Origin of the sequence: Streptomyces iakyrus (assembly GCF_000717055.1) — a bacterium.
Taxonomy (GTDB): domain Bacteria; phylum Actinomycetota; class Actinomycetes; order Streptomycetales; family Streptomycetaceae; genus Streptomyces; species Streptomyces iakyrus.
This window is the reverse complement of sequence record NZ_JNXI01000015.1, coordinates 227,201-340,895: the sequence shown is the minus strand read 5'-3', so window position 1 is coordinate 340,895 and position 113,695 is coordinate 227,201. Positions and strand designations below refer to the sequence as shown.

Sequence of the window (113,695 nt, the reverse complement as noted above, 5' to 3'; positions counted from 1 at the left end):
CGGCTCGGAGACGGAGGTGGAGCGTCAGTGGTTGACGGCGAGGTTGCCGAAGGCCGGGTTCAGGATGCCCACGACGTTCACGCTGTTGCCGGACACGTTGACCGGGACGTGCACCGGAGCCTGGACGACGTTGCCCGAGCCGACGCCCGGGGAGCCCACGGCCTGGCCGTCGGCGTGCGCGCTGGTGGCGGAGGCCATGCCGGCGCCGGCGGCCAGGAGGCCACCCGTCACCATCGTCACGGCCGCTGCCTTCTTCAGGTTCTTCACTTCTGAGCCCTCCTTGCGATGGCCGCGGCAGGCGCCGCAGCACGCACTGAGAACGGCGGAGATCCATCGAGGTTGCGCCATATGAGGGACGTTCCCACGACAGTATGAATCTCGGTCCGGAACGCAACCTTCCGTGTTGCCGTGGGCGAAGGCTGTCAGCCCGTCACGCCATGGCGGACGGCCCACAACGCGGCCTGCGTTCGGTCGGCCAGGTCCAGTTTCATCAGGATGTTCGAGACGTGGGTCTTGACGGTCTTCTCGGAGAGGACGAGCGCGCGGGCGATCTCCCGATTCGAGCGGCCGTCCGCTATCAGCCCGAGTACCTCGCGTTCCCGCTCGGTGAGCGAACCGGCCCTCCCCGTCCCGGCGTTGGTCTCCTCCTGCGCCAGCAGGGCGCCGGCGACCTCCGGCTGGAGGAGGATGTGCCCGGCGTGCACCGAGCGGATGGCCCCGGCGAGGGCGTCGGGGTCGACGTCCTTGTAGACGTACCCGGCGGCCCCGGCGCGCAGGGCCGGGACCACCGTGCGCTGCTCGGTGAAGCTGGTGACGACCAGCACGCGCGCGGGGTTGGCCAGTTCGCGGAGTCTGCGCAGGGCGTCGACGCCGTCCATGCCCGGCATCTTGACGTCCATGAGGATGACGTCGGGCTTCAGCTCCTCGGCACGGTCGACTCCTTCGGTGCCGTCCGCCGCCTCGCCGACGACCTCGATGTCGTCCTGCACTTCGAGGAAGGTGCGCAGGCCCCGGCGGACGACCTGGTGGTCGTCGACGAGCAGCACCTTGATCGCGTCAGCCACCGGGGACCTCCATCTCGATGACGGTGCCCTTGCCGGGCACCGATTCCACGGTCAGCGAGCCGCCGGCGCCGCTCGCCCGGTCCCGCATGGAGACCAGGCCCAGGTGGCGTCCCGCGTGACGCACCGCCTGCGGGTCGAAGCCGCTGCCGTCGTCCGTGATCCGCAGGACGGCTCCGCCGCCGCGGCGGTCCAGGGTCACGTCGACGTGGTCGGCGCCGGAGTGGCGCAGGGCGTTGTGCAGGGCTTCCTGTGCGACGCGCAGGAGGGCCTCCTCCTGGGATGCGGGCAGGGCCTTCACGCCGTGGCCGGCGAAGGTGACGCGGGCGCTGTGGGCCCGGTCGAGGACCTGTATCTGGGTCCGCAGGGTCGCCACGAGGCCGTCCTCGTCGAGGGCGGCGGGCCGCAACTCGACGACCGCGGCGCGCAGTTCGTCGGCGGCCTCGGCGGCCAGGGCCGCGACCTGCTGGAGCTCGCCCTTGGCGCGGGAGGGGTCGCGGTCCACCAGGCGGGCCGCGGCCTGGGCGGTCAGGCGCAGGGAGAACAGCTTCTGGCTGACCGCGTCGTGCAGTTCGTGGGCCAGGCGGGAGCGCTCCTCTGCGATGGTCAGTTCCCGGCTGCGCTCGTAGAGGCGGGCGTTGGTGAGGGCGATCGCGGCGTGCTGGGCGAGGATGCCGAGCAGTTCTTCGTCGTCCTCGGTGAAACCGCAGCCGCCTTCGGGCCGCTCACAGTTCTTGTTGGCCAGGAACAGCGCTCCGATGACCTCGTCGCCGTCGCGGATGGGCAGGCCCAGGAAGTCGGCCAGGTCCGGGTGGGCCTTCGGCCAGCCCTCGAAGCGGGGGTCCTTGCGGACGTCCGCGAGGCGTTCGGCCCTGGCCTCGTGCAGCATCGCGGCGAGGATGCCGTGCTGGCGCGGGAGGGGGCCGATGGCCCTCCACTGCTCCTCGCTGACGCCGTCGACGACGAACTGGGCGAAGCCGCCGTGGTCGTCCGGGACGCCGAGCGCGGCGTACTGCGCGTCGAGCAGTTCGCGGGCCGAGGCGACGATCGTCTTGAGGACGTCGCGCACCTCGAGATGCCTGCTCATGGCCAGCAGCGCGGAACTCACCGCGGCGAGGCCGGACCGGGGGCCGTGACTCATGTCCTCACGGTACCGGCGGACTGTGACAGCGCGGATCGGACCGGTGGCGGCGGGCGCCCGGTCGGTGGGCCTAGGTCGCAGGGCGGAGACAGCCGGATGCCGGGCGCAGGACCGGGGCCGCCGGGCCCTTGGCCTAGGGCGAAAGGACTCGGCGGACCGCGGCCCGCGTCCGAGGCGGCCTGGGCGGCTCCGTTCCTACGGTGTGGGCACGCGGTGACGACGAGGGAGCGGATCATGCCGGTTGCGATCATTACCGGGGCGTCGAAGGGGCTGGGCCGGGCGCTGGCGGAGGCCCTGGCCGGGCGGGGCTGGGACCTGGTGCTCGACGCCCGGGGCGCGCGGGCGCTGGCGGCCACGGCCGAGGTCGTCTCCGCGCACGGGACGCGGGTGTCCGCCCTGTCCGGGGACGTCACGGACGCCGCGCACCGCACCGAGCTGGTGGCGGCGGCCCGGCGGCTGGGCGGCGTCGACTTGCTGGTGCACAACGCGAGCGCGCTGGGCGCCGAGCCGCTGGTCAGGCTGGAGGAGCTGTCCCTGGCGGGGCTGCGCCGGGCGCTGGAGGTGAACCTGGTGGCGGGGCTCGGCCTGGTCCAGGAAGCGCTGCCGCTGCTGCGGGCCTCGCGGGCGGGCACGGTCGTGGCCGTCAGCTCGGACGCGGCCGCCGAGGCGTACGAGACCTGGGGCGGTTACGGGGCGTCCAAGGCGGCCCTGGACCAGTTGGTCGCCGTGCTCGCCGTGGAGGAGCCGGGGCTGCGGGTCTGGGCGGTGGATCCCGGGGACATGGCCACGGACCTGTACGCGGCGGCCGTTCCGGACGACCGGGAGCCGCGGCCGGAGCCCGCCGCCGTGGTGCCCGGGTTCCTGCGGCTGCTGAACGAGCGTCCGCCGAGCGGGCGGTACGGGGCTTCGGCTCTGCTGGACGGGGCCCGGTGACTTCGGCCGTGCGCGTGCCGGCGGAGCTGTCGGCCCGGGTGCCCGTAGAGCAGCGGGGGCCGGGGCTGGAGCGGGATGCCGTGCGGATGCTGGTCTCGCGGGGTTCCGAGGTGGCGCATCACCTGTTCACGGAACTGCCGCTGCTGCTGCGGGCCGGTGATCTGCTCGTGGTCAACACCTCGGCCACGTTGGCGGCGGCCGTGGACGGGTGGAGCGGGCACGCGCGTGTGGTGGTGCACTTCTCCACTCGCGGGGACGACGGCCGCTGGGCGGTGGAGCTGCGGGAGCCCGACGGGCGGGGCACCACGCGCGCGCGGGCGGGCGGGCCCGCGGGGAGGGAGGTGCGCCTGCCGGCGGGCGTGCGGCTGGTTCTGGAGGAGCCGCTGAGCGGGCGGAGCGAGCGGCTCTGGTGGGCGCGGGTGTCCGGGCCGGAGGTGACGGGGCTGCTGCGGGAGCACGGGCGGCCCATCCGCTACGCCTACACGGAGCGGGACCAGCCGCTGTCCGTCTACCAGACGGTGTTCGCGCTGCCGTCGCCGGACGGGGCCGGAAGTGCGGAGATGCCGAGTGCGGCGCGGCCCTTCACGGGGCGCCTGGTGGCGGAGCTGGTGAGCCGGGGGGTGCAGTTCGCGCCGGTCACGCTGCACACGGGGGTGGCCTCGGCGGAGGCGCACGAGCCGCCCTGTGCGGAGCGTTTCGCGGTGCCCGGGGCGTCCGCGCGGCTGATCAACGTGGTGAAGACCGGTGGGGGCCGGGTCGTGGCGGTCGGGACGACGGCGGTGCGGGCCGTGGAGTCCGCGGTGGACGCCGACGGGGCCGTACGCGCGCGTGCCGGGTGGACGGATCTCGTCGTCACGCCGGAGCGGGGCGTGCGGGTGGTGGACGGGCTGCTGACCGGGCTGCACGAGCCGGAGGCCTCGCATCTGCTGATGCTGGAGGCGGTCGCGGGACGGATGGCGGTCGGGCAGGCGTACAGGGCCGCGCTCCAGCACCGGTACCAGTGGCACGAGTTCGGGGACGTGCACCTCGTTCTGCCCTGAAAGCGCCTCACGGAGAGCATCGCTTGTGCAACGGGCGGTGAGAACGCGCGCCGCCCGGTGTGAGCCCGCGCATAGGGCGCACGTCACGTACGAAAGTGCGTAGGAGACAAAGCCCCACCTTTTGAGCGGCGCGGATCGTCTAGTCTGCCCCGATTTGCCCCTCCCTGATCCACTATCTTCTTTCGTACGTCACACCTTTGCCACGCCATTTTGCGGCCGCTAAGAATTGGCGACGTCGCTCAGCGCCGTGGGTTCACCTCCGCGGCGTTTGTGTCGGAAACACACCGAGTCCAACGCCGGACGCCGAGCGACTCCCGCGCTATTCGAAGAGGTCCACAGCAGCATGCCCAAGAACATCTTCAGCCGTGTTCAGAGTCGTAGCCTGACCCGTCACCACAAGATCGCCATGGCGGGTGTCGCCACCCTCGGCGCCGCCGCCATCGGGTTCTCCGCGGTGCCGAGCGGTGCCTCGACGAAGACCACGACCGAGGCCGCTCAGCCGGCTGCGGTGGCGTACAGCACCCAGCAGATCAAGGACGTCAAGGCGAGCGTCACGGACCAGATGGCCGGCGCCAGCCTGAAGGCCGAGCAGATCGCGGCGAAGAAGAAGGCCGACGCCGCGGCCGCCGCCAAGAAGAAGGCCGACGCCGCGGCGGCGAAGAAGAAGGCCGAGGCCGCCCGCGAGGCGAAGGAGGCCGCGAGCCGCGCCGCCAAGCGCGCCGAGGCCAAGAAGACCTACCCGAACAACCTCGACGGCTGGATCCGCGAGTCGCTCGACGTCATGAAGAAGCACGGGATCCCCGGCTCCTACGACGGCATCAAGCGCAACATCATCCGCGAGTCCTCGGGTAACCCCAAGGCGATCAACAACTGGGACATCAACGCCATCAACGGCATCCCGTCGAAGGGCCTGCTGCAGGTCATCCCGCCGACCTTCAAGCACTGGCACGTCCCCGGCACCTCCTGGGACATCTACGACCCGGTAGCCAACATCACCGCCGCCTGCAACTACGCGGCCGACAAGTACGGCTCGATGGACAACGTCGACAGCGCGTACTGAGGCCGGCGCGGGACTCTGCTCGCTGTACGAACGCCGAAGGGCGGCACCCTCCTGACGGGGTGCCGCCCTTCGGGCGTCGTACGGCGGTGCCTACTTGCGCATGACCTCGGGCTCGTGGCGGCGCAGGAAGCGGGCCACGAAGAAGCCGCAGATCACCCCGAGAACGAGGAGGGCGCCCATGTCCATGGCCCAGGCCCCGACCGTGTGCTCCCACAGCGGGTCGTTGTCGCCGGCCGTCTCGGGCGGGCTGATCTTGTTGAAGTCCAGCGTGGCACCGGCGGCGGCGACCGCCCAGCGCGACGGCATCAGGAACGAGAACTGGTTGACGCCGATCGAGCCGTGCAGCGCGAACAGACAGCCGGTGAAGACGACCTGGATGATGGCGAACATCACCAGCAGCGGCATGGTCTTCTCGGCGGTCTTCACCAGCGAGGAGATGATCAGGCCGAACATCATCGAGGTGAAGCCCAGCGCCATGATCGGCACGGACAGCTCCAGCATCGTCGCGCTGCCGAAGATCAAGCCCTCCTCGGGGATCTCACGGCTGGAGAAGCCGATGACGCCGACCAGCAGGCCCTGGAGCACGGTGATCATGCCGAGCACGAACACCTTGGACATCAGGTACGCCGAGCGCGAGAGGCCGGTCGCGCGCTCCCGCTCGTAGATGACCCGTTCCTTGATCAGCTCTCGGACGGAGTTCGCCGCGCCCGCGAAGCAGGCGCCGACCGCGAGGATCAGCAGGACCGTGGTCGCCGTGCCGTTCGGGATGATGCGGCCGGTCTGCGGGTTGGCCGGGTTGGGCAGCAGGCCCCGGTCGGCGTCGATGAGCAGGCTGACCGCGCCGAGCACGGCCGGCAGGATCACCATCAGGGCGAGGAAGCCCTTGTCGGAGGCGATCACCGAGACGTACCGCCGGACAAGCGTGACGAACTGGGACATCCAGCCCTGTGGCTTCGGCGGCTTCATCGCCTGCATCTGCGGAACCTGTACGGACTGCGGTGCGACGGCGTCGATGTCCGCGGCGTACATCTGGTAGTGCTGCGAGCCCTTCCAGCGGCCCGCCCAGTCGTAGTCGCGGTAGTTCTCGAAGGCGGAGAAGACATCGGCCCAGGTGTCGTAGCCGAAGAAGTTCAGCGCCTCCTCGGGCGGGCCGAAGTAGGCGACCGAGCCGCCCGGCGCCATCACCAGCAGCTTGTCGCAGATCGCCAGCTCGGCAACCGAGTGGGTGACGACGAGGACCGTACGGCCGTCGTCGGCGAGGCCGCGCAGCAGCTGCATGACGTCGCGGTCCATGCCCGGGTCGAGGCCGGAGGTCGGCTCGTCCAGGAAGATCAGCGACGGCTTGGTGAGCAGCTCCAGGGCGACCGAGACGCGCTTGCGCTGGCCGCCGGAGAGGGACGTGACCTTCTTGTCCTTGTGGATGTCGAGCTTGAGCTCGCGCAGCACCTCGTCGATACGGGCCTCGCGCTCGGCGCCCGTGGTGTCGGCCGGGAAGCGGAGCTTGGCCGCGTACTTGAGGGCCTTCTTGACGGTCAGCTCCTTGTGCAGGATGTCGTCCTGCGGGACCAGACCGATGCGCTGGCGCAGCTCGGCGAACTGCTTGTAGAGGTTCCGGTTGTCGTAGAGCACCTCGCCCTCGTTGGCGGGCCGGTAGCCGGTGAGCGCCTTGAGCAGGGTCGACTTGCCGGAGCCGGACGGGCCGATGACCGCGATCAGCGACTTCTCCGGGACGCCGAAGGAGACGTCCTTGAGGATCTGCTTCCCGCCGTCGACCGTGACGGTCAGGTGGCGGGCGGAGAAGGACACCTCACCGGTGTCGACGAACTCCTCGAGCCGGTCGCCGACGATGCGGAACGTCGAGTGGCCGACGCCGACGACGTCGGTCGGGCCGAGCAGCTGGGTGCCGCCCTTGGCGATCGGCTGGCCGTTGACGTACGTGCCGTTGTGGGAGCCGAGGTCCCGGATCTCCATACGGCCGTCGGGCGTCGAGTGGAACTCGGCGTGGTGCCGGGAGACCTGGAGGTCCGAGACGACCAGTTCGTTCTCCAGGGCACGGCCGATGCGCATCACGCGGCCGAGGGAGAACTGGTGGAACGTGGTCGGGCTGCGGTCGCCGTAGACCGGCGGTGCCCCCGCGACACCACCGGGACCCTGCTGCTGCGGGATGTGCGCCGCCGCCTGCTGCGGCTGCTGCCAGCCGGCCTGCGGGGCCTGCTGCTGCGGCGGCTGCTGGGCCGGGGCCTGCTGTCCCCAGGCCGGGTTCGCGCCCTGCGCGGCGTACGGCTGCTGCTGGGGCTGGGTCTGCGGCGTGGCGACGGAGGCCGCGGCGCCGGAGAGGTTCAGGCGCGGGCCGTCGGTCGCGTTGCCCAGGTTGACGGCCGAGCCGGGGCCGAGCTCCAGCTGGTGGATGCGCTGCCCCTGCACGAACGTGCCGTTGGTGCTGCCGTGGTCCTCGATGACCCAACTGCGGCCGTTGAAGCTGATCGTGGCGTGACGCCAGGAGACCCTGGCGTCGTCGAAGACGACGTCCCCCTGCGGATCACGTCCGAGGGTGTATGCCCTGGACGGATCGAGCGTCCAGGTACGTCCGTTTGATTCCAGTACGAGTTCCGGCACTCCAGCCCCACTGAGTTGTCCCCCGAGTTACCCCCGACATGGGGAGTCTAGGGATGTCGAACATCGGGGGGAACTATTTCAGGAGCGGCCCCCTGACCGAAAGTCGGGCCTTGTGAAGACCGCGTCCGGACGCATCAGCCGATTCCGTTGACGGGGTTGAAACCGGGCCGGAGAGTGGTATTTCGACGCGAGGGGGACATGCCTGGTGTTCCCGCCGCGCAGCGGATCGGGGGGTCTGCCATGAGTGCTGCCGCAGGGGCCGGGACGGCGAAGGACGACGCGCGCGTGCCGTGGGGGGACGTGCTGATGTCCGCCGTGGCCGCCGTGAGCTGGGCGTTGATCGGGATGGCGGGGACCGCGGCGCTGGGCCTGCGGCTCCTGGAGGCCGATGCGGCGGGCTCCTTGGGGCCGATGACCGCGGCGGTGGTGGCCCTCGGGGCGGGTGGTTCGGTCACGCCGTCCGGTGAGGTGTCGGCGTTCGGTATCACGGGCGCCGAGGCGGACACGGCCATCGAGATCACGCCACTGGGGGTGAGCCTGGTCGGGGCGGTGCTGTTGTCGTGGTTCTTCCTGCGGTCCCTGCGCGCGGCGGGAGTTGTGATCTCACGGGCCGAACTGCTCGCGCGGGCGGGCGCGGTGGTGGCGTTGTTCGTGGCGATGCTGGGCGGCCTGGCGTGGGCGGGCCACGACGTCGTCACCATCGACGGCGGGTCGCTCGGGCTCGACGACGTGACCGGCGGGAGCGGGGGCGTCGAGATCCCGGGGCTCGGGGACGTCGGGGGGCTGCTGCCGGACCGGCTCGGCGACCTGGTCGACGTGCAGGCCGCGGTCGGCTTCACGGTCGATACCGCCCCGACGCTGCTCGGCGGGTTCGGCTGGTCGACCGGGATCCTCCTCGTCGCGCTGCTGTCCTCGCGCCGTACGCCCCTGCCGCCGGGCTGGGAGGCCGTGCACCGCGTCGTGCGGCCGGCCGTGTCGGCCGTGGTGACCGTGCTGCTCGTGGCGGTCGCGGCGGGATTCGCGGCGGCGGCGTACGCGGCGATCGGCGACGACCGTCCCGAGCGCATCGCCGGAGCGGCGCTGCTCGGGGCTCCGAACGGAGTGTGGCTGGGCATCCCGCTCGGTCTGTTCGTGCCGTGGGACGGACGCGCCACGGGTGAACTGATCCGCTTCCTGCCGGACCCGCTGGACGACCTGCTCGGTGCCGGGTCCGGACAGGCGGTGACGCTGAGCCGGCTGGCCGAGATGGACAGCCGGGTGTGGCTGCTGGCGATGGCGGCGGGCTTGATGATGCTGCTGGCCGGCGTGCTGACGGGAGTACGGACGCCGGTGGAGGAAGGGCCCGGCGCGCTGCGCTTCGCGGGGTGGTGCGCGCTGCGGCTGGGGGTCGCGACGGCCCTCGCCCTGCCGTTGCTCGCCCGGCTGACGGACGTCTCCGTGACCGCCTCCCTGTCCGTGCTCGGCGTCGACGCCTTCGGCGGCGGCATCGAACTGCACGGCCCCCTGGGCCTGGCTCTGCTGCTGGGCGCGGTGTGGGGCGCGGGGGCCGGGGCCGCGGGGGCGTTGCTCGCGTGGGCGTGCGGCGCGGCGGGGCGCCGGGCGACGGCATCGGCTCGGGGAGAGGGCTTGCCCCTGGGCGGCGGGGCAGGGTCCCGGCCGGGCACCGGGTGGCCAGGGCGGGGGGCGGGGGCGGGTCCCGGAGCGGGGAGCCGGCATGCCGAGTATGGGGCTGGCGCCTGGCAGGCGGCGCCCTGGGGTGGTGGGCCGACGGGGCAGGGCTGGACGGGGGCTGGTGCGGTGCGATCGGGGGACAACGCCGAGGGCGGGCCGGGGCCCTACGCCGGGGGCGATGGGCGGGGCTTGCGAGGGTCCGGTGGGGTGCGCCCAGGGGACTACGCCGAGGGCGGGCAGGGACCGGGGCGGTACGACGGGGGCGGCGGACAGGCCTGGACAGGGGCGGGCGAGGGGCGACCTGGGGAGGACGCCGGGAGCGGGCAGGGCCGGCCGGCGGGCGATGGGGTGCGACAGGGGGGTGACGCCGGGGGCGGGCAAGCCCAGACCTGGGGTGGCCCGGTACCTGCGGAGCACGACAGGGAGACCAGGCAGGCGCCGCCGCGCCCCGGGGACGCCCCTGGTGCCGGGCAAGCCCGGAACTGGGGTGGCCGGACCGAGGCCGGTCCCAGCCCAGTGCGGCACGACGAGAGCGCCGGGAATGCCTGGCCGGGCGTCGGCGCAGGGCGACCTGAGAGCACCGCCGGTACCGGGCAGGTCCAGCCCCGGGGTGGTGCGGGGCCCGTGGGACGCCGCCCAGGCCCTGGGGACGCCTGGCCCAGGGCAGGCGCAGTACGACCTGAGGGTGACGCCGAGGCCCGCCTCGGCCCAGAGCGGGACGGCACGGGCGCCAGTGCAAGGCGGCCTGAGGGCGACGCCGGTACTGGGCAAGCCCAGAGCCGGGGCGGCTCCCCGCCCGCCGGGCACCATCAAGCCCCTGGGCCCGTCTGGCCCCGCGCAGGCGCAATACGACCCGAGGACGACGCCGAGGTCGGCCTCGGGTCGCAGCGCAACGAACCGGGCGCCGGCCCACAGCGACCAGAGGACGACGCCTGTGGCGGGGAGCAGGATCAGAAAGCCGGGCCCTACACCCCGGGTACGCCGTACCGGCCGCCCAACCCGGGTACCAATCCGTACCTCCGGATGCCCAAGGAGCTGCGAGAGCCGCAGGACGCACGGCCTCCGGCGGCGGAACCCCACTCCGATGCCGCACCCGACGCCGAGGACGACACACCGGCGGACGACGGACCCCCCGCACCCGGCGACGTCTACGGCGCCCCCACCGTCGTACGGCCGGTCGGGCCACCCCCGCGGGGCCCCCGGCAGTCGCCCGGACCGAGGAACGGGAACGGGCCGCCCCCTCCCCCTCCGGCTCCCCCGCCGCCACGGCAGCCCCGCGGCGGGAGGTGACCGGCGGCGGAGCCGGACGCCGTACCCCCACCCGTACCCGAACCTCAGGGGCGGTATGCCCTGCCCGCCGGATACGGTGGAACCACCATGAGCGCTTCGCAGACCTCGTCTTCCGACGTCCCTGCCGACGTCCCCACCCTCCTTGTGAAGATCTTCGGCAAGGACAGGCCGGGCATCACCGCCGGTCTCTTCGACACCCTCGCCGCCTACTCCGTCGACGTCGTCGACATCGAGCAGGTCGTCACCCGCGGCCGGATGGTGCTCTGCGCGCTCGTGACCGAGCCGCCCCCCGGGCAGGAGGGAGACCTGCGGTCGACCGTCCACAGCTGGGCCGAGTCGATGAAGATGCAGGCGGAGATCATCTCCGGCCTGGGCGACAACCGCCCGCGCGGGCTGGGCCGGTCCCTGGTCACCGTGCTCGGGCACCCGCTCACCGCCGAGGCCACGGCCGCCATCGCCGCGCGGATCACGAAGACCGGCGGCAACATCGACCGTATCTTCCGGCTCGCCAAGTACCCCGTGACCGCCGTCGAGTTCGCCGTCTCCGGCGTGGAGACCGAACCGCTGCGCACGGCCCTGGTGACGGACGCGGCGAGGCTCGGCATCGACGTGGCGGTCGTCGCCGCCGGTCTGTACCGGCGCGCACAGCGCCTGGTCGTCATGGACGTCGACTCGACGCTGATCCAGGACGAGGTCATCGAGCTGTTCGCCGCCCACGCCGGCTGCGAGGACAAGGTCGCCGAGGTGACGGCGGCCGCGATGCGCGGGGAGCTGGACTTCGAGCAGTCCCTGCACGCGCGCGTGGCGCTGCTGGAGGGTTTGGACGCCTCCGTCGTGGACAAGGTGCGCAGCGAGGTACGGCTGACGCCGGGCGCCCGCACCCTGATCCGCACGCTGAAGCGGCTCGGCTACCAGGTCGGCGTCGTCTCGGGCGGCTTCACCCAGGTCACGGACGATCTGAAGGAGCGGCTCGGGCTGGACTTCGCCCACGCCAACACCCTGGAGATCGTGGACGGCAGGCTGACGGGCAAGGTCACCGGCGAGATCGTCGACCGCGCGGGCAAGGCGCGCCTGCTGCGCCGGTTCGCCGCGGAGGCGGGTGTGCCGCTGTCGCAGACCGTGGCGATCGGTGACGGGGCCAACGATCTGGACATGCTGAACGCGGCCGGTCTCGGTGTCGCCTTCAACGCCAAGCCGGTGGTGCGCGAGGCCGCGCACGCCGCGGTGAACTTCCCCTTCCTGGACACGGTCCTGTATCTGCTGGGCGTCACGCGGGAAGAGGTCGAGGCGGCGGACATCCTCGACGTCGGCTGACCGTCACGACATCGGCCGACCCCACGGAGCCGACCAGAAGGGGCCCGGCGCCGCACCGGCGCCGGGCCCCTGTCACACGGGGGTCGTCACTCGGCCGGCGCCCAGTAGTCCCGCAGCGTGGCCACCCCCGGCTCCAGGCTCTTCCACGTGCCGCCGAACGACAGCACGGCGAAGGCGGCGGCCGGGAAGCCGCGGCGGGTCATCCGCTCCCGGGCGTCGTCCTCGCCGGAGCCCGCCAGGACGTCGGCGAGGCCCTGGATCCCGGGATTGTGCCCGATCATGAGGACGTTCTGCGCGTCGTCGGGGGTCTCGTTGAGCAGGGCGATCAGCTCGCCGGGCGAGGCCTCGTAGATCCGCTCCTCGTAGACGGTTTTCGGCCGCTGCGGGAACTCCTGGACGGCGAGCTTCCAGGTCTCCCGGGTCCGGACCGCGGTGGAGCACAGGGCCAGGTCGAAGGCGATACCGGTGTCGGTCAGCCTGCGCCCGGCCTCCGCCGCGTCCATGCGGCCCCGGTCGGCGAGCGGACGCTCGTGATCCGTGACCTGTGGCCAGTCGGCTTTCGCATGGCGGAAGAGGACAATCCTGCGGGGTTCTGCGACGCTCATGAGATCCAGCTTCGCATGAAACACGCCACGGGGCGCAGGGAGTTGACCACCGGCTTCGGCCGTGATCAGCGGGCGATCAGCTGGTGCACACGCTCGAAGAGGTGGGAGATCGCCGGGTCGCCCGTGGCTGCGTGGGCGTCGGACGGGTTCAGGATCAGGGCGAGCAGCGCGGTGAAGGCGAGCACGGGCAGGGCGAGAGCCCACCAGGGCAGCCGGCCGGCGGCCCCGGCCCGGGGCGCCGGGTGGAGCCGGGTGTGCGTAGGGGCCGACATGGTGCCTCCGCTCTTCGAGTGGTCGGTGACCGTCTCGCGGTCACACACTCGAAGCTACGGAATCCGCGGCTGCCGCCCCATCCGGTGATCCACCCACTTGACCCTGACCCTCACCCCCTAGGGGACAGGGGGCTAGCCCCACCATGGGCCGCGTGGGCGCCGGTCATGGCGAGGCGATGGTCGCGATGACGCCGATGACGATGAAGATCGCGAAGAAGGCGCCGAACACGAGCAGCATCTTCTTCTGACCGTGCTGGGGATTCGGGTCGAGCACTGGCATGGGGAAAGTGTCCCACCCCACCGCGGCCGCCCGGCGCCCGGGGGTGACTCCCGGCCCGCGGGAGCGTCGCTCAGCGGGCCGCCTCGTCCTCCACCGTGCGGTCGCGTCCGGCCAGGAAACCGACGACCATCTGCGGGATCATCAGGGCGCTCATCAGCGCGATCGGGAGGCCCCAGCCGCCGCTGTGCTGGTAGAGGACGCCCACCAGGAGCGGTCCGGGGATGGAGATCAGGTAGCCGGTGCTCTGCGCGAACGCCGACAGCTGGGCCACGCCCGGGCCGGTCCTGGCCCGCATGCCGACCATGGTCAGGGCGAGCGGGAAGGCGCAGTTGGCGACGCCGAGCAGCACGGCCCAGGCCCAGGCGCCGGCGGCGGGCGCGAGGTACAGCCCGGCGTAGCCGGCGAGGCCGCAGACGCCCAGGGCGAGCACGATCGGGCCCTGGTGGGGCAGCCGGGTGGCCAGGCGGGGTATGACGAAGGCCAGGGGCACGCCCATCACCATGGTGACCGCCAGGAGCAGCCCCGCGGTGCCGGCGGGGACACCGGCGTCCCGGAAGATCTGCGCCATCCAGCCCATGGTGATGTAGGCGGCGGTGGCCTGGAGGCCGAAGAAGACGGCCAGGGCCCAGGCGGTGCGGCTGCGGGCCATGCGCAGCCGGGGCGCCTGCACGCGGGCGTGCTCCGCGGAAGCGGCCGGAGCCGCCGGGCCCGGCGGCTGCGTCTTCCCGGCGGCCTCCTCCCCCTCGCCGGGCGGTGTGGCGCGTCCCCGGACGAAGGGCAGCCACGGCACGACGGCCGCCACGGCGAGCCCCGCCCACAGGGCAAGGCCCGTCTGCCAGCTGCCGCCGAGCGCGTCGGTCAGGGGGACGGTGACCGCGGCCGCGAGGGCCGTGCCGAGGGCGAGGGCCATCGAGTACAGGCCGGTCATGGAACCCACGCGGTCGGGGAACCAGTGCTTGACGATGACCGGCATCAGGACGTTGCTGACGGCGATACCCATGAGGGCGAGGGCGCTGCCGGCCAGGAAGCCGGCCGTGCCGCCGGCGTAGGGACGGACGAGCAGGCCGGTGGCGATCGCCACCATGCCGGCGCACACCACGGCACCCGCCCCGAAGCGGCGGGCGAGCCGCGGTGCCATGACGCCGAAGACGGCGAAGCACAGCGGCGGCACGGAGGTGAGCAGCCCGGCGACGCTGCCGCTCATGCCGAGCCCGTCGCGGACCTCCTCCAGGAGCGCTCCGAGGCTGGTGATGGCCGGGCGGAGGTTCAGCGCGGACAGCACGATGCCGAGGACGAGCAGCCGCATCGTCCACGCGCGCGGGGAGGCGCCGCCCGGTTTCCCGGCCTCGTGCGCGGGCGCGCTGCGTACGGTCGGGGGCGTCATCGTCCGGGTTTCCTCACTAGCCATGAGGCCTATCATAGAATCATGGGATGATTGACTGTCCACTCCTCCGCTGCCCTGCGGCACCCCGGTCGTGCGAAGGTGAGCCATGCCCCTGAGCCATCCCCGCCGTTCGGCGCTCTCCGAGCAGGTCATCGCCGCCCTGCGGGCACAGATCACCTCGGGTGAGTGGCCGGTCGGCTCGCGCATCCCGACCGAGCCGGAACTGGTCGAGCAGCTGGGCGTCGCCCGCAACACCGTCCGCGAGGCCGTCCGCGCCCTGTCGCACAACGGCCTGCTGGACATCCGCCAGGGCTCCGGCACGTACGTCGTGGCGACGAGCGAGCTGGCCGGCGTGATGCAGCGGCGGTTCGCCGAGGCCGACCCGCGGCACATCGCCGAGCTGCGCTCCACGCTGGAGTCGGCCGCCGCCCGGCTGGCCGCCGAGCGGCGCACGGAGAAGGATCTCAAGCAGCTCGACGCGCTGCTGCTGCGGCGGGAGGAGGCCTGGGAGTCGGGCGACAAGGAGGCCTTCGTGACCGCGGACGCGACGTTCCACCTGGCCGTGGTGTCCGCCTCCCACAACGACGTGATGACGGCCATGTACGCGGACCTGGGCGAGGTGCTGCGGGACTGGCTGCGCGAGGACGTCGGCGAGAAGCTGACGCCGGAGACGCACATGGATCACGGGCGGCTGCTCGAAGCGATCCGCGCGGGCGAGGCGGACGAGGCCGCGGCGGAGGCCGCCCGCTACCCGTTCCTGTGCCGACTGGGCGGCGTCACCTCCCCCACCGGTGACTGACACCCCCGCCGGGCTCGGCTCAGCTCCCCCGCCGGTGACTGATCCACACGTCGCCGACCTCTTTCCAGCACCGCCCCGTCAGCCGCACGGTCTGCGCCGGCCCGGCCTCGACCGGTGAGCTGTCGGTGTCGATGTCCCACCAGCGGACACACTCGACGTGCAGGCTCACCCGGTCGGTCTCCGGGTAGGGGTTGTGGCAGTACGCGGTCACCTTGGAGCCGGTCACGCGGATCCGGCACGCGGCGCCGAAGGGATCGGCGGACTCCCGCTCGTCGGCGGGCACACGCGCGTGGGGCACAGCCTCGTACGCCAGGGTCAGCACAAGCGCGACGGCGGCGAGGGACGCTGAGGCCGTTCGGCGGGACAAGCGCACAAGGGGACCTCCTCGGCCGTGCTGGGGAGGGGCTCGGGTGGTGAACGCGTACTCCTGAGTGCCCAGTTCGCGTACTCCAGAGTGCCCGGTCACGGGCCTCCCCCGCCCGGCCGGCTGAGCCGAACGGGTGACGCCCCGCTCCCCGCGCGCTGCGGGGAACGGGGCGTCGAGGACGTACGGGAGATCAGGCTCCGATGGCGTGCAGACCGCCGTCGACGTGGATGATCTCGCCCGTCGTCTTGGGGAACCAGTCGCTCAGCAGGGCGACGACGCCGCGGCCGGCCGGCTCGGGGTCCTTCAGGTCCCACTCCAGCGGGGAGCGGTTGTCCCACACGGAGGCGAGCTCGCTGAAGCCCGGGATGGACTTGGCGGCCATGGAGCCGAGCGGACCGGCCGAGACCAGGTTGCAGCGGATGTTCTGCTTGCCCAGGTCGCGGGCCATGTAGCGGCTGGTGGCCTCCAGGGCGGCCTTGGCCGGGCCCATCCAGTCGTACTGCGGCCAGGCGAACTGCGCGTCGAAGGTCAGACCGACGACGGAGCCGCCGTTCTGCATCAGCGGCAGGCAGGCCATGGTGAGCGACTTCAGGGAGTACGCCGAGACGTGCATGGCCGTGGCGACCGACTCGAACGGCGTGTTGAGGAAGTTGCCGCCGAGGGCGTCCTGCGGGGCGAAACCGATGGAGTGGACGACCCCGTCGAGGCCGCCGAGCTCCTCGCCGACGATGTCGGCGAGCCGGCCGAGGTGCTCGTCGTTGGTCACGTCGAGCTCGATGACCTTGACGGGCTTGGGCAGCTTCTTGGCGATGCGCTCGGTCAGCGTGGGCCGCGGGAACGCCGTGAGGATGATCTCGGCGCCCTGCTCCTGGGCCAGTTTGGCGGTGTGGAAGGCGATGGAGGACTCCGTCAGCACACCGGTGATCAGGACGCGCTTGCCCTCGAGAATTCCGCTCATGGTGATCAGTGACCCATTCCCAGTCCGCCGTCAACCGGGATGACGGCTCCAGTGATGTACGAGGCGTCGTCGGAGGCGAGGAACCGCACCGCCGCGGCGACCTCCTCCGGCTGCGCGTACCGGCCGAGCGGCACCTGCTTGACGATGCCTTCGCGCTGCTCGTCGGTGAGCACCTTGGTCATGTCGGTGTCGACGAAGCCGGGCGCGACGACGTTGAAGGTGATGTTGCGCGAGCCCAGCTCGCGGGCGAGGGAACGCGCGAAGCCGACCAGCGCGGCCTTGGAGGCGGCGTAGTTCGCCTGACCGGGGCCGCCGTACAGCCCGACGACCGACGAGATGAGCACCACGCGGCCCTTCTTGGCGCGCAGCATGCCGCGGTTGGCGCGCTTGACCACGCGGAAGGTGCCGGTGAGGTTGGTGTCGACGACCGAGGTGAAGTCCTCCTCGGACATGCGCATCAGGAGCTGGTCCTTGGTGATGCCGGCGTTGGCGACGAGGATCTCGACGGGCCCGTGGGCCTCCTCGATCTCCTTGTAGGCCTGCTCCACCTGCTCGGTGTCGGTGATGTCGCACTTGACGGCCAGGCAGCCCAATTCGGTCAGGGCCGCCGGCGGCTCACCCGAGCGGTACGTGATGGCGACCTTGTCGCCGGCACCGGCGAAAGCACGGGCGATGGCGAGGCCGATGCCCCGGTTGCCTCCGGTGACGAGAACCGAGCGGCTCAACGGATCACCCTTTCGATAGCGGTCTGATACCCGCCCCGGCGCCTGGACGACAGGCGGTGATGACAGGCGGCTTCCCCGAAAACCTATCGGTCCGGGCAGGCCCGCGGACAATCGGGCACCGACAGTGGCGTACGGGACTCACTGTCGGGTCCCTACAGAAAGCCGCGGGTCCGGCTCGGGAAACTCATGGCCCGCACGCGGGATGGGCGACATGATCGGAGCAGTCACGACGTACGGCAACCACGGTCACCTCGACAGAAAGAGACGGCGGTGCCTCATACCATCGACGAGGCCTTCACGGCCCTCCCCCTACGCGCCCTCGCCGACGCGGCCCTCGCACGCGCGCGTGCGCTGGGCGCCGAGCACGCGGACTTCCGGTTCGAGCGGGTGCGGGGCGCCTCCTGGCGGTTCCGGGACGCCAAGCCCGCCGGGTCGTCGGACACCACCGACCTCGGGTACGCGGTGCGGGTGGTGCACGGCGGTACGTGGGGCTTCGCGTCCGGCGTCGACCTCACCATGGACGCCGCCGCCCGGGTCGCCGGGCAGGCGGTGGCGATGGCCAAGCTGTCCGCCCAGGTGATCAAGGCTGCGGGGTCGGACGAGCGCGTGGAGCTGGCCGCCGAGCCGGTGCACGCGGACAAGACGTGGGTCTCGTCGTACGAGATCGACCCTTTCTCCGTGCCCGACGAGGAGAAGGCCGGGCTGATCGCGGAGTGGAGCGCGCGGCTGCTGGCGGCCGACGGGGTCGACCACGTCGACGCCTCGCTGCTCACCGTCCACGAGAACAAGTTCTACGCGGACACCGCCGGGACGGTGACCACGCAGCAGCGGGTGCGGCTGCACCCGGTGTTCAACGCGGTGTCGGTGGACGAGTCGAGCGGCGAGTTCGACTCGATGCGCACGCTCGCGCCTCCCGTGGGGCGCGGCTGGGAGTACCTGCGGGGCACCGGCTGGGACTGGGAGGGCGAGCTGGAGCAGATCCCGGAGCTCCTCGCCGAGAAGATGCGCGCTCCCAGCGTCGAGGCGGGCCTGTACGACCTGGTCGTCGACCCGTCCAACCTGTGGCTGACCATCCACGAGTCCATCGGGCACGCCACCGAGCTGGACCGGGCGCTCGGCTACGAGGCCGCCTACGCCGGCACCTCCTTCGCCACGTTCGACCAGCTCGGCAAGTTGCGCTACGGCTCTGAGCTGATGAACGTCACCGGCGACCGCACCGCCGAGCACGGCCTGGCCACCATCGGCTACGACGACGAGGGCGTCGAGGGCCAGTCCTGGGACCTGGTCAAAGACGGCACGCTCGTCGGCTACCAGCTGGACCGGCGCATCGCGAAGCTGACCGGCTTCGAGCGGTCCAACGGCTGCGCCTACGCCGACTCCCCCGGGCACGTGCCGGTGCAGCGCATGGCCAACGTGTCGCTGCGGCCGGACCCGGCGGGGATGTCGACCGAGGACCTGATCGGGGGCGTGGAGCGCGGTATCTACGTCGTCGGCGACCGGTCCTGGTCGATCGACATGCAGCGCTACAACTTCCAGTTCACGGGGCAGCGCTTCTACCGCATCGAGAACGGGCGGCTGGCCGGACAGCTGCGGGACGTGGCCTACCAGGCGACGACGACCGACTTCTGGGGCTCCATGGCCGCCGTGGGCGGGCCGCAGACCTACGTCCTGGGCGGCGCCTTCAACTGCGGCAAGGCCCAGCCGGGTCAGGTCGCGGCCGTCTCCCACGGCTGCCCGTCGGCCCTCTTCAAGGGCGTCAACATCCTCAACACGACCCAGGAGGCCGGTCGATGAGCGCGCGTTCCAGCAAGCCGCACGAGGTCGTCGAGCGCGCCCTCGAACTGTCCCGGGCGGACGGCTGTGTCGTCATCGCCGACGAGGAGTCCACCGCGAACCTGCGCTGGGCGGGCAACGCGCTCACCACGAACGGCGTCACGCGCGGGCGCACGCTCACCGTGGTCGCCACGGTCGACGGCAAGGAGGGCACGGCCTCCGGGGTCGTGTCGCGGTCCGCGGTGACCCCCGACGAGCTGGAGCCCCTGGTGCGGGCCGCCGAGGCCGCCGCGCGCGGCGCCGGACCCGCCGAGGACGCGCAGCCGCTGGTCACCGGCGTGGCACCGTCACCGGAGTTCACGGAGGCGCCCGTCGAGACCTCCTCCGCCGTGTTCGCCGACTTCGCTCCCGCGCTCGGCGAGGCCTTCGCACGCGCGCGTGCGGGCGGCCGGGAGCTGTACGGCTTCGCCAACCACGAGATGGTGTCGTCGTACGTCGGCACGTCCACGGGGCTGCGGCTGCGCCACGACCAGCCGAACGGGACGCTGGAGCTGAACGCCAAGTCCCCCGACCGGACCCGGTCCGCATGGGCCGGGCGCTCCACGCGGGACTTCAAGGACGTCGACCCGGCGGCCCTGGACGCGGAGCTGGCCGTGCGCCTCGGGTGGGCCGAGCGGCGCGTGGAACTGCCCGCGGGGCGGTATGAGACGCTGCTGCCGCCGACGGCCGTGGCGGACCTGCTGATCTACCAGATGTGGTCGGCGTCGGGCCGGGACGCGGTCGAGGGCCGCACGGTGTTCTCGAAGCCCGGCGGCGGCACCCGGGTCGGCGAGAAGCTGACCGACCTGCCGCTGACGCTGCGCAGCGACCCGAACGAGCCGGGCCTGGAGTCGGCGCCCTTCGTGATCGCCCACTCCTCCGGGGGCGACCAGTCGGTGTTCGACAATGGGCTGCCGCTGGCGGCCACCGAGTGGATGCGCGAGGGCGAGCTGCGGCATCTGACGACCAGCCGCCACAGTGCGGGCCTGACCGGCCTGCCCGTGGCGCCGGGCATCGACAACATCGTCCTGGACGGGGGCGAGGACCGGTCCCTGGAGGAGATGGTCGCGAACACCGGGCGCGGGCTGCTGCTGACCTGCCTGTGGTACATCCGGGAGGTCGACCCGGCCTCGCTGCTGCTCACCGGTCTGACCCGGGACGGCGTCTACCTCGTGGAGAACGGCGAGGTGACGGGCGAGGTGAACAACTTCCGGTTCAACGAGTCGCCGGTCGGGGTGCTGGGCCGGGCCACCGAGGCGGGGCGGACCGAGAAGACGCTGCCCAGGGAGTGGAGCGACTGGTTCACCAGGGCCGCGATGCCGGCCCTGCGGGTGCCGGATTTCAATATGAGCTCTGTCAGCCAGGGCGTATAACCTCGTACCTGATTACGAGCCCATTCAAGGAGATGCGAGAACCGTGACGGACATCGTCGACGAGCTGAAGTGGCGCGGGCTGTTCGCCCTGTCCACTGACGAGGACGCTTTGCGCAAGGCGCTCGCGGACGGTCCCGTCACGTTCTATTGCGGCTTCGACCCGACGGCGCCGTCGCTGCACGTGGGGCACCTGGTGCAGGTGCTCACCGTGCGCCGGCTCCAGCAGGCCGGTCACCGGCCGCTGGCGCTGGTCGGCGGGGCCACGGGCCTGATCGGCGACCCGCGCCCGACCGCGGAGCGCACGCTGAACGACCCGGAGACGGTCACCGGCTGGGTCGCCAAGCTGCGCGCCCAGATCGAGCCGTTCCTGGACTTCGAGGGCGAGAACGCGGCCGTCATGGTCAACAACCTCGACTGGACGCAGAACCTCTCCGCGATCGAGTTCCTCCGGGACATCGGCAAGCACTTCCGCGTCAACAAGATGCTGACGAAGGACTCCGTGGCCCGGCGCCTGGAGTCCTCCGAGGGCATCAGCTACACGGAGTTCAGCTACCAGCTGCTGCAGGGCATGGACTTCCTCCAGCTCTACCGGCGCTACGGCTGCACGCTCCAGCAGGGCGGCAGCGACCAGTGGGGCAACCTCACGGCGGGCCTGGATCTGATCCACCGCCTGGAGCCGGACGCGACCGCGCACGCGCTGGCGACGCCGCTGATGACGAAGGCGGACGGCACCAAGTTCGGCAAGACCGAGGGCGGCGCCGTCTGGCTCGACCCGGAGATGACGACGCCGTACGCGTTCTACCAGTTCTGGCTGAACGTGGACGACCGGGACATCTCCCGGTACATGCGCATCCTGTCCTTCCGTTCCCGTGCGGAGCTGGAGGAGCTGGAGCGGCAGACCGAGGAGCGTCCGCAGGCCCGGGCCGCGCAGCGTGCGCTGGCCGAGGAGCTGACGACGCTGGTGCACGGCGCCGGTCAGACGGCCGCCGTGATCGCCGCCTCCAAGGCCCTCTTCGGGCAGGGCGAGCTGGCGGAGCTCGACGAGAGGACGCTGGCCGCGGCCCTGTCCGAGGTGCCGCACGTCCAGGTCGCCGAGCTGGGCCCGGCCGTGGACCTGTTCGCCGAGGTCGGCCTGGTGGCCAGCAAGTCGGCCGCGCGCCGCACGGTCAAGGAGGGCGGCGCCTACGTGAACAACGTCAAGGTCGCGGGTGAGGACGCCGTCCCCGCCAAGGAGGATCTGCTGCACGGCCGCTGGCTGGTGCTGCGCCGGGGCAAGAAGAACCTGGCGGCGGTCGAGGTCACGGGCGCCTGAGAGCGCAGGGAAGGGGGCGGTCTCCGGTGCCGGAGACCGCCCCCTTCGCCGTGCGCTTGTCATGCCCTGCGTTTGTCTCCCCTGGCCGCCGTCCAGGCCCGGTCACCGAGACCGACGAGGATGAGCGCGGCCACCAGTTGGAAGACGTGCCGCCACCAGTCGATCCCCGATGTGGCGTCGACACCGGCCGCCCGGGCGATGGCATTGCCGGCGATACCGCCGATCATGCCCAGGATGACGGTCAACCACAGCGGAATATGCTGTTTGCCCGGAATGATCGCCTTGGCGAGCAGACCCAGTACCAGTCCTACGATGATCGCCCACAACCAGCCCATCGCTGCCTCCTCGTGCGGCTCGACGTGAGCACTACGGCCAGTGTCGGCCCAGGTGCCGTACGCCGCATGCCGGCACGGGCCGTACGCGCTCCGGCGCACGCCGTTCGTCCGGCCGGGGCGCCACCCGGTCTCGTGACCGGCGCAGCCGCGGCGTAACGTGGGAGCTGTCCCGGCCAGGTTCCCCGGCCGGCCGAGGCGGCTACGGGGCGGGGAGAGTCCGATACGGGCGGATGGTGGAATGCGATGCGGAAGCAGCATGGCGGCGGCAACGTCCAGGTTTTCCGGATCACCGGCGCCCGGGCAGGGCTCCAGGAGGACGTCCGCGGGCGGCAGCGCCGGTACGTGATCTCGATGACGGTCCGCACGATCTCGGTGATCCTCGCGGCCACGTTGTGGAACGTCGAACGGCACGTGGCCATCGTGGCGTTGGTGCTCGGGCTGGTGCTGCCGTACGTCGCCGTGGTGATCGCGAACGCCGGGCGCGAGAACGCGCCGTCCCTGCCGTCGACGTTCGTGGCGCCGCCGGTGCGTCCGATGATCTCGCCGCCGGCTCCGGGTGACGGGCCGGCGGAATCCGGCGCGGAAGACGCCGTGTCCGAGCCGGTGCCGGGCGGGCGGGGCGAGACGCCCGAGCGGTAGCGACGCCGGGGGGAGATCACCGGTGATCGGGGAGGGAAGTCATCTTCCCGCCAAGCTCAAGAAAAGCTCAGATCAATCATGTTGTTCCAGTGCCGGGCCCGGGGTGATGCGTGACATACTTCGTAGGCGCTCCGCATCCCCCGTCGGAGCGACGGACCGACGCCGGGCAGCTCCCCCCGTGGCTGCTCGGCGTCGCCTTTTTCTGTGAACCTTTCCCTGTGAGACGAAGCTGTGAGTGACGAGACGCCCATCTGTTCCGCGAAGGGCTGCCGGGCCGAGGCCGTGTGGGTCCTGGCGTGGAACAACCCGAAGATCCACACGCCGGAGCGGCGCAAGACGTGGCTGGCCTGTGAGGAGCACCGCGAGCACTTGTCGCAGTTCCTCGGGGTGCGGGGGTTCCTGAAGGACGTGGTCCTGCTCAAGGAGTGGGAAGAGGCCCGCTAGGCCGTCAGCCGCCGATCGCCGACATCGGCCGGTCGGGCTGCACGAACGCCGGGTCGTCCAGGCCCGCTCCCGCCTTCTTGCCCCACATCGCCAGGCGCCAGATGCGGGCGATCTCCTCGTCGGGGGCGCCGGAGCGCAGGGCGGCGCGCAGGTCGGTCTCCTCCTGGGCGAACAGGCAGGTGCGGACCTGGCCGTCGGCGGTGAGGCGGGTGCGGTCGCAGGCCGAGCAGAACGGGCGGGTGACGGAGGCGATGACGCCGACGACATGCGGCCCGCCGTCCACCAGCCAGCGCTCCGCCGGGGCCGAGCCGCGCTTCTCCTCGCCCTCCGCGGTCAGCTCGAAACGGGTACGCAGGGAGGTCAGGATGTCCCCGGCGGTGATCATGCCGTCCCGCTTCCAGCCGTGCTGGGCGTCGAGCGGCATCTGCTCGATGAACCGCAGCTCGTAGTCGTGCTCCACGGCCCAGGCCAGCAGCTCCGGGGCCTCGTCGTCGTTGAGGCCCGGCATCAGGACCGAGTTGACCTTGACCGGGGTAAGGCCCGCGTCCCGGGCCGCGTACAGGCCCTCGATGACGTCCTTGTGCCGGTCGCGGCGGGTGAGGGTCTTGAAGACCTCCGGGCGCAGGGTGTCCAGAGAGACGTTGACCCGGTCCAGGCCGGCCGCCTTCAGGGCCGCCGCCGTGCGTTTGAGGCCGATGCCGTTGGTGGTCAGTGACATCTGGGGGCGCGGGGCCAGAGCGGCGACGCGCTCGACGATGCCGACCAGGCCCGGGCGCAGCAGCGGCTCGCCGCCGGTGAAGCGCACTTCCTCGATGCCGAGGGAGGTGACGGCGATGTCGATCAGGCGGACGATCTCGTCGTCCGTGAGCAGGTCCGGCTTGGCCAGCCACTGCAGGCCCTCCTCGGGCATGCAGTACGTACAGCGCAAGTTGCACCGGTCGGTCAGCGAGACCCTCAGGTCGGTGGCCACCCGGCCGTAGGTGTCGATGAGCACGTGGGCCCCCTCCCTCGTCGCGGATCGTGCGTGCGGCACTGGTTTCTCCGACACCCGCGAGCCTACGTGACACCACCGACAACGCCACAGGCCCGATCCCACGACGCGGGACGCGGCCGTGCCGCAGGGACCTGGAGGTTCCTACGACACGGCCGCGCGGGAGGGGGTGTGCTCAGTGGGCTCCGGTGCCGGTCAGGGACCGGACCTCCAGCTCCGCGTACTTCTTGGTGTCGGGCTCCTCCTTGGACAGGACCGTGCCGAGCCAGCCCATGAGGAAGCCGAACGGGATGGAGATGATGCCCGGGTTCTTCAGCGGGAACCAGGCGAAGTCGACCTCGGGGAACATCGCCTTGGGGTCGCCGGAGACGACCGGCGAGAACAGCACCAGGCCGACGGCGACGATCAGACCGCCGTAGATCGACCACAGGGCGCCCTGGGTGGTGAAGCGCTTCCAGAACAGGCTGTAGAGGATCGTCGGCAGGTTGGCGGAGGCGGCGACGGCGAAGGCGAGCGCGACCAGGCCTGCCACGTTCAGGTCGCGGGCGAGGGCTCCGAGGCCGATGGAGACGACACCGATGAAGACGGTCGCCCAGCGGGCGGCGCGCACTTCCTCGGCGCCGGACGCCTTCCCCTTGCGGATGACGTTGGCGTAGATGTCGTGCGCGAAGGAGGACGAGGAGGCGAGGGTGAGGCCGGCGACGACGGCGAGGATGGTCGCGAAGGCCACCGCCGAGATCGTGGCGAGCAGGATCGCGCCCCAGGTCGAGTCGACGCCGCCGAGGTGCAGGGCGAGCAGGGGTGCCGCCGTGTTGCCGGACGGGTTGGACGCGATGATCTCGTCCTGGGAGATGAGCGCGGCGGCGCCGAAGCCGAGCGCGATGGTCATCAGGTAGAAGCCGCCGATGATGCCGATCGCCCAGTTCACGGACTTACGGGCGGCCTTGGCGTCGGGCACGGTGTAGAAGCGGATCAGGATGTGCGGCAGGCCGGCGGTGCCGAGGACCAGGGCGATGCCGAGGGAGATGAAGTCCAGCTTGGAGGTGCCGGTGGCGCCGTACTGCAGGCCGGGCTCCAGGAAGGCGGCGCCCTTGCCGCTGTTCTCGGCGGCCTGGCCGAGCAGGTCGGAGATGTTGAAGTTGAACTTCAGCAGCACCAGGAAGGTGATCAGGATGGTGCCGCCGATGAGCAGCACGGCCTTGATCATCTGGACCCAGGTGGTGCCCTTCATGCCGCCGATGGAGACGTAGACGATCATCAGGATGCCGACGAGGGCGACGATGAGGATCTTGCCGGCGTCGGTGGTGATGCCGAGCAGCAGCGAGACGAGGACGCCCGCGCCGGCCATCTGGGCCAGCAGGTAGAAGATCGACACGACGATCGTGGAGGTGCCGGCGGCGGTGCGGACCGGGCGCTGGCGCATGCGGTACGCGAGGACGTCTCCCATGGTGTAGCGGCCGGAGTTGCGCAGTGGCTCGGCCACCAGGAGCAGGGCGACGAGCCAGGCGACCAGGAAGCCGATGGAGTAGAGGAAGCCGTCGTAGCCGAACAGGGCGATGGCGCCCGCGATGCCGAGGAAGGACGCGGCGGACATGTAGTCGCCGGAGACGGCGAGGCCGTTCTGGAAGGCGCTGAACTGGCGGCCACCGGCGTAGAAGTCGGCGGCGTCCTTGGTCTGGCGGCCCGCCCAGATGGTGATGCCGAGAGTGGCGACGACGAACAGCGCGAACAGGGTGATGATCAACGGGCGGTGCTCGCTGGCCTCGTTCGCGGCGAGGAGGGTCTGCTGTACGGGGCTCATGCGCCGCTCTCCATCCGGGTCTTGATGGCCTCGGCCTTGGGGTCGAGCTTCGCGGCGGCGTGCCGCGAGTACCACCAGGCGATGAGGAACGTGGTGACGAACTGGGCGACGCCGAGGACGAAGGCGACGTTGATGTTGCCGAAGAGCTTGGTGCCCATGAAGCCGCCCGCGTAGTTCGAGAGCAGGACGTACAGCAGGTACCAGGTGATGAAGCCGACGGTCAGCGGGAAGGCGAAGGAGCGGTAGGAGCGGCGCAGTTCACCGAACTCCGCGCTCTCCTGCACCTCCGCGAACTCCTCGGGTGAGGGGAGCTTGTGTTGCTCTTTCGAGGGGGGCGGTGCGTCGGTGGCCACGGAGTCTCCTCGCAATGACGGAAGCGGTCGGTAACGGGGGCGGAGGCGAGAGTCCTCGCGCTCCTTGTTCAACGTCACGGCGGCACGCGAGAACCGGTTCAAACGCCCGGCGTTCTTTCCGAAGTCGTTTCGACAAAACGTTGCTGGCCAGCGAGAGGCCGGGATAGCTTCACCCTGCACCACCACGTCATGTACCTGCCCGAGCACCACCTGTGCCTCGGGCCGGTTTCGTTTCCGGAGGATGTGGAGACCCCATGTCTCACTCGCTTTCCAGACGCCGGCTCGCTCTCGCCGTGCCCGTCGCGCTGTCCCTGACGGCCTCTCTGGGCTTCCTGCCCGCCGTCGCATCGGCGGCCCCGCAGGCGGCGCCGGCCAGCCGGACGGCTGACGCGCCGAAGCTGGCCTACGTCGTCAACACCAAGGTGGACCGCCACACGATCGCCTCGGTGCAGAAGGCGATCGCGAAGGCCGGCGGTTCGGTCGTGGCCACGTACCAGCGGATCGGCGTGATCGTCGTCCACTCCTCGAACCCCGACTTCGCCCAGACCATCCGCAAGGCCCGCGGGGTCCAGTCCGCGGGTGCGACGCGGACGGCGCCGCTGGCGGCCGCGGGGACGAAGGAGGAGGGCGCGGTCGAGTATCTGACGGCCGCCCAGGCCAAGCGCACCGAGGCCGCCTCGGCGAAGACGCCCGAGAGCGAGCCCCTCGAGGCGGACCAGTGGGACCTGCGGGCTATCGGCGCCGACAAGGCCGCATCGATCAACCCGGGCAGCCGCAAGGTGACCGTCGCCGTGATCGACACGGGCGTGGACGACACCCACCCCGACATCGCCCCGAACTTCTCCGCGTCGCAGTCCGCCAACTGCGCCGGCGGCAAGCCCGACACCAGCGAGGGCGCCTGGCGGCCGTACACGCCCGAGGACTACCACGGCACGCATGTCGCGGGTGAGATAGCCGCCGCCCGCAACGGCGTCGGCGTCGCGGGCGTCGCTCCCGGTGTGAAGGTGTCCAGCATCAACGTGACCGACCGGGCGAACGGCCTGTTCTACCCGGAGAGCGTCGTCTGCGCGTTCGTGTTCGCCGCCGACCACGGCGTCGAGATAACGAACAACAGCTACTACGTCGACCCGTGGCTGTACAACTGCATGGACGACCCGGACCAGCGGGCCGTCGTCACCGCGGTCAACAGGGCGCAGCTGTACGCCCAGAAGAAGGGCACGCTGAACGTCGCCGCGGCCGGCAACTCCAACCACGACCTGGACGCGGACGCGATCGTCGACGACTCCAGCCCGAACGACACCACGCCCGCCGAGCGCACCATCGACCCGCACGAGTGCTTCGACATCCCGACGCAGCTGCCGGGTGTCGTCACGGTGAGCTCCACGGGCGTGGACAACGTGAAGTCGTACTTCTCGACGTACGGCAAGGGTGTCGTGGACGTCGCCGCGCCCGGTGGTGACCGCCGCTACCAGATCCCGGACACGCCCTCGAAGGACGGCCGCATCCTGTCCACCATGCCGAACGGCGCGTGGGGCTTCCTGCAGGGCACCTCGATGGCCTCGCCGCACGCCTCCGGCGTCGCCGCGCTGCTGAAGTCCAAGCACCCCTGGGCGTCTCCGGCCCAGCTCCAGGCGCTGCTGAAGGCGCAGGCCGACGAGACCGCCTGCCCCGCCTCCTACGACCAGGACGGCGACGGCACGCAGGACGCGGTCTGCGAGGGCGGCGATCGCCTCAACGGCTTCTACGGCCACGGCATCGTCAACGCGCTGCGCGCGGTCAAGTGACCCGGCCCGCCATCGAGACCCTCCGCAAGATCAGCACGTACCTGAACGAACTGGAGACACCATGACTGCGCCGTACGCGCGCTACCGCCGCGCCGTCGCGATCCCGGCCGGGATGGCCATGGCCACAGCCCTCGCGTTCCTGCCGAACACCGTGGCCACGGCCGCCGAGGACGCCCCGGCTCCCGCGTCGGCCCGGGCCGACGCGACCCAGCTCAGCTACGTCGTCAACGTCAAACCGGGGCACCGTACTTCGGCGTACGTGAAGAAGGCCGTCGCCAAGGCCGGGGGGACGGTCGTGACGTCGTACGACCAGATCGGCGTCATCGTCGTCCACTCCTCGAACGCCGACTTCGCCAAGACCATCCGCAAGGTGCGCGGCGTGCAGTCGGCGGGCGCCACCCGCACCGCGCCGCTGCCCTCGGCGTCGACGGGGGACCTGGGCGCGCCGAAGGTGCTGAGCGCGGCCGAGGTCGCGAAGGCCGAAGCGCCCGCCGGGCAGGACCCGCTGGAGCCGCAGCAGTGGGACCTGCCCGCCATCAAGGCGGACAAGGCGCACGAGAAGACGCTCGGCAGCAAGAAGGTCACGGTCGCCGTGATCGACACCGGTGTCGACGACACGCACCCCGACATCGCGCCCAACTTCGACCGCAAGGCGTCGGTCAACTGTGTGTCGGGCAAGCCGGACACGGCCGACGGGGCCTGGCGGCCGAGCGCCGCGGAGAGCCCGCACGGCACGCACGTCGCCGGTGAGATCGCCGCCGCGAAGAACGGCGTCGGCATGACGGGTGTCGCGCCCGGGGTGAAGGTCTCCGGCATCAAGGTGTCCAACCCGGACGGCTTCTTCTACACGGAGGCCGTGGTGTGCGGCTTCGTGTGGGCGGCCGAGCACGGGGTCGACGTGACGAACAACAGCTATTACACGGACCCCTGGTACTTCAACTGCAAGAACGACCCGGACCAGAAGGCGCTCGTGGACGCCGTCACGCGGGCCGCGAAGTACGCGGAGAGGAAGGGCGCGGTCAACGTCGCCGCGGCCGGCAACGAGAACTACGACCTCGCCTCCGACGAGATAACCGACCCGTCGTCCCCGAACGACACCACGCCGGGCGACCGGGTCGTCGACCCCTCGAAGTGCCTCGACATCCCGACCCAGCTGCCGGGTGTCGTCACGGTCGCCTCGACGGGCGCGAAGGGCATCAAGTCGTCGTTCTCCAACTACGGTCTGGGCGTTGCGGACATAGCCGCCCCGGGCGGTGACTCGACCGCGTACCAGAAGCCGGAGGCGCCGGCCACGAGCGGCCTCATCCTGGGCACGCTGCCGGGCGGCAAGTGGGGCTACATGGCCGGTACGTCGATGGCGTCCCCGCACGTCGCGGGCGTCGCCGCCCTCATCAAGTCGACGCACCCGTACGCCTCCCCGGCGCTGGTGAAGGCCCTGCTGTACGCGGAGGCAGACGCCACGCCGTGCACGGACCCCTACGACATCAACGCCGACGGCAAGATCGACGCGGTGTGCGAGGGCTCCAAGAACCGCAACGGCTTCTACGGCTGGGGCATCGCGGACGCACTGGACGCGGTGACCAAGTAGAGCTCATGTGAAGAGGGAACGGGCCGGGCGGGGGTACCTGCCCGGCCCGTTCCTCGTCTGCGACAGGATTCCCCGTCATGGACGTGTACGAGGATCCGGCGACCTGGACGGCCCGACCCGCGCGGCCGCGGTGGCAGTTGGCACTGCGGTTCGCCGGGAGCGTGGTGTGGTTCCCGGTGGTGTGTGTGCTGTGGGCGGCGACCGCTGCCGTCTTCTTCGTCCTCGGACTGTTCGCCGACGCCATCACCCCCTTCAGTGACACCTTCGAAGGCCGCTTCCTGAACGCCACGGGCAGGACGCTGGGTCGCGTCGCACGTCTGGCCTCCTGGTGCGTGACCTGGCCCGAGCTGCGTCATGAGGGCGACGTCGCGTACTACAAGGCGCGGGTGGACAAAGCGGTGGCCAAGCGGACGGCCCTGGCCTCGGCACCGGCCGAGCCTCAGAAGCCGAAGCCGCCCGCGGAGGTGGCGATACCCCTGCGGGCCTACCGGGGGGTCGGCGGGTGGTACGTCGCCGAAGCCGCGCTCGCGCTGGGGTGGGAGCTGCGGCCGTCGGACCGGGACAGGGAGGTGCGGCTGCGGTGGCCGACCGCTTCCCGGGTCGGTTGAGGCCGTTCGGCCGACTTGCCCGGCCGTGTGGAGGTTGGTGAAGATCCTGGGGTGACTTCGCCAAGACCCGTACCCCGGGTGACCGATTCGCGCCGGCCGCTGCGGCCCACCGGTGCCGGCCGGGCCGTCGCCCTCCTGGTGCTGGTGGCGCTGGCCGCGCTGATACCGCTGCTCGGCCCGCCCGCCGCGCTGCACGGCACCGGGGAGGCCGGGGCGCCGGGCGCCGGTGGCATAGCCCTGCTGCGTACGGTGCTGTTCGCGGCGCTGTGCATACCCGTCGGCGAGCTGTTCGTGAACCGGCTGGCGCGTTCGCTGCCCGGCGGGGAGGGGCATCCGGTACCCCGCAGCTGGTCCCCCGCCGCGGCCGCCGCCGGTTTCGCCGCCGCCCTGGGGCTCGCCTCGGTCGTGGCGACCGGCAATCTCGTGCCGGACCACGTGGCGGACATCGACGCCGGCGGGCTCTACGCGTCCCGGGACGGCAAGCTCGCCCTGCTGGAGGTCAACGCGTTCCTCGCGGCGGGGCTGTGCACCCTGTCGCGCCGGCCGGTCACGCAGGTGTGGCCGCTGGCCGCCGTGGTCGTCGCCGAGGCCCTGCGCGCACACCCCCCGACCGAGCACGGCCCGCTGACCGGCTCCGCGCTGACGCTCGTCCATCTGACGTGCGCGGCGCTGTGGGCGGGCGGCCTGCTGCACGCCCTGCGCACCCTCCGGCTGTGGCCCCGCACGGCGGGCGCGGCCCTGCTGGGTCTCTACGCGCGCGTGGCGCTCGTGCTGCTCGCCGCCATCACCGCGACGGGCGTGTGCAGTTCGCTGCGCCGGATGCCGCCGGAGACGGTCCTGGAGCAGCTGACGGGAACGGCGTACGGGCGCGCGCTGCTCGCCAAGGTGCTGCTCGTGGCGGTCGTCGCCGCCCTCGCCGTGTGGGCCCGGCGGCGGCTGCGCCGGGCGGCCGACCCGCTGACCGCCTGTGCGCCGGCCCGGGCGGAGGTGGCCGTCCTGGGGCTGGCGGTGGCGGCGTCCGGACTGCTGACGGCGCTTCCGCTGCCCATCCGCTGGTGACGGCGGCGCGGCCGGATCCGCGGTGATCGGCTGAGCATCGATCAGACGTACGCCCCGCGAACGGACAGACCGGACAACCCGCCTGAGGGGGCATCGGAAGGGCCCGGCGTGCGCACCTGGCGGACGGCGGTGTCAGCCACGGCCCGTATCCTCAGGAACCATGCTGGAAGACCTGACGACCGCAGTGTTCTCTGCCACGCCGTGGCCGGCCGCGTATCCCAAGGGGTACGCGGTCGTTGACGTGGAGACCACGGGCCTGGCCCGGGACGACCGCATCATCTCCGCGGCGGTCTACCGGCTGGACGAGCGCGGCGAGGTCGAGGACCACTGGTACACGACGGTCAACCCCGAGCGCGACCCGGGCCCCGTGTGGATCCACGGGCTGACGAGCGAGGCGCTCGAAGGAGCGCCCCTCTTCCCCGACATCGCGGAGGAGTTCACCGCCCGGCTGGCGGGGCGGGTGCTCGTCGCGCACAACGCCGTCTTCGACTGGCAGATGATCGCCCGGGAGTACGCACGCGCCGAGCGCGAGGCGCCGGTGAAGCAGCGGCTGTGCACCATCGCGCTGTCCAAGGAGCTCGGGCTGCCGCTGCCCAACCACAAGCTGGAGTCCCTCGCCGCGCACTTCGGCGTCGTCCAGCAGAGGGCGCACCACGCGCTGGACGACGCGCGCGTGCTGGCGGAGGCGTTCCGGCCGAGCCTGCGGGCCGCGGCGGCGAACAACGTACGGCTGCCGCTGCACGAGTGCCGGCCGCTGACCGAATGGGCGGACCGCCCCGCCGCGCCCCGGATCGGGCAGCAGGCGGGCCCTGGGGGCTACGGCGGCTACCGGCCGAGCAGTTGGCGCCCGTCCCGCAAGCGCCCCGCCTGCCCCTACCCCAACCCCGGGCGCTACCAGGCGGGCGGGCGGCTCAAGCAGGGCATGCGGGTCGCCTTCTCCGGTGACACCTCCACCGAGCGGGACCTGCTGGAGGACCGCGCGACCGAGGCCGGGCTGCATGTGGCCACGAGCCTGTCCCGGCTGACCAGCCTGCTCGTCACGAACGACCCGGACTCGGGCACGTCCAAGGTCGTCAAGGCCCGGCAGTTCGGTACGCCCGTCGTGGACGAGGCGGCGTTCGGACAGCTCCTCGCGGACGTGGAGCCGGCGTCGGAGGGGTGAGCGTCCGCCGGAGCAGCAACCGTACGGACGGGTGATTGCCGGGCGACTCGCCCGGCGGCCGCTCGCCCGCGCGGGAAGGACGGCTCACCCTGTGGCGCATGGCGACCTGTGAGGTATGTGGCAATCAGTACGGAATGACCTTCGAGGTGCACGCGCAGGGCGCGGTGCATGTCTTCGACTGCTTCTCCTGCGCGATCCACCGCATGGCCCCCATCTGCGAGCACTGCCGGGTGCAGATCATCGGCCAGGGCGTCGAGGTCGAGGGCCACTGGTACTGCGGCGCCCACTGCGCCCGCGCGGAGGGAAAGGTGGGCATCGTCGACAAGGTGTGAACCGGTACCCACCTGAATGCACCCCACGACCGAGTTGTACGGTCGTGGGGTGTACCGCTTCCTGATGTCCCGGCAGTGGGTGATCCTCACGTTGATCGCCCTGCTTCTCATCCCCACGATGATCAGGCTGGGCATCTGGCAGATGCACCGCTACGACGAGCGCACCGCCCGGAACCAGCTGGTCACCGACGCGCTGGCCGCCGAGCCGGTGCCCGTGGAGAAGCTGACGGCGCCCGGGCACACCGTGACCAGCACCGAGCGGTACCGGACCGTCACGGCGAAGGGCCGCTTCGACACGGAGGACGAGGTCGTCGTCCGGCGCCGCACCAACTCCGACGACGAGGTCGGCTACCACGTGCTGACCCCCTTCGTCCTGGACGACGGCAAGGTCCTGCTGGTCAACCGGGGGTGGATCCCCTCCGACGGCCCGAGCCAGACCGCGTTCCCGAAGGTCCCCGCGCCGCCGGGCGGTGAGGTCACCGTCGAGGGGCGGCTGATGCCCGACGAGACGACCGCGGCGAGCGGCATCAAGAACCTCCAGGGCCTGCCGGACCGGCAGATCATGCTGATCAACAGCGAGCAGCAGGCCCGTCGCCTGGGCGCCACGGTGCTCGGCGGCTACATCTTCCAGACGGCTCCCGAGCCCAAGGGCGACACCCCCGAGCTGCTGGGCGACCCCGGCAAGGAGGACGCCGCGCTGAACTACGCGTACGCCATCCAGTGGTGGCTGTTCTCCGCGGCCGTCCCGGTCGGCTGGGTGGTCCTGGCCCGCCGCGAGGCCCGGGAGCGGGCCCAGAAGGCGGCCGAGCGACCCGACGCGACGGCGTCCGAGCCGGCCGCGGTGTAGCGCTCCGGCGCGCGCAGCCGGTACCCGGCCCGAGCCGGGGGTACCGGGCGCGGCGCACACGCCCGGTGGCGCGCCGGGGCCCCGCCCCCGGTGTCCGGGACACATCACTCCCCCGGCCCCGCCCTGATTGCCACGCCGAGTTGCCGGGAACCCGCACTCCGTGCATCCCAGCATCGAGGACTACGCGCTCATCGGCGACGAGCAGACCGCGGCCCTGGTCGGTATGGACGGCTCCGTCGACTGGTTGTGTCTGCCCCGCTTCGACTCCGCCGCCTGTTTCGCCAGACTGCTCGGGGACGAGGACAACGGGTACTGGCGCATCGCCCCCGTCGGGGCGGACCGCTGCACCCGGCGTGCCTACCGCCCCGACACCCTCGTCCTGGACACCGAATGGGAGACGGCGCAAGGGGCGGTCCGGGTCACCGACCTGATGCCCCAGCGCGACCGCGCCCCCGACCTCGTTCGCATCGTCGAGGGCCTCGACGGCGAGGTGACGCTGCACAGCGTCCTGAAGCTGCGCTTCGACTACGGCTCGATCATCCCCTGGGTGCGCCGGGTCGACGGCCACCGCGTCGCCGTCGCCGGCCCGGACTCGACCTGGCTGCGCAGCGAGCCTGAGGTGACCAGCTGGGGCGAGGACTTCGGCACCCACGCGGAGTTCACCGTCAAGAAGGGCGAGAAGGTCGCGTTCGTCCTGACCTGGCACCCTTCCCACGAGCCGCGCCCCCCGCTCGTCGACCCCTACGACGCACTGCGCCACAGCGTGGAGGACTGGCAGGCCTGGGCGTCGCGCTGCCGCTACGACGGCCCGCACCGGGACGCCGTCGTCCGCTCCCTGATCACCCTCAAGGCGCTCACCTACGCCCCGACGGGCGGCATCGTCGCCGCCCCCACCACCTCGCTGCCCGAGGAGCCGGGCGGGGTGCGCAACTGGGACTACCGCTTCTGCTGGCTGCGCGACTCCACCCTCACCCTGAACGCGCTGCTCGCGGCGGGCTATCAGGAGGAGGCGGAGGCCTGGCGGAACTGGCTGCTGCGCGCGGTGGCGGGCGACCCGGCGGACCTGCAGATCATGTACGGCGTGGCGGGCGAACGGCGGCTGCCCGAGTTCGAGCTGCCGTGGCTCTCCGGCTTCGCCGGGTCCGCCCCCGTGCGCATCGGCAACGACGCCGTGAACCAGCTCCAGCTGGACGTCTGGGGCGAGGTCATGGACTCCCTGTCCCTCGCCCGCGAGTCGGGCCTGTCCGCCCAGCCCGACGTGTGGGCGCTGCAGACGGCCCTGATGGACTTCCTGCGCACCAACTGGCGGCAGCCGGACGAAGGACTGTGGGAGGTGCGCGGCGGCCGGCGCCAGTTCGTGCACTCGAAGGTGATGGTGTGGGTGGCCGCCGACCGTGCCGTCCGCACCCTGGAGCGCCACCCGGAGCTGGACGGCGACCTGGACGCCTGGCGCGCGCTGCGCGACGAGGTGCACCAGGAGGTGTGCGAGAAGGGCTACGACCCGGAACGCAACACCTTCACGCAGTCCTACGGCTCACGCGAACTGGACGCGGCGCTGCTGCTCATCCCGCGCGTCGGGTTCCTGCCGCCGGACGATCCGCGGGTGCTCGGCACCATCGACGCGGTCCGCGACGAACTGACCCACGGCGGTTTCCTGCTCCGCTACAGCACGGCCGACACGGACGACGGGCTGCCCGGCGGCGAGGGCGTGTTCCTGGTGTGCTCGTTCTGGCTCGCGGACGCCCTGTACATGACGGGGCGCACGAAGGAGGCCCGCGAGCTGTTCGAGCGGCTGGCGGGGCTCGCCAACGACGTCGGGCTGCTGTCCGAGGAGTTCGACCCGGTGACCGGCCGGCACCTCGGCAACTTCCCGCAGGCCTTCAGTCACATCGGACTGGTGAACACCGCCCTCGCCCTGTTCGGTGCGGACGGGGCAGGATAGGACCATGGATCTTGGACTGAAGGACCGGGTGTACGTCGTCACCGGAGCCACGCGCGGCCTCGGCAACGCCACCGCGCGTCAGCTCGTCGCGGACGGGGCGAAGGTGGTCGTCTCGGGGCGGGACGAGAAGAGCGTCGCCGAAGCGGCGGCCGAGCTGGGACCGAACGCGGTCGGGGTGGCCGTCGACAACGCGGACCCTGAGGCGGCGGCCCGGCTGATCGGTACCGCGCGGGAGCGCTTCGGCCGTTTCAACGGTGTCCTCGTCAGCGTGGGCGGGCCGCCGGCCGGGTTCGTCGCGGACAACACGGACGAGCAGTGGCAGGCGGCGTTCGAGTCGGTGTTCCTGGGTGCGGTCCGGCTGGCTCGCGCCGCGGCGGCCGAGCTGGAGGCCGGGGGTGTCATCGGGTTCGTGCTGTCCGGGTCGGTGTACGAGCCGATTCCGGGGCTGACCATCTCGAACGGGCTGCGGCCCGGGCTGGCGGGGTTCGCCAAGTCGCTCTCCGACGAGCTGGGGCCGCGGGGCATCAGGGTGGTCGGTGTCCTGCCCGGGCGGATCGACACGGACCGGGTACGGCAGCTGGACGCGCTGTCGGCTGATCCCGAGGCGACCCGGGCGGCGTCGGAATCGCGCATTCCGCTGCGGCGGTACGGGACTCCGGAGGAGTTCGGGCGGGTGGCGGCGTTCCTGATGTCGCCGGCGGCCTCTTATCTGACCGGGGTCATGGTGCCGGTCGACGGTGGCGCGCGGCACGGCTTCTGAGGGCCGTGACCGGCTCGCGCGTCCTCAACTCACCCGTTCCGCCCCGTGCTTGACGCCCTTCAGCCGCACCTCCGCCGGAAGTGCGGCGAGGCCCGCCGATGTCCTGGCGTGGGTGAGGGCGCCGGTCGTGAAGTCGTGCAGGGCCGTGCCGGGGTCCACGTGCGGCTCCAGGGCGAGGTGGACGTGGGCCTCGGGGGTGGCGCGGTGGCCCTTCAGGCGGGCGTGGGCTCCGCCCACGCCGTCGATACGGGCCGACTCCTGGGTGAGGGCGTTCTCCAGCGCCCGGCCGCGCACGAGCGCGCCCTCTCCGTCGCCGGTGTCGACGAGGACCTCGGCGAGGCGGCGCCGGCGCAGGACCGCGACGAGCCACCACAGGGCGAGCAACAGCAGGACCGCGAGGGCGGCGATGACGACCGGCCACCACCAGCCGTCGTCGCGCCAGCGGGTGCGCTCGGCGTCGCTCAGCAGCACGTCGTGCTCGCTGTCGTGGATCCACCACGAGGGCACGGGGGCCCCGAGGCCGACGGCCAGGACGGAACCGCCCAGCACGAGCAGGACCAGGCCCACCAGGCCGAGGAACACACGGTTGACGGTCCTGAGCACCGCTCTCACCCCTTCCGGCCGGGCCGCCGGACCCGCACCGACGGCGAGGGCGGCCGGGACAGCCCCAGTTTGCCGACCGCGTCGGCGACCACGGCGTCCAGATCGGTTCGTACGTCGTCCAGTTCCCGGAAGTGCGACACGGCACGGACGTCCGCCCGCCTCCGGCGCACCCGTACCCGCGCCGACTGCACGCCTGCCACCTCCATGGCCCGGTCGCGCAGCGCGGTGGCGGCGGCATCCCGGTGCAGTCCGGCGCGCACGCCGGTGTGCGTGCGCCGCATCGGGAGCACGTCGCGCAGGCCGGGCGTTGCGGCCAGGACCAGCAGCCACAGGCCGAGGACGGCGCTGACCCCGGCGCCGACCAGCACCCAGGTGTCGTCGAGGGGCCGCTCGGCGAGCTGTTCTGCCAGTTCCCGCCGCCAGTACATGCCGGGCCGGCCGGCGCGCACGGAGACGATGTCGTAGAGGAACAGTCCGGTGAGGCCCAGGAGCAGCAGGGCGACGATGCCCGCGGGGACGCGGCGGGCCGACCAGAAGCGGCCCACGCGGCCGCCCTCGCCCCCGGGTTCGGCCGCGCCCGGCGACTCGGACCGGTCGGTCCCGTCGCCGTTCTCCGGCTCCTCCTGGTGGTCGACGACGGGCAGGCGCTGTGTGGTGCCCTCGGGGGGCTCCGTGCCCTGGGGTTCGCTCATCGGGTCCTCCCCTGTACCGCGCCGGGAGCCGCGATCAGGTGCAGCCGCTCCACCTGGACGACGACCTCCGGCACCTGCATGCCCACCAGGGCGCCCACCCGTTCGACGACGTGGTGGCGCACCGTGCGGCAGCGGGCGCCGATGTCGCAGGGGTAGTCGAGTTCGATGTGGACCCGGACGTGGGCGACCTCGTGGTGGACGACGACGGACGCGGAAGGCCGGCCGGCGTCGGGCGGCAGTGTGCCGACGGCCTCGCGGGCCGCCTGCGAGGCGATCTTCGCGACGACCCGGTCGGCGATCCGGGTCGCGCCACGCTCGCCCGGCGGGACGACCGCCAGGGGTCTGTCGAGCTCACCGGCCCCCGTGCTCACGGGCGTCACCGCCGCCGTTCACGGACACGGAAGAAGTCGCCGAAGTCCATGTCCCCGTCCAGGAACCGTCCGACGACGAAGCCGACGGCGCCCAATGCCGCCACCAGCACGAAGGCACCGAATCCGCCGAAGTATCCGGCGAAGGCCAGCGCCATGCCGGCGATCATGCCGACCACGGCCATGCTCATGCGCTCCTCAGCTCCTCAGCCGCTGTGTTGTCCGATGGCCCGCGCCTCACTGGATCCGGCGCTCCGGTTCCTCTTCCTCCTCGTCGGGCAGCTTCACGTCGCTCACCGCGATGTTGACCTCGACGACCTCCAGGCCGGTCATCCGCTCCACGGCGGTGATGACGTTCTCCCGTACGTCCCGGGCCACATCGGCGATCGACACGCCGTACTCCACGACGATCTCCAGATCGAGGGCGGCCTGCACCTCACCGACTTCGGCCTTCACCCCGCGCGTCACCGACTTCGCGCCGCCGGGCACCCGGTCGCGCACGGCGCCGAAGGTGCGGGAAAGACCGCTGCCCATGGCGTGCACACCGTCGACGTCGCGGGCGGCGAGCCCGGCGATCTTCTCCACGACGCCGTCCGCGATGGTCGTACGGCCCCGGGAACCGGGGTCTCCTCCGCCGCGCTTGACCAGCGGGCTCCTGCGCGCCGCCGGCGTCTCGGACTCCCCGCCCCGGTTCTCGGTCATGTCAGTCATCGCCGCACGTCCTTTTCGGTCGTCGTCCTGGAACCACCGTAAGCACGGTTACGTGGGAGCGCGCCTCTGATACGGCAGGCTGGAGGAATGACGGCCGACCGATGGACGCAGGCAGTGAGACATCAGCTGGGAATCGGCAGGCTTCTGCCGCTGGGTGACGCGCGGGACGGCGCGTGGATCGCGGAACGGGCAGCCGAGGCGGTGCTGCGCAGCGCGGCCCGGGACGCGCCGGGCGTACGCCTCGACGCGCTCCGTGTCGTGGTCGCCGACGCGGCGGACACCGCTGAGCCGGCGGTACCCGCTCCGCCGAGTGCTCTGCCGCCCGGGCCGCTGCGGGTGACGGCGGAGTTCGCCGCGACGGCTTCGCAGCCGCTGCCGACGACGGCGTCCCTGCTGCGGGCGACGCTGGCGACCGCCGCGACCGAGCGGCTCGGTCTGACGGTGGCGGAGGTGGACCTGCGGGTGACGGGGCTGCTGGGCGAGGAGACGCCCGCGGCGGCCGGGCCCGGGGCGGTCCCGGCCGAGCCTCCGCGTGCGGCGCGGGCCGAGGGCGGCGACGAGGCCCGGGTGGCCGATGCCGCGCTGGGGGTGCCGGGCGTGCTGCGGCTGACCGGCACGCTGGGACACCCCGTGCACATCGAGGAACTCCCCCGCGAGGGCGCCGCGCTGCCGCACCGTCATGTCCGGCTGGAGCTGGCGGTGGGCGCGGACCAGCGGGCCCGGGACGTGGCCCGCGAGGTCCGGACGGTGGTCAGGAGGGCGCTGCCGGATCATCCGACGGTGGCGGTCGTGGTGAGCGCGATCGGCTGAGCCCCCCGGGTGCCCGGCGGCCTGGGACGGGTGCTCCGCCGCGTGCTGCTCCTCATCGACGGTGGCGGTCGTGAAGCACGATCGGCTGCGCGCGCTCCCGGCCCGGCGGCTTTCAGTCCCCGACGCCCGCGAGGTCCCGCAGCCTGCGGGCCTGGGACTGGCGCTCCGCCGCGCGCTGCTCCTCGTAGGTGCGGTCCTGGGCGCCGCGCAGCAGCGCCTTGGTCTCGACGACCGCGTCGCGGGGCGCGGCGAGCACGGCCGCGGTCAGGTCGCGCACGGTGTCGTCGAGCTGGCCGGCGGGCACGGCGACGTTGGCCAGCCCGGTGTTCACGGCCTCCTCGGCCGCGACGAAGCGCCCGGTCACGCAGATCTCCAGCGCGCGGGCGTAGCCGACGAGTCCCACCAGCGGATGCGTGCCCGTCAGGTCGGGCACGAGTCCGAGGCTGGTCTCGCGCATGGCGAACTGCACGTCGTCGGCGACGACGCGCAGGTCGCAGGCGAGGGCGAGCTGGAAGCCCGCCCCGATGGCGTGCCCCTGGACAGCGGCGACGGAGACGATGTCGCTGCGCCGCCACCAGGTGAACGCCTCCTGGTATTCGGCGATGGTCGCGTCCAGCTCGGCGTCGGCGCCGCGCGCGAGGTCGACGAACGACGGTTCGCCGTCGAAGCCGTCGGGCGTGAACGCCTGTCGGTCGAGCCCGGCCGAGAAGGACTTGCCCTCGGCCCGCAGCACCACGACGCGGACGGAGCCCGGCAGCTGCCGGCCGGCCTCGGTCAGCGCCCGCCACAGAGCGGGGCTCTGCGCGTTGCGCTTGGCCGGGTTGGTCAGCGTCACCGTGGCGATCGCGTCGTCGACGGTGAGCCGTACGCCGTCCTTGTCGAGTACGGGAACGAGGTCCTGGTCGGACGAAGCCATGGGACGCCTCCGATGGGTGCGGTCGTCTTGTGTGCCCCGCGACGGCTGTGACGCCATGGCAGGCCACACTTAAGTGACTGCACAGTAACCACCCGGCCGATCAGACGACCGACCGGGTGGCCACCATCGAAGCCGAGGGGCCACCCGGGGTCAGGCCGTGGCCTTTTTGCCCCGGGTCGCCCCGCCACGCCCTCGCAGCGTGACGCCCGACTCACTGAGCATGCGGTGCACAAAGCCATACGAGCGGCCGGTCTCCTCGGCCAACGCCCGGATGCTCGCACCGGCGTCGTACTTCTTCTTCAGGTCTGCCGCGAGCTTGTCGCGCGCGGCGCCGGTCACCCGGCTGCCCTTCTTCAGAGTCTCGGCCACCCGTGCCTCCTCATGGGAAGTGCGCTCTGGTCTCCTCATGATCACCCCTCCGGGCCTTGATGGCCACCCATTCGGCAAGGTCGGTGAGACAAGGTTGTGACGACGGGAGCACATCCCCACATGCGGAATATGGAATTCCGAAGAGTGGTGTCCTTGCGGCCGAACGGATGGTGGAGGAAAAGGCCAGGTCAGAAAGGCGGCGCGGCCGAGCCGGGAAGAATCGGGGACTCGGCCGCGAAATCGATGTAGGACACACCTCGGTACGAGGAGATCTCACACAGATGATGGATCACCGCTGGGCCGAATGATCCATACGCCGTTGATCACGCATTCGATCAAGCGGCACTGACGCTCAGGCCAGGGCGACGAGATCCGCGTAGTCGGCGCCCCACAGGTCCTCGACGCCGTCGGGCAGCAGGATGATCCGCTCCGGCTGGAGCGCCTCGACGGCGCCCTCGTCGTGCGTGACGAGGACGACCGCGCCCTTGTAGGTGCGCAGCGCGCCGAGGATCTCCTCGCGGCTGGCGGGGTCGAGGTTGTTGGTCGGCTCGTCGAGGAGCAGCACGTTCGCCGAGGACACCACGAGGGTGGCGAGGGCGAGGCGGGTCTTCTCGCCGCCGGAGAGGACACCGGCCGGCTTGTCGACGTCGTCACCGGAGAACAGGAACGAGCCGAGCGTCTTGCGGACCTCCACCAGGTCCAGGTCGGGGGCGGCGGAGCGCATGTTCTCCAGGACCGTGCGCTCGGGGTCGAGGGTCTCGTGCTCCTGCGCGTAGTAGCCGAGCTTGAGGCCGTGGCCCTCGATGACCTGGCCGGTGTCGGGCTGCTCCGCCCCGCCGAGCAGGCGGAGCAGGGTCGTCTTGCCCGCGCCGTTGAGGCCCAGGATGACGACGCGCGAGCCCTTGTCGATGGCCAGGTCGACGTCGGTGAAGATCTCCAGCGACCCGTAGGACTTGGACAGGCCCTCGGCCATCAGGGGGGTCTTGCCGCACGGGGAGGGCTCGGGGAAGCGCAGCTTGGCGACCTTGTCGGACTTGCGCTCGGCCTCCAGGCCGGCCAGCAGCTTGTCCGCCCGGCGGGCCATGTTCTGCGCGGCGACGGTCTTGGTGGCCTTGGCCCGCATCTTGTCGGCCTGCGAGTGCAGCGCGGAGGCCTTCTTCTCGGCGTTCTGCCGCTCGCGCTTGCGGCGCTTCTCGTCGGCCTCGCGCTGCTGCTGGTAGAGCTTCCAGCCCATGTTGTAGATGTCGATCTGGGCGCGGTTGGCGTCCAGGTAGAACACCTTGTTCACGACCGTCTCGACCAGGTCGACGTCGTGGGAGATCACGATGAAGCCGCCGCGGTAGGTCTTCAGGTAGTCGCGCAGCCAGACGATCGAGTCGGCATCGAGGTGGTTGGTGGGCTCGTCGAGCAGCAGGGTGTCCGCGTCGGAGAACAGGATGCGGGCCAGCTCGATACGGCGGCGCTGACCGCCGGAGAGCGTGTGCAGCGGCTGGCCGAGGACCCGGTCGGGCAGGTTGAGCGCGGCGGCGATGGTGGCGGCCTCGGCCTCGGCGGCGTACCCGCCCTTGGTGAGGAACTCCGTCTCCTGGCGCTCGTACTGCCGGAGCGCCTTCTCGCGGGTGGCGCCCTGGCCGTTGGCGATGCGCTGCTCGTTGTCGCGCATCTTGCGGATCAGTACGTCCAGGCCGCGCGCGGACAGGATGCGGTCGCGGGCGAGGATGTCGAGGTCGCCGGTGCGGGGGTCCTGCGGGAGGTAGCCGACCTCGCCGGAGCGGGTGATGGTGCCGCCTGCGGGCATGCCCTCGCCTGCCAGGCATTTGGTGAGGGTGGTCTTCCCCGCGCCGTTGCGGCCGACCAGGCCGATGCGGTCGCCCTTGGCGATGCGGAACGAGGCGTTTTCGATGAGGACGCGGGCACCGGCGCGCAGCTCGATACCGGAGGCGGAGATCACGGACAGACTCCAGGGCGGATACGGGGGCGGGATGGACGAATCAGGGGGTGCCGCGCGTAGCGCGCCGTTGGAAGGGCGGTGGCGGGCGACGGGCGGGCGTTCCCGCCGTCTAATGCGCGAGGAGAATGGCCATGGGGGACAGTCTAACGGGGGCGTGCAACCACTTTTTCTGTGTGCGGGTGTTCGATCACCGGCGGCCGGACGGAGGGCCGTTGTCAGTGGCCGGTGGAAGACTGAACAGCGGGCCGGGGAACGGGCCGGAATCCGGCTCTCCCGGCAGGGGGAACACCCAGCGAGACACGAGGAAGTGATCGCCATGGCAGGCATGTCCGGCGGGCGTCCGAGCATCTACCCGACGCTGCTGTACGCCGACGCGAAGGCGGCGATCCGGCAGCTCACGGAGGCCTTCGGCTTCACGGAGCTGTCGGTGTACGAGGGCGAGGACGGCTCGGTGCTGCACGCCGAGCTGGCGCAGGGTAACGGCGCGGTGATGGTCGGCACCAAGGGCCGGGGCGGCCAGTTCGACGCGGCCATGAAGGACGCCGGCACCACGGGGGTGTACGTGGTGGTGGACGACGTGGACGGGCACCACCGCCGCGCGGTGGACCACGGCGCGGAGGTGCTGATGCCCCCGACGGACCAGGACTACGGCTCACGGGACTACATGGCCCGGGACCTCGAGGGCAACGTGTGGAGCTTCGGGACGTACGCGCCCGAGATAGCGGTCTGACGAACCCGCGGCCCGGGCGCCGGCCCTAGCTGCCGCCGGTGTGCACCTGGAAGGCGGCCCGGCGGACGGCCTTGGCCAGGGCCGGGTCGGGGTGTGCGGCGGCGAGGGCGACCAGCACCTGCACGGTGCGCGGATGTCCCACGGCGCGTACCTCCTCCAGGAGCATCGGGACGGTCGGCTGCACCGCGGACTCCAGGTGGCGCACCAGCAGCGGCGCCTCCCCGTGGTCGGCGACGGCGGCCGCGGTGTCCACCCACAGCCAGGTCGCCTCCTCGCGGGTGAGGACCTCGTGGGCGTCCTCGGGGTCGGCGCCGTCGTGCTCGGCCAGCCACAGCAGCGCGTACGGCCGAAGCGTGGGCTCGTCCAGCACGCCGCGGACGTCCGGCTCGGCGGGGGCGCCGACCACGCGCAGCGCCTCGAAGGCGAGGCCGCGCAGCAGGGCGTCCTCACCGCGAGCGGCGCCGAGAAGCTCGGTGACGGCGCTGCCGACGGGGCGGGCGGCGAGCCAGGCGCGGTACTCGGCGCGGGCCGCGTTCGGGCGCAGCTGGGCACAGCCGCGGAGCATGTCGTCGGCGGCCTGCTCGATGTTCCCGGCGGGGCTCTGCGCGGCGACGCAGATCTGCTCCAGCTTGACCCAGACGGCCCAGCTGCCGAGCGGCGTGAGGGTGGCCTGGCCGTCGCCGTAGGTGAGGGCGCCGACGGAGGCGAGGGCGCGCAGGGCCCAGTCGAGCAGGGGGGCGAGCGGGGCGTCGGTGGGCTCCGGTTCGGCCGGCGGCTCGGGCTGGGGGCCGTAGGGGATCTCGCAGCGGGCGGTGCGCAGCTCGGTGACGCGCTGCTCCAGGAGGTCGAGGAGCTGCTCCACGGGGACGGGCCCGGCGGACAGCTGGAGGAAGGACAGCGCCTGCGGCATGGCGGAGACGACCTCGGCGACGGCGGCGGGCTCGTGCTCCTCGGGCTCCGGGTGGGCGAGCGACCAGGCGTCGAAGAGCGCGACCCAGCCGCGCAGCACGGCACTGTCGTCGCGGTCCCAGGCGCGCAGCCGCCAGCCGGGGCGGGCGCTGTCGCCGTGCACCTCGACGAGGCCGGCGAGGCGGGCGGTGTCCCAGTCGGCTCTGACCTGAGCCGGTGTCAGGCCGAGTTCGCGGGCGGCCCGTTCGGCCGTCGCGTCGGAGAGGGTGGCCTTGCCGTCGTCGGTGGCGCTGTCCCGGCCGGGGCCGAGCGCGGCGTCGGCCCAGCGGGCGACGCGGGCCGCGTCGGCGAGACCTGAGCGTGCCATTCTGGCCAGCTCCGCCGGTGCCGGGGTGCCCTCCGGGGGGCGTGGTGCGGGGCGGCGCGAGCGCCGCTGGTTCATCGCTGGTGGGGCGGCGGCCAGGGGTCGCGGGCGGACGAGTCGAAGCCTGGAGTCGCGCGGGATACGGGACGTCACGGGTGCAGTCTTCCGGTTGACGGTCCGAAAACCCAAACGGAATGTCACGGCGGGCGACGGGGATGGCCAACGCACCGGTTCCCGGGAATGGTCGAGGGCCGCAAATCGGCCAGTGGTACGACGCTAAACGGAATCCTCGCGACCGGTCGGCGGAAGGGGCGGCGGGATGTGGTTGCGCCGGGGCGAAGGGGGCGTGAACGGGGGGAGAAGCCGGAACGGGAGGCCGGGCCGGCGCGTGGGCGGGGACGGCGCGTCACATGAGGGGCGTCAGGAAGCGCCGGAGGGCTTCCTCGTAGGCCTCCGGGTCGGCGTTCCACATGGCTCCGTGAGGTGCGTTGCGGACGGTGCGCAGGGCGACCGTGTCGGGGCGGGCATCGGCGAGCCGGCGGGAGGGCTGCCAGGGGGCGACGGTGTCGTCCGGGCCGTGGAGGACGAGCGCCGGGACGCTCGGCCCGCCGTACGGGACCGGGCCCGCGGCACGGCCGCCGGACAGGCCGGTGCGGCCCTGGGCGGCCCGGACCGCGAGCGGCAGCAGCGCCCCCGGGGTGCGACGGGCCGAGGCCAGGGCGCGCAGGGTGGTCTCCCAGGCGAGCACCGGGGAGTCCAGGACGAGCCCGGAGACACGGTCGCGCAGCCCCGAGTGCGCGGCGGCGCGCAGGGCCATGGTGGCGCCGGTGGACCAGCCGTGCAGGACGACCTGGCGGGCCCCGTAGCGCACGGCGTAGCGGATGGCGGCGTCGAGGTCGCGCCACTCGGTCTCGCCGAGGTGGTTGAGGCCGTCGGGCGGGCGGGGCGCGCCCAGGTCGCCGCGGTAGGCGAGGGCCAGCACCGGGAAGTGGTTGCGGTGCAGGAACGGCATGACGTTCATGGCAAGTTCGCGGGTGGCGCCCAGGCCGTGCACGGCGATCACCCAGGTGTCCCGCTTGCCCGGCACGAACCACGCGGGCAGGGCGCCGAGTTCGCCGGGGACGTCGACGTCGGCGTGTTCGAGTCCGAGGGCGGCGCCCGGGTTGCCGACGTATACGTTCGGCGTGAGCCAGACCTTGTCGCCGGGCTTCATCGTGCCGTGGGTGACGCTCTCCAGGCGGCGCACCACGGTGTCGGCGGGGTGCGGGGCGCCGCCGGTCAGGACGGGGCCGACGACCGCGTGCGAGCCGTTGCCGGACAGGCCGTAGCGGCCGGGGCGCAGGGCGGCGAGGTCCCGGGTGAGGCTGATCTGCCCGGCGGCGGTGCCGTGCACGGTGAGCCGGGGTTCGGTGGGCAGGGGCCTGCCGGGGGGCGCCTTGAGCGCGGCGTCGCTGGCGAGCCGGCCGGCGGCCACCGCGGCGGCGCCGGCACCGATGACGGCGGTGACGGCAGCGGCCGCCGCTTTGACAGTACGCACGGCTCCAGTGTCCCGGCCGGTTCCGCGGGCGACCAGTGGGGCGGAGCGGCGGGGTGACCTCCGCGGACGCCGCGGGGACGGCTCAGCCCCGCTGGCCGTAGCCGCGCAGGCGCTCCTCCACCTCCGCCAGCTGCTCCCGGGACAGCAGGCTCGGGGCCTGGCCGGGCACCGAGGAGGCGGTCAGCCACAGGCGGCACATCCACTCCAGCTGGGCGGTGCGGTCGTAGGCCTGGGCGAGGGTGCTGCCGTGGGTGACGGTGCCGTGGTTCTGGAGGAGGCAGCCGGAGCGGCCGTCGAGGGCGCGGAGCATGTTCTCGGCCAACTCGTCGGTGCCGTACGTGGCATACGGGGCGACTCGGACGGGGCCGCCGAGCGCCGCGGCCATGTAGTGGATCAGCGGCAGTTCGCTCACGAGCGTCGAGACGGCCGTCGCGTGGACGGCGTGGGTGTGGACGACGGCCCGGGCGCCGGTCGTGCGGTAGACCGCGAGGTGCATGGGCAGCTCGCTGGTGGGGACGAGGGTGCCGAGGACCTGCCGGCCGTCGAGGCCGACGCCGGTCACGTCGTCCGGGGTCAGCCGGTCGTAGGGGACGCCCGACGGCGTGACCAGGACGGTGTCCCCGACGCGCACGGAGACGTTGCCGGACGTGCCGACGACGAGTCCGTCCGCGACCGTCCGGCGGGCCGCCGCGACGAGGTCCTCCCAGGCGTCCGCCTCCTCGGGGCGCGCGCTTGTGCGCCGCGGCTCCCCCGCCTCCCGTCCGCCCTCCCGGGCGTCCCCCGTGCCCCACTCGTCGCCTCGCTGCTCAGCCATGCCGCGATCCTGCCAGGCGGGGACTCAACGCGCCCCCCGGCGGGGGCACTTCAGGCCGGAAGCCGGCCTCTGGCAGTACGAGACCGGCGGCGGAACCCTGCCGGGTGACCGGAATCTCTTCAACGGGTCACTCGATCAGCTGAAGCGGTGCGCCCGGGAGCCTGGTCATGGGGCGCCGGGGCGGCCGTCCCGGGGCGTCGCCCGGACCCCCCTGTGCGGTCACCCCTGCGCCCCTCCCAGTTCATCTTCCGTTCACTCAGGTTGCCTACGGTCGTCCAGCCAACGACCTCGAACGATTGCCTGGGTAAATGGAAAGCTTCTCGCTGATCCTCGCGATTGTGGTGGTAACCGCACTCGCGTTCGATTTCACGAACGGTTTCCACGACACCGCGAATGCGATGGCCACCACCATTTCCACGGGCGCCATGAAGCCCAAGGTTGCGGTGGCCATGTCCGCGGTCCTCAACCTGGTCGGCGCCTTCCTGTCCGTCGAAGTCGCCAACACGATCTCCAAGGGCCTCGTCGACGAGGCCGGCATCCGGCCCGAGGTCATCTTCGCCGCCCTGGTCGGCGCGATCCTCTGGAACCTGCTGACGTGGCTGGTCGGTCTGCCGTCCAGTTCCTCGCACGCTCTCATGGGCGGTCTGATCGGCGCCACGATCGCCTCGGCGGGCGTCGGCGCGGTGCACGGCGACGTGCTGGTCACCAAGGTCCTGATCCCGGCGATCGCCGCCCCGCTGGTCGCCGGCATCGCGGCGATGCTGGCCACCCGGCTGACGTACTCCCTCGGCAAGAAGGCCGACGGCGAGGCGTCCCGGAAGGGCTACCGGGCCGGCCAGATCGCGTCGGCGGGCCTGGTCTCCCTGGCACACGGCACCAACGACGCGCAGAAGACGATGGGCATCATCACCCTCGCCCTGGTCGCCGGCGGCACCCTCGCCCCCGACTCCGACCCGCCCATGTGGGTCATCCTCTCCGCGGGCATCGCGATCGCGCTCGGCACCTACCTGGGCGGCTGGCGCATCATCCGCACCATGGGCAAGGGCCTGACCGACCTCCAGCCGCAGCAGGGCTTCGCCGCCCAGACCTCCGCGGCCACGGTCATCCTGGCCTCCTCGCACCTCGGTTTCTCTCTCTCGACGACGCACTCCGTCTCCGGCGCCGTGATGGGCGCGGGGCTCGGCCGCAAGGGCGGTGTCGTCCGCTGGTCGACCGCGACGCGGATGTTCGTCGCCTGGGGTCTGACGCTGCCGGCGGCGGCCCTGGTGGGCGCTGTCGCCGAGTACGTCACCGGCTTCGGCGCCTGGGGTACCGCGGTGGTGGCCGTCTTCCTCGTCGCCTCCTCGGCGGCCATCTGGAAGATCTCCCGGCGTGAGGTCGTCGACCACACCAACGTCAACGACACCGACGACGCGGAGCCCGCGGGCGTGGTGACCACGGCGATGGCCGCGGTGACGCCGCCGCCGGCCGGCACGCCGGCGGAGGAGCCGGTGCCGTCGTTCCCCGCCCAGGCCACCGCCGAGCGGACGGCCTCCACGACCACCACGGTCTGACCCCGCCCACCGGCAACAAGGAAGATTCACCGATATGAAGATCGACTGGGCGGCCCTCGGCTCCGTGTTCGGCGTCAGCCTCGTGGTCACCGTGGCTCTCGTGGCCCTGTTCACCCTCGGCATCACCGGTCTGTCCCGCCGCGAGCGGGCGGTGGCCCAGGGCGGGTCCGCCGGCCTCGCGGTCACCGGCGCGTACGCGTGCTTCGCGGCGTGCGCGGCGGCCGTCGGGTACGGCATCTATCTGATCGTGGCCTGACGGCCCGACCGCACATCGTCCGCCGGGCGGCACGGGACCTGAGTCCCGTGCCGCCCGGTCGTCGTGTGTGCGCGGGGGGCGATGTGGGGTTCTCCACACTCTCCCCTCGCAGGTCAACGGCAAGTTGACGGCGGTTCCCGGCCGTGGTGGACTGCCGGGGCCAATACGGCGGCAGGAGAGGAAGCCGGTGCGAGTCCGGCGCGGTCCCGCCACTGTCACCGGGGTAGTGATCCCCGGGAGCCAGGAACTCTCACCGCCGGTCTCGTCGAACCAGGGCGTGGACACCCTGAGTGAGGACACATATCGCCATGCGCGGCTGCCGATCGAGGTTCAACACCCCACCCCTGCCCGCCCTTCTGGACGGCTGAGCCCATGGGTGCCGGTCGCGTCTTCGCGTACGGCGCCGCCGCCGGTCTGATCGGTGACCTGCTGCTCGGTGATCCCCGCCGGGGGCATCCGGTCGCCGCGTTCGGACGGGCCGCGGGGGCCGTGGAACGGGTGCTGTGGCGGGACCACCGCGGGTGGGGCGCGCTGCACACCGCCGTGTGTGCCGGAGGGGCCGTCGCCCTCGGGTCCGCCGCCGCGCGGGCCGTGCGGACGTCCGCCGTCGCGTCCGTCGCACTGACCGGCGCCGCCACCTGGGCCGTCGTCGGGGGGACTTCACTCGCCCGGGAGGCACGGACCATCGGGCAGGCCCTGGAGGCCGGGGACGTCGAGGCGGCCCGGGCCCGGCTGCCGCATCTGTGCGGGCGGGACCCGCAGGCCCTCGACGCCGACGGCATGGCCCGGGCCGTGGTCGAGTCCGTCGCCGAGAACACCTCCGACGCGGTGGTGGGGGCACTGGTGTGGGGCGCCGTCGGCGGGGTGCCGGGGCTGCTGGGCTTCCGGGCCGTCAACACCCTGGACGCCATGGTCGGGCACAAGTCGGCCCGGTACCGGCGCTACGGCTGGGCCTCCGCGCGGCTGGACGACCTCGCGGGGTGGCCGGGAGCGCGGCTGACCGCCGTACTCGCCGTGCTGGCCGGGCCGGATCCGCGGGGGGCCGTGCGCGCCTGGCGGGCCGACGCGGTGCGGCATCCGAGTCCCAACGCCGGGCCCGTGGAGGCCTCGTTCGCCGGGGCGCTCGGGGTGCGGCTCGGCGGGACGCTCTCGTACGGCGGGCGGGTGGAGCACCGGCCCGTGCTGAACACGCGGGGGCGGTCCGTCGGCACGCATGACGTCGAGCGGGCCGTGCGGCTGTCGAAGCGCGTCACCTGGCTCGCGCTCGGGGTGTGCGCCGGGGCGCGGTTGCTGATGAGCGCGCGGTCATCGAACAGGGGGAAATGACATGAGCGGTGGGCTTCTCGTCGCCGGTACCACCTCCGACGCCGGCAAGAGCGTCGTGACCGCCGGGATCTGCCGGTGGCTGGTGCGCCAGGGCGTCAAGGTCGCGCCCTTCAAGGCGCAGAACATGTCCCTGAACTCCTTCGTGACGACGGAGGGAGCCGAGATCGGACGGGCCCAGGCCATGCAGGCTCAGGCCTGCCGGGTCGAGCCGACCGCGCTGATGAACCCCGTGCTGCTCAAGCCCGGTGGCGAGCAGAGCAGTCAGGTCGTGCTGCTGGGCAAGCCGGTCGGGGAGCTGAGCGCACGCGGCTACCACGGCGGACGGCAGCAGCAGTTGCTCGGGACGGTGCTGGACTGCCTGGAGCAGTTGCGGGGCACGTATGACGCGGTGATCTGTGAGGGGGCCGGTTCTCCCGCCGAGATCAATCTGCGGCGAACGGACATCGTGAACATGGGGATCGCCCGGAACGCCGGGCTGCCCGTGCTCGTCGTCGGCGACATCGACCGGGGCGGGGTGTTCGCCTCGTTCTTCGGGACGGTGGCGCTGCTGTCGCCCGAGGACCAGGCCTGTGTCGCCGGGTTCCTCGTCAACAAGTTCCGCGGGGACGTCTCCCTGCTGGAGCCGGGGCTGGACATGCTGCTCGGGCTCACGGGTCGGCGGACCTACGGTGTGCTGCCGTTCCGGCACGGGCTCGGGATCGACGAGGAGGACGGGCTCAGGGTCTCCCTGCGCGGGACCGTGCGGGAGTCCGTCGTCGCCCCGCCCGTCGGTGAGGACGTGCTGCGCGTCGCGGTCTGTGCCGTGCCGCTCATGTCCAACTTCACCGACGTGGACGCGCTGGCCGCCGAACCGGGCGTCGTGGTGCGGTTCGTGGACCGGCCGGAGGAACTGTCCGACGCCGACCTCGTCATCGTGCCCGGCACTCGCGGGACGGTCCGGGCACTGGAGTGGCTGCGCGAGCGCGGGCTCGCCGACGCCCTGGTCCGCAGGGCCGCCGAGCAGCGGCCCGTGCTCGGCATCTGCGGCGGCTTCCAGATCCTCGGTGAGCACATCGAGGACGACGTCGAGAGCCGCCGGGGCCACGTCGACGGGCTCGGGATCCTGCCCGTGCGGGTGCGGTTCGCCCGCGAGAAGACCCTCACGCGACCGGCGGGCGAGGCCTTCGGGGAGCACGTCGAGGGCTACGAGATCCACCACGGGGTCGCCGACGTCACCGGCGGAGACCCCTTCCTGGACGGCTGCCGGGTCGGCCAGACCTGGGGTACGCACTGGCACGGCTCGCTGGAGTCGGACGGCTTCCGGCGGGCCTTTCTGCGCAAGGTGGCGGCCGCCGCGGGCCGTCGCTTCGTGCCCGCTCCGGACACCTCGTTCGCCGCGCTGCGCGAGGAGCAGCTCGACCGGCTCGGCGACCTGATCGAACAGCACGCGGACACCGACGCGCTGTGGCGGCTCATCGAGTCCGGCGCGCCACAAGGACTGCCCTTCATTCCACCGGGAGCGCCCGCATGAGCACTGTGTTGTTGTTGTCGACCGCCGACACGGACCTGCTGGCGGCCCGGGCCGCCTCCGGTGCCGACTACCGGATCGGCAACCCGACCCGCGTGGACGTCCGGGAGGAGCTTCCGGCCCTGCTGGACGGGGCGTCCATCGCAGTCGTCCGGCTGCTCGGCGGCAAGCGGGCCTGGGAGGACGGGCTCGCCGCGCTGAAGGCCTCCGGCATCCCGACCGTGCTGCTCGGCGGCGAGGCCGTGCCGGACGCGGAGCTGATGGCCGAGTCGTCCGTGCCGGCCGGTGTCGTCGCGGAGGCGCTGAAGTACCTCGTGGAGGGCGGGCCGGAGAACCTGACCGAGCTCGCCCGGTTCCTCTCCGACACCGTGCTGCTGACGGGCGAGGGGTTCGTCGAGCCGCGGAAAATGCCCGAGTACGGCGTCCACGGCGAGCGCACCCGCGTGGAGGGCCGTCCGACCGTCGGCGTGCTCTTCTACCGGGCCCACGAACTGAGCGGAAACACCGCCTTCGTCGACACCCTGTGCGACGCGATCGAGGCGCGCGGCGCCAACGCGCTGCCGGTGTACTGCGGTTCGCTGCGCGGCGCGGACGAGGGGCTGTACGAGATCCTCGGGCAGGCCGACGCCCTCGTCGCCACGGTCCTCGCGGCCGGCGGCACCCACGCCTCGCAGGCCTCGGCGGGCGGTGACGAGGAGGCCTGGGACATCGGCGCCCTCGCCGAACTGGACATCCCCGTGCTGCAGGGCCTGTGCCTGACGTCGTCGCGGCAGGCCTGGGCGGACTCGGACGCCGCCCTGTCCCCCATGGACGCCGCGATGCAGGTGGCGATCCCGGAGTTCGACGGGCGGCTGATCACCGTGCCGTTCTCCTTCAAGGAGCAGGGTCCGGACGACGTGCCCGTGTACGTCGCCGACCCGGAGCGTGCGGGACGCGTCGCCGGCATCGCCGTACGGCACGCGCGGCTGAAGCACAAGGAGAACGCCGAGAAGAAGCTCGCCCTGGTCTTCACCGCGTACCCGACCAAACACTCGCGGGTCGGCAACGCGGTCGGTCTTGACACCCCGGCCTCGGCGGTGCGGGTGCTGGACGCGCTGCGGGACGCCGGGTACGTCGTGGAGGGACACCCGGACGAGGGGGACGAGCTGATCCACCGGCTCATCAACGCCGGTGGGCACGACGTGGAGTGGCTGACGGAGGAGCAGCTGGCCGCCGCGCCCGCGCGGGTTCCGCTGGCCGACTACCGAGCCTGGTTCGAGAAGCTCGACCCGGAGCTGAAGGACGCCATGACCGAGGCGTGGGGCGAGCCGCCGGGCAGTCTCTACGTCGACGGCGACGACATCGTGCTGGCGTCCCTGCAGTTCGGGAACGTCGTCGTGATGATCCAGCCGCCGCGCGGTTTCGGTGAGAACCCGATCGCGATCTACCACGACCCGGACATGCCGCCGTCCCACCACTACATGGCGGCCTACCGGTGGCTGGAGAACAGTTTCGGCGCTGACGCGATCGTCCACATGGGCAAGCACGGCACCATGGAGTGGCTGCCCGGCAAGGGCCTCGGGCTCAGCGGCGGCTGCGCCCCGGACGCGGTCCTCGGCGACCTGCCGCTGGTCTACCCGTTCATCGTCAACGACCCGGGCGAGGGCACCCAGGCCAAGCGGCGCGGGCACGCCACGGTCGTCGACCACCTAGTGCCGCCGATGGCCCGGGCCGACACCTACGGCGACCTCGCCAAGCTGGAGCAGCTCCTCGACGAGTACGCGCTGGTCTCCGACCTGGACCCGGCGAAGGCCCCGACCGTGCGCGCCCAGATCTGGACGCTGGTCAAGGCCGCCGAACTCCACCACGACCTGCACGTCGACGAGCAGCCGGACGACGCGGAGTTCGACGAGTTCGTCATGCACATCGACGGCTATCTGTGCGAGATCAAGGACGTGCAGATCCGCGACGGCCTGCACATCCTGGGCGGCGGGCCGGTCGGTGAGCCGCGCGTCAACCTCGTGCTGGCCGTGCTGCGCGCCTCGCAGGTGTGGGGCGGGCAGGCCAACGCACTGCCGGGCCTGCGGGCGTCGCTGGCGCAGCACTTCGGGCTGGTGGAGAAGGAACTGCTCGCCGAGCCGGGCGCTCCGGTGAAGGTGCCCGTCGAGCTGACGGACCTGGTGGACGGTCCGGCCCGCAGCGCCGCCGACGCGATCGACCTGCTGGAGCAGCTGTGCCGGCGGATCGCGGAGGGCATGGAGGAGCGCGGCTGGGCGGTCGCCGAGAGCGCGCCGCTGGTCCGGGAGGTCCTCGGCACCGAACTGCCCGACGCGGTCGCCGTGCTGGAGTTCGCCTGCACCGAGGTCGTGCCCCGGCTGGAGAAAACCACTGATGAGATCGGGCACATCCTGCGGGCCCTGAACGGCGGTTACGTCCCGGCCGGCCCGTCCGGCTCGCCGACCCGCGGGCTCGTCAACGTCCTGCCGACGGGCCGCAACTTCTACTCCGTCGACCCCAAGGCCATTCCGTCCCGGCTGAGCTGGGAGATCGGGCAGTCGCTCGCCGACTCGCTGGTGCAGCGGTATCTGCAGGACACCGGCGAGTACCCGACGTCCGTCGGCCTGACGGTGTGGGGCACCTCCGCGATGCGCACCCAGGGCGACGACATCGCCGAGATCCTGGCGCTGCTGGGCTGCCGGCCGGTGTGGGACGACGCCTCGCGGCGGGTGACCGGGTTCGAGGTGATCCCCCTCGCGGAGCTCGGCCGGCCGCGCATCGACGTGACGGTCCGCATCTCGGGCTTCTTCCGCGACGCGTTCCCGCACGTCGTGGGCCTGATCGACGACGCCGTGCGCAAGGTCGCCGAGCTGGACGAGCCGGCCGAGTCCAACTACGTCCGGGCCCACGCCGACCAGGACACCGCCGAGCACGGCGACCGCCGCCGGGCCACGGCCCGCATCTTCGGCTCCAAGCCGGGGGCGTACGGGGCCGGTCTGCTGCCGCTGATCGACGCCCGCAACTGGCGCTCCGACGCCGACCTCGCCGAGGTGTACGCGGTGTGGGGCGGCTACGCCTACGGGCGGGGGCTCGACGGGCGGGCCGCGCGCGGGGACATGGAGACGGCGTTCAAGCGGATCGCCGTCGCCGCGAAGAACGTCGACACCCGTGAGCACGACCTGGTCGACGCCGACGACTACTTCCAGTACCACGGCGGCATGGTCGCCATGGTCCGGCACCTCACGGGCGCGAGCCCCGAGGCGTACGTCGGCGACTCGGCCACCCCCGACCAGGTGAAGACCCGCACGCTCGGCGAGGAGACGCACCGCGTGTTCCGCGCCCGGGTGGTCAACCCGCGCTGGATGGCGGCCATGCGGCGGCACGGCTACAAGGGCGCCTTCGAGATGGCGGCGACCGTGGACTACCTGTTCGGGTACGACGCCACGGCCGGGGTCGTGGACGACTGGATGTACGAGAAGCTCAGCGCCGAGTACGTCTTCGACCCGGAGAACCGGGACTTCATGAAGAAGTCCAACCCCTGGGCGCTGCGCGGCATCACCGAACGGCTGCTGGAGGCCGCCGACCGCGGACTGTGGGCCGAGCCGGACGCGGAGACGCTGGAGCGGCTGCGCGCCACCTATCTGGAACTCGAAGGCGACCTGGAGGGCGACGAGAAGTGACCACCCCCTTTCCGTTCACGGCCGTCGTCGGCCAGGACGACCTGCGGCTCGCGCTGCTGCTGAACGCCGTGTCCCCGGCGGTCGGCGGTGTGCTGGTGCGCGGTGAGAAGGGCACGGCCAAGTCGACGGCGGTGCGGGCGCTGTCGGCGCTGCTGCCTGAGGTCCCGGTCGTCCCCGGCTGCCGTTTCTCCTGCGACCCCGCCTCCCCCGACCCGGGGTGCCCGGACGGGCCCCACGAGGCCGGCGGCGGTGCCGAGCGGCCCGCGCGCATGGTCGAACTGCCCGTCGGCGCCTCCGAGGACCGGCTCGTGGGCGCGCTGGACATCGAGCGGGCCCTGTCGGAGGGCGTGAAGGCCTTCGAGCCGGGCCTGCTCGCCGACGCGCACCGCGGGATCCTCTACGTCGACGAGGTCAACCTCCTCCACGACCACCTGGTCGACCTGCTGCTGGACGCCGCCGCGATGGGCGCCTCGTACGTCGAGCGCGAGGGCGTCTCGGTGCGGCACGCCGCCCGTTTCCTGCTCGTCGGCACGATGAACCCCGAGGAGGGCGAGCTGCGGCCGCAGCTGCTCGACCGGTTCGGGCTGACCGTCGAGGTCACGGCCTCCCGTGAGCCCGACCAGCGGGTGGAGGTCGTCCGGCGGCGGCTTGCCTACGACGACGATCCGGGCGGGTTCGCCGCGCGCTGGGCCGATGAGGAGGCCGCCGTCCGGGCCCGGATCGTCGCCGCGCGGGAGCTGCTGCCGTCCGTGCGGCTGGGCGACGGGGCGCTGCGGCAGATCGCGGCGACCTGTGCGGCCTTCGAGGTGGACGGTATGCGCGCCGACATCGTGATGGCGCGGACCGCCACCGCGCTGGCGGCCTGGGCCGGGCGCACGGACGTGCTCGCGGAGGACGTCCGGCAGGCGGCGCTGCTCGCGCTGCCGCACCGGCGGCGGCGCAACCCCTTCGACGCGCCGGGGCTCGACGAGGACAAGCTCGACGAGACGCTGGAGGAGTTCGGCGGCTCGGACGACGACGACCCGGATCCGGACCAAGGTCCTGACGGGCCCGGCGGGGGCGGCGGACAGCCGGAGCCCGACGACGCGCCCCAGGGCGGCGATGACACCGCGGCCCGGCCCGAGGCCGGCGAGAACGGGCAGCCGCAGCCCTCGGGGGCCGGCGAGCAGTCGGCCGTACGGGCTTCCGAGCCGTTCCGCACCAAGGTGCTGAGCGTGCCCGGGATCGGCGAGGGTGCCGCCGGGCGGCGGTCCCGGGCGCGGACCGAGCACGGGCGGACGACCGGGGCCCGGCGGCCCCGGGGCGCGCTCACCAAGCTGCACCTGGCGGCGACCGTGCAGGCGGCGGCGCCGCATCAGCGGGCGCGCGGGCGGTCCGGTCCGGGCCTGGTGGTGCGCCGGGACGATCTGCGGCAGGCCACCCGTGAGGGGCGCGAGGGCAACCTCGTGCTGTTCGTCGTGGACGCCTCCGGGTCGATGGCGGCCCGGCAGCGGATGAGCGCCGTGAAGGGCGCCGTGCTGTCGCTGCTGCTGGACGCCTACCAGCGGCGGGACAAGGTGGGCCTGGTGACCTTCCGCGGCACGGGCGCGGACGTCGCGCTGCCGCCGACCTCGTCGGTGGACGCGGCGGCGGCCCGGCTTGAGACGCTGCCGACGGGCGGGCGTACGCCGCTCGCGGCGGGGCTGCTGCGCGCCCATGACGTGCTGCGTGTGGAGCGGCTGCGCGATCCCGCGCGGCGGCCGCTGGTCGTGGTGGTGACGGACGGGCGGGCCACCGGCGGCCCCGAGCCGGTCGCCCTCGCCGGGCGGGCGGCCCGGCTGTTCGCGGCCGACGGGGTCGCCTCCGTCGTCGTGGACTGCGAGTCGGGGCCGGTACGGCTCGGGCTCGCCGGGCAGCTCGCCGGTGAACTGGGCGGAACGGCCGTGACATTGGACGAGCTGCGCGCGGACAGCATCGCCGGGCTCGTGAAGGACGTGCAGAGGAGGGCCGCGTAATGCCGCAGGGACAGCCGAGTGTGGTGCCGGACGACGGGCTGACGACGCGGCAGCGCCGGAACCGGCCGCTGGTCGTCGTGCACACGGGCGTCGGCAAGGGCAAGTCCACCGCCGCCTTCGGGCTCGCGCTGCGGGCCTGGAACCAGGGGTGGCCCATCGGGGTGTTCCAGTTCGTCAAGTCGGCGAAGTGGAAGGTCGGCGAGGAGAACGCGCTGCGGGTGCTCGGCGCCTCCGGCGAGGGCGGGACCGTCGACTGGCACAAGATGGGCGAGGGCTGGTCCTGGGTGCAGCGCGATGCCCAGATGGACAACGAGGAGAAGGCCCGGGAGGGCTGGGAGCAGGTCAAGCGGGACCTGGCGGCCGAGACGTACAAGCTGTACGTGCTGGACGAGTTCGCCTACCCGATGCACTGGGGCTGGGTGGACACGGACGAGGTGATCTCCGTGCTGCGCGAGCGGCCCGGGACGCAGCACGTCGTCATCACCGGGCGGAACGCGCCCGAGAAGCTCGTGGACTTCGCCGACCTGGTGACCGACATGTCCAAGGTCAAGCACCCGATGGACGCGGGCCAGAAGGGCCAGAGGGGCATCGAGTGGTGAGTGCTTCCGTCCCACGGCTGGTCATCGCCGCGCCCTCCTCGGGCAGTGGCAAGACCACCGTCGCCACGGGGTTGATGGCCGCGTTCGCCGCGCGGGGGCTCGCCGTGTCCCCGCACAAGGTCGGGCCGGACTACATCGACCCCGGGTACCACGCGCTCGCGACCGGGCGGGTGGGACGGAACCTCGACGCGTACCTGTGCGGGCCCGAGCTGGTCGGGCCGCTGTTCCTGCACGGGGCGCAGGGGTGTGACATCGCCGTCGTCGAGGGTGTGATGGGGCTGTACGACGGGGCTGCGGGCGAGGGGGAACTCGCGTCCACGGCTCATGTCGCGAAGCTGCTCGGGGCGCCGGTGGTGCTGGTCGTGGACGCGTCGTCGCAGTCCCGGTCGGTGGCGGCGCTGGTGCACGGGTTCGCCTCCTGGGACCCGGAGGTGCGGGTCGGGGGCGTGATCCTGAACAAGGTCGCCTCGGACCGGCACGAGGAGCTGTTGCGGGAGGCGCTGGAGCAGGCCGGGGTGCCGGTGCTGGGGGTGTTGCGGCGGGCTGCGCAGGTGTCCACGCCTTCTCGGCACCTCGGGCTGGTTCCCGTTGCCGAACGCCAGGGTGCTGCGGTCGAGGCCGTTGCTGCGATGGCTGCGCAGGTGGCCGACGGGTGTGACCTCGGGGCGTTGGAAGCACTGGCACGTGCAGCCGGTGCCGTACCAGGGGGCTCCGCCCCCTGGACCCCCGCCTCGCCCGCCCACCACCCGACACGGCCGGACGAAGCGGTTGAGCACCGCGCGCCCGTCGTCGCCGTCGCCGCTGGGTCCGCCTTCACCTTCTCCTACGCCGAGCACACCGAGCTTCTCTCCGCGGCCGGTGCCGACGTCGTCCCCTTCGACCCCCTGCGGGACGAGGAACTGCCCGAAGGGACCGCCGGGTTGGTGGTCGGGGGTGGGTTTCCCGAGGTGTACGCCTCCGAGCTGTCCGCCAACGAACCGATGCGGAAGGCCGTCGCCGAGCTGGCGGGCAGCGGTGCTCCCGTCGCCGCCGAGTGCGCCGGGCTGCTGTACCTGTGCCGGGAGCTGGACGGGCTGCCGATGTGCGGTGTGCTGGACGCCGGGGCGCGGATGAGCGAGCGGCTCACGCTGGGCTACCGGGACGCCGTGGCCATCGGCGACAGTGTGCTCGCGGCGGCCGGGACGCGGATGCGCGGGCACGAGTTCCACCGGACCGTCGTGGAGCCCGGCTCGGGAGCGGAGCCCGCCTGGGGGGTCCGTGGCCCCCGGCCCCGGGTCGAAGGTTTCGTACAGCGCGGTGTGCACGCGAGTTATCTGCACACGCACTGGGCGTCCGAGCCCGGTGTCGCCCATCGGTTCGTGGAGAGGTGCCGGACGTCATGAACAGCAGGCTGGTCGGAGTCGGGGTGGGCCCCGGGGATCCGGAGCTGGTGACCGTCAAGGGCGTGAACGCCCTGCGGGAGGCGGACGTCGTCGTCGTGCCCGTGATGGACACCATGGAACGCGGCCGGGCCGAGGCGACCGTGTTGCACTACGTGCCCGGGGAGAAGGTCGTCCGGGTCGTGTTCGCGCTGAACGAGCGCAGCGACCGGGGGCGGCGCGAGGCCGCCTGGGACGCGGCCGGGGACCGGGTCGCCGAACTGCTGCGCGCGCACGACGCCGTGGCCTTCGCGACCATCGGGGACCCCAACGTGTACTCGACGTTCACCTACCTCGCGCAGACCATCGCCGAGCTGGTGCCGGGAACCGTCGTCGAGACCGTGCCCGGGATCACCGCCATGCAGGACCTCGCAGCCCGGTCGGGCGCCGTGCTGACCGAGGGCACCGAGCCGCTCACGCTCGTGCCGGTCACCGCCGGGGCGGCCGTGCTGAAGGACGCCCTGGCCGGGCCCGGGACCGTGGTCGCCTACAAGTTCGGGCGGCAGGCGCACGAGGTCGCCGAGGCGCTGCGGGAGACCGGGCGGCTCGCCGACGCCGTGTGGGGATCGGCGCTGGGGCTTCCGGAGGAGTCCGTGCGCCCGGCCGCCGAGCTCGACGAGACGCCCCTGCCCTACCTGTCGACGCTCATCGCACCCGCCCGGCGCGAGGGCGGCCGGGGCGGCAAGCTCTGACCCCCCCCGTCCTGCATCACCCCCCTTCACCCCCTGTACGAGAGGACCCATCCCATGGCCGACGCCCCCGCCGGCAAAGTGACCTTCGTCGGTGCCGGCCCCGGCGCCGCCGACCTGCTGACGTTCCGTGCCGCGCGCGCCATCGCCGAGGCCGACGTCGTGATCTGGGCGGCCAGCCTGGTCCAGGCGGAGGTCCTCGAACACGCCCGTGAGGACGCGGAGATCCTCGACTCGGCGACCATGTCCCTGGAGGACGTCGTCGCCGTGTACGAGCGGGCCCGCGGCGAGGGGCTCAAGGTCGCCCGTATCCACTCCGGTGACCCGGCCCTGTGGGGCGGCACGCAGGAGCAGGTCGACCGGTGCGCCGAGATGGGCATCGCCACCGAGATCGTGCCCGGGGTGTCCTCCTTCTCGGCCGTCGCGGCGCTCGCCCAGCGCGAGCTGACCATCCCGGAGGTCGCGCAGTCGGTCGTGCTGACCCGGCTCGGCGGCGGCAAGACACCCATGCCGCCCGGCGAGGAGGTCCGGGAGTTCGCCAAGCACGGCACCACCATGGCGGTGTTCCTCTCCGCCGCCCGCAGCGGGCAGCTCGTGCGGGAGCTGCTGGAGGGCGGCTACCCGACGACGACGCCGGTCGTGGTGGCGTACCAGGCGACCTGGCCGGAGGAGCTGGTCGTGAAGTGCACGATCGGCACGCTGGAGGAGACGGTCAAGGAGCACAAGCTCTGGAAGCACACCCTGTTCCTGGTCGGGCCGGCGCTCGACGCGCACGGCACGCGCTCGCACCTCTACCACCCGGGTCACTTCCACGGGTACCGCAAGGCCGACCCGGAGGCCCGGCGGGAGCTGCGCGAGCGGGGGGCGAGTACGTGATCACGGTGGTCGGCGCCGGGACGGGGGCGGCGCCTTCCGACGACGTCCTCGCGGGTCCCGAGCTGGTGGTGGGCGGGCGGCGGCATCTCGACGCCGTACGGCTGCCGGAGACGGCGGAGCGGGTCGTGCTGGGACCCCTCGCGCCGGCCCTGGACGCCATCGGCGAGTACATCGCGAAGGACCGTCCCGTTCTGGTGCTGGCGTCCGGCGACCCCGGGTTCTTCGGAATCGTGCGGGTCCTGGCGGAGCGGTTCGGCCCGCAGCGGCTGGATGTGCGGCCCGGGGTGTCGTCGGTCGCCGCGGCGTTCGCGCGGATCGGCCTGCCGTGGGACGACGCCGTGGTGGTGAGCGCCCACGGGCGGGAGCTGCGGACGGCCGTCAACGTGTGCCGGGCGCAGCCGAAGACGGCCGTGCTGACCGGTCCTGGCGCGGGTCCGGCGGAGCTGGGTGCCGCGTTGCGGGACGCGGCGCGGGTGCTGGTCGTCGCCTCCGGGCTCGGCTCGGACGCGGAGCGCGTGGAGCGGGTGACGCCCGCCGAGGCCGCGGCACGGGACTGGGGTACCGCGGTGAACGTGGTGCTGTGCCTGGACGAGGCGCGGGCGCTCGGGCCGGTGCGGACGGTCGCGGGGGCCGGGGATCAGCCCGCCGGCTGGGCCCTGGAGGAGGCGGAGTTCGCCCACCGCGACTCGATGATCACGAAGTTCGAGGTGCGGGCGCTGGCCCTCGCACGGCTGGGGCCCCGCTCGGGTGACCTGGTGTGGGACGTGGGCGCCGGCTCGGGGTCCGTGGCCGTGGAGTGCGCGCGGCTGGGGGCGGCCGTGACCGCCGTGGAGAAGACCGCGGACGGGGTCGAGCGGGTCCGTGCCAACGCCGCCGCGCACGGTGTGGACGTGCGGGTGGTGCGGGGCGCGGCGCCGGAGTCGCTGGCGGAGCTCGCCGAGACCCCGGACGCCGTGTTCGTGGGGGGCGGCGGGCGCGAACTCCCCGCGATCGTCGCCGCGTGCGCGCGCCGTGCCCGGCGCACCGTGGTCGTCGCCATGGCCGCGCTCGACCGGGTACCGGCCGCGCGCGAGGCCCTGACGAGTGCCGGATTCACCTGCGACGGCGTGCTCCTGCAGTCGTCGCGGCTCGCGCCGCTGCCCGGGGACGTGACCCGGCTCGCGGCCACCAACCCCGTTTTCCTGCTGTGGGGCGTCCGGCCCCCGGCAGCTGTCGAAGAAGGAGTCGCCCAGTGATCGGCCTCATTTCCGCCACCGCGGCGGGAGCGGCTGCCCGGGACCGGCTGGCCGCCGCGTGGCCGGACCGCACCCGGGTGTACGAGGGTCCCGTCGCGGACGCCGTACGGACCGCGTTCGCGCAGTGCGAGCAGCTCGTGTGCTTCCTGGCGACGGGCGCGGTGGTGCGGCTGGTGGCGCCGCTGCTGTCCGGCAAGACCGAGGACCCGGGCGTGGTGTGCGTCGACGAGGGCGGGCGGTTCGCCGTGTCCCTGCTGGGCGGGCACGCGGGCGGCGCCAACGAACTGGCCCGCGAAGTGGGTGACTTGCTGGGTGCCGAGCCGGTGGTGACGACGGCCACGGACGCCGTGGACCTGGCGGGCCTGGACACCCTCGGCCTGCCCGTGGAGGGCGACGTCGCCGGGGTCTCGCGGGCGCTGCTGGACGGCGAGGCGGTGGCGCTGCGGTCCGAGGTGGCCTGGCCGCTGCCGCCGCTGCCGGTGACGGACCAGGGGTCGTACACGATCCGGGTGACCGACCGGCTCGTCGAGGCGGCCGAGCGCGAGGTGGTGCTGCGTCCGCCGACGCTGGTCGTCGGGGTCGGGGCGTCCAGGGGCGCGCCCGTGGAGGAGGTCCTCGGGCTGGTCGAGGAAGCCCTGCGGGAGGCCGGACTGTCCGTGGCGTCCGTCGCGGAGCTGGCCACCGTCGACGCCAAGGCCGAGGAGCCCGGCATCGTCGAGGCCGCGGGGCGGCTCGGGGTGCCCCTGGTGACGTACTCCGCCGAGGAGCTGGCCGGGGTCGACGTGCCGAATCCGTCCGACGCGCCGCTCGCTGCCGTCGGTACCCCGTCCGTGGCGGAGGCCGCCGCGCTCATCGGCGGGGGCGAACTCCTCGTCCCCAAGCGGAAGTCGGCCGCGAGCCCGGCGATGGCGACCTGTGCGGTCGTACGGCGGCCCGGGCGCGGGCGGCTCGCGGTGGTCGGGCTCGGGCCCGGCGCGCGGGACCTGCTGACGCCGCGTGCGCAGGCCGAACTGCGGCGGGCGTCCGTGCTCGTCGGGCTCGACCAGTACGTCGACCAGATCCGTGATCTGCTGCGGCCCGGCACCCGGATCCTGGAGTCGGGGCTCGGGGCCGAGGAGGAGCGGGCGCGCACGGCCGTCGAGGAGGCCCGCAAGGGGCAGGCCGTCGCGCTGATCGGCAGCGGGGACGCGGGCGTCTACGCCATGGCCTCCCCGGCGCTGGCCGAGGCCTCGGACGACATCGACGTGGTCGGCGTGCCCGGCGTGACGGCGGCGCTCGCGGCCGGTGCGATCCTGGGCGCCCCGCTGGGCCACGACCACGTGTCGATCAGCCTGTCCGACCTGCACACGCCGTGGGAGGTCATCGAGCGGCGGGTGCGGGCGGCGGGCGAGGCGGACATCGTGGTCACCTTCTACAACCCCCGTTCGCGCGGCCGTGACTGGCAGCTCCCCAAGGCGCTGGGCATCCTCGCCGAGCACCGGACACCGCAGACGCCGGTGGGTGTGGTGCGCAACGCCTCGCGTCCGGACGAGTCCAGCCGGCTCACCACCCTGGGCTCCCTCGACCCGGCGACGGTCGACATGATGACGGTCGTGACCGTGGGCAACACGGCGACCCGGGACATCGCGGGGCGCATGGTGACCCCGCGCGGCTACCGCTGGCAGTCGGCGCAGGAGGGCTCCGAGTGAACCGTGTCGTCCATCCCATCGAGGTGGAGTCCTACCGGCGCATGCGTGCCCGACTGGACACCTCGCACTTCCCGCCGCTGACCCGGGCGGTCGTGGAGCGGGTCGTCCACTCCGCCGCCGACCTCGACTACGCCACCGACCTCGTCATGGACGAGGCCGACCTGGAGAAGGCGCATGCGGCGCTGCACGCCGGGGCGCCCGTGGTCGTGGACGTGGCGATGGTCGGCGCCGGCATCACGCGGCGCGAGACCGTCTGCCGCCTCGGGGACGCCCAGGCCGGTCCCGGGCTGACCCGGTCCGCGCACGCCATCCGGCTCGCGTACGAGCAGGTCGGCCCCGGTGCCCTCTGGGTGATCGGCAACGCGCCGACCGCGCTGGAGGAGCTGCTGACGCTCGACGCCGACCCCGCGCTCGTCATCGGGCTGCCCGTCGGTTTCGTCGGAGCCGTCGAATCGAAGGCCGCGCTGCGCGAGAGCGGCCTGCCCGCCGTGAGCAACGTGTCCGAGAAGGGCGGGTCGGCGGTCGCCGCCGCCGCGCTCAACGCCCTGCTGTACCACCCCACTTCCGCCGAGGAGAAACTGTGACCACCCCGCCCGCCCTGCTCATCGCCGGCCACGGCACCCGGGACGACGCCGGAGCCGAGGCGTTCCGCGACTTCGTACGGGAGCTGGGGGCCCGGCACCCCGAACTGCCCGTCGCGGGCGGCTTCATCGAGCTGTCCCCGCCGCCGCTGGGCGAGGCCGTCACCGAACTGGTCGAGCAGGGCGTGCGGCGCTTCGCCGCCGTCCCGCTGATGCTGGTGTCCGCCGGGCACGCCAAGGGCGACATCCCGGCGGCCCTGGCCCGCGAGAAGGAGCGGCACCCGGGCATCTCGTACACCTACGGGCGTCCGCTCGGCCCGCATCCGGCGCTGCTGAACGTGCTGGAGCGGCGGCTGGACGAGGCCCTGGGGTCGGCGGGCCGTACGCCCGGGGACCGTTCCGACGTGACGGTGCTGCTGGTCGGGCGCGGCTCCACCGACCCGGACGCCAACGCCGAGGTGCACAAGGCGGCCCGGCTGCTGTGGGAGGGCCGCGGGTACGCCGGTGTCGAGACGGCGTTCGTGTCGCTGGCGGCGCCGGACGTGCCGAGCGGGCTGGACCGCTGTGTGCGGCTGGGCGCGCGCCGGATCGTGGTCCTGCCCTACTTCCTGTTCACGGGCATCCTGCCGGACCGGGTGCGGCAGCAGACGGAGGGCTGGGCGGCCGCGCACCCGGAGGCCGAGGTGCTGTCGGCCGACGTCATCGGGCCGGAGCCGGAGCTGCTGGACCTGGTGTGGGAGCGGTACGAGGAGGCCGTCAAGGGCGATCTGCGGATGAACTGCGACTCGTGCGTGTACCGCATCGCGCTGCCGGGCTTCGAGGACAAGGTGGGCATGCCGCAGCAGCCGCACTTCCACCCGGACGACGACGACCACCACCACGGTCACGGTCACGGGCACCACCACCACGGCGCTCCCTCGCATGCGCACTGAGAGCGGGCACGATCTGCGTCACCACGGGGACGCGGAGGTCCGTGACGACGGCCGGGCGCTCGTCGACCTGGCCGTGAACGTCCGCGCGGACACGCCGCCCGTCTGGCTGCGGGAGCACATCGCCGCGTCCCTCGGCGGGCTCGCCGCCTACCCGGACGGGCGGGCCGCGCGGACGGCGGTGGCCGCGCGGCACGGACTGCCGGTGGAGCGGGTGCTGCTGACGGCGGGTGCGGCGGAGGCGTTCGTGCTGCTGGCGCGGGCGCTGAAGGTGCGCCGGCCGGTCGTCGTCCACCCTCAGTTCACGGAGCCGGAGGCGGCACTGCGGGACGCGGGGCACACGGTCGGCCGGGTGCTGCTGCGGGAGGAGGACGGTTTCCGGCTGGACCCGGCGGCCGTCCCCGAGGACGCGGACCTGGTGGTCATCGGCAACCCGACGAACCCGACGTCGGTGCTGCACCCGGCGGACGCGATCGCCGGACTCGCCCGGCCCGGGCGGGTGCTGGTGGTGGACGAGGCGTTCATGGACGCCGTGCCGGGCGAGCGCGAGGCCCTGGCCGGGCGCATCGACGTGCCCGGCCTGGTGGTGCTGCGCAGCCTGACCAAGACGTGGGGTCTGGCCGGGCTGCGGATCGGGTACGTGCTGGCGGCGCCCGAGACCGTCGAGGACCTTCAGCGGGCGCAGCCGCTGTGGCCGGTGTCGACCCCGGCGCTGGCCGCTGCCGAGGCGTGCGTGGGGCCCCGGGCGCTGGCGGAGGCGGCCCACGCGGCGCACCGCGTCGCGGCGGACCGCGAGCACCTGCTGGCGGGCCTCGCCCGCTTCGCCCCGGCCGGACTGCGGGTGGCCGGGCCCGCGCAGGGCCCGTTCGTCCTGCTCCGCCTGCCGGGGGCGTCCGCCGTCCGCCGGCGCCTGCGCGACCTCGGCTACGCCGTGCGGCGCGGGGACACCTTCCCCGGGCTGGATGGGGAGTGGCTCCGGCTGGCGGTGCGGGACCGCGGGACGACCGACGGGTTCCTGCGGGCCCTGGAACAGGCTCTGGAGCACTGAGGGCCGGGCGGGATCAGCCCCTGCGGCGGGCCAGGGCCACCGCTCCCCCGCCCGCCGCGAGCAGGACGACGGCGGCGCCCATCACGTACGGCGTGGTCGAACTGCCGCCCGTCGCGGCCAGGCCGGACTCGGCGGGTGCTCCCTGCGGTCGGACATCGGCGGGCGGGGCGGACGGCTCCACCGGGGGTTGTGCGGCGGCCTCGGGCCGGGGGGTCCTGCACGTCGCCTCGGCCAGGGTGACGGTGCCGTCGACCTCGGCGACGTTCAGCTTCGCCGGGTTGACGGACACCTTGAGTTCGAGGGCGGTGGCGGCGGCCGTCCGGGCTGTGGTCCGCGTGCGGGAGAGGTCCAGGCGCACCTCGCCGACGCCCGGCACCCTGACATCCGTCGGCCCGTCGGCGGTCAGCGCGACACGCTTGCCGAGCACGGTCACCGAGCCGGGCAGGCCGGTCGTGGCGAACGGCTTCCTCCCCACCTCGCAAGTGGCCCTGGCCGTGACCTGCTCGACCTCGATCAGGGACAGCAGCGGCAGACCGGGGACGTGGAGGCGGGCCTTCGCCAGGGTGGTGACCCCCTCGGCCTTCGTGACGGTCGCCGTGGCTCTCGCCTCGGCCGCCTCCGCACGCAGCACGCTGAAGGGCCGGCCGCCGTCCACCGCGTCGAGGGTGGCCGTCAGCGTGGTCTTGTCGGCGCTGCGCGGGGCCTGGACGTCGTTGAGGGAGACGGCGAGGGGGACGTTCACCGACTTGTTCAGCAGGGAGACGTCCAGGCCGGTGCGCAGGACGACGGCGCTCGCGCGGCCGTGGTCGCCGGTGGCGTGCGCCGGGCTCACGCCGGTCAGCACCACGGGGCCGGCGGCGAGGACCGTGGCGATCGCGACGGTCGCCAGCCGGCGTGCGGGCATGCGGAAGGAAGGGCTGTTCACGGTGGGGACTCCAGGGGAGACAGGCTCGGGACCCGGAAAGAATCGCCGCACCGCCCTTACGGCGTCAGCGATCTGACATCGCTTCACTCCAACGTGGCGGGACCGAGGATCCATTCGAATCCCCCGGCACAGGCGTTCCCCGCCGTCACCCCCGCGGCTACCCGACCACGCGCCCGTTCAGCACCACGCGGCGCGGCGACGCCAGCACCCGTACGTCGGCCCGCGGGTCCTCGTCGTAGACGACGAGGTCGGCCGGGGCGCCCTCGTCCAGGCCGGGCCGGCCGAGCCAGGAGCGGGCCGCCCAGGTGCCCGCGGCGAGCGCCTCGACCGGCGGGATGCCGGCGGTGACGAGTTCGCCGACCTCGGCCGCGGCCAGGCCGTGTGCGAGGCTGCCGCCGGCGTCGGTGCCGACGAAGACCGGGATGCCGGCGTCGTAGGCGTTCCGGACGGTGTCGTAGCGGCGTTGGTGGAGCCTGCGCATATGGGCCGACCAGCGGGGGAACTTGCTCTCGCCGCCGTCCGCGAGCTGCGGGAACGTCGCGATGTTGACCAGGGTCGGGACGATCGCGACACCGCGTGCGGCGAACAGCGGGACGAGGTCCTCGGTCAGGCCCGTCGCGTGTTCGATGCAGTCGATGCCCGCCTCGACGAGGTCCCTGAGGGAGTCCTCCGCGAAGCAGTGCGCGGTCACCCGCGCGCCCAGGCGGTGGGCCTCGGCGATGGCCGCCTCGACGGCCCCGCGGGGCCAGCAGGCCGAAAGGTCGCCGAGGTCGCGGTCGATCCAGTCGCCGACCAGCTTGACCCAGCCGTCCCCGCGCCGGGCCTCCTGGGCGACGTAGGCGACCAGGTCCTCCGGCTCGATCTCCCAGGCGTAGTTGCGGATGTAGCGGCGGGTGCGGGCGATGTGCCGCCCGGCGCGGATGATCTTCGGCAGATCCCGGCGGTCGTCGATCCAGCGGGTGTCGGAGGGCGAGCCGGCGTCGCGGATGAGGAGGGTGCCCGCGTCCCGGTCGGTCAGGGCCTGCTTCTCCGCGACGTCCTCGGCGACCGGTCCGTGCCGGTCGAGTCCGACGTGGCAGTGCGCGTCGACGAGGCCGGGCAGGGCCCAGCCGACCACCGTGCGGACGTCGCGGGCGCCGGCGGGACGGTCGTAGGAGATGCGGCCGTCGACCATCCACAGCTCGTCCCGGACGTCCTCGGGCCCGACGAGCACCCGCCCCTTCACGTGCAGCACCGTGCGATCGCTCATGCACCGCACCTTAGTGAGCCGGCCGCCCGGCCTCGAAGGGGGCCGGTGTCCGGGGGACGTGCCGCACGGGGGCGAGAGGGGCGCCGGTTACCCTCGATGCGATCGAACCTGTGAGTGAAGAGAGCCCCACCGTGACGCATCCGTTTCTGGACCTGGCCCCGCTCGGCGCGGACCGCTTCGCCGCGATCGAGGACCGTGTGGCGCGGCTGCTGAGCACCGAGCAGGACGTCGTGATCATGCAGGGCGAGGCGCTGCTGCCGCTGGAGGGCGCGATCCGCGCCGCGGCCGGTCCGGGCACGACGGCGCTGAACGTCATCACGGGGCCGTACGGGCAGACCTTCGGCGACTGGCTGCGGGACTGCGGCGCCTCGGTGATCGACCTGGCGGTGCCCTTCCACACGGCGGTGACGGCCGAGGAGATCCGGCAGGCCTTCGCCGAACACCCGGAGATCGACTTCGTGTCGCTGGTGCACGCGGAGGCGGCGACCGGCAACACCAACCCGGTGGCGGAGATCGGCGAGGTCGTGCGGGCGCACGGGGCGCTGTTCTACCTGGACGCCGTGGCGTCCATCGGGGCCGAACCGGTGCTGCCGGACGCCTGGGGCGTGGACCTGTGCGTGATCGGTGCGCAGAAGGCGATGGGCGGTCCGGCCGGGGTGTCGGCGGTGTCGGTGAGCGAGCGGGCCTGGGCGCGGATGGCCGCCAACCCGCAGGCCCCGCGCCGGTCGTATCTGTCGCTCCTGGACTGGAAGGAGCGGTGGATCGACGGCGGCCGCAAGGCGCTGCTGCACGCGCCCGCGCAGCTGGAGATGCTGGCGCTGGAGGCCTGCGTGGAGCGGATCGAGGCGGCCGGCCCGGACGCCGTGATGGCCCGGCACGCGTCCGCCGCGGCGGCGACCCGGGCCGGTGCGGTCGCGCTCGGCGGCGGCCTGGAGCCGTACGTGTACGAGGCCCGGGACGCGGCGCCCGTGGCCACGACGCTGCGGGCCCCGTCCGGGCTGGTGGCGTCGGAGCTGGTCCGGCGGGCGCTGGCGGCGGACCCGGCCGTGCCGCTGGCCGCGGGCGGGGGGGCGCTGGCCAAGGAGATGATCCGGGTCAACCACTACGGCGCGGAGGCGACGCCCGGGGCCGTGCGCGCGAGTCTGGCGGCGCTGGGCGTGGCGCTGTCCGAGCAGGGGCTGACGGTGGATGTGGCGGCGGCGCTGCGGGCCGTCGAGGGGGCGTGGAGGCGGTAGTGGTCGCCGGCTGAGGCAGGGCGCGATGTCAGTGACGCATGCCATGCTCCGGGCATGACCGACACACGCGCCGAAGCTTCCGCGACCCTTCCCGACGGCCGCCCCGTCCCGCATCTGACCGGTGACGAGCGCGCCATGCTGGAGAGCTGGCTGGACTTCCACCGGGCCACGCTGGAGTTGAAGTGCGCCGGTCTGGACGACGCGCAGGTGCGGATCGCGGCGGCCGAACCGTCGTCGCTGACCCTGCTCGGGCTGGTGCAGCACCTCGCGGAAGTCGAGCGGAACTGGTTCCAGCGGGTGGCCGGCGGGGTGGCCGTGGCGCCCGTGTTCGAGGACGCGACCGGCTACGCGCTCGATCCGGCGCGCGGGCTCGACGAGGCGCTCGGGATCTGGCGGCGGGAGATCGCGCGGGGGCGGGAGCTGTGCGCCGGGCTGCCGCTGGACCACATCGGGCGGGTCGCCGAGGGGCCGGTGCCCGGCATGGAGGTCAGTCTGCGCTGGGTGCTCATCCACATGATCGAGGAGTACGCGCGGCACAACGGTCACGCCGATCTCCTGCGGGAACGCATCGACGGAGTGACCGGGGCCTGAATTCCACGTGCTTTCCGCGCTATCTCACATGTAAGCTGGCACACAATTACTGAATTCTTTCAAGAACGGCTTCCCATCTTCTTCTGCCCGCTTTCCCAGAGCCTAAACGCGCAGATTTTGAGGACACTCGGAGGGGAAATTCTGACACCCTCCGCGAGGCCTGCACGGCTGTGACGCGTTACACACTGTGACCGTTTTGCCCGGTAATTACCAGGCAAAACCGGGCATATCGACACCTCTGGACGTGAACCTTCGCGCTCGCGTGATAACACAGGCAGGGTTCATATGTAACCCCCATCGGCGATGCAATTTTGAATTTAGCTGGGTAAGTTCGATTTCCATGACTGCCGTACAAGCAGATCCGCAAATCGACCGCCCCACGGTGGCTGACGGAGCCGCACTCTGGCGGATGGCGAAGGACTCGAAGGTTCTCGACCTGAACTCGTCCTACAGCTATCTGCTGTGGTGCCGGGACTTCGCCGCCACCTCGGCCGTCGCCCGTGACGAGCAGGGCGAGCCGATGGGTTTCATCACCGGGTACGTGCGGCCGGACAGCCCGCGCACCCTGCTGGTCTGGCAGGTGGCGGTGGACGAGGCCCACCGCGGGCGCGGACTGGCCGCCGCGCTGCTCGACGGCCTGGTCGCACGGACCACGGCCGAGCTGGAGGTGACGACGGTGGAGACCACCATCACTCCGGGCAACACCGCCTCGGAGCGCCTGTTCACGTCGTTCGCCGAGCGTCACGGCGCGCGGCTGGAGCGCGAGGTGCTGTTCGACACGGACCTGTTCCCCGACGGGCCGCACGACGCAGAGGTGCTGTACCGCATCGGCCCCCTGCCCCACTGAGACTTCCCGCCCCACCCACTCCCGCAGACTTCCCCCACGTACCGAGGAGCGATTCGTCGTGACCATCACCCAGCCCGACCTGAGCGTCTTCGAGACCGTCGAGTCCGAGGTGCGCAGCTACTGCCGCGGCTGGCCCACCGTCTTCGACCGTGCGGTGGGCAGCCGCATGTACGACGAGGACGGCCATGAGTACCTCGACTTCTTCGCCGGAGCCGGGTCACTGAACTACGGGCACAACAACCCGGTCCTGAAACGCGCGCTGATCGACTACCTGGAGCGCGACGGCGTCACGCACGGGCTCGACATGTCGACCACCGCCAAGCGCACGTTCCTGGAGGCCTTCCAGAACCTGCTGCTGCGCCCGCGTGACCTGCCGTACAAGGTCATGTTCCCCGGCCCGACCGGCACCAACGCCGTGGAGTCCGCGCTGAAGCTGGCGCGGAAGGTGAAGGGACGCGAGGCGATCGTGTCGTTCACCAACGCCTTCCACGGCATGTCGCTGGGCTCGCTGGCCGTGACCGGCAACGCGTTCAAGCGGGCCGGCGCCGGCATCCCGCTGGTGCACGGCACGCCGATGCCGTTCGACAACTACTTCGACGGCACCGTCGAGGACTTCCTGTGGTTCGAGCGGCTCCTGGAGGACCAGGGCTCGGGCCTCAACAAGCCGGCCGCCGTGATCGTCGAGACCGTGCAGGGTGAGGGCGGCATCAACGTGGCCCGGGCCGAGTGGCTGCGCGCGCTGTCCGAGCTGTGCGAGCGGCAGGACATGCTGCTGATCGTCGACGACATCCAGATGGGCTGCGGCCGTACCGGCGCCTTCTTCTCCTTCGAGGAGGCGGGCATCACGCCGGACATCGTCACCGTCTCCAAGTCGATCAGCGGCTACGGCCTGCCCATGTCGCTGTGCCTGTTCAAGCCGGAGCTCGACATCTGGGAGCCGGGCGAGCACAACGGCACCTTCCGCGGCAACAACCCGGCCTTCGTCACGGCCACCGCGGCCCTGGAGACCTACTGGGCCGACGGTTCCGCGATGGAGAAGCAGACCCGCAAGCGCGGCGAGCAGGTCGAGCAGGCGCTGATCTCCATCACCGAGGAGAACCTGGCCGACGTGAAGGAGTACCGGGGCCGCGGCCTGGTGTGGGGCATGGAGTTCCACGACAAGGCCCGCGCCGGCAAGGTCGCCAAGCGCGCCTTCGAGCTCGGACTGCTCATCGAGACGTCCGGCCCGGAGAGCGAGGTCGTGAAGCTGCTCCCGGCGCTCACCATCACGCCCGAGGAGCTGGACGAGGGCCTGAGCACGCTGGCCCGCGCCGTCCGAGAGACCGCCTGACACAGCACCGAGAGCACCACCCATCTAGGAGGCATCGCAGCACCGTGATTGTCCGTTCGTTCAAGGAGATCGAAGGTACCGACCGGCACGTGAAGGCGGCGTCCGGTACGTGGGAGAGCAAACGCATCGTCCTCGCCAAGGAGAAGGTCGGCTTCTCCCTGCACGAGACCATCCTGTACGCGGGTACGGAGACGTCGATGTGGTACGCGAACCACATCGAGGCCGTCGTCTGCGTGGAGGGCGAGGCCGAGCTGACCGACCACGAGACCGGGCAGAAGCACACCATCACGCCCGGCACCATGTACCTCCTGGACGGGCACGAGAGGCACACGCTGCGGGTCAAGCAGGACTTCCGCTGCCTCTGCGTGTTCAACCCGCCCGTGACCGGACGGGAGGACCACGACGAGAACGGCGTCTACCCGCTGCTCACCGAGGAGGTGTGACGTTTCCATGACCGCCACTACCGACACGACCACCACCGCCGGTATCCCCGACCTCTACCCCACCCGCGGTGCCACCGAGGTGCCCACCCCGCGGCAGGACCCGGTCGTCTGGGGCGCGCCCGACGCGCCCGGGCCGATCGTGCCCGGCGACCTGCTGTCCTTCGAGCGCGACGGCTTCCTCGCCATCGATCAGCTGATCACGGACGACGAGGTCACCGTCTACCGCAACGAGCTGAACCGGCTGGTCAACGACCCGGACATCCGTGCCGACGAGCGGTCGATCGTCGAGCCGCAGTCCAAGGAGATCCGTTCGGTCTTCGAGGTGCACCGGATCAGTGAGGTGTTCGCCAAACTGGTCAGTGACGAGCGGGTCGTCGGCCGGGCACGGCAGATCCTCGGCTCGGACGTGTACGTCCACCAGTCGCGGATCAACGTCAAGCCGGGGTTCGGCGCGAGTGGTTTCTACTGGCACTCGGACTTCGAGACGTGGCACGCGGAGGACGGTCTGCCGCGGATGCGCACGGTGTCGGTCTCGATCGCGCTGACCGAGAACTACGACACCAACGGCGGTCTCATGATCATGCCGGGGTCGCACAAGACGTTCCTCGGGTGCGCGGGCGAGACGCCGAAGGACAACTACAAGAAGTCGCTGCAGATGCAGGACGCGGGCACGCCGTCCGACGAGGCGCTGACCCAGATGGCCACGCAGCACGGCATCAGGCTGTTCACCGGCAAGGCCGGGTCGGCGACCTGGTTCGACTGCAACGCCATGCACGGCTCCGGCGACAACATCACGCCGTTCCCGCGCAGCAACGTGTTCATCGTGTTCAACAGCGTGGAGAACACGGCGGTGGAACCCTTCGCGGCCCCGATCCGCCGCCCGGAGTTCATCGGAGCACGGGACTTCACCCCGGTGAAGTGACGGCTGTGTGACAGAGCTGCCGGGTGGGGCCTCCTCGTGTGGGACGGGAGGCCCCACCCGGTTCTGTCATGCCGCCAGGACCTCCAGCAGCCGGTCCACGTCCGCGGGCGTGTTGTAGAGGTGGAACGCGGCCCGCAGGTTCCCGGCCCGGTTCGAGACCTCGATGCCCGCCCGGCTCAGTTCGCCCTGCCGGTGGCCGAGCCCCGGCACCGACACGATCGCCGAACCCGGTGCGGACACGGGCTCCCGGCCCAGCCCGGCGAGCCCGGCGCGGAAGCGGTCCGCGAGGCCGACGTCATGGGCGTGCACGACGTCGACGCCGATCTCCTCCAGCAGCTCCAGTGAGGCGCGCAGCCCCGCGTAGGTGAAGAGGGACGGGCTGATGTCGAACCGCCGCGCGGAGTGGGCGGGTTCCTCGACCGGTCCGTAGCAGCTGTCCCAGGGGACCTCACCGGCGACCCAGCCGGCGAGCAGCGGTGTGAGTCCGCCGAAGTCCTGCGGGGCGACGAAGAACGCGGCCCCGTGCGGGCCCATGAGCCACTTGAAGCCGACGGCGGCGACGAAGTCGTCGGCGCCGGCCTCCATCGGCAGCCAGCCGGCCGACTGCGAGGCGTCGACGTAGGTGCGGGCACCGTGGGCCCGGGCCGCGGCCCGCACGGCGGGCAGGTCGGCGAGGCGGCCGTCGGCGGACTGCGCGGCGCTGACCGCGACGAGCGCGGTGCCGGGGCGGACCGACTCGGCGAGCCGCTCCAGGGGGACGGCCCGCACCTTGAGGTCGCCGCGCACATGGAACGGGTTCACCAGGGACGCGAAGTCGCCCTCCGCCGTGAGGACTTCGGCGCCGGCGGGCAGCGAGGCGGCGATCAGCGCACCGTACTCGGCGACCGAGGCCCCGGTCGCGACGCGCTCGGCCGGGACGCCGGCCAGCCGGGCGAAGGACGCGCGGGTGGCCTCCACGTCCTCGTAGAGGGGACCCAGAGGCGTGCCCTCTGCGCGCATCCGCACCGCCTGCTGCACGGCGGTGACGGTACGGGCGGGCAGCAGCCCGTTGCTCGCGGTGTTGAGGTAGGTGTGCTTCGGGGTGAACTCGGCACGGACGAGGTTCTCGAAGGTCTCCATGGGACCACTCTGCGTCCCCGGGATCTCCCCGTCCATTGCCGATTTCTGCGTGATGCAGCTAAGGAGCGCTTATGGATGCGCTCCGAGCTGGGCGTTTCAGCGCTGGGGCACGGCGCAGCCGTCCGGGCCGCAGGCGTCCGCGTCCTCGCCGCCGTCGACGATCTCCAGGGGCGGGCGCTCGCCGTACGCCTGGGTCAGGGCCCGGGCGAAGACCTCGGCGGGCTGGGCGCCGGAGACGCCGTACTTGCGGTCGAGCACGAAGAACGGCACACCGCTCGCGCCGAGCTGCGCGGCCTCCCGCTCGTCGGCACGCACGTCGTCGGCGTGGGCCTCCGCGTCGGCGAGCACCGCACGGACGGCCGCCGCCTCCAGTCCGGCCGCGACGGCGAGCTCCACGAGCCGCTCGTCGTCGTCGAAGACGGAGCGCTCCTCGGCGAAGTTGGCCCGGTACAGCAGGTCGAGCAGCTGCTCCTGGCGGCCCTGCCCCTTGGCGAAGTGCAGCAGGCGGTGCATGTCGAAGGTGCTGCCGTGGTCGCGGCCCCGGGTGCGGTAGTCGAGGCCCTCCGCGGCGGCCTGGGCGCCCAGGTTGTCCTCGCCGGCCTCGGCCTGCGCGGGGCTCATCCCGTACTTCTTGGTGAGCATCGTGATCACGGGCTGGACGTCGCCCTTGGCGCGGCCCGGGTCCAGCTCGAAGGAGCGGTGCACCACCTCGACGTCGTCGCGGTGCGGGAAGTCCCGCAGCGCCTTCTCGAAGCGGGCCTTGCCCACGTAGCACCAGGGGCAGGCGATGTCGCTCCAGATTTCGACGCGCATGTCTCGGTTCTCTCCAGATCGTACGGGTACGGAGACTTCCTCCGCCAGGTACATGAACGTTCAAGCAGGGCGCTTCATTCCCCGGGCAGGACGAACCGCATGCGCAGGTGGTGATCTCCCGGTCCGGCCGGTTCCGGGACCCAGCCCTGCCGCCGGTAGAACCCCTGGGCCCGCACGTTGTCCACGTGCACGTCGAGCACGGCCGTACGCCTGCCGTCGGCCTGCCACTCCTCCACGCAGGCCGCGTGCAGCGCGCTGCCGATGCCATGGCGCCAGTGGTCGGGGTCGACGTGGAACTGGAACAGTTTCACCGTGTCCGCCGGGGTGTCCTCGGGGACGTGGAAGGAGGCCAGCCCGACGATCCGGCCCCCCTCCACGACGCACAGCACCCGGCCGTCCTGCCGCGTGAGGGCGCTGCGCCAGGTGGCGGACCAGTCGGTGCCGTCCTGCGGCAGCCCGTCGGGGTAGTAGGTGGCCCGGGCCCGCGCGTGCAGCGCGACGACGTCCGCCACCTCCGCGGGCAGGACGGTGCGGATCACACGGTCGGGTATCACTCGGTCGTTGATCATGCAACGGAGGACGAGACCGGGCCGGGACGCGGTTCCCGGCCGGCCCTCAGCTGCCGTCGCGCAGGTCGTCCGGCCAGCTCGGCCGGAACTCGATGTGGTCGTACGTCACCACGCAGCCCTCCCCCATCGGGGACTGGGCCATGAAGCCGACGAGGGCCGCGTCCGTCTCCTTCTCCTCTCCGAGGGTGAAGAGGCGGACGAAGGTCCAGCGTTCGCCGTCGCGGGAGGCGTGGAAGGCGAAGGCGCGGCCGGTGCGGCTCACCCGCAGCCAGACCGAACTTCCCTCCACCGTGAAGGAGTTGGCGTCGTCGGAGTGACCCCGGGTCACCACCGTGCAGACGGTGGGGACGTCCGGGGAGTACTCCAGGCAGAGCTTGGCCCAGGCCCGCTCCCCCACGTGGACGTAGAGCACCCCGGCGTCGAAGGCCGCGCCGAACCCGACGGTGACCTTGGCGATCAGCTGGAAGTCGCCCTCCGGCGCCCCGAGCAGCCGGGGCGCGTCGGACGCGGGGTCCAGCCCCTCACCGGTGGGCGGCACGAACCGGTCCTGCCGCGCCCCGGCCCACCCGGTGAGCACGCCGTCCTCATAGGACCAGTGGGCCTGGGGCCCGTAGGAGCGCAGGGGAAACGGCAGTTCGGGAAGTTCGAGATCCATTCGGCTCACTCTTCCAGACACGTCCTTCAGGGGCGCGGGGAACTGCGCGAACGGCCACGACGCACCGGCAGCCCGCGAACCACCCGCACCCCGACGACGCTAACGCTCCAGACGCCCGTTGAACCGCCGGGGCAGCCCCAGCGGGTTCTCGTCCCGCAGCTCCGCCGGCAGCAACGCCTCGGGGGCGTTCTGATAGGCAACAGGCCGCATCCACCGCTCGATCGCCGTCCCACCCACCGACGTGGACGTCGACGTCGTGGCCGGGTACGGCCCGCCGTGGTGCTGGGCCGGCGCGACGGCGACACCCGTGGGCCAGCCGTTCACCAGCACCCGCCCCGCCAGCGGCGTCAGCTCCGCGAGGATCTCGGCGCCCCGGCCCTGGCCGGCCGCCTCCTCCTCGGACAGCTGCACCGTCGCCGTGAGGTTGCCGGGCAGCCGCGACAGCACCGACTTCACCTCGGCCTCGTCCTCGTAGCGGGCCACCACGGTGACCGGCCCGAAGCACTCCTCCAGGAGCAGGTCGTGCTCGCCCTCCGTGGCCAGCCTGCTCGCCGGCACCGTGAGGAAGCCCGCACTGACGGTGTGCTCGCCCCCCGCGCCGGGGGTGACCGGGGAGTCGACGTCGGGCAGCCCGGCCCGCTCGGCGACGCCGGCCACGAAGTTGTCGCGCATGCGGTGGTCGAGCAGGACCCCGGCGTCGGTGTCGCTCACGGCGTCGGTCAGGGACTTCAGCAGGGCGTCGCCCGCGGCGCCGGCCGGGGCGAGGACGAGGCCGGGCTTCACGCAGAACTGGCCGACGCCCAGCGTCATCGAACCCGCGAGTCCGGCGCCGATCGCCTCGGCCCGCTCGGCGGCTGCGGCCTCGGTGACGACGACCGGGTTCAGGGAGCCCAGCTCGCCGTGGAAGGGGATCGGGACCGGGCGGGCCGCCGCCGCGTCGAAGAGGGCGCGGCCACCGCGCACGGAGCCGGTGAAGCCGGCCGCCGCCACCAGCGGGTGCTTGATCAGCTCGACGCCCGCCTCGAAGCCGTGGACCAGACCCACGACGCCCTCGGGGATGTCGTGCCGGGCGGCGGCACGGCGCAGCACCTTGGCGACGTACTCGGACAGGGCCGGGTGGTCCGGGTGGGACTTGACGACGACCGGGCAGCCGGCGGCGAGGGCGCTCGCGGTGTCGCCGCCCGCGACGGAGAAGGCGAAGGGGAAGTTCGACGCCGAGTAGACGGCGACGACGCCCAGCGCCACCTTGTAGCGGCGCAGGTCCGGGATCGGCGGCGTCGCGGTGTCGTCGGGGTGGTTGATGACGACGTCGAGGAAGGCGCCCTCGTCGACGATGTCCGCGAAGGCCCGCAGCTGGTAGCAGGTGCGGGCGAGCTCGCCGGTCAGCCGGACCGGGCCGAGCGCGGTCTCGGCGTCGGCGGTCTCGACGAGACCGTCCTTGGCCGCCTCCAGCTCCTCGGCGGCGCTGCGCAGGAAGGCCGCGCGGACCGTGCGGTCCGCGAGCGCGCCGCGCGCCTCGTGCGCGGCACGGACGGCGGCGTCCACCTCCTGGGCTGTGGCCTCCACCGCAACCTGTTCACGCTGCTTCCCGGTTCGGGGGTCGACACTCCAGACTGGTGCTGCTGCCACCGCGGGTCCCTCCACACATGTATTGCCGCAGTACTGGGTCATCCACCAGGGACGTTCGATATACTGAACGCTGTCTCTGATGATGAATATGCTGTGGAGACTATTTCCCGTCCAACGAAGGGGTCAAGGGCGATGTCGGCTGGCGAGACGGGCGGCGGGGCGCAGGTCAAGTCCGCGGTGAGAACGGTTGAACTGCTCGAATACTTCGCCGGACGCCCCGGCATGCACTCCCTCGCGGCGGTCCAGGAGGCCGTCGGGTATCCCAAGTCCAGCCTCTACATGCTGCTGCGCACCTTGGTCGAGCTGGGCTGGGTGGAGACGGACGCGACGGGCACGCGGTACGGCATCGGCGTGCGGGCCCTGCTGGTCGGCACCTCGTACATCGACGGCGACGAGGTCGTCGCGGCGGCCCGCCCGACCCTGGACCGGCTCTCGGACGACACCACCGAGACGATCCACCTCGCCCGCCTCGACGGCACGAACGTCGTCTATCTGGCCACCCGCCAGTCCCAGCACTACCTGCGTCCCTTCACCCGGGTCGGCCGCCGGCTGCCCGCGCACTCCACGTCCCTCGGCAAGGCGCTGCTGAGCACGTACTCGGACGAGCAGGTGCGCAAGATGCTCCCGGAGACGCTGCCCGCCCTGACCGAACACACCATCACCGACCGGGAGAAGCTCATCGAGGAGCTGCGCCAGGTCCGGGAGCAGGGCTTCGCCGTGGACCGCGAGGAGAACACGCTGGGGCTGCGCTGCTTCGGCGTGGCGATCCCCTACCGCACGCCGGCGCGGGACGCGATCAGCTGCTCGGTGCCGGTGGCGCGGCTGACCCCGGCGCACGAACAGCTGGTCAAGGACGCGCTGTTCGACGCCCGGGACCGGCTGACACTGGCCACCCGTAGGCTCTGAGGCATGAACGTCGAGCTGCGCCCGGTCCACGACAGCGATCTGCCGGTCTTCTTCCGGCAGATGAACGACCCCGAGTCCCTGAGCATGGCGGCCTTCACCTCGGAGGATCCGGCCGACCGGGCCGCCTTCGACACCCGCTGGTCCCGGATGCGCTCCTCGCCCGACGTCGTCGTCCGTACGGTCCTGGCCGACGGGGACGTGGTCGGCAGCGCGGGGGTGTACGGGGTGCCGGGCGAGCGCGAGGTGACGTACTGGATCGACCGCGCGTACTGGGGCAAGGGCATCGCCACGCAGGCCCTGCGGGCGCTGCTCGCCGAGGTCCCCGAGCGCCCGCTGTACGCGCGGGCGGCGGCGGACAACGCGGGGTCGCTGCGCGTGCTGGAGAAGTGCGGGTTCCGCGTGTCGGCGGCGGCCCGGGGGTACGCCCCGGCCCGCGGCGCCGAGATAGACGAGACGGTGCTCCTCCTGGAGGGCTGAGCGGGCCTCCCGCCTCTCCCCCGCCCGGCGGATGCGGATCGTCGCCGGGCAGGAGGTGCCCCCGGCCCCTCCCGCGGGAGCCTGACCGCATGACGCAGTCGATCGCTCCCCTCGCCGCTCCACGCCCCGCCGGTCCCGGCCGCACCCGGCGCGTCCTGCGTGCTGTCGCCGTCGTCTCCTGTGTGCCGTACCTCGCCCTCAAAGCGGCCTGGGTCGCCGGGAGTCACATCGGGATACCCGCGGGCAGCGCGCTGCTCGACGACCGGGCCGGCATGGCCGTGATCAACGGCCTCTCGGTCCTGGTGGACAGCGGGGTGATCGTGCTGGCGCTGGTGCTGACCCGGCCGTGGGGACTGCGGGTGCCCGCGTGGCTGCTCGTGTTGCCCGTGTGGGTCGCGACCGGGCTGCTCGCGCCGATCATGGCCGGGTTCCCGGCCCAGCTGATGGTGAGGGCGTTCGGCGGCGGTGTCCCGTCCGCCGGCCGGGAAGCGTTCCTGGAGGAGTGGGTGTTCACCGTCGTGTACACGGGGTTCATCGCGCAGGGGCTCGCCCTGGGCGGCCTCTTCGCCCTCTACGCCCGGGACCGCTGGGGGCACCTGTGGCGCGGGCGGGTGCGGGAGCTGCCCGCCGGTTCCCTCGGCCCGGCCCACCGGGTGCTCGCCGTGGCCGCCGCCGTGCTCGCCCTGCCGCCGCTCACCCTCCACGCCCTGTGGGCCTGCGGCGTCTCCGCCGGCCTGCGTGACGGGCGGGCGGCGGAGCGGGGCGGGGAGTTCTACGTCCTGGAGGCCCTGTACGTCGTGTTCCTCCTCGCGGCGGTCGCCGGTGCCGTGCTGCTGGCGTTCCGGCGCGGCCGGACCCTGCCCGTGTCGGTACCGCTCGCTCTCGCCTGGGTCGGCTCGGGTGCCGTGGCCTGCTGGGGCGGCTGGCTGTCGCTGGCCTCGCTCGGCCGCGTGGCGGACCTCGCAGACCGCCCCACGCCGCCGATGCATCTCGCCTACGCTGGCCAGATGCTCGTGGGCCTCCTCGTCGCCGCCATCGGCGCCTACCACTTTGCGGAGCGGTCGGCCGGGGCCGCGCGCCGGGCGGCGTGAGCGCATTCGCCCGGCTGCTGTTCGGCCGGCGGGCGCGCCTGCGGTGGATCCATCTGATCCTCGGCGGTGCGCTGGCCATGCCGTACGTCCTGGTCGGCTCGGTGGTCGTCGGCCCGCTCACCGGCGCCACGGACGTCTTCGGGTCCTTGCCCCTCCAGCTCGCCTCGTTCGGCGTGGGCCTGCCGCTCGCGGCCGTCACCTCGCTGTTCCCGCTGACCCGGCCGCTGGAGGCGGCGGCCGTCCGCTGGCTGTGCGGTGTGGACGCGGACCGGCTCGCCCTCACCCCGGCGCGGACCCGGGGCGAGAAGGGCCGTACGGCGGCCTGGTTCACGTTGCATCTCGGGTTCGGCGGGATCATCGCCGGGATGTCGCTGGCACTGCCGCCGTTCGCCACCGTGCTGATCGTGCTGCCGGTCCACGCAGGGCTGCGCGGCGACCGGCTCGGGCTGCCCGAAGTCCTGGACCACACCTGGGCGTTGGCGCTCGCTCCCGTCGCGGGCGCGCTCTCGCTGGTGGCCCTGGCCGGCTGTGCGGCCGGCTGCGGCGCGCTGCTGGCCCGCTGGGCGCCGCCGCTGCTCGGTCCCACGCCCCGGGAGCGGCTCGCCGCCGCCGAGGCGCGCGCCGCGGACCTCGCCGTACGCAACCGGCTGGCGCGCGAGCTGCACGACTCCGTCGGTCACGCCCTGAGCGCGGTCACCCTCCAGGCGAGCGCCGCCCGCCGGGTCCTCGACAGCGACCCGGAGTTCGTCCGCGAGGCCCTCGCCGCGATCGAGGACACCACCCGGCGCACCGTCGGTGAACTGGACGCCGTGCTGGGTGTGCTGCGTGAGGGCGACGCCCCCGGCACGGCCCCGGCGCCGACCCTCGCCGCCGACCTCGACGGCCTGCTGCGGCGCACCCGGGCGGGCGGACAGCGGGTGCGCGCGACCGTGGACGCCGACCCGGAGGCGCTGCCCCCGCTGCTGTCCCGCGAGGCCTACCGCATCGTGCAGGAGGGGCTGAGCAACGCCCTCAAGCACGCCGGTGAGCGGGCCGCCGTGGAGCTGCGGATCACGGTGACGGGCGGGGCGCTGGAGATCACCGTGGAGAACCCGGTGGACCGCCCCGCGCCCTCCCGCGCCGGGGGCGGCCACGGACTGCGCGGCATGGCGGACCGGGCCAGGCTGCTGGGCGGCACCGCGACGGCCGGACCGACCGGGACGCGGACCTGGCGGCTGCACGCGACGCTGCCGATGACAGGACCCGTAGGACAGGACGCGTACAGGCCCGTATGACACCCCGTAGGAGAGGACCCGCATGACCCGCCCGGCCCCGATCCGTGTCGTCCTCGCCGACGACGAGCGCATGGTGCGCACCGCGCTGCGCGCCATCCTGTCCGCCGAGCCGGACCTGGAGGTGGTGGGCGAGGCGGCCACGGGCGCCGAGGCGGTGTCGGTGGTGCGGGAGGCGCGGCCCGACGTCGTCCTCATGGACGTGCGGATGCCGGAGACCGACGGGATCCGCGCCACCGAGCAGATCCTCGCCACGCTGGACGAGCCACCGCGGATCGTCGTCGTGACGACGTTCGAGAACGACTCCTACGTATACGACGCGCTGCGGGCCGGAGCGGCCGGGTTCCTGCTGAAGCGGTCGGACGCCGACGCGCTGGTGCAGGCGGTCCGGCTGGTGGCGCGCAGCGACAGCCTGCTGTTCCCGGCGGCCGTGCGCACGCTCGCGACCGAGCACGCCCGCGCGCGCCCGGCGCCACCCGCCTGGGTGGCGAAGCTCACGGGGCGCGAGCGGGAGGTGCTGCGGCACATGGCGCACGGGCTGACCAACGCGGAGATCGCCCGCCGGATGGAGGTCGGCGCGGCCACGGTGAAGTCGCACGTCGCGGCGGTCCTGGCCAAGACCGGCACCCGGGACCGCACGCAGGCGGTGATCGCGGCGTACGAGGCCGGTTTTCTGAACGCCGGATGAGAAAACCGGCCCGCCGCATGAGAAAGCGGGACGGACGGGAACGTTCCGCCTGGCGTGGCTCGTCCTCCTGTTCGGAATGAACAAGACGATCAGGCGCGCCTCGGTCTTCGCGCTGCTGCTGGTGTTCGCTCTGCTGGTCAGGGCGACCTGGGTGCAGTTCTACGAGGGCCAGGCGCTGGCAGACGACAAGGACAACCGGCGGAACGCGATCGAGACGTACTCGGCGCCGCTCGGGAACATCATCGTGGGCGGCCGGTCGGTCACCGGCTCGGCGCCGACGAAGACGGGCGACCTGAAGTACAAGCGGACGTACACGGACGGTCCGCTGTACGCGGCGGTGACGGGTTACGCGTCGCAGGCGTACGCCCCGACTCAGCTGGAGGGCATCTACACCGATCTGCTCAACGGCACGGACAGCCGGCTGAAGTCCGTGATGGACACGCTCACCAACCAGCGGGCCGAGCCGGGCAACGTGGTCACGACCATCGACCCGGACGTGCAGAAGGCCGCCTACGAGGCGCTGGGCGACAAGAAGGGCGGGGCCGTGGCGATCGACCCGAAGACCGGGAAGATCCTCGCGACCGTGTCGACGCCGTCGTACGACCCCTCGTCGCTGACCGACGCCAACACCGCGGGGGCGGCCTGGCAGAAGCTCACCACGGACCCGGAGAAGCCACTGGTCAACCGTGCGCTGCGGCAGCCGCTGCCGCCCGGTTCGACGTTCAAGCTGGTCGTGGCGGCGGCCGCGCTGGAGGACGGGCTGTACTCGTCGGTGGACGAGCGGACGGACAGCCCGGACCCGTACACGCTGCCGGGCACCAGCCGCGACCTGACGAACGAGAACCCGAACGCGCCCTGCACGAACGCCACGATCCGCACGGCGCTGGAGTACTCGTGCAACAACGTCTTCGCGAAGATGGCCGTGAAGCTGGGTCAGGACAAGGTGAAGGCGATGGCCGACAAGTTCGGCTTCAACGACGACACGCTGGACGTGCCGGTCCGGGCCTACACGAGCGTGTACCCGTCGGACATGGACCCGTCGCAGACGGCCCTGACGGGCATCGGCCAGTTCGACGTCACCGCCACACCGCTGCAGATGGCCATGGTGTCGGCCGCCCTGGCCAACGGCGGCAAGCTGGTGTCGCCGCACATGGTCTCGCAGATCACGGACAGCGGCGGTGACGTGCTGCGCGACTACGACGACGAGGCGGGCACCAAGGAGATCGTCAGCTCCTCGACCGCCGAGCAGTTGCAGTCGGCGATGGAGACGGTCGTGAGCAAGGGCACGGGTACGAACGCCCAGGTGCCGGGCGCGACCGTGGGCGGCAAGACGGGCACGGCCCAGCACGGCGAGAACAACAGCCAGGTGCCGTACGCCTGGTTCACCTCGTACGGCAAGTCCGATTCGTCGGGCAAGGAGGTCGCCGTGGCGGTCATGGTCGAGCAGTCGGACGCGGCCCGCTCGGAGGTCAGCGGCAACGGCCTGGCGGCGCCGGTCGCCAAGGCGATGATGCAAGCGGCGCTCAAGAACTGAACCTCCGACGCCGATAAGCCGTCTGTACAGACGAGACGGGCCGCCCCCTTCCCCCCGGGGGCGGCCCGTCCTCGTGTCACCGGCCGTCCGGCGTCACTTCGCTCCGAGGAGCTGCTCGATCGGGTCGATCGCGAAGTACACGAGGAACAGCGCCGAGGTCCCCCAGAGCAGCCAGTGCACCTCCTTGGCCTTGCCGAGGACGGTCTTGATGACGACGTAGGCGAGGAAGCCGGCGCCGATGCCGTTGGTGATGGAGTAGGTGAACGGCATCACGGCGATGGTGAGGAACGCCGGAATGGCGATGTCGTAGCGGTCCCAGTCGATGTGCTTGACCTGGGTCATCATCAGGAAGCCGACGGCGACCAGGGCGGGGGCGGCCGCCTGGAGCGGGACGATGGTGAGCAGCGGGGTCAGGAACAGCGCGAGGCCGAACAGCCCGCCGGTGACGAGGTTGGAGAAGCCGGTGCGCGAGCCCTCGCCGACACCGGCGGCGGACTCGATGTAGGAGGTCGCCGAGGAGGCGGAGGCCGCACCGCCGGCGACCGCGGCGGCACCGTCGATGAGCAGCACCCGGCCGAGGTTCGGGACCTTGCCGTCCTCGTCGAGCAGCCCGGCTTCGGCGCTGATGCCGACGACCGTGCCCATGGTGTCGAAGAAGTCGGACAGGATCAGCGTGAAGATCAGCAGGACGACGGTGATGACGCCGACGCCGGGGGCGCTGAACGCGCCGAACAGGTCGAAGTCGCCGATGAGCCCGAAGTCGGGGGTGTCGACGAGCCGGTCCGGCCAGGAGGGTGTGGTCAGGCCCCAGGACTTGATGTCGGCGAGGGAGTTGATCACGATCGCCAGCGCGGTCATGGTGACGATGCTGATGAGGATGGCGCCCTTGACCTTGCGGGCGAGCAGTCCGATCGTCAGCAGCACGCCGAGGCAGAAGACGAGCATCGGCCAGCCGGCGAGGGTGCCGGTGCCGCCCAGCTGGACGGGCACGGTGGTGTTGGCGGCGTCCGGGATGCGGCTGACGAACCCGGCGTCGACGAAGCCGATGAACGCGATGAACAGGCCGATGCCGACGCTGATGGCCTGCTTGAGCGGCTGGGGTATCGCGTGCATGACCGCCTCGCGCAGACCGGTCACCACCAGCACGCAGATCAGCAGGCCTTCGAGGACGATCAGGCCCATAGCGTCGTCCCAGCTCATCAGCGGGGCGATCTGGAAGGCGACCACGGCGTTCAGGCCGAGTCCGGCGGCGAGCGCCAGGGGCAGGTTGCCGCCGACTCCCATGATGATCGTCATGACGGCGGCCACCAGGGCGGTGGCGGTGGTGAGTTGGACGGCGTCCAGCTGGTGCCCGAACTTGTCCTTCGCGCTGCCCAGGATGATGGGATTCAGGACAAGGATGTAGGCCATCGTGAAGAACGTGGCGAAGCCGCCGCGGATCTCCCGGCCGAAGGTGGACCCCCGCTCGGAGATCTTGAAGAACCGGTCGACGCTGTTCGCCGCCGGTGGCGCGGCGTCGGACCGGTCGGCCACCTTCTGCGATTCGGACATGGCGCGTGCTCCTAGATGCCTGGGTGATCGGTGTGCGGGTGCTGGCTGGATTTTCGTCGCGTTGAACCACGTTCAGGTTTTGTTCGTGTTACGAAATCGAAGTCCGGCCTGCCATACGACGTTCGAAGCTCCGTACGAACCATCCGACGATCGCTGCTACGCTTCCCGGTCTCGTCCGGGCCTCTCCCGGATGATCACATGTCATCTACATGACAGCCACACAGGGCGCCCCGGCCGGGAGCGCCCGGAGCCGCTGCGAGGAGAGGTCGCCCGTGGGCACAGTCGTCGACGACGCCGCCTCCGTGGAGTTCCACGCCTTCTTCGAGCGCCACTACGCCGAACTGTCGCGCCTCGCCCACCTGTTGACGGGCGAGCCGGACACCGCCGACGACCTGGCGGCGGACGCGTTGCTGGCGCTGTGGCACCGCTGGGACCGGGTGCGCGCGGCCGACCACCCGGTGGCGTACGCCCGCGGTGTGGTCGCCAACCTGGCCCGGACCCGCATCCGCAGCGCGGTGCGCGAGCGGCGGCGCATCGCCCTGTTCTGGTCGCAGCGCGAGGAGAACACCGAGAACCCGGACATCGCGGGCGTGGTCGACGTGCAGGAGGCGTTGCGCAGGCTGCCGTTCCGCAAGCGGGCCTGTGTGGTGCTGCGGCACGCGTTCGACCTGTCGGAGAAGGACACCGCGCTCGCCCTCGGCGTCTCGGTGGGTACGGTGAAGAGCCAGACCTCGAAGGGAATGGCCGAACTCCAGCGGTTGCTGGGGACGCGGGGCGTGCCGCAGCGGATGCACGCGACGCTGGGTGCCCCGCGCCGCTCGCCCGCCGTGGAGGGCGTGCGCACCGGTGAGGGCGGAGGGAGGGACCGATGAGCATGCGGCGGGACGTGCACGAGGAGCTGCGCGCCCGGCTGCACGAGGCGGCCGGGGCACACGAGCCCGACCGGGAGCGCATGCTGGCCCGGGTCGAGCGCGGCATGGCCGGTCCGGCCGTTTCCGGCCACCGGGCGACGCGTCCGCCGGTGTTCGGCTGGATGCGGGTGGCCGGTGCGACGGCCGCGGTCGCCGGCGTTCTGGCGGTGGGCGGTTACGCGGTGGCATCGGCGGTGAAGGACGAAACCGCCCCGCGGCAGCAGGAAGTGGCCACGTCGGCGACGCCCACGCCGTCCCCGGAGGCGACGAGCCGGGCGCCCGAGCCTCCGCCTCCGGCGGAGCCGGCGCCGAGCCGGGCGCCCGAGCGCCGCGAGTCGAGCCCGCCGCCGTCGAACACGCCGAGTGCCCCGGCCACCGAGCGGCCCTCCGCCGCCGGCACGCAGGACGGCCCGCTGTGGTCGGACGGTTCGGTCGACCCGCACAGCAACGACTTCTGGGCGCAGAGCAACGTCACCCTCAAGACGCGCGAGCAACTGACCGCGCTGACCGTGCGGTTGCAGGTGGCCCAGACCGGCGGGGTCTCCGACGCGGGCGCCTGGCGCTCCCTGCCCGAGACCGACTTCACCCTCGCGGTGGCCGAGCGGGACGGCTTCCTCGTCTACACCTGGACCCTCAAGGAGGGCCGTACGGTCCCGGCGGGCGAGTGGGTGTTCGCGGGGCAGTTCGACCACGCCCGCGGCGGCCGCGACGCGGGCGGGGACCGCTACGCGGTGACGGCCGCCGCCGGTTCGCGGCAGCTGTCGGTGGGCGGCTCCTTCGCCGCCGTGGACGACGGCGAAGGCGGCCGGTGAAAAACTTCCGAAGACGCGGCAACCCTTTCTTCACCGGTGACGACCACCAGGCGCAAGAGTCACCCATCTGAGGAACCGGTACATGACTGCACCAGCAGAACAGCGCGTCCGCCACCGCCGCGGCGTCACCAAGCGGCGGGCGGTGATCGCCGCGGTGTCCGCGTTCGGCATCACGGGAGCGGCGATCGTCACCACGTCGATGCTGTCGACGGCGGGCGCCGCGTCCTCCTGGCCCACGGCCACGGGCAAGACGCCCGTGTCGAAGACCATTCCGGTCTCCGGTGTGCGCGACGGCGGGATGAAGATGTTCTACGGCAGCGGCGCGCTCGGCCAGGACAACCAGGACGAGGGCCAGGACCCGATCTTCGAGCTGGCCGACGGGGCGACCCTGAAGAACGTCATCATCGGCACCCCCGCGGCGGACGGCGTGCACTGCAAGGGCACGTGCACCCTGCAGAACGTGTGGTGGCTGGACGTCGGCGAGGACGCGGCCAGCTTCAAGGGCAAGTCCGCCTCCGCGGTGTACAAGGTGATCGGCGGCGGCGCGAAGAACGCCGACGACAAGGTGCTGCAGTTCAACGGCGCGGGCACCCTGAACGTGTCGGGCTTCCAGGTCCGACACGCCGGCAAGCTGGTCCGCTCCTGCGGCAACTGCAAGACGCAGTACAAGCGCACGATCGTGCTGAGCGACATCGACGTGACCGCGCCGATGAACTCGATCGTCGGCGTGAACGCCAACTACGGCGACACGGCGACGCTGTCGAAGATCCGCATCCACGGCGACAGCAAGAAGAAGATCAAGACCTGTGTGCGCTTCGAAGGCAACAACACGGGCAAGGAGCCCAAGGAGCTGACGCCGCCCGGCCCGGACGGCAAGAGCTGCAAGTTCAAGGCCTCCGACATCAGCTACCGGTAGGCACTGCCCCCTGTGACTCCGGTCGGCCCTCGTCCCCCCTTGGGCCGGCCGGAACGCCGGGTGTCCGGCCCCCCAGCCGGGCGTCCCGGCACCTCGGCCCTCCGGAGCCCCCCTCCGGACGGCCGGACGGTACCGGTCGAGCCCCCCTCGGCCGGTCGGCAGGGCGCCCCCGTCGCTTCGCACCGACGGGGGCGTCGCCATGAGCGCAGAGGTGTCAGTCCATCGTCGAGCCGACGGCGGTGGAGCCGGTCGTCAGGAACGCCGTCCGGGGCAGGGATCCGTCCGCCCGGCGGGCTCCGTACGCGCCGGCCGGGTCCGTCGACCGGAAGGCCGGGGTGGCGGTGCCGCTGTCCCAGGTGTTGCCGGCGGAGAGGGCCGAGGGGCCGAGCTGCGCCGCTCCGTCCTTGTCGCCGACGGCGAGGTTCCCGCCGAGGCGGGCCCTGCCGGCGGCGAAGGAGAAGCCGTTCCCGGCGTTGGCGTAGGCGGTGTTGCGGTGCAGGGCGACGGCGCCGGTGTTGGAGTTCTCGGTGAAGCCGTGCCGCGTGTTGTCCCAGGCCGCGTTGCCGGTGACGGCGTGGGCGGCGGACGCGCCGCCGCCGCCCAGCTCGAAGCCGTTGCCGTCGCCCTCGAAGGCCCCGTCCTTCCAGCGGTTCCCGCCGTTGCCGAAGGCCCAGGAGTGCTCGATGGTCACCGGCGAGGAGAACTGCCACAGGTCGACGCCGTCGTCGGCGTTGCCGTACAGCCGGGCTCCGGTGATCCTGTTGCCGGTCCCCGAGCCGAACGTGACCGCGATGCCGTCCGCGTTCCGGCCGTGGCCGGCCGGGTCGTAGTTGCCGTGGCTGTCCAGGTTCTGCACGAGGTTGCCGGTGGTGCCGTCGCCGCGCAGGGTGAAGCCGGAGTCGCCGTTGTCCGCGGTGACCAGGTTCCTGAAGATTCCGCCGACCGAGGACGTGGCGACGAAACCCCGGGCCGGGGAGTTGACGAACGCGAGGTCCTGGACGGTCCAGTGGTCGCCGCTGATCCCGGCCAGCCAGGAGCCGGCGGGCAGTCGGGACCCGTCGATCCGCACCTTCTCCCCGTCGTACGCCCGCAGGGTGATGGGCGCGGAAGCGGTGCCGTTCGCGCCGGACTCCAGGGTGGCGGACGGGTGGTAGGTGCCGCCGCGCACCTGGATCACGGTGCCGGCGGTGGCGTTGCGCACGGCCTCTTCGAGCTGGGCCGCGGTGGAGACGGTGACCGTCGGCGAGGCGGCCCGGGCGCCGCCGGTCGTCAGCCCGAGGCCGACGCCGCCGGCCCCCGCGGCACAGACCACGGCCGCGGCGATGGAGAGCGTACGGGTGCTGCGATGGCGTCCGGTGCTCGGCGGCACGGAGTGTTCCCTTCTTGGGGGGCCGGGGACGGAAACGGTCGGAGGGGCCCGCTCCGGTCCGTTTCCCGTCCGTCAGTCGCCGCCGCGCCGGAAAGGGTTGCCGCCGTCACTTGCACCGAAGGCACCGCCGTCCCGAAAGTTTCGGAACCACGGGCCGCACGCCTACCCGTTGACGCCCTGCGTCCCTCCGGTGAAACTCCGAGGGCCGCTATCCAACAGAATCCCCCACACTCCGACAGGAAGTGTCATGCGCCCCCGCATCGCCCGCACGCTCCTGCTGCCTTTCCTGGCCCTGACCGGCCTCCTCATGACCCTGTTCACGGCACCGCCCAGCACCGCAGACCCCGGAGCCCCACCCGTGAAGCACAGCAAGTACGCCGGCTATCTCTTCGCCTACTTCACCGGCGAGGGCACCGCCGACGGCGAGCAGATCCGCTACGCCCTCAGCCGCGGCAACGACCCGCTGCACTGGCGCGAGCTGAACGCCGGCAAGCCGGTCCTGACGTCGACGATCGGCGAGAAGGGCCTGCGCGACCCGTTCGTCATCCGCTCCCCCGAGGGCGACAAGTTCTACCTGATCGCCACCGACCTGCGGATGTACCAGAACTCCAGCGGCACCTGGGACCAGGTGCAGCGGCACGGCAGCAAGTCGATCATGGTCTGGGAGTCCACCGACCTGGTCCACTGGACCGACCAGCGCCTGGTGAAGGTCTCCCCGGACAGCGCGGGCAACACCTGGGCCCCGGAGGCCTACTGGGACGACGAGCGCGACGCGTACGTCGTCTTCTGGGCGTCGAAGCTGTACGCCGACGACGACCCGGACCACAAGGGCAGCACGTACAACAAGATGCTGTACGCCACGACGAAGGACTTCCGCACCTTCAGCGAGCCGAAGGTCTGGAACGACCCGGGCTACTCGGTGATCGACTCCACGGTCGTGCAGTACAAGGACGAGTACTACCGCTACACCAAGGACGAACGGGACCCCAGCTCCTCGAGCCCCTGCTCGAAGTTCATCACCGGCGAGAAGTCCACCTCCCTGACCTCGACGAAGTACGACTTCGTGGCCGACTGCATCGGCAAGGGCGCGATGGACCGCGGTGAGGGCCCGACGGTGTTCAAGTCGAACACCGAGAAGAAGTGGTACCTGTTCATCGACGAGTACGGCGGCCGCGGCTACCTCCCCTTCGAGACCACCGACCTCGCCTCCGGCAAGTGGACCCCGTCCACGGACTACCAGCTCCCGGCGAGCCCCCGGCACGGCACGGTGCTCCCGGTGACGCAGGAGGAGTACGACCGGCTGCTGGCCGCCTACCCGGCTACGCCCGCCTCGGTGGTGGACGCGACGGCGAAGCACCAGAAGGGGTACGCGATCGTCACGGACAGCGCCTCGAAGGTCGTCCTGCCGATGCGGCCCGACGCCGACCTGCGCGGTCTGGCCCCGAAGCTGTGGGTCGGTGAGGGCGCGAAGCTCAGCCCGAAGTCCGGCACCCGCCGCGACTTCCGCACGCCGCAGAAGTACACGGTCACGGCCGCCGACGGCACCAAGCGCACCTGGACGGTCGAGGCGGTCCGCACCCGCAGCCCCATGCTGCCCGGCCTGAACGCCGACCCGGACGTCCACTACCTCAACGGCAGGTACTGGATCTACCCGACGACGGACGGCTTCCCGGGCTGGAGCGGCACCCAGTTCAAGGCGTACTCGTCGAAGGACCTGGTCAACTGGAAGGACCACGGCGTCATCCTCGACCTCGGGCCGGACGTCACCTGGGCCGACAAGAACGCCTGGGCACCCGCGATCGCCGAGCGGGACGGCAGGTACTACTTCTACTTCTGCGCCGAGCAGCAGATCGGCGTGGCGGTGGCCGACTCCCCCGCCGGTCCCTTCAAGGACGCGCTCGGCAAGCCCCTGGTCCCCAAGGGCGGTTCATTGAAGGGCCAGATGATCGACCCGGCCGTCTTCACGGACGACGACGGCCAGGCCTACCTGTACTGGGGCAACGGCCACGGGTACGTCGTGCCGCTGAACGACGACATGGTGTCCTACGACGCCTCGAAGGTGCGGGACATCACCCCCGACAACTTCCGCGAGGGCTCCTTCGTGATCAAGCGGAAGGGCACGTACTACTTCATGTGGTCGGAGGACGACACCCGCAGCGAGAACTACCACGTGGCGTACGCGACGGGACCGTCCCCCCTCGGCCCGTGGACCAAGCGCGGGACGATCCTGGAGAAGCGGCCCGAGTACGGCATCCTCGGTACCGGTCACCACTCGGTGGTGAACACCCCCGGCACCGACGACTGGTACGCCGTCTACCACCGCTTCGCCCTCAACGGGCCCGGCCGGCCGGGTGGCGACGGCATGCACCGCGAGACGACCATCGACCGCATGGAGTTCGCGGCCGACGGCAGCATCAAGCCGGTGGTGCCGACGCTGGAGGGCATCAAGCCGGTGCGGCGGTGAGTCTCACAGGACGTCGTCGAGCCAGTTGAAGACCTCGTCCTGCATCTGATCGGTGAAGACGTGGCCGAGTTCCGGCCACGTCTTCATCCGTATCCGCTCCTCGGCGTGGTGCGAGCGCCAGACGGCTTGCAGCTTGTCGTACGCGACCCGCACGCCCTCGGCCGGGAACAGCGTGTCGCGTCCGCCGTCGAAGAACAGCATCGGGCTGGGGGCGGCGATGCTCGCCACGTCGGGGATGTCGAGGTGCCGGGAGAGGCCGGGGTGGAGCATGAAGTACGCCGACTGGCCGCGCAGGGTGTTGTTGCCGGGCACCATCATCTCCTTCAGGCCGGTCATCCAGCAGACGCTCGCGGCGGCCGCCACGTGGTCGCTGAGGGCCGCGGTCTGCCAGGCCCGGTAGGCGCCCATGGAGAAGCCGACGGCCGCGACCCGCCGGGCGTCCACCCGGCCGAGTCCCGCCAGGAAGGCGGCGGCCCGCTGGTCCTCCCTGGCCATGAGCCCGGCGAGCGACGAGCCGAGGTTGTAGAAGTTGGCGGCGAGCGCCTGCTGCTGCTCGTAGGCGAGGGGACCGCGGTCGCCCCATCCGAGCGCGTCCAGGCAGAGCACCACATAGCCGCGGCGGGTCAGTTCGTCGCCGACGAACCGTCCGCTGAAGTACTTGTCCGCCCAGGCGCGGGCGGAGGCGAGCCGGGTGTCGTCGTACCAGGGCCGGACGAGTTTCTCCTTGCCGATGTCGAACCGGGCGCCGTGGTCGTGCAGGAGCAGCACCGCGGGGAAGGGCCCGCGGCCGTGCGGGGTGAGCAGGGCGCCGCGGACCCGTTCGTAGCGGGTGAGGGAGACGGTCACCAGCTCGCGGGTGCAGTCCCGTGTCCGGGAGCGGCCGGTGAACTCCGGTGCGTACGGCGTCCTGTCCTGCCGTTCGACGAGGAGGTGCTCCTCGACGGTGGCGCGGGCGGCCCGCCGCCAGGCGCGGTGGTCGCGGATCGGGGACCTGCCCCAGGCCCCCGGGAAGGTCAGGGCGTCTTTGAGCGCCGGGTGGAAATCGGGCAGCGGGCCGTCCACGACCGCCGCCTGTGCCCCGCTCACCGCTCCCCCGCCCAGCAGTGCGGCACTCGCCCCGGCCACGAACGTCCGTCGCCCCAGCGCGTCATGGGCGTCCATGCGGCCTCCCGGATCCGGCGTTCCGCAGTACGTAGCGCTCGATGGCCGCCAGGGAGGTCAGGGCACGGTGGTCGTAGACGCCGTCGGGGTCCCAGCCGACGTCGCTCCCGAGTCCGAGGGCGCTCGCCACGGCGTTCAGACGGGCGGGCCGGCCGTTGAACCAGGAGCCGGTGTCGTGGAACTGCGTGCCCCCGTAGGCGGCGACGGCGAGCGACGGCCCTCCGTCGGGGTACCGGAAGACGTTGCGCTCGGAGAAGATCGCGGACTCCACCCCGACGCCCAGGGCGTAGAGCGGGGTCCGCCCCCGGTGGACGTTGTTGACGACGTGCACCTGCCCGAAGCGGACCCGCGGGGCGCGTTGCACGATGTCGCTGAACAGGTTGCGGGCGAAGGTCACCTTGAGATGCCCCCGGTCGCGGTCCCCGCGTCCGTCGCCCGAGCCGACGAGGATCGCCTTGTCGTGGTCCTCGAACCGGCTGTCGGAGACGGTGACGAAGTCGGAGCCGTCCTCGATGTCCAGTAGCCCGTCGTGCCGTTGCACGCGCTCGCCGTGGAAGCCGAGGGGCGCCTCGCGGTCGGGGAAGCGACCATCGGTGAAGGTGCAGTGGTCGATCCAGATGTTCCTGCCGGTGATCACGGTCATGGCGTCGAAGCGGGCGTTCCAGCTGCCCCGGGTGCCGTCGTCCGGGGACCAGCCGGTGAAGTGGTCGACGGGGGCTTCGAGGTGCAGGTTCCGCACGATGATGTTGCTGCCGGTGTTGACGGTCAGGAACACCCCGAGCAGCCGGGCGTCGCGGCCGGCGCCGACGAGCGTGGTGTTGCTCGGCACGGTGAGCTGGATCTGCGCCTTCTCCTTGTTCGACCCGGTCTGCCGCAGCTGCCGTTGCTGCTTGCAGTGGCCGAAGCGGGTGTCGGACCAGGCGGCACCGTCCTCACCGAAGCAGGACATGTAGCGACCGAGGTCGTATCCGGGTGCGTAGTCCTGCTCCCCGAGCGGGGAGCCGTTCTCGCTCTCGTGGCCGTCGATGGCGCCGACGACCCTGATCACCTTGGGCGCGGTCGGTTCGCCGTCGTTGGCGAGGGCGGCCTTGAGCTCGGCGCGCGTGTCCACCGTCCAGGTGCGGCCGCCCGCCCCGCCGGTCGTGCCGGGGCCGGCCGAGGCCCAGCCGGTGGGGGCACGCTCGGCAGGGGTGCGGTCGGCGGCGGAGGCCGGTGCGGCCGCCGGCCAGAGCAGGCCGAGGCCGAGGAGGAGCGCGGCGGTTTTACGCATACGGCCGCCAGTCGCCGAGACAGGCCTCCCGGGTGTGCGCCCGGGCCTGCGCGCGGCTCAGCTGGGGCCGGTTCCCGGGGACATGGACCACCGCGCCTGGCCCTGTGTTGCGGTACTCGGCGAAGCGCTGGTTCTGCCACGGGTGGGAGTCGGACATGTTGGCGTAGGGCGCGACCGCGTCGATGCCGGGCCCGAGCCAGGTGTCCCGCACGGTGAGCATGGGCCGGGCGGTGGGGTCGGAGCTGGGCACCCAGGGGCGGGCCAGCTTGTAGTAGCCGTCGGGGGCCTCGCTGCTGACGCGGCTTCTGGTGACGAGGTAGCCGAGCGGACCGGCGCCCGCGGTCGAGGGCGCGAAGACGAAGCCGTAGGGGGCGCCGGCCAGCTCGGTCCTCGACAGGGTCCGGAAGTGGCACCGGTCGAAGACGGCGGTCGCCCGTCCGAAGACGAAGTCGACGTCGCCCTCGGCGTAGCAGTGGCCGAAGTACTGGCGGGCGACGGTGCCGAGGGCCATGGAGTCGGCGTACAGGGTGTCCTGGTGGCCGAGGAACCGGCAGTGGTGGAAGGCGGAGCGGTCGCCCTGGACCTTGAGGGCGACGGCCTGGGTGCCGGTGACGTCGGGGTGGTCGGCACGCAGCCAGTCGTTGGCGAAGGTGATCCAGCGGGCGGTGAAGCCGTCGGCCTGGACGGTGGTGGTGGCCGAGCCGGTGGTGCCGTGGGTGCCGCCGCCGGGCTTGGGCGTTCCGGCCGCGTTGTCGTACACGATCACGACGTCACAGGGATCCTCGCTCGCCCCGATCCAGGTCATCGAGGCGCGGCCGGGGTCGACGGCGACGGTCTGCCGGTAGACGCCCGGCGCGATGACCAGGGTGTACCCGCTCCCGGTCGCGGCGGCCACGGCGTCCCGGACCGTGGTGAAGTCACCGACTCCGGCCGGATGGACGTAAAGGGTCCGGGGATCCCGGCGTGCGGCGGGCGATCCGTACCGGCCGAACGGTCGCGGCCGGGTGCGGGCCCACGCGGGGTCGGCGGTGAGGCCGAGGAGGGTGCCGGCCGCGGCGCTCGCGGCGAGGAACCCCCGGCGGGAAAGGGGGAATTGGTCGGGCTGTGCGTGCATGCGGCCGCTCCTTTGCGGTGGGGCGGGTGCGGGGCGGGCAGGGGCCGGGGCGAGCGAGCGCACCCCGGGGCGGGGGTGCGCTGCGGGCCGCCCCGGCCGGTTCGGGGCGGGTCGGGTCGGGTCGGGTCGGGTCGGGTCGGGTCAGCAGAGGCGGCCGGCGCCCGCCCGGGCGTCGACGATGCCCGGGACGGCCTTCGCCGGGTCGACGTCCGCGCGCAGGGTCGGGGTCCAGCCGGCGCCCGACTGGAGCGTCTCCCCGGGGATCTCCGCGTTGTGCACGGCGATCAGGTCGACCGCCCTGCCGTTGACGATGTTGGAGGCCGCGGTGACCGGCGCCTCGTTCCACTTCTTGAGGATCTTCGCCGGGCTGATGCCCTGCGCCAGCGTGAACGCGTTGTGCTCGGCGACGAGCCGGGACTCCTTGCCGATGCCGTAGACGTAGCCCCACTTCTGGCCCTTGGAGACCACGAAATGGTTGTTGTACGAGTCGACCTGCCCGAATCGCACGCGCGGCGCCCGTTCGACGATGCCCTCGAAACGGTTGTGGTGCAGCGTGACCTTGAGTTTGCCCGTGTCGTCGGCGGTGGCGCTGTCGCTGTTGCCGATCAGCATGGTCTTGTCGTGGTCCTTGAAGGAATTCCAGGACACCGTCACGTGGTCGGAGCCGCGCACGACGTCGAGCAGCCCGTCGTGCTGCTGGTACGTCTTGCCGAAGTAGGACGGCAGCGCGCTGTCGGGGTAGCGGCCGTCGGTCAGCGTGTTGTGGTCGACCCACACGTGCGTGGAGCCGTACACCACGATTCCGTCGTACTCGCTGTTCCAGGCGCCGGTCTTGTTGTCGTCGGTGGGGTCCCACTGCGGGAAGCAGTCGATCGGGGCCTCGAAGGCGAGGTTGCGGACGATGACGTTGTCCACGCCCTTGATCTGGAGGCTGCCGCCGCGGATCCCGGAGCCCTTCCCCACGCCCACGATGGTGGTGTTGGCGGGCACGGTCGCCTTGATGGTCTTGTCCTGCGCGGCGGCGGACGCGGCCCGCAGGTCCTCCTGCTCACCGCTGACCGGCTTGTCGTGGCCCCAGACGGCGGGGTCGTAGGCGGCGAGGTACTTCCGGAAGTCGTACCCCTCGGCCGCGAACGCGTCGCAGCCCTGGGAGACGGCGTCGATGACGCCCTTGACCTTGATGATCCTTGGCGCGGTCCCGCCGTCCTTCAGGGCGGCCCGGAACTGCTCCCAGGTGGTGACGGTGTAGACGTGCTGGGCGTCGGCCGACGCTCCGCCGGTGGTGCCGGTGCCGTGGGAGCCCCATCCGTCGCCGGCGCCGAGGGTCTGGCGGGCGATGTCCCGGGGCTGGGCCTGGGCGCCGGTGCCGCTCAGGGACAGCACGAGCGCGGTGCAGCCGATGAGCAGGGCGGCTCTCACGATGACATGATCATGACACTTCTGAGCATTCACGGTGCGGCTCTCTTCCTCTTCGTCGGGGGTGTTACGCGGCGGCTTCCGGCCAGGTGATCCAGGACTCGGGGATCCGCTCGTCCAGCCGCCGCACGTCCCGCGGCCCGAGCACCCGGGTGCGCAGCAACTCCCGCGTCACGAGCCGGGCCACCTCGATGGCCCCGGGCGGGTTGAAGTGCGTGTTGTCCTGCTCGGTCGCCGTCCAGTTGAAGTACTTCTTGGTCTCCTCGGCCCCGAGCCGCTGCCACAGGGTGAGCGACAGCGCCTGGATGTCGAGCAGCGCGACGCGCTCCTCGGCGGCGAGGGCGCGCATGGCCGCCGGGTACTCCCCGTGCGTCGGCAACGCCTTCCCGGCCGCGTCGAACCGCCGGCGCTCCACGGAGGTGGCGAGCACGGGCCGCGCCCCACGGGCCCGGGCGCCGTCGAGGTACATCCGCAGGTACTCCTGATACGTCGACCAGGGCTCGGTGTACCGGGTGGGGTCCTCCGCCTTCTCGTCGTTGTGCGCGAACTGGACGAGGAGGAAATCCCCGGGCCGGATCGCGGACAGAATCCCCCTCAGCCGCCCCTCGTCGACGAAGCTCTTCGAACTCCGCCCGTTCACGGCATGGTTGGAGACGGCAAGCCGGTATCTCTGCAGGAAGAACGGAATCGCCGTTCCCCACCCGGTCTCGGGCGCGGCATCGGCGTACTTCTGCGCGGCGGTGGAATCACCGGCGATGTAGAGCGTGGGCGTACGACGGCCGGTGGCGTAAGCGGTCCCGGCCATGGAGAACGCCAACGGCACAGCGGCCGCGGCAACAGCAACCTGTCTACGACTGATGGACACGCGGAGTCCCTTTCAACGGGGGTGTGCAACTCACTCAGGGGCGCGGGGAACTGCGCGAACAACCACGGGCGGCCCGCACCCTGAAAAACCACGGGCCGCCCCACGGCGATACAGCAGAACTAGCCGTTCTGCTGGTTCCACTCCTCCTGAGCCGCATTCAGCTGATCGGCCATCGTGTCCAGGAATTCCTTCGCACTCATCTTCCCGAGCAGCACCTTCTGGAAGTTCGGCTCGTTGTCCGCCTTGGAAATCGTGTTCCAGTCCGGCAGGTAGTACGGCAGCTGCACGATTGTCGTCGACCCGTCCGACAACGCGTCGGCGGCCAGCTTCGTGGGCTCGGCCTTCGAGATCCACGGGTCCTTCGCCGCGTCCGTGTTCGACGGCACCTGCCCCGCCGCCTCGTTGAACTTCGAGTTCTCCGCCCTGGACGTGGCGAACTCGATGAACTTCCAGGCGGCGTCCTTGTTCTTGCCGCTCTTGAACAGCCCCAGCCCGTCCACCGGGTTGGACACCTGCACCCGCTTGCCGCCGGCGCCGATCGGCTGCGGAATACCGCGGAACTTGTCGGGGCCGAGCGCCTTCACGTGGTCCTGGTACGACCCGAGGTTGTGGTTCAGCATCCCGATCGTGCCGGAGTCCCACTGCGCGACCATCTTGGTGAAGTCATTGTTGAGGTCGGCGGCCGGAGTGACCTTCTTGTACAGCGCCGCGTACTTCTCCAGCGCCGCCACGTTCTTGGGGTCGTTGACCGTGGTCTTCTCTCCACTGGCATCCCAGAACGACGTGATGCCGGACTGCCCGTACATGGCGTCCAGCGCCTGGGCGATGGAACCCGCACCACCGCGAATGGTGTAGCCGAACTCGTTCTCGCCCGCGTTCGTCAGCTTCCTCGCGGCCTCGTAGAAGCGGTCCCAGGTCGTCGGCTCCTGGAGCCCCGCCTTCTTGAACAGATCGGTGCGGTAGTACAGCACACCGTTGTTCGCGGAGGTCGGGATCGAGTACAGCTTGTCGTCCCCGCCGCCGGCGGCCTTCAGCGACTCGACCATGTCCTTGTTGAGCTTGCCGTTCAGCGACGACTTGCCGAGCCGCTCGTCGAGCGGCTCCAGCGCGCCCTGCGCGGCGAACCCCGCGAGCATCGCCGCGCCCACGCCGCCGACGTCCGGCAGACCGCCGCCCTGGAGGGCGGTGTCGACCTTCGACTGGTACTCGGTCGAGGCGATCCCGACGTAGTCGACCTTGATGTCCGGGTTGGCCTTCTCGAAGTCGGCGATGACCTCCTTCCAGATCTCGGTGCGGACGCCGCCGTTGTTGTCCCAGAAGACGATCTTGCCCTTGCCGCTTCCGTCGGCGCCCTTGTCGCCGCCCGCTCCGCTGCCGTCGTCGCCGCAGGCGGTCGCGGTCAGCGCGAGCACGGCTCCCAGGGCGACGGCGGCCGAGGTGCGGCGCCCGCCTCTGCTGCTGGTGCGATTGCTGATCTTCATTGGTCGGCTCTCTTCTTCTGGATCCTGCGGAACTTGAGGGTGTGGAGGGTCAGTGGCGGATGTGCGGCGCCCAGCCGTCGGTGCCCGCCAGGTAGGCGGTGACGGTGTGGGAGCGCGCGTCCCGGTCGCTCATCTGCGGACGGTCGGCGGTGACCGTCGCGCCCGGGCCGTAGTTGCGGTGTTCGGTGAACCGTGCGTCCTTCCACGAGAACCCGCTCATGTCGGTCCACGGCGAGGACTTGACCGCGGCCGGCAGCCGGGTCTCCCGGATCAGCACCTGGGCGACCGCGTCCGGCTCGCCGCCCGGGTGCCAGGGCCGGCCGAGGTGGTAGGTCCCGGCGGGGGCGTCGCTGACGATCTTCGACTTGGTGATCAGGAACCCGTAGGGGTTGCCCTTCCACGTCGAAGCCGCCGTGATGTAGCCGTTGTTGGAGTCCGAGCCGCGGCTCAGCGCCCGGATGACCGACCGCTCGATCACCGTCGTGGCCCGTCCGTAGACGAAGTCGACGTCGCCCTCGATGTAGGAGTCGCGGACGTAGACCCGGCTGACGGTGGTCAGCTTGGGGCTGTCGGTCATCAGCGTGTCCTGGTTGCCCAGGAAGGCGGTGTCCTCGAAGACGATCCGGTCACCGGTCGTCTTCATGGCCAGGGCCTGCTCGCCCTTCAGCTCGTGCGCGGCCTCGTCGAAGTCGTTGCTGAAGGTGAGGTTGCGTGCGGTGACGTCGTTCGCGGCGATCCGGACGGTGGCGCTCCCCGTCGACCCCCCGTACTCGGCCGGCGTGTCGAAGACGATGACGGTGTCGGAGCGGTCGCGTCCGGCCCCAAGCAGCAGGATGTTCGGCTTGCTCGCGGGGATGAACACCTTCTCGCGGTAGGTGCCCGGCGCGACGGCGATGGTGATCGGGGTGTCGTTGCCCTCGGGGACGGCGTCCACGGCGGCCTGCACGGTCGGGTGGTCGCCCGGGACGTGCAGTGTGACCGGCCCGCCGATCCGCTGCTGCGGCCCGGAGAACCGCTTCACCAGCGCGGGCACCGCCGCGGCCGGGTCGAGCCGGTAGGAGTAGAACTCCCGCGGGTCGAACGCCGTGCCCCACGCGTCGTGCCGGCCCGTCGTGTTGCGCAGGACCGACCCGCGCTGCACCAGCTCCGCCGTGGCGTCGGCCTGGTGGGGGTGCTGGACACCGTCGTAGAAGCTGTTCTCGATGACCATCTTCGTCCGGCCGCGCGACCAGTTGCCGTACGTCCAGACCGGGTCGCCGTCGGACAGCTGCGCGGCCAGGTAGTTGTTGTAGAGGTGCGCGTAGGCGCAGTTGTCGGCGGACGGGTTGCGCTGCTTGGTGCCGCGGAACCAGTTGTGGTCGACGGTGATCTGCGTCCTGACGTTCGGGGTCCAGCCGATGCCGAAGGTCTTGTTGTTGTCCGTGAACTGGTTGTAGGAGACGGTGACGTACTCGCTGTCCTTGCGGATGTCGAGCTGCCCGTCGCAGATCCGCGAGAACCGGATGTGGTCGATCCACACGTGGTGGGCGGTGTCCAGGCGGATGCCGTCGTAGTCGGTGTCCTTGCAGTCCCAGTTGCCCTCGACGGCCGTGTCGCGGATGGTCAGGTTGCGGATGACGACGTTGTGGGTGCCGGGGTCGAGGGTGAAGCCGCCGTGCACGATCTCGGCGGTGTCGCTCACGCCGATGACGGTCTTGTCCGAGGCGACGGGTATCTCCCGGCCGAAGGGCTCCATCTCGACGGTGCCCTTGACGCGGATGACGTACGGCTCCTCGGCCGCCGCGTACTTCGCGAGTGCGGCCTGGTCGGTGACGGTGACGACCTTGCCGCCCGCCCCGCCGGTGGTCCCGCCCGCGAGGGACGCGAAGCCGTGCGGCCGGTCGGTCCAGCGGTCCGCGGCAGGCCCGGGTCTCACCGCGGTCCCGGGATTCGCCGGGGGCGCCGCGTGGGCGTCCCCGATCGCCCCGAGGCCCAGCGCGGCGACGAGGCCGAGCACGGCGGCCAGGGCTGTGCGCGGCCGGCCCGGTCTCGACAAGCGCTTGCTACGGAGGTGCGTCATTGCGGCTCCCAACAGGCTTACGACAGGGGTGTGTTACGAGGCGCTGATCCGGAACCGGGTGAAGGCCGCCGCTCCGGCGTGCCCCTGGCCGGCGGGTGCGAGGGCGAACAGGCCGAGCAGGGCGCCGACCCAGCGCCACGGAGTGGCGGCGAACACGGGACCGGACGGCCGGAAGCCGTCGCCCACGTCGGCGGAGAAGCGGCAGCGTGCCCCAGCGCCGATCTCGATCCGCAGCCGGGCCCGGCCCTCCGCGGCGAGCCGGGGGTGGGCGGCGTCGCGTTCGCCCTCCGCCACGGCCTCGGCGAACCGGTGCACCAGGTGGACCGTGCCGTCCGTGCCGCGCTGGAGTCCGATCCAGCCGAACGCGTCCCCGAGCACCGCGAGCCCGGCCCGGGCCCCGGGCTCGTCACTGTCGAGCCGCAGCTCCACTTCGGCGGTGCAGGGTGCGCCAGGCAGCCGCTGGGTCAGCACATGGGGCAGTTTCCGCAGGTCGTGAGCGTCCTGCGAGCGTACGCAGGTCAGCCGCAGTCCGTCCCCGGAGTGCTGGGTGGCCCAGCCGTCGCCCGGGTTGGCCGTCCACTGCCACTGGCGGCCGTACCGTCCGCCGGGGAAGTCGTCGTCGGTGGCGGGCGCGGCGGGCGGCTGCGGCGGCAGGTCGGGCCGGCGGTGTTCGGCGACGGGGGCGCCCTCGTCCCCGAGCACCGGCCACTCGTCCGGGCCCCAGCGCATCGGCTGGAGGTGGACGACCCTGCCGTACGCGCCGCGCTGCTGGAAGTGCAGGAACCAGTCCTCGCCGGACGGGGTGCGCACCCAGCCGCCCTGGTGGGGGCCGTTGACGTCGGTGTCCTTCTGCTCCAGGACGATCCGCTCCTCGTACGGCCCGAAGAAGCCGCGCGAGCGGAAGGCGCCCTGCCAGCCGGTCTCCACGCCGCCGGCGGGGGCGAGGATCCAGAACCAGCCGTCGTGCCGGTAGAGCTTGGGGCCTTCGAGGGTGAACCAGCCGGGTATGCGGTCCCCGTCGACGATCACCTTGCCCTCGTCGAGGAGGCCGGTGCCGTCGGGGCGCATCCGGTGGCCGGTGAGGCGGTTCTTGACGCCGGAGCGGGACTTGGCCCAGGCGTGGACCAGGTAGGCCTCACCGGTGTCCTCGTCCCACAGCGGGCAGGGGTCGATCAGGCCCTTGCCGGCCTTCAGCAGGTGCGGGCGGGTCCAGGGGCCGCGGATCGCCGGGGCGTTGATCTGGAAGATGCCCTGGTCGGGGTCGCCCCAGAAGATCCAGAAGCGTTCGTCGTGATACCTGAGGGACGGGGCCCAGACGCCGCAGTCGTGGCGGGGTGTGGCGAACTCCCCGGCCGGCTCCAGGCGTTCCAGGGCGTGGCCGACCAGGGTCCAGTTGACCAGGTCGCGCGAGTGCAGCAGCGGCAGGCCGGGGGCGCGGCCGAAGCTGGAGGCGGTCAGGTAGAAGTCGTCGCCGACGCGGACGACGTCCGGGTCGGACCAGTCGGCGTCGAGGACCGGGTTGCGGTAGGTCTCGGAGGTCACGGGCTCACCGCCTTGCGGACGAGGGAGGCCGCGGCGTCGCGGTCGAGACGGCCGTCGGCGACAACGGTGACCACCCGGCGCACGACGGTCTCGCCCGGCGGGACCGGCACCCGTTCGTCGGAGGCCAGGGAGGAGCCGACGCCCGGGTACTCCTCGGTGCGTACGAACCACGGGTCGCGGCGGGTCCGTTCGGTGGCGCCGGCGAAGACCAGCGTCCAGGTGGCGCCCCGCAGGGCGAGCCAGTCGGCGGGGTTGCCGTGGACCTTATCCTCGCCGTCGGCGGCGGCCGTGAAGACCTCCGGCGCGGAGGGCTCCTTGCGGGCCCGCCAGAAGAAGCCGCCGTAGGCGGCGCCCGGGCGCCCGTTGGTCGCGGGGCTGCCGATCGACAGCGGCTTCCCGGCCACGTTGGTGAGGGAGAACGTGAGGTCCAGCGCCCAGGCCCGGTCGGTGAGTTCGGTGGCCGCGACCGTCCGGCGTTCGCGCAGCAGCTCACCGCCCGCGCTCACCCAGCGCAGCTCCTCCACGAAGCCGTCCGGGTCGCGCAGCTGGAAGGCGACGTGCCGCTGCGCGCCGTGGTTGTCGAGTTCGGTGGGGCCCTGGTCGCGGACGTAGGTGCGCCCGCCCCAGAAGTTGAACCCCTCGACGTCGGGAACGGCGACACCGACGCCGAGGTGGTGTGCGTGGTCGGCCGGGGCGAGTTCGGTCACGGCCGTGCCGGCCAGGGTGGTGACGGGGTGCAGATAGGGGCGCGGGGAGAGCCGGGCCGGCAGCTCGGGCCGGGTGACGTACCGGCCGACCGGCCGGCCCGCGACGCGCAGGACCGCGGTGTCGTTGCTGGTCATCGGGTGCTCACCTCGTTCGACGGGGGCGTCCAGGGAGCGCCGAGCTCGGAGTAGAGGGAGAGGGTGTCGGCGGCGGCCGCGACGAGTCCGTCGATGCCCGGCACGACCCGGCGGTTCTCGCCGGGGATGCGGTGCCAGGCGGTGTCCGGCAGGGGCGCCGGGTCGGGGGCGGTGCGGATGGCCTCCACGACCTTCATGAAGGCGCCGGTCTCCTCCGGCGGGACGAGCAGGTCCACGCCGGTGGTGAGGTGCTCGACGAGGTTCTCCAGCAGATCGGTGCGGCCGTGCTCGGACTCCTCCGGGCCGTGCCCGGCGCGCTGGAGCAGCACCCGGTCCTGCTTGTACCAGAAGGTGATCCGGCCGCTGCTGCCGTGCACCAGCACGTACGGCTCGTCCGCCTGCTCGGCGCACAGGGTGGCGGCGACGGTGACCGGGTGGCCCTGAGCGGTGGTGATCCGGACGCAGGAGGTGTCGTCGGACTCGATGGCGTTGGCGCGCAGCAGTTCGGTCTCGATGCCGGCGACGTCCTCGGCGCGGGTGCTGCCGCCCAGGGCGAGGGCGGTGGCGACGGCGTGGGCGAGGGGGTTGGTCAGTGCCCCGTCGATCACCTCGACGCCGTTCAGCCGCCGTCTGCCCGCCCAGGGCGCCCGCCGGAAGTAGTGCTCGTCGCGCACCCAGGCACCGGCGCCGCCGATTCCGACGAGCGTGCCGATCGCGCCCTTCTCGATCAGCTCGCGGACGGCCGTCAGGGCGTGCGAGCCCAGCGACTGGAAGCCGATCTGGCAGACGACCCCGGCCGCGGCGACCCCGTCGGCCATCCGGCGGAACTCGGCGTAGGAAGGGGCGGGCGGTTTCTCCAGGAGGAGGTGTACGCCGCGTTCGGCCGCCGTGAGGGCGAGGTCGGTGTGGGTAGGGATCGGGGTGCAGATCACGGCGATCCGCGCGCCGGTGGAGTCCAGCAGGGCGCCGAAGTCGGCGGTCTGCTCGGGCGTGCCGAGGTCGCCGAGCTCCTCCTCGGTCAGTGGCGTCAGCTCGCAGATCCCGACGAGCCGGACGATGCCCTTCTTCTGCAGGCGGCGGATGTTCTCGACGTGCCAGCGGCCGTGGCCCCGGGCACCGGCGAGGACGACGGGCAGGGGCGTGCTCGGGCGATGGCTCAGGGGTTCGCTCATGGAGTCGATCATGCGACCGGTCATGGGATCCTCCCCGCACCCGCGCCGTGGGCCACCGCCCGGTCGGCCTCCCGGGCACCGTCGATCCGCCCGTGCAGGGTGGGCGTCCAGCCGACGTCGGCCGTCAGATCGCGCTCGCTGCCCGAGTTGTAGGCGTTGTGGATGGCGAGCAGGTCGACCGGGAAACCGTTGAAGAGCGTGCCGCTCTGGTGCAGGGCGCTGCCGTTCCAGCTCTTGACCAGGTCGGCGACCTCCACGTGGCCGGGCGCGTGGAAGGCGTTGCTCTGCGCGTACATCCTCGACTCGGTGGAGACGCCGAGGGAGTAGCGGTAGTCGTCGCCGGGGATGTCGTAGCGGTTGTTGTAGAGGTGCACCTGGCCGAAGCGGACACGCGGGGCGCGCTGGACGACGGACTCGAAGGCGTTGTGGTGCAGGGTGACCCGGAGCCTGCCGCGGTCGCCGGTGGCGGTGTCGCCGCTGCCGATGAGCATCGCCTTGTCGTGGCCGGCGAAGCGGCTCCAGGAGACGGTGACGAGATCGGAGCCGTTGGTGATGTCCAGCAGGCCGTCGTGGCGGAGGTAGTTGCGGGCGAAGTGGGTGGGTTCCTTGGCGTCCGGGTGGCCCTTGTCGCTCAGGGTCACGTGGTCCACCCACACATGGGTGGCGCCGGTCAGCCAGATGTTGTCGTAGGCCGTCTTCCAGTCGCCGAGGCCGCCGGTGTTCGGCTGCCAGACGGGGAAGCAGTCGTAGGCGTCGCGCACGTCGAGGTTGCGGATGATCACGTTGTCCGCGTTCCTCACCGTCAGGCTCGCGCCCTTCAGGACGGCCGAGTCGCCGAGGCCGACGATGGTCGTGTTCGAGCCGACCGGCAGCACGATCCGCTCGGCCTGCCGGGCGGCGGAGGCCTGGCGGGCCTCCTCCTGCGGGCCGCTGGGCTTGGCGGAGCCCCAGGTGCGGGGGTCGTAGGCGGCGAGGTACTTCTTCAGGGCGTAGCCGCCGGTGGCGTAGTCGGCGCAGTCCAGCCGGTCGCCGTCGTCGTCGGTGTTGGCGTCGACCGTCCCGGCGATCTTGATGATCTTCGGGGTGTCGCTGCCGCCGTCGAGGGCGCGGACGAGGCCGGACCGGTCGGTGACGGTGAAGACATGGGCGGCGTCGGCGGCGGCACCTCCGGTGGTCCCGGTGCCCTCCGCCGCCCAGCCGTCGTTCGCCGGGAGGGTGTCGCGGCCGATGTCCCGGGCCTCGGCATGCGCGGGCACGCAGAGCACGCCCAACAGGGAACAGGCGACGGTCAGCTGCCGGAGTCTCATCCCTTCACCGCCCCCGCGCTGAACCCGGTGATCAGCCACTTCTGGATGAAGGCGAACACGATCACCACCGGTACGGCCGCGATGATGCCGCCCGCGGCGAGCGCGCCCAGGTCGACGCTGTCCGCGCTCATCAGGGAGTTGAGGCCGACGGGGATCGTCTGCTTGTCCTGGTTGTTCAGGAACATCAGGGCGAACAGGAAGTGGTTCCAGGAGTGGACGAAGGCGAACGAGCCGACGGCGATCAGGCCGGGCCGCAGCAGCGGCAGCACCACGATACGAAAGGCCGTCATACGGTTGCAGCCGTCGACCCAGGCCGCCTCCTCCAGGGAGTACGGCACGTTCTTGATGAAGTTGCTGATGAGGATCATCGACAGCGGCAGCTGGAAGACCGTCTCGGCGAGGATGACGCTGCCGAGCGAGTTGATCATCTGGAGTTCGGCGAAGATCTCGAACAGCGGCACCAGCAGCAGCGCGCCCGGCACGAACTGGGAGCAGAGCAGAGCCAGCATGAACGCCCGCTTGACCTTGAAGTCGAACCGGGCGAGGGCGTAACCCCCGGCCAGCGCGACGAGCGTCGTCATGAGCAGCGTGGCGACGCCGACGAGCACACTGTTGGTGAAGTAGGTGCCGAAGCTGCGGTCCGTCCAGACCTTCTCGAAATGGTCGAAGGTCATCGGCCAGGGCACGAGCGAGGTCGAGCCGGCCGGGCGCAGCGAGAACAGCAGGATCCAGTAGAAGGGGATGAGGGTGAAGATCAGGTAGATGCCCAGGGGCAGGTAGATCTGCCAGCGGGGTGCCTCGTCCCAGGCGCGGTGGCCCTTGGCGGGGCGCGCCGGTTCGGGGGTGGCGCGCACGCGGGCGGGCACGGCCTGGGTGGCTTCCTTGACGCTCACTTGCTCTCGCCTCCGAACTTGCTCAGCCGCAGGTAGACCATCGAGCAGAAGAGCAGGATCACGAACGCCACCGTGGTCAGGGCCGACGCGTAGCCGAAGTTGTGGGCGTCGACGGATGTGTTGGCGATGTACAGCGGCAGCGTGGTCGTCTCGCCCGCGGGTCCGCCGCCGGTCAGGGTGTAGAGCAGGTCGACGTTGTTGAACTCCCAGACCGCGCGCAGCAGCGTGGACAGGATGATGGCGTCCTTCAGGTGCGGCAGCGTGATGTGCCAGAACTGCTTGATGCGGCTGGCGCCGTCGACCTCGGCGGCCTCGTACAGGTCCTTGGAGACGGACTGGAGGTCGGCGAGGATGAGGATCGCGAAGAACGGCACCCCGCGCCACAGGTCGGCCACGACCGCCGCCGGGAACACCGTGGAGGTGTCCGACAGCCAGCTCGTGCCGTAGGAGCCGATGCCCATGTCGGCGAGGTAACGGGTGATGCCCGTCTGGGAGTTGTAGAGCAGCACCCAGATCGCGGAGGTCAGCACGCCGGAGACGGCCCACGGCGAGAAGACCAGGGCGCGTCCCAGGCCCCGGCCCACGAAGGTCTGGTTGACGATCAGGGCGAGCGCGAGGCCGAACAGCAGCTGGAGTCCGACCTCGACGACGACCCACTTGGCGCTGAAGACCAGGGTGTCCCAGAACACGGGGTCCTTGGTGAAGGCGTGGACGAAGTTGTCGAAGCCCGCGTAGCCGTTCCGCCACGGCTTGGTGGGGTTGTAGTTCTGCAGGCTGTAGTAGAAGACGCTGATGACCGGGTAGGCGATGAAGCCCAGCATCAGCAGGGCGGCCGGCGCGATCAGCAAGTACGGGAGCCTGCGCGGCGTGGCGGAGGCCCGGCGCCGCCGGGGTGGCGCGGGCGGTTTCGCCACGGCTGCGGCTTGGGCCATGACAGGGTCTCCGATCTGGGTACGTCTCGGTGCGGGTTGCTCGCGAGGTGCGGGAAGCGCTTTCTCGACGGGTTGCTCGCGAGGTGCGGGAAGCGCTTTCTCGATATGCGGAAGCCGGCCCCGGTTCGCGGTACCGGGGCGCCTCTTGCTGTTGTGCGGCGGGTGCGGGTCCGATGGGGCTTGTCGCGCAGTTCCCCGCGCCCCTAGGTGGGACCGGTCAACCGGCGTAGGGATCTGGGGCCTTGCCGGGCCTTGCCAGGAACTCGAAGTCGCAGCCGGTGTCGGCCTGCGTGATCTGTTCGTTGTAGAGCGCGCCGTAGCCGCGCTCGTAGCGGGTGGGCGGCGGTGTCCACTCCGCCCTGCGCCGCTCCAGTTCCGCGTCGTCGACGTGGAGGTGGAGGCTGCGGGCATCGACGTCGAGGGTGATGCTGTCGCCGGTCCGCACGAGGGCGAGCGGTCCGCCGATGTACGACTCGGGCGCGATGTGCAGGGCGCACGCGCCGTAGCTCGTGCCGCTCATCCGGGCGTCGGAGATCCGGACCATGTCCCGTACGCCCTCCTTCAGCAGGCGGTCGGGGATCGGCAGCATGCCGTACTCGGGCATGCCCGGTCCGCCCTTGGGCCCCGCGTTGCGCAGTACCAGCACGCTGTCGGCGGTGATGTCCAGCCCGGGGTCGTTGATCGTGCGCTGCATGGTCTTGTAGTCGTCGAAGACCACCGCCGGGCCGGTGTGCTTGAGCAGGTGCGGTTCGGCGGCGATGTGCTTGATGACCGCGCCGTCGGGGCAGAGGTTGCCGCGCAGTACGGCGACCCCGCCCTCGGCGGCGACCGGGTTCTCGCGGGTGCGGATGACGTCGTCGTCGTGGACGACGGCGCCCTCGATCTGCTCCCCCAGGGTTCCGTTGACGGTGGGCCGGTCCAGGTGCAGCAGGTCGGTGATCCGCGAGAGGAAGGCGGGCAGACCGCCGGCGAAGTGGAAGTCCTCCATGAGGTACGTCTGTCCGCCGGGCCGGACGTTGGCGAGCACCGGCACCGTGCGGGCGATGCGGTCGAAGTCGTCGAGGGTGAGGTCGACCTGGCAGCGCCCCGCCATCGCGATGAGGTGGATGACGGCATTGGTGGAGCCGCCGAGCCCGAGGACCGTGGTGACGGCGTCCTCGAAGGCCTCACGGGTGAGGATCCGGGACGGCAGAAGCGCGGTCCAGGCGAGCTCCACGGCACGGCGCCCGGAGGCGGCGGCCATCCGCTCGTGCCCGGAGTCGACGGCCGGGATCGAGGAGGCGCCCGGCAGCGTCATGCCGAGGGCCTCCGCCGCCGCGGTCATGGTCGACGCCGTCCCCATGGTCATGCAGTGACCGGGCGACCGGGCCAGCCCGCCTTGCAGCTCCCGCAGTTCGCAGTCGGTCAGGTTCCCCGCGCGGTGCTCGTCCCAGTACTTCCACATGTCGGTGCCGGACCCGAGGGTCTCGGCGCGCCAGTGGCCCGGCAGCATCGGCCCTGCGGGCACGAAGAGGGAGGGTACGTCGGCCGAGGCCGCGCCCATGAGCAGCGCGGGCGTCGACTTGTCGCAGCCGCCGAGCAGCACCGCCGCGTCGACGGGGTACGACCGCAGCAGCTCCTCCGTCTCCATGGAGAGGAGGTTGCGGTAGAGCATCGGGGTCGGCTTCTGGTACGTCTCGGAGAGCGTGGCGACCGGGAACTCCAGCGGGAAGCCGCCCGCCTGCCACACGCCCCGCTTGACCGCCTCGGCCCGCTCGCGCAGGTGGACGTGGCAGGGGTTGATGTCGGACCAGGTGTTCAGGACGGCGATCACCGGGCGGCCCTGGTACTCCTCCGCCTCGTAACCGAGCTGGCGCATCCGGGCGTTGTGCGACCAGGTGCGCAACTGCCCCTCGACGCCGTACCACTGGTGGCTCCTGAGCTCTTCGGGGCGCAGCCTGCCGGTCATATCGACCACCCCGCGGCGATCGCGGCGACCTCGGCCCGCCCGTTCTCCGGCAGCGGCCTGCTCGGCGGGCGGACCTCGCGGCGGCACAGCCCGAGGGAGGCGAGGGCCTCCTTGACGACGGTGACGTTGTCGGCGGAGCCGTTGGCCGCGCGCAGCTCCTCGAAGCGGCGGATCTGCTCCCAGACCTTCATGGCGGCCCGGTAGTCGCCGGAGCGCAGCGCCTCGATCATGTTCAGCGAGACGGCCGGGGCGACGTTCACCAGCCCCGAGGTGAAGCCGGTGGCACCGGCGGAGAAGTAGGAGGGGGCGTACGGCTCGGCGAGCCCCGCCACCCACACGAACCGCTCGAGCCCCGCGTCACGGGCGAACGCGGCGAACCTGGCCGCGTCGGGGACTGCGTACTTCACGCCGATGACGTTGGGGCAGGTGTCGGCGAGTTCGGCGAGGCGGGCGCCGGTGAGCTGCGCGTTGCGGATGTAGGGCACGACGCCCAGCTCGGGCACGGCCTCGGCGACGGCACGGTGGTAGTCGACCCAGCCGGCCTGTGAGACGTACGGGTGGACCGGCTGGTGGACCATCACCATCTGGGCACCGAGCTCCCGGGCGTGCCGGGCGGAGGCGACGGCGGTGGGGATGTCGTGTCCGACGCCGACCAGGACGACGGCCCGCTCGTCGGCTTCGTCGATCGTCAGCTCCGTGACGAGCCGGCGCTCTTCGGGGGTCAGGGCGTAGAACTCGCCGGTGTTGCCGTTCGGGGTGAGGGTCGTGATGCCGCCGTCGAGCAGGCGGCGCAGCAGGGCCCGGTGGGTGTCCTCGGCGACGGAGCCGTCCTCGGCGAACGGGGTCACCGGGATCGCCACCACGTCGGCCAGGGCCGCCCGCTGGGTCTCGAACGCCACGCTGCTCATTCCTGACCTTCCTGTTCCAGTGCTGCCTGGGGGAAAGCACGCTGCACGAAGGACGCGATGTGGGCGTGCAGGGCACGCGCCGCGCCGTCGGCGTCACCGTCGAGCGCGAGCCGCAAAATCTCCCGGTGCTCTCCGGCCTCGCGCTCCCAGGAGGGCGAGGCGGCCCAGGCGACGGCGGAGACCAGGGCGGCCTGGTCGCGGACCTCGTCGAGCATCCGGCCGAGCAGCGGGTTGCCGCACGGCAGGTACAGGGCGCGGTGGAACTCCCGGTTGGCGAGGGAGCGTTCGGCGGTGTCGGTGGCGGCGTCGGCCCGGGTCAGCGCCTCGCGGGCGACGTCCAAGGAGGCGCCGCGCTGCACGGCGCGCCGCAGCGCCTCCGGCTCCAGCAGCAGCCGCACGTCGTAGACCTCGCGCGCCATGTCCGCGTCCACCAGGCGCACGGTGACGCCCTTGTACTGGCTCATCACGACCAGCCCGGTCCCGGCGAGGGTCTTGAGCGCCTCGCGCACCGGGGTCTTCGACACGCCGAACTGCGCGGCGAGTTCGGTCTCGACCAGCGCCTGTCCCGGCGTCAGCTGCCCGGTGAGGATGCGGTGTTTGATCCCCTCCAGCACGTACTGCGTGCGGGAGGGGATCGGCGTGGGCACAGAGGTCATGCGCGCCTCTCGGATCTCGCGTCTCGGTGGATCGCGTATCGGATCTCGCGTATCGCGTCTCATATATGACGTACGAAGTACGACGCGACGACGGTAGGAGGGCGCATGGGCTTCGTCAATGCTTTCGGCGAAGAAACAGCAATCGCTTTCTACGGCTGGGGCGCCCACTCCGGGTCCCGCCCGCTGAGCCCCACGGCCCGGGCCAGCAGGGATGCCTCCGGCCCGACGGGGACGACGGGCCCGAAGATGGCGCCGCGGCCGGGGTCGTCGACGGACGCCGCGAGGAAGTCGTGGCACACCCGGAGCGCGGCCGGGTCGGGGTCGTAGCGCTGACCGGTGGCGCGGGCGAGGTCCCAGCCGTGGACGACCAGTTCGTCGGTGGCGACGAGCCCCGTGACCTCGCCGGGCAGGTCCACGCCTCCGGCCCGGGTCATGCCGGTCCACGCGGCCGGGTCGCGCCAGGCCTCGGCCAGTTCGGCGAGGACCTTGGGCAGTTCCTCGCGCCAGCCGGGCGCGAGGTCGGGGAGCGCGGACTGAGGGCTGGTGTCGGTGGTGACGCCCAGGTCCTTGCGGCCGGCGTCACGGAAGGCGACGGCCAGCCCGGCGAGGTGGCCGAGCAGGTGGCGCACCTCGTACTCGGGGCAGGGGGTCGGGCCGGACAGGTGCTCGTCGGTGACGCCGGCGACCAGCCGCGCCAGCACCTCCGCCTGGGGTCCGAGGTCGAGGGTCGTACCGGTCGTGTCGGTCATGCGGGCTCCTCAGCAGTGTGGTCCTGCGGGGTAGACCGACGCCGGCCGCGGAACTCATCGCCGGCCCGCCCCAGGAGGCCACTTCTAGGGAACCTGCCCGATCCGCTCCCCCAGTCCTTAGCCCCACGATGACCAGGCATGACGACCAAGACGACCTGGCCGCTCGTGCGCGTCCTGCGCGATCGCGACGCAGGCCTCTGCCTGTCCGGCGTGGTGGTCTCCGGCTTCGGCACCTCGGCCCTGTGGCTGGCGTCCGGCGTATGGGTGAAGGACCTC

Annotated in this window: 105 protein-coding genes, 1 pseudogene and 1 riboswitch (1 of these 107 only partly in view); of the genes and pseudogenes, 54 read left to right on the top strand and 52 right to left on the bottom strand. The window is 72.1% G+C overall.

Annotation, left to right across the window (positions count from 1 at the left end; genetic code table 11):
• Positions 1-24: 24 nt before the first annotated feature.
• The 3 genes from OO68_RS24600 to OO68_RS24590 form a co-directional block, all read right to left on the bottom strand.
• Positions 25-267 (bottom strand): chaplin, encoded by a 243-nt coding sequence (locus OO68_RS24600; protein ID WP_030852293.1) that lies wholly within the window; start codon positions 265-267, stop codon positions 25-27.
• 155 nt (positions 268-422) lie between these two features.
• Positions 423-1,064, bottom strand: a complete 642-nt coding sequence (locus tag OO68_RS24595; protein WP_033310982.1) for a response regulator — start codon at positions 1,062-1,064, stop codon at positions 423-425.
• Positions 1,057-2,202, bottom strand: a complete 1,146-nt coding sequence (locus OO68_RS24590; protein ID WP_033310980.1) for a GAF domain-containing sensor histidine kinase — start codon at positions 2,200-2,202, stop codon at positions 1,057-1,059. Before OO68_RS24590 ends, OO68_RS24595 begins: the two co-directional genes overlap by 8 nt.
• Before the next feature lie 234 nt (positions 2,203-2,436).
• Here OO68_RS24590 and OO68_RS24585 point away from each other — a divergent pair, with 234 nt between their 5' ends.
• From OO68_RS24585 to OO68_RS24575, 3 genes are all read left to right on the top strand, one after another.
• Complete coding sequence (locus OO68_RS24585; RefSeq protein WP_033310978.1) at positions 2,437-3,135, top strand: SDR family NAD(P)-dependent oxidoreductase; 699 nt, start codon at positions 2,437-2,439, stop codon at positions 3,133-3,135.
• On the top strand, positions 3,132-4,175 hold the full coding sequence (locus OO68_RS24580; RefSeq protein ID WP_033310976.1) for an S-adenosylmethionine:tRNA ribosyltransferase-isomerase: 1,044 nt from the start codon (positions 3,132-3,134) through the stop codon (positions 4,173-4,175). Before OO68_RS24585 ends, OO68_RS24580 begins: the two co-directional genes overlap by 4 nt.
• Positions 4,176-4,518: 343 nt before the next feature.
• Positions 4,519-5,235, top strand: coding sequence for a transglycosylase SLT domain-containing protein (locus tag OO68_RS24575; RefSeq protein WP_033310974.1), 717 nt, complete (start codon positions 4,519-4,521; stop codon positions 5,233-5,235).
• A 90-nt stretch (positions 5,236-5,325) separates the two neighbouring features.
• Here the strand turns inward: OO68_RS24575 and OO68_RS24570 are convergent, their stop codons facing one another.
• Positions 5,326-7,851 (bottom strand): ABC transporter ATP-binding protein/permease, encoded by a 2,526-nt coding sequence (locus OO68_RS24570; RefSeq protein WP_033310972.1) that lies wholly within the window; start codon positions 7,849-7,851, stop codon positions 5,326-5,328.
• 240 nt (positions 7,852-8,091) lie between these two features.
• Between OO68_RS24570 and OO68_RS48320 the strand changes: the two are divergent.
• Together OO68_RS48320 and serB are read left to right on the top strand one after the other, a co-directional pair.
• A pseudogene (locus tag OO68_RS48320) lies at positions 8,092-10,038 on the top strand (streptophobe family protein); the annotation flags it as partial.
• Positions 10,039-10,899: 861 nt separating this feature from the next.
• Positions 10,900-12,126: a phosphoserine phosphatase SerB gene (gene serB, locus OO68_RS24560; RefSeq protein ID WP_033310970.1), complete on the top strand. Its 1,227-nt coding sequence runs from the start codon at positions 10,900-10,902 to the stop codon at positions 12,124-12,126.
• An 86-nt stretch (positions 12,127-12,212) separates the two neighbouring features.
• Here the strand turns inward: serB and OO68_RS24555 are convergent, their stop codons facing one another.
• The 4 genes from OO68_RS24555 to OO68_RS24545 form a co-directional block, all read right to left on the bottom strand.
• Entirely contained in the window at positions 12,213-12,731 is a 519-nt protein-coding gene (locus OO68_RS24555) for a SixA phosphatase family protein (protein ID WP_033310968.1), read from the bottom strand.
• A gap of 65 nt (positions 12,732-12,796) precedes the next feature.
• On the bottom strand, positions 12,797-13,003 hold the full coding sequence (locus OO68_RS24550; RefSeq protein WP_033311032.1) for a hypothetical protein: 207 nt from the start codon (positions 13,001-13,003) through the stop codon (positions 12,797-12,799).
• 163 nt (positions 13,004-13,166) lie between these two features.
• The gene (locus OO68_RS48315; RefSeq protein WP_106974401.1) at positions 13,167-13,283 is read right to left on the bottom strand and encodes an SGM_5486 family transporter-associated protein; all 117 of its coding nucleotides are present in this window, start codon (positions 13,281-13,283) and stop codon (positions 13,167-13,169) included.
• A gap of 70 nt (positions 13,284-13,353) precedes the next feature.
• Complete coding sequence (locus OO68_RS24545; RefSeq protein WP_033310966.1) at positions 13,354-14,703, bottom strand: CynX/NimT family MFS transporter; 1,350 nt, start codon at positions 14,701-14,703, stop codon at positions 13,354-13,356.
• Positions 14,704-14,773: 70 nt separating this feature from the next.
• On the opposite strand from OO68_RS24545, the gene OO68_RS24540 reads away from it, so the two are divergent.
• Positions 14,774-15,466: a FadR/GntR family transcriptional regulator gene (locus tag OO68_RS24540; protein ID WP_033310961.1), complete on the top strand. Its 693-nt coding sequence runs from the start codon at positions 14,774-14,776 to the stop codon at positions 15,464-15,466.
• 19 nt (positions 15,467-15,485) lie between these two features.
• Here OO68_RS24540 and OO68_RS24535 read toward each other — a convergent pair whose 3' ends face one another.
• The 3 genes from OO68_RS24535 to fabG form a co-directional block, all read right to left on the bottom strand.
• On the bottom strand, positions 15,486-15,839 hold the full coding sequence (locus OO68_RS24535; protein WP_033310959.1) for a hypothetical protein: 354 nt from the start codon (positions 15,837-15,839) through the stop codon (positions 15,486-15,488).
• 184 nt (positions 15,840-16,023) lie between these two features.
• Positions 16,024-16,791, bottom strand: a complete 768-nt coding sequence (gene fabI / locus OO68_RS24530; protein ID WP_033310958.1) for an enoyl-ACP reductase FabI — start codon at positions 16,789-16,791, stop codon at positions 16,024-16,026.
• 5 nt (positions 16,792-16,796) lie between these two features.
• A complete protein-coding gene (gene fabG, locus OO68_RS24525) occupies positions 16,797-17,516 on the bottom strand; it encodes a 3-oxoacyl-[acyl-carrier-protein] reductase (RefSeq protein ID WP_033310957.1) in 720 nt (239 codons plus the stop codon).
• 270 nt (positions 17,517-17,786) lie between these two features.
• Here fabG and OO68_RS24520 point away from each other — a divergent pair, with 270 nt between their 5' ends.
• Genes OO68_RS24520 through tyrS form a run of 3 tightly spaced genes read left to right on the top strand, consistent with a single transcriptional unit; the run spans position 17,787 to position 22,013 of the window.
• Entirely contained in the window at positions 17,787-19,310 is a 1,524-nt protein-coding gene (locus tag OO68_RS24520) for a TldD/PmbA family protein (RefSeq protein WP_033310956.1), read from the top strand.
• Positions 19,307-20,701, top strand: coding sequence for a metallopeptidase TldD-related protein (locus OO68_RS24515; RefSeq protein ID WP_033310955.1), 1,395 nt, complete (start codon positions 19,307-19,309; stop codon positions 20,699-20,701). The genes OO68_RS24520 and OO68_RS24515 overlap by 4 nt, the downstream gene beginning before the upstream one ends.
• 43 nt (positions 20,702-20,744) lie before the next feature.
• Positions 20,745-22,013: a tyrosine--tRNA ligase gene (gene tyrS, locus OO68_RS24510; protein ID WP_033310954.1), complete on the top strand. Its 1,269-nt coding sequence runs from the start codon at positions 20,745-20,747 to the stop codon at positions 22,011-22,013.
• A 59-nt stretch (positions 22,014-22,072) separates the two neighbouring features.
• Here the strand turns inward: tyrS and OO68_RS24505 are convergent, their stop codons facing one another.
• Positions 22,073-22,348 (bottom strand): GlsB/YeaQ/YmgE family stress response membrane protein, encoded by a 276-nt coding sequence (locus tag OO68_RS24505; RefSeq protein WP_033310953.1) that lies wholly within the window; start codon positions 22,346-22,348, stop codon positions 22,073-22,075.
• A 243-nt stretch (positions 22,349-22,591) separates the two neighbouring features.
• On the opposite strand from OO68_RS24505, the gene OO68_RS24500 reads away from it, so the two are divergent.
• Both OO68_RS24500 and OO68_RS24495 read left to right on the top strand, forming a co-directional pair.
• Positions 22,592-22,987 (top strand): DUF3099 domain-containing protein, encoded by a 396-nt coding sequence (locus OO68_RS24500; protein WP_033310952.1) that lies wholly within the window; start codon positions 22,592-22,594, stop codon positions 22,985-22,987.
• Between the two features lie 231 nt (positions 22,988-23,218).
• Entirely contained in the window at positions 23,219-23,431 is a 213-nt protein-coding gene (locus OO68_RS24495) for a hypothetical protein (protein WP_033310951.1), read from the top strand.
• Positions 23,432-23,435: 4 nt separating this feature from the next.
• Here the strand turns inward: OO68_RS24495 and moaA are convergent, their stop codons facing one another.
• The 3 genes from moaA to OO68_RS24480 all read right to left on the bottom strand — a co-directional run bounded on the left by moaA (position 23,436) and on the right by OO68_RS24480 (position 26,576).
• Positions 23,436-24,425, bottom strand: a complete 990-nt coding sequence (gene moaA / locus OO68_RS24490) for a GTP 3',8-cyclase MoaA (protein WP_033310950.1) — start codon at positions 24,423-24,425, stop codon at positions 23,436-23,438.
• Positions 24,426-24,597: 172 nt separating this feature from the next.
• Complete coding sequence (locus OO68_RS24485; RefSeq protein ID WP_033310949.1) at positions 24,598-26,223, bottom strand: monocarboxylic acid transporter; 1,626 nt, start codon at positions 26,221-26,223, stop codon at positions 24,598-24,600.
• Positions 26,220-26,576 (bottom strand): DUF485 domain-containing protein, encoded by a 357-nt coding sequence (locus tag OO68_RS24480; RefSeq protein WP_033310948.1) that lies wholly within the window; start codon positions 26,574-26,576, stop codon positions 26,220-26,222. Before OO68_RS24480 ends, OO68_RS24485 begins: the two co-directional genes overlap by 4 nt.
• A 254-nt stretch (positions 26,577-26,830) precedes the next feature.
• On the opposite strand from OO68_RS24480, the gene OO68_RS24475 reads away from it, so the two are divergent.
• The 9 genes from OO68_RS24475 (at position 26,831) to OO68_RS24435 (ending at position 36,658) form a co-directional block, all read left to right on the top strand.
• Positions 26,831-28,360: a S8 family serine peptidase gene (locus OO68_RS24475; RefSeq protein WP_033310947.1), complete on the top strand. Its 1,530-nt coding sequence runs from the start codon at positions 26,831-26,833 to the stop codon at positions 28,358-28,360.
• 61 nt (positions 28,361-28,421) lie between these two features.
• A complete protein-coding gene (locus OO68_RS24470) occupies positions 28,422-29,948 on the top strand; it encodes a S8 family peptidase (RefSeq protein WP_033310946.1) in 1,527 nt (508 codons plus the stop codon).
• 77 nt (positions 29,949-30,025) lie between these two features.
• Positions 30,026-30,556, top strand: coding sequence for a hypothetical protein (locus OO68_RS24465; protein WP_033310944.1), 531 nt, complete (start codon positions 30,026-30,028; stop codon positions 30,554-30,556).
• A gap of 51 nt (positions 30,557-30,607) precedes the next feature.
• Complete coding sequence (locus tag OO68_RS24460) at positions 30,608-31,615, top strand: CopD family protein (RefSeq protein ID WP_033310943.1); 1,008 nt, start codon at positions 30,608-30,610, stop codon at positions 31,613-31,615.
• A 160-nt stretch (positions 31,616-31,775) separates the two neighbouring features.
• Positions 31,776-32,777, top strand: coding sequence for a DEDDh family exonuclease (locus tag OO68_RS24455; RefSeq protein ID WP_033310941.1), 1,002 nt, complete (start codon positions 31,776-31,778; stop codon positions 32,775-32,777).
• A 98-nt stretch (positions 32,778-32,875) separates the two neighbouring features.
• The gene (locus OO68_RS24450) at positions 32,876-33,109 is read left to right on the top strand and encodes a metallothionein (protein ID WP_078625432.1); all 234 of its coding nucleotides are present in this window, start codon (positions 32,876-32,878) and stop codon (positions 33,107-33,109) included.
• A gap of 49 nt (positions 33,110-33,158) precedes the next feature.
• On the top strand, positions 33,159-33,956 hold the full coding sequence (locus OO68_RS24445; protein WP_245237126.1) for an SURF1 family cytochrome oxidase biogenesis protein: 798 nt from the start codon (positions 33,159-33,161) through the stop codon (positions 33,954-33,956).
• 160 nt (positions 33,957-34,116) lie between these two features.
• Complete coding sequence (locus tag OO68_RS24440; protein WP_033310936.1) at positions 34,117-35,898, top strand: glycoside hydrolase family 15 protein; 1,782 nt, start codon at positions 34,117-34,119, stop codon at positions 35,896-35,898.
• 4 nt (positions 35,899-35,902) lie between these two features.
• Entirely contained in the window at positions 35,903-36,658 is a 756-nt protein-coding gene (locus OO68_RS24435; RefSeq protein WP_033310934.1) for an SDR family oxidoreductase, read from the top strand.
• A gap of 24 nt (positions 36,659-36,682) precedes the next feature.
• On the opposite strand, the gene amaP is transcribed toward OO68_RS24435, so the two are convergent.
• The 5 genes from amaP to OO68_RS24410 are packed head-to-tail and all read right to left on the bottom strand — an operon-like array spanning position 36,683 to position 39,032.
• Entirely contained in the window at positions 36,683-37,270 is a 588-nt protein-coding gene (gene amaP / locus OO68_RS24430) for an alkaline shock response membrane anchor protein AmaP (RefSeq protein ID WP_033310932.1), read from the bottom strand.
• Complete coding sequence (locus tag OO68_RS24425) at positions 37,267-37,953, bottom strand: DUF6286 domain-containing protein (RefSeq protein ID WP_033310930.1); 687 nt, start codon at positions 37,951-37,953, stop codon at positions 37,267-37,269. The genes amaP and OO68_RS24425 overlap by 4 nt, the downstream gene beginning before the upstream one ends.
• On the bottom strand, positions 37,950-38,333 hold the full coding sequence (locus OO68_RS24420; RefSeq protein ID WP_033310928.1) for a hypothetical protein: 384 nt from the start codon (positions 38,331-38,333) through the stop codon (positions 37,950-37,952). The genes OO68_RS24425 and OO68_RS24420 overlap by 4 nt, the downstream gene beginning before the upstream one ends.
• Positions 38,330-38,512: a hypothetical protein gene (locus OO68_RS24415; protein WP_033310926.1), complete on the bottom strand. Its 183-nt coding sequence runs from the start codon at positions 38,510-38,512 to the stop codon at positions 38,330-38,332. The genes OO68_RS24420 and OO68_RS24415 overlap by 4 nt, the downstream gene beginning before the upstream one ends.
• 46 nt (positions 38,513-38,558) lie before the next feature.
• Positions 38,559-39,032: an Asp23/Gls24 family envelope stress response protein gene (locus tag OO68_RS24410; protein ID WP_033310924.1), complete on the bottom strand. Its 474-nt coding sequence runs from the start codon at positions 39,030-39,032 to the stop codon at positions 38,559-38,561.
• An 87-nt stretch (positions 39,033-39,119) separates the two neighbouring features.
• On the opposite strand from OO68_RS24410, the gene OO68_RS24405 reads away from it, so the two are divergent.
• Positions 39,120-39,842, top strand: a complete 723-nt coding sequence (locus OO68_RS24405; protein WP_033310922.1) for a hypothetical protein — start codon at positions 39,120-39,122, stop codon at positions 39,840-39,842.
• A gap of 112 nt (positions 39,843-39,954) precedes the next feature.
• Here OO68_RS24405 and OO68_RS24400 read toward each other — a convergent pair whose 3' ends face one another.
• From OO68_RS24400 to OO68_RS24390, 3 genes are all read right to left on the bottom strand, one after another.
• Complete coding sequence (locus tag OO68_RS24400; RefSeq protein WP_033310919.1) at positions 39,955-40,758, bottom strand: enoyl-CoA hydratase/isomerase family protein; 804 nt, start codon at positions 40,756-40,758, stop codon at positions 39,955-39,957.
• 150 nt (positions 40,759-40,908) lie between these two features.
• Complete coding sequence (locus OO68_RS24395; protein ID WP_010037790.1) at positions 40,909-41,127, bottom strand: helix-turn-helix domain-containing protein; 219 nt, start codon at positions 41,125-41,127, stop codon at positions 40,909-40,911.
• 352 nt (positions 41,128-41,479) lie between these two features.
• On the bottom strand, positions 41,480-43,078 hold the full coding sequence (locus OO68_RS24390; protein WP_033310915.1) for an ABC-F family ATP-binding cassette domain-containing protein: 1,599 nt from the start codon (positions 43,076-43,078) through the stop codon (positions 41,480-41,482).
• Between the two features lie 316 nt (positions 43,079-43,394).
• Between OO68_RS24390 and OO68_RS24385 the strand changes: the two genes are divergently transcribed.
• Entirely contained in the window at positions 43,395-43,808 is a 414-nt protein-coding gene (locus OO68_RS24385; RefSeq protein WP_033310913.1) for a VOC family protein, read from the top strand.
• A 25-nt stretch (positions 43,809-43,833) separates the two neighbouring features.
• On the opposite strand, the gene OO68_RS24380 is transcribed toward OO68_RS24385, so the two are convergent.
• The 3 genes from OO68_RS24380 to OO68_RS24370 all read right to left on the bottom strand — a co-directional run bounded on the left by OO68_RS24380 (position 43,834) and on the right by OO68_RS24370 (position 47,432).
• Complete coding sequence (locus tag OO68_RS24380) at positions 43,834-45,234, bottom strand: hypothetical protein (RefSeq protein ID WP_209442613.1); 1,401 nt, start codon at positions 45,232-45,234, stop codon at positions 43,834-43,836.
• Between the two features lie 253 nt (positions 45,235-45,487).
• A complete protein-coding gene (locus tag OO68_RS24375; protein WP_033310909.1) occupies positions 45,488-46,618 on the bottom strand; it encodes an alpha/beta hydrolase in 1,131 nt (376 codons plus the stop codon).
• Positions 46,619-46,700: 82 nt separating this feature from the next.
• Positions 46,701-47,432 (bottom strand): class II aldolase/adducin family protein, encoded by a 732-nt coding sequence (locus tag OO68_RS24370; protein ID WP_033310907.1) that lies wholly within the window; start codon positions 47,430-47,432, stop codon positions 46,701-46,703.
• Positions 47,433-47,740: 308 nt separating this feature from the next.
• Between OO68_RS24370 and OO68_RS24365 the strand changes: the two genes are divergently transcribed.
• From OO68_RS24365 to cobC, 15 genes are all read left to right on the top strand, one after another.
• Complete coding sequence (locus tag OO68_RS24365) at positions 47,741-48,985, top strand: inorganic phosphate transporter (RefSeq protein WP_033310905.1); 1,245 nt, start codon at positions 47,741-47,743, stop codon at positions 48,983-48,985.
• Positions 48,986-49,019: 34 nt separating this feature from the next.
• A complete protein-coding gene (locus OO68_RS24360) occupies positions 49,020-49,241 on the top strand; it encodes a hypothetical protein (RefSeq protein WP_033310903.1) in 222 nt (73 codons plus the stop codon).
• Between the two features lie 114 nt (positions 49,242-49,355).
• A riboswitch (cobalamin riboswitch) is annotated at positions 49,356-49,513 on the top strand.
• A 100-nt stretch (positions 49,514-49,613) separates the two neighbouring features.
• Positions 49,614-50,567 carry a cobalamin biosynthesis protein gene (locus OO68_RS24355; protein WP_033310901.1) on the top strand — a complete coding sequence of 318 codons (954 nt, stop codon included), beginning with the start codon at positions 49,614-49,616 and terminating at the stop codon, positions 50,565-50,567.
• A 1-nt stretch (position 50,568) separates the two neighbouring features.
• Entirely contained in the window at positions 50,569-52,077 is a 1,509-nt protein-coding gene (locus tag OO68_RS24350) for a cobyric acid synthase (protein WP_033310900.1), read from the top strand.
• Positions 52,074-55,730: a cobaltochelatase subunit CobN gene (cobN, locus tag OO68_RS24345; protein WP_033310899.1), complete on the top strand. Its 3,657-nt coding sequence runs from the start codon at positions 52,074-52,076 to the stop codon at positions 55,728-55,730. The genes OO68_RS24350 and cobN overlap by 4 nt, the downstream gene beginning before the upstream one ends.
• Entirely contained in the window at positions 55,727-57,724 is a 1,998-nt protein-coding gene (locus OO68_RS24340) for a putative cobaltochelatase (RefSeq protein WP_033310898.1), read from the top strand. Before cobN ends, OO68_RS24340 begins: the two co-directional genes overlap by 4 nt.
• Positions 57,724-58,323 carry a cob(I)yrinic acid a,c-diamide adenosyltransferase gene (cobO, locus tag OO68_RS24335; protein ID WP_033310897.1) on the top strand — a complete coding sequence of 200 codons (600 nt, stop codon included), beginning with the start codon at positions 57,724-57,726 and terminating at the stop codon, positions 58,321-58,323. The genes OO68_RS24340 and cobO overlap by 1 nt, the downstream gene beginning before the upstream one ends.
• Positions 58,320-59,705, top strand: a complete 1,386-nt coding sequence (locus OO68_RS24330; protein WP_033311030.1) for a cobyrinic acid a,c-diamide synthase CobB — start codon at positions 58,320-58,322, stop codon at positions 59,703-59,705. Before cobO ends, OO68_RS24330 begins: the two co-directional genes overlap by 4 nt.
• Positions 59,702-60,433: a precorrin-2 C(20)-methyltransferase gene (gene cobI, locus OO68_RS24325; RefSeq protein ID WP_106974406.1), complete on the top strand. Its 732-nt coding sequence runs from the start codon at positions 59,702-59,704 to the stop codon at positions 60,431-60,433. Before OO68_RS24330 ends, cobI begins: the two co-directional genes overlap by 4 nt.
• A gap of 54 nt (positions 60,434-60,487) precedes the next feature.
• Positions 60,488-61,306, top strand: coding sequence for a precorrin-4 C(11)-methyltransferase (cobM, locus tag OO68_RS24320; protein ID WP_033310895.1), 819 nt, complete (start codon positions 60,488-60,490; stop codon positions 61,304-61,306).
• The gene (locus OO68_RS24315) at positions 61,303-62,541 is read left to right on the top strand and encodes a bifunctional cobalt-precorrin-7 (C(5))-methyltransferase/cobalt-precorrin-6B (C(15))-methyltransferase (protein WP_033310893.1); all 1,239 of its coding nucleotides are present in this window, start codon (positions 61,303-61,305) and stop codon (positions 62,539-62,541) included. The genes cobM and OO68_RS24315 overlap by 4 nt, the downstream gene beginning before the upstream one ends.
• On the top strand, positions 62,538-64,229 hold the full coding sequence (cobJ, locus tag OO68_RS24310; RefSeq protein ID WP_033310892.1) for a precorrin-3B C(17)-methyltransferase: 1,692 nt from the start codon (positions 62,538-62,540) through the stop codon (positions 64,227-64,229). The genes OO68_RS24315 and cobJ overlap by 4 nt, the downstream gene beginning before the upstream one ends.
• The gene (locus tag OO68_RS24305; protein ID WP_033310891.1) at positions 64,226-64,813 is read left to right on the top strand and encodes a precorrin-8X methylmutase; all 588 of its coding nucleotides are present in this window, start codon (positions 64,226-64,228) and stop codon (positions 64,811-64,813) included. The genes cobJ and OO68_RS24305 overlap by 4 nt, the downstream gene beginning before the upstream one ends.
• The gene (locus OO68_RS24300) at positions 64,810-65,742 is read left to right on the top strand and encodes a sirohydrochlorin chelatase (RefSeq protein ID WP_033310890.1); all 933 of its coding nucleotides are present in this window, start codon (positions 64,810-64,812) and stop codon (positions 65,740-65,742) included. Before OO68_RS24305 ends, OO68_RS24300 begins: the two co-directional genes overlap by 4 nt.
• Positions 65,732-66,787: an Rv2231c family histidinol phosphate aminotransferase CobC gene (gene cobC, locus OO68_RS24295; RefSeq protein WP_033310889.1), complete on the top strand. Its 1,056-nt coding sequence runs from the start codon at positions 65,732-65,734 to the stop codon at positions 66,785-66,787. Before OO68_RS24300 ends, cobC begins: the two co-directional genes overlap by 11 nt.
• 13 nt (positions 66,788-66,800) lie before the next feature.
• On the opposite strand, the gene OO68_RS24290 is transcribed toward cobC, so the two are convergent.
• On the bottom strand, positions 66,801-67,712 hold the full coding sequence (locus tag OO68_RS24290; protein ID WP_033310888.1) for an SCO1860 family LAETG-anchored protein: 912 nt from the start codon (positions 67,710-67,712) through the stop codon (positions 66,801-66,803).
• A gap of 157 nt (positions 67,713-67,869) precedes the next feature.
• Entirely contained in the window at positions 67,870-68,961 is a 1,092-nt protein-coding gene (locus OO68_RS24285) for an amidohydrolase family protein (RefSeq protein ID WP_033310887.1), read from the bottom strand.
• Positions 68,962-69,092: 131 nt separating this feature from the next.
• Here OO68_RS24285 and OO68_RS24280 point away from each other — a divergent pair, with 131 nt between their 5' ends.
• The 6 genes from OO68_RS24280 (at position 69,093) to thpD (ending at position 74,329) form a co-directional block, all read left to right on the top strand.
• Positions 69,093-70,196, top strand: coding sequence for a pyridoxal-phosphate-dependent aminotransferase family protein (locus OO68_RS24280; protein WP_033310886.1), 1,104 nt, complete (start codon positions 69,093-69,095; stop codon positions 70,194-70,196).
• 54 nt (positions 70,197-70,250) lie between these two features.
• Positions 70,251-70,787, top strand: coding sequence for a DinB family protein (locus tag OO68_RS24275; RefSeq protein WP_033310885.1), 537 nt, complete (start codon positions 70,251-70,253; stop codon positions 70,785-70,787).
• 340 nt (positions 70,788-71,127) lie between these two features.
• The gene (gene ectA / locus OO68_RS24270) at positions 71,128-71,634 is read left to right on the top strand and encodes a diaminobutyrate acetyltransferase (RefSeq protein WP_033310884.1); all 507 of its coding nucleotides are present in this window, start codon (positions 71,128-71,130) and stop codon (positions 71,632-71,634) included.
• 58 nt (positions 71,635-71,692) lie between these two features.
• Positions 71,693-72,964 carry a diaminobutyrate--2-oxoglutarate transaminase gene (ectB, locus tag OO68_RS24265; RefSeq protein ID WP_033310883.1) on the top strand — a complete coding sequence of 424 codons (1,272 nt, stop codon included), beginning with the start codon at positions 71,693-71,695 and terminating at the stop codon, positions 72,962-72,964.
• A gap of 44 nt (positions 72,965-73,008) precedes the next feature.
• The gene (locus OO68_RS24260; protein WP_033310882.1) at positions 73,009-73,407 is read left to right on the top strand and encodes an ectoine synthase; all 399 of its coding nucleotides are present in this window, start codon (positions 73,009-73,011) and stop codon (positions 73,405-73,407) included.
• Positions 73,408-73,414: 7 nt separating this feature from the next.
• Positions 73,415-74,329, top strand: a complete 915-nt coding sequence (gene thpD / locus OO68_RS24255; RefSeq protein ID WP_033310881.1) for an ectoine hydroxylase — start codon at positions 73,415-73,417, stop codon at positions 74,327-74,329.
• Positions 74,330-74,395: 66 nt separating this feature from the next.
• On the opposite strand, the gene OO68_RS24250 is transcribed toward thpD, so the two are convergent.
• The 5 genes from OO68_RS24250 to OO68_RS24230 form a co-directional block, all read right to left on the bottom strand.
• Positions 74,396-75,448 (bottom strand): aminotransferase class V-fold PLP-dependent enzyme, encoded by a 1,053-nt coding sequence (locus tag OO68_RS24250; protein ID WP_033310880.1) that lies wholly within the window; start codon positions 75,446-75,448, stop codon positions 74,396-74,398.
• A 96-nt stretch (positions 75,449-75,544) separates the two neighbouring features.
• Complete coding sequence (locus OO68_RS24245) at positions 75,545-76,261, bottom strand: DsbA family oxidoreductase (RefSeq protein WP_033310879.1); 717 nt, start codon at positions 76,259-76,261, stop codon at positions 75,545-75,547.
• Between the two features lie 74 nt (positions 76,262-76,335).
• Positions 76,336-76,830, bottom strand: coding sequence for a GNAT family N-acetyltransferase (locus tag OO68_RS24240; protein ID WP_209442612.1), 495 nt, complete (start codon positions 76,828-76,830; stop codon positions 76,336-76,338).
• Between the two features lie 46 nt (positions 76,831-76,876).
• Complete coding sequence (locus tag OO68_RS24235) at positions 76,877-77,485, bottom strand: DUF1349 domain-containing protein (protein ID WP_033310878.1); 609 nt, start codon at positions 77,483-77,485, stop codon at positions 76,877-76,879.
• A 99-nt stretch (positions 77,486-77,584) separates the two neighbouring features.
• Positions 77,585-79,114: an aldehyde dehydrogenase (NADP(+)) gene (locus OO68_RS24230; RefSeq protein WP_078625431.1), complete on the bottom strand. Its 1,530-nt coding sequence runs from the start codon at positions 79,112-79,114 to the stop codon at positions 77,585-77,587.
• 132 nt (positions 79,115-79,246) lie between these two features.
• On the opposite strand from OO68_RS24230, the gene OO68_RS24225 reads away from it, so the two are divergent.
• The 6 genes from OO68_RS24225 (at position 79,247) to OO68_RS24200 (ending at position 85,081) form a co-directional block, all read left to right on the top strand.
• Entirely contained in the window at positions 79,247-80,020 is a 774-nt protein-coding gene (locus tag OO68_RS24225) for an IclR family transcriptional regulator (RefSeq protein WP_031109054.1), read from the top strand.
• 3 nt (positions 80,021-80,023) lie between these two features.
• Positions 80,024-80,497, top strand: a complete 474-nt coding sequence (locus tag OO68_RS24220; protein ID WP_033310876.1) for a GNAT family N-acetyltransferase — start codon at positions 80,024-80,026, stop codon at positions 80,495-80,497.
• Positions 80,498-80,586: 89 nt separating this feature from the next.
• The gene (locus tag OO68_RS24215; protein ID WP_033310875.1) at positions 80,587-81,588 is read left to right on the top strand and encodes a hypothetical protein; all 1,002 of its coding nucleotides are present in this window, start codon (positions 80,587-80,589) and stop codon (positions 81,586-81,588) included.
• Positions 81,585-82,862 carry a sensor histidine kinase gene (locus tag OO68_RS24210; protein WP_033310874.1) on the top strand — a complete coding sequence of 426 codons (1,278 nt, stop codon included), beginning with the start codon at positions 81,585-81,587 and terminating at the stop codon, positions 82,860-82,862. The genes OO68_RS24215 and OO68_RS24210 overlap by 4 nt, the downstream gene beginning before the upstream one ends.
• A 22-nt stretch (positions 82,863-82,884) precedes the next feature.
• Positions 82,885-83,547: a response regulator transcription factor gene (locus tag OO68_RS24205; protein WP_033310873.1), complete on the top strand. Its 663-nt coding sequence runs from the start codon at positions 82,885-82,887 to the stop codon at positions 83,545-83,547.
• A gap of 76 nt (positions 83,548-83,623) precedes the next feature.
• Entirely contained in the window at positions 83,624-85,081 is a 1,458-nt protein-coding gene (locus OO68_RS24200) for a peptidoglycan D,D-transpeptidase FtsI family protein (RefSeq protein ID WP_033310872.1), read from the top strand.
• A 93-nt stretch (positions 85,082-85,174) separates the two neighbouring features.
• On the opposite strand, the gene OO68_RS24195 is transcribed toward OO68_RS24200, so the two are convergent.
• Positions 85,175-86,632, bottom strand: a complete 1,458-nt coding sequence (locus OO68_RS24195) for an NCS2 family permease (protein WP_033310871.1) — start codon at positions 86,630-86,632, stop codon at positions 85,175-85,177.
• 272 nt (positions 86,633-86,904) lie between these two features.
• Here OO68_RS24195 and OO68_RS24190 point away from each other — a divergent pair, with 272 nt between their 5' ends.
• From OO68_RS24190 to OO68_RS24180, 3 genes are all read left to right on the top strand, one after another.
• The gene (locus OO68_RS24190; RefSeq protein ID WP_033310870.1) at positions 86,905-87,504 is read left to right on the top strand and encodes a SigE family RNA polymerase sigma factor; all 600 of its coding nucleotides are present in this window, start codon (positions 86,905-86,907) and stop codon (positions 87,502-87,504) included.
• Positions 87,501-88,355: a hypothetical protein gene (locus OO68_RS24185; protein ID WP_033310868.1), complete on the top strand. Its 855-nt coding sequence runs from the start codon at positions 87,501-87,503 to the stop codon at positions 88,353-88,355. Before OO68_RS24190 ends, OO68_RS24185 begins: the two co-directional genes overlap by 4 nt.
• An 82-nt stretch (positions 88,356-88,437) precedes the next feature.
• Entirely contained in the window at positions 88,438-89,271 is an 834-nt protein-coding gene (locus OO68_RS24180) for a pectate lyase (RefSeq protein ID WP_033310866.1), read from the top strand.
• 214 nt (positions 89,272-89,485) lie between these two features.
• Here the strand turns inward: OO68_RS24180 and OO68_RS24175 are convergent, their stop codons facing one another.
• Positions 89,486-90,640: a right-handed parallel beta-helix repeat-containing protein gene (locus OO68_RS24175; protein WP_033310864.1), complete on the bottom strand. Its 1,155-nt coding sequence runs from the start codon at positions 90,638-90,640 to the stop codon at positions 89,486-89,488.
• A 247-nt stretch (positions 90,641-90,887) separates the two neighbouring features.
• Here OO68_RS24175 and OO68_RS24170 point away from each other — a divergent pair, with 247 nt between their 5' ends.
• Complete coding sequence (locus OO68_RS24170; RefSeq protein ID WP_033310863.1) at positions 90,888-93,104, top strand: glycoside hydrolase family 43 protein; 2,217 nt, start codon at positions 90,888-90,890, stop codon at positions 93,102-93,104.
• 3 nt (positions 93,105-93,107) lie between these two features.
• On the opposite strand, the gene OO68_RS24165 is transcribed toward OO68_RS24170, so the two are convergent.
• From OO68_RS24165 to OO68_RS24085, 17 genes are all read right to left on the bottom strand, one after another.
• A complete protein-coding gene (locus OO68_RS24165) occupies positions 93,108-94,265 on the bottom strand; it encodes a dienelactone hydrolase family protein (RefSeq protein WP_033310861.1) in 1,158 nt (385 codons plus the stop codon).
• Positions 94,252-95,535 carry a pectate lyase family protein gene (locus OO68_RS24160; RefSeq protein WP_033310860.1) on the bottom strand — a complete coding sequence of 428 codons (1,284 nt, stop codon included), beginning with the start codon at positions 95,533-95,535 and terminating at the stop codon, positions 94,252-94,254. The genes OO68_RS24165 and OO68_RS24160 overlap by 14 nt, the downstream gene beginning before the upstream one ends.
• Positions 95,528-96,649, bottom strand: coding sequence for a pectinesterase family protein (locus tag OO68_RS24155; RefSeq protein WP_033310858.1), 1,122 nt, complete (start codon positions 96,647-96,649; stop codon positions 95,528-95,530). The genes OO68_RS24160 and OO68_RS24155 overlap by 8 nt, the downstream gene beginning before the upstream one ends.
• Before the next feature lie 141 nt (positions 96,650-96,790).
• The gene (locus tag OO68_RS24150; RefSeq protein WP_033310857.1) at positions 96,791-98,101 is read right to left on the bottom strand and encodes a pectate lyase family protein; all 1,311 of its coding nucleotides are present in this window, start codon (positions 98,099-98,101) and stop codon (positions 96,791-96,793) included.
• Positions 98,102-98,132: 31 nt separating this feature from the next.
• The gene (locus tag OO68_RS24145; RefSeq protein WP_033310855.1) at positions 98,133-98,930 is read right to left on the bottom strand and encodes a rhamnogalacturonan acetylesterase; all 798 of its coding nucleotides are present in this window, start codon (positions 98,928-98,930) and stop codon (positions 98,133-98,135) included.
• A gap of 119 nt (positions 98,931-99,049) precedes the next feature.
• The gene (locus OO68_RS24140; protein ID WP_033310853.1) at positions 99,050-100,411 is read right to left on the bottom strand and encodes an ABC transporter substrate-binding protein; all 1,362 of its coding nucleotides are present in this window, start codon (positions 100,409-100,411) and stop codon (positions 99,050-99,052) included.
• 49 nt (positions 100,412-100,460) lie between these two features.
• Positions 100,461-102,470, bottom strand: a complete 2,010-nt coding sequence (locus tag OO68_RS24135) for a pectinesterase family protein (RefSeq protein WP_033310851.1) — start codon at positions 102,468-102,470, stop codon at positions 100,461-100,463.
• 33 nt (positions 102,471-102,503) lie between these two features.
• Positions 102,504-104,012 (bottom strand): glycoside hydrolase family 43 protein, encoded by a 1,509-nt coding sequence (locus OO68_RS24130; protein ID WP_033310848.1) that lies wholly within the window; start codon positions 104,010-104,012, stop codon positions 102,504-102,506.
• Positions 104,009-104,854, bottom strand: coding sequence for a DUF6807 domain-containing protein (locus tag OO68_RS24125; protein WP_033310846.1), 846 nt, complete (start codon positions 104,852-104,854; stop codon positions 104,009-104,011). Before OO68_RS24125 ends, OO68_RS24130 begins: the two co-directional genes overlap by 4 nt.
• On the bottom strand, positions 104,851-106,050 hold the full coding sequence (locus OO68_RS24120; RefSeq protein WP_209442611.1) for a Gfo/Idh/MocA family protein: 1,200 nt from the start codon (positions 106,048-106,050) through the stop codon (positions 104,851-104,853). Before OO68_RS24120 ends, OO68_RS24125 begins: the two co-directional genes overlap by 4 nt.
• Positions 106,047-107,333, bottom strand: coding sequence for a pectate lyase family protein (locus tag OO68_RS24115; RefSeq protein ID WP_033310844.1), 1,287 nt, complete (start codon positions 107,331-107,333; stop codon positions 106,047-106,049). Before OO68_RS24115 ends, OO68_RS24120 begins: the two co-directional genes overlap by 4 nt.
• On the bottom strand, positions 107,330-108,226 hold the full coding sequence (locus OO68_RS24110) for a carbohydrate ABC transporter permease (RefSeq protein WP_033310842.1): 897 nt from the start codon (positions 108,224-108,226) through the stop codon (positions 107,330-107,332). Before OO68_RS24110 ends, OO68_RS24115 begins: the two co-directional genes overlap by 4 nt.
• Positions 108,223-109,158 (bottom strand): carbohydrate ABC transporter permease, encoded by a 936-nt coding sequence (locus tag OO68_RS24105; RefSeq protein ID WP_033310841.1) that lies wholly within the window; start codon positions 109,156-109,158, stop codon positions 108,223-108,225. The genes OO68_RS24110 and OO68_RS24105 overlap by 4 nt, the downstream gene beginning before the upstream one ends.
• Positions 109,159-109,375: 217 nt before the next feature.
• Positions 109,376-111,106 (bottom strand): L-arabinonate dehydratase, encoded by a 1,731-nt coding sequence (gene araD / locus OO68_RS24100; RefSeq protein WP_033310839.1) that lies wholly within the window; start codon positions 111,104-111,106, stop codon positions 109,376-109,378.
• On the bottom strand, positions 111,103-112,014 hold the full coding sequence (locus OO68_RS24095; RefSeq protein ID WP_033310837.1) for a dihydrodipicolinate synthase family protein: 912 nt from the start codon (positions 112,012-112,014) through the stop codon (positions 111,103-111,105). The genes araD and OO68_RS24095 overlap by 4 nt, the downstream gene beginning before the upstream one ends.
• Positions 112,011-112,670 carry a GntR family transcriptional regulator gene (locus OO68_RS24090; RefSeq protein ID WP_033310835.1) on the bottom strand — a complete coding sequence of 220 codons (660 nt, stop codon included), beginning with the start codon at positions 112,668-112,670 and terminating at the stop codon, positions 112,011-112,013. The genes OO68_RS24095 and OO68_RS24090 overlap by 4 nt, the downstream gene beginning before the upstream one ends.
• A 149-nt stretch (positions 112,671-112,819) precedes the next feature.
• Positions 112,820-113,419, bottom strand: coding sequence for a TIGR03086 family metal-binding protein (locus tag OO68_RS24085; protein WP_033310833.1), 600 nt, complete (start codon positions 113,417-113,419; stop codon positions 112,820-112,822).
• A 138-nt stretch (positions 113,420-113,557) separates the two neighbouring features.
• Between OO68_RS24085 and OO68_RS24080 the strand changes: the two genes are divergently transcribed.
• On the top strand, positions 113,558-113,695 hold the beginning of the coding sequence (locus OO68_RS24080; protein WP_051814786.1) for an MFS transporter. Its footprint extends 1,107 nt past the window's final position; only the first 138 of its 1,245 coding nucleotides appear in the window; its start codon is at positions 113,558-113,560; the stop codon falls past the right edge of the window.

Coding starts and splice junctions, on each gene's coding strand:
- OO68_RS24085 (WP_033310833.1), bottom strand. CDS start 113,419: ATGACCGACACGACCGGTACGACCCTCGACCTCGGACCCCAGGCGGAG.
- OO68_RS24235 (WP_033310878.1), bottom strand. CDS start 77,485: ATGGATCTCGAACTTCCCGAACTGCCGTTTCCCCTGCGCTCCTACGGG.
- OO68_RS24415 (WP_033310926.1), bottom strand. CDS start 38,512: ATGAGCATGGCCGTGGTCGGCATGATCGCCGGCATGGCGCTGGCCTTC.
- OO68_RS24370 (WP_033310907.1), bottom strand. CDS start 47,432: ATGGCTGAGCAGCGAGGCGACGAGTGGGGCACGGGGGACGCCCGGGAG.
- OO68_RS24215 (WP_033310875.1), top strand. CDS start 80,587: ATGACGCAGTCGATCGCTCCCCTCGCCGCTCCACGCCCCGCCGGTCCC.
- OO68_RS24180 (WP_033310866.1), top strand. CDS start 88,438: ATGACTGCACCAGCAGAACAGCGCGTCCGCCACCGCCGCGGCGTCACC.
- OO68_RS24590 (WP_033310980.1), bottom strand. CDS start 2,202: ATGAGTCACGGCCCCCGGTCCGGCCTCGCCGCGGTGAGTTCCGCGCTG.
- OO68_RS24435 (WP_033310934.1), top strand. CDS start 35,903: ATGGATCTTGGACTGAAGGACCGGGTGTACGTCGTCACCGGAGCCACG.
- cobI (WP_106974406.1), top strand. CDS start 59,702: ATGAACAGCAGGCTGGTCGGAGTCGGGGTGGGCCCCGGGGATCCGGAG.
- OO68_RS24105 (WP_033310841.1), bottom strand. CDS start 109,158: ATGGCCCAAGCCGCAGCCGTGGCGAAACCGCCCGCGCCACCCCGGCGG.
- OO68_RS24140 (WP_033310853.1), bottom strand. CDS start 100,411: ATGAAGATCAGCAATCGCACCAGCAGCAGAGGCGGGCGCCGCACCTCG.
- OO68_RS24095 (WP_033310837.1), bottom strand. CDS start 112,014: ATGAGCAGCGTGGCGTTCGAGACCCAGCGGGCGGCCCTGGCCGACGTG.
- OO68_RS24160 (WP_033310860.1), bottom strand. CDS start 95,535: ATGCGTAAAACCGCCGCGCTCCTCCTCGGCCTCGGCCTGCTCTGGCCG.
- OO68_RS24470 (WP_033310946.1), top strand. CDS start 28,422: ATGACTGCGCCGTACGCGCGCTACCGCCGCGCCGTCGCGATCCCGGCC.
- OO68_RS24450 (WP_078625432.1), top strand. CDS start 32,876: ATGGCGACCTGTGAGGTATGTGGCAATCAGTACGGAATGACCTTCGAG.
- OO68_RS24155 (WP_033310858.1), bottom strand. CDS start 96,649: ATGCACGCACAGCCCGACCAATTCCCCCTTTCCCGCCGGGGGTTCCTC.
- OO68_RS24555 (WP_033310968.1), bottom strand. CDS start 12,731: ATGAGCGTCGCAGAACCCCGCAGGATTGTCCTCTTCCGCCATGCGAAA.
- OO68_RS24515 (WP_033310955.1), top strand. CDS start 19,307: ATGAGCGCGCGTTCCAGCAAGCCGCACGAGGTCGTCGAGCGCGCCCTC.
- OO68_RS24200 (WP_033310872.1), top strand. CDS start 83,624: ATGAACAAGACGATCAGGCGCGCCTCGGTCTTCGCGCTGCTGCTGGTG.
- thpD (WP_033310881.1), top strand. CDS start 73,415: ATGACCGCCACTACCGACACGACCACCACCGCCGGTATCCCCGACCTC.
- OO68_RS24125 (WP_033310846.1), bottom strand. CDS start 104,854: ATGACCAGCAACGACACCGCGGTCCTGCGCGTCGCGGGCCGGCCGGTC.
- OO68_RS24220 (WP_033310876.1), top strand. CDS start 80,024: ATGAACGTCGAGCTGCGCCCGGTCCACGACAGCGATCTGCCGGTCTTC.
- OO68_RS24350 (WP_033310900.1), top strand. CDS start 50,569: ATGAGCGGTGGGCTTCTCGTCGCCGGTACCACCTCCGACGCCGGCAAG.
- OO68_RS24355 (WP_033310901.1), top strand. CDS start 49,614: ATGGGTGCCGGTCGCGTCTTCGCGTACGGCGCCGCCGCCGGTCTGATC.
- OO68_RS24165 (WP_033310861.1), bottom strand. CDS start 94,265: ATGGACGCCCATGACGCGCTGGGGCGACGGACGTTCGTGGCCGGGGCG.
- OO68_RS24090 (WP_033310835.1), bottom strand. CDS start 112,670: ATGACCTCTGTGCCCACGCCGATCCCCTCCCGCACGCAGTACGTGCTG.
- fabI (WP_033310958.1), bottom strand. CDS start 16,791: ATGAGCGGAATTCTCGAGGGCAAGCGCGTCCTGATCACCGGTGTGCTG.
- OO68_RS24205 (WP_033310873.1), top strand. CDS start 82,885: ATGACCCGCCCGGCCCCGATCCGTGTCGTCCTCGCCGACGACGAGCGC.
- OO68_RS24185 (WP_033310868.1), top strand. CDS start 87,501: ATGAGCATGCGGCGGGACGTGCACGAGGAGCTGCGCGCCCGGCTGCAC.
- OO68_RS24135 (WP_033310851.1), bottom strand. CDS start 102,470: ATGACGCACCTCCGTAGCAAGCGCTTGTCGAGACCGGGCCGGCCGCGC.
- cobO (WP_033310897.1), top strand. CDS start 57,724: ATGCCGCAGGGACAGCCGAGTGTGGTGCCGGACGACGGGCTGACGACG.
- OO68_RS24170 (WP_033310863.1), top strand. CDS start 90,888: ATGCGCCCCCGCATCGCCCGCACGCTCCTGCTGCCTTTCCTGGCCCTG.
- OO68_RS24500 (WP_033310952.1), top strand. CDS start 22,592: ATGCGGAAGCAGCATGGCGGCGGCAACGTCCAGGTTTTCCGGATCACC.
- OO68_RS24115 (WP_033310844.1), bottom strand. CDS start 107,333: ATGAGACTCCGGCAGCTGACCGTCGCCTGTTCCCTGTTGGGCGTGCTC.
- OO68_RS24425 (WP_033310930.1), bottom strand. CDS start 37,953: ATGAGCGAACCCCAGGGCACGGAGCCCCCCGAGGGCACCACACAGCGC.
- OO68_RS24575 (WP_033310974.1), top strand. CDS start 4,519: ATGCCCAAGAACATCTTCAGCCGTGTTCAGAGTCGTAGCCTGACCCGT.
- OO68_RS24485 (WP_033310949.1), bottom strand. CDS start 26,223: ATGAGCCCCGTACAGCAGACCCTCCTCGCCGCGAACGAGGCCAGCGAG.
- OO68_RS24385 (WP_033310913.1), top strand. CDS start 43,395: ATGGCAGGCATGTCCGGCGGGCGTCCGAGCATCTACCCGACGCTGCTG.
- OO68_RS24365 (WP_033310905.1), top strand. CDS start 47,741: ATGGAAAGCTTCTCGCTGATCCTCGCGATTGTGGTGGTAACCGCACTC.
- araD (WP_033310839.1), bottom strand. CDS start 111,106: ATGACCGGCAGGCTGCGCCCCGAAGAGCTCAGGAGCCACCAGTGGTAC.
- OO68_RS24505 (WP_033310953.1), bottom strand. CDS start 22,348: ATGGGCTGGTTGTGGGCGATCATCGTAGGACTGGTACTGGGTCTGCTC.
- OO68_RS24475 (WP_033310947.1), top strand. CDS start 26,831: ATGTCTCACTCGCTTTCCAGACGCCGGCTCGCTCTCGCCGTGCCCGTC.
- ectA (WP_033310884.1), top strand. CDS start 71,128: ATGACTGCCGTACAAGCAGATCCGCAAATCGACCGCCCCACGGTGGCT.
- OO68_RS24250 (WP_033310880.1), bottom strand. CDS start 75,448: ATGGAGACCTTCGAGAACCTCGTCCGTGCCGAGTTCACCCCGAAGCAC.
- OO68_RS24285 (WP_033310887.1), bottom strand. CDS start 68,961: ATGAGCGATCGCACGGTGCTGCACGTGAAGGGGCGGGTGCTCGTCGGG.
- OO68_RS24465 (WP_033310944.1), top strand. CDS start 30,026: ATGGACGTGTACGAGGATCCGGCGACCTGGACGGCCCGACCCGCGCGG.
- OO68_RS24240 (WP_209442612.1), bottom strand. CDS start 76,830: ATGATCAACGACCGAGTGATACCCGACCGTGTGATCCGCACCGTCCTG.
- OO68_RS24275 (WP_033310885.1), top strand. CDS start 70,251: ATGACCGACACACGCGCCGAAGCTTCCGCGACCCTTCCCGACGGCCGC.
- OO68_RS24550 (WP_033311032.1), bottom strand. CDS start 13,003: ATGTCGGCCCCTACGCACACCCGGCTCCACCCGGCGCCCCGGGCCGGG.
- cobN (WP_033310899.1), top strand. CDS start 52,074: ATGAGCACTGTGTTGTTGTTGTCGACCGCCGACACGGACCTGCTGGCG.
- OO68_RS24360 (WP_033310903.1), top strand. CDS start 49,020: ATGAAGATCGACTGGGCGGCCCTCGGCTCCGTGTTCGGCGTCAGCCTC.
- OO68_RS24120 (WP_209442611.1), bottom strand. CDS start 106,050: ATGACCGGTCGCATGATCGACTCCATGAGCGAACCCCTGAGCCATCGC.
- OO68_RS24540 (WP_033310961.1), top strand. CDS start 14,774: ATGCCCCTGAGCCATCCCCGCCGTTCGGCGCTCTCCGAGCAGGTCATC.
- OO68_RS24545 (WP_033310966.1), bottom strand. CDS start 14,703: ATGATAGGCCTCATGGCTAGTGAGGAAACCCGGACGATGACGCCCCCG.
- OO68_RS24225 (WP_031109054.1), top strand. CDS start 79,247: ATGTCGGCTGGCGAGACGGGCGGCGGGGCGCAGGTCAAGTCCGCGGTG.
- cobM (WP_033310895.1), top strand. CDS start 60,488: ATGGCCGACGCCCCCGCCGGCAAAGTGACCTTCGTCGGTGCCGGCCCC.
- OO68_RS24400 (WP_033310919.1), bottom strand. CDS start 40,758: ATGGCTTCGTCCGACCAGGACCTCGTTCCCGTACTCGACAAGGACGGC.
- cobC (WP_033310889.1), top strand. CDS start 65,732: ATGCGCACTGAGAGCGGGCACGATCTGCGTCACCACGGGGACGCGGAG.
- OO68_RS24245 (WP_033310879.1), bottom strand. CDS start 76,261: ATGCGCGTCGAAATCTGGAGCGACATCGCCTGCCCCTGGTGCTACGTG.
- OO68_RS24195 (WP_033310871.1), bottom strand. CDS start 86,632: ATGTCCGAATCGCAGAAGGTGGCCGACCGGTCCGACGCCGCGCCACCG.
- serB (WP_033310970.1), top strand. CDS start 10,900: ATGAGCGCTTCGCAGACCTCGTCTTCCGACGTCCCTGCCGACGTCCCC.
- OO68_RS24405 (WP_033310922.1), top strand. CDS start 39,120: ATGACGGCCGACCGATGGACGCAGGCAGTGAGACATCAGCTGGGAATC.
- OO68_RS24410 (WP_033310924.1), bottom strand. CDS start 39,032: ATGACTGACATGACCGAGAACCGGGGCGGGGAGTCCGAGACGCCGGCG.
- OO68_RS24585 (WP_033310978.1), top strand. CDS start 2,437: ATGCCGGTTGCGATCATTACCGGGGCGTCGAAGGGGCTGGGCCGGGCG.
- OO68_RS24455 (WP_033310941.1), top strand. CDS start 31,776: ATGCTGGAAGACCTGACGACCGCAGTGTTCTCTGCCACGCCGTGGCCG.
- OO68_RS48315 (WP_106974401.1), bottom strand. CDS start 13,283: ATGCCAGTGCTCGACCCGAATCCCCAGCACGGTCAGAAGAAGATGCTG.